We start from the raw sequence: 115,343 nt of genomic DNA, 5'->3' as shown, positions 1-115,343 counted from the left end.
GGCGACCGTCTTGCCTGGCTGTACTGACCTTGAGGTTTCATCGCGAGCTATTTTCGAACAGAGGTTTGCCGAAGTCTGCGGCGGCGGCATGAACAGCCTGAAAACCGCTGGTGACAAATGCACAATCCGCAGCATTTTTGAATTTGAAAACCGCAATGAAGCATTCGCCGCCCATGAAGCGGCAATACAACAACTGAAAAAATTGCAAGAGGAGGAGAATAATTAAATACGAGTATTTAAGCGCAACCAGTAATTACTCACTGCCTGCAGAAGCTGTGCAAAGCCATCAAAGTCCAAGGGTTTTCGCAGATAGCTATTAACCCCTAGCTCATACCCCTGAACAATATCATCTCGCTCATCCGAAGTAGTCAAAAAAGCGATGGGCGTAAGGCTGTAGCTGGACGATGCTCGTAACGTACGCAGCACATCAAAGCCGCTTATTTGTGGCAAATTAATATCCAGCAAAATTAAACCCGGCTTGCGCTCTTCTGGCCTGTTGGCATAACGACCAGAAGCGAACAAATAGTCCAGCGCTTCCTCCCCGTTAGGAACGGTCTGCAAGTTAAACTCTGTATCCAACCGTTTAAACGCCAATTCTGCTAATTCAGCCTCATCCGGATTGTCCTCCACCAGCAGTATCGTATCCCTGTTCGCCATCCCGATTCCTATCCCAAAAGGTAAAATAAAAGCTCGCCCCTTCATTAGGACGAGCATCAGCCCAAACCTTGCCACCGTGTCGCGCTACTATTCTTTGAACCGTAGCCAGCCCTACCCCTATACCCTCAAAGTCAGAGCTTTTATGCAATCGTGTAAAGGGCGAGAACAATCTTCCAGCATAACGCATATCAAACCCGGCACCATTATCGCGCACGAAGAACACCCGCTCATTGCCACTTCCCTGGCAACCAAATTCAATCTTAGCAACTTCTTTTTTACTCGTGTACTTCCAAGCGTTATGTATCAAATTATTAATTAACATAGCCGCGAAGCGATAATCAGCCTCCACCCACACAGCATCTTCAATTTTAACCTCTACATTGCGCTCTGAATCTTCACTTTGTAACTGTTCAACAGCCAAACTAACCAGGTCAGACAAGTTAACACTTATCACCTTCAACTCACTTTGAGTCGCTCTTGACAGCTGTAAAAAACTGTCGATCATTTCACTCATTTCCTGAGTTCCGGTCTCTATTCGACGCAAGAAGTGACGCTGTTGATCACTGCACGTTTCTTCCATTTGCTCGGCAAGAATTCGTCGAAAACCTTCGATTCGACGTAGTGGCGCGCGCAAATCATGAGACACCGAATAACAAAAACTGGCAAGCTCGCCATTAGCGGCTTCCAGTTCGGAAGTGCGCTGTTTCACCCTATCTTCCAACACTGAATTTAAACGCTTCACCTCATGTTCTGCTCTACGCCTGGCCACAATATCGTCGGCAAGAGCCAGGTTAACTTGGCGCATGTGCTCGTAAGCTTCAACCAGTTTATCGGTCAACTCATTAAATGAGTTGACTACCATATCCAGCTCATCAGCCTCACCCTTTGAATCACGATTAAGGGCCAGAGATGAGACAGGCGCAGCAATATCATACCCAGAAAGATACCTAGCTATATGCCCCAGATGAACAGTTACCAGCCGATGAAAGACATACAATATAAACAGAGAAACTAAAAATGTTTTTACGCCCTGACTCAAAAGGATAACGACAGCCTTATCCCATAATCGCGCATACACATCTTTCAATGAGGCCTGCACCTTCAATATTCCGACAATTCTGTCCGTCGCGTTAAATCGACGAACGATTGGGTATTCTTTCTCAATGACATTTACCGATGAAAACTCACCCAGCTCTATGACCAAAGGCCGATCCAGGTCCGCGCCACTTTCATGGACCGCTACCGCACTAATATCTGGCAAATGAAGAATGCCATCGAGCTGCAAACGAAGTTGACTAACATCCAGGTTCCACAAGCTGGCACTGATACTCGCCATATAGCTACTTTCAATGTCTGCCAAGCGGCTTTTAATTACTCCAATGTCACGGCGATAGTCGGTGAAGAGCTGTACGGCGGTAGCCAGTAAAGTGACAACTGAACTGAACAGAATAATACTAATTAACAATCGACGGCCAATACCCCGACAGCCAAACGCCTGGCGCAAAGAAGTTTCATCACCTTTAAACCAGCGTGTGAGCATTAGAAATAGTACTCTGATTTGATTCGGTCAATGACGCCTTCAGCTTTCATCTGCTGTAGAGCTTGATTCAACTCTGGCAGCCAATTCAGGTTCTCCGACTTGCGAGAACATTGCAGTTGCAGAGGAACATCCGCCAACTTTAAAGACTCTCCTAGTGTGTCAGCAAAGCCATTATTTTCGGCCAAATAACGAATAGTTGGAATAGCACCAGCCACATAGTCCACCCGAGACCTAGCCAGCTTTCTTATAGAGATAAGATAATCCGTATCATAAACCTTTGTGAAGGACTCATCTGCATCAAACCTTGGGGTAATACTTGAGCCTCTTAAAAGAGCCACCCTACGCCCTTTCAAAATATTATAATCAGGTAGTCTAGTCTCTTTTCCTGCAACCAAACCGATAGCGTGGTAAGCCACAACCTCGCCGCCCACCACAACTTGCTCATCACGAGGAATTAAAATCGTACAGTCGTGCCCTCCTGACTCCAACTCTCTATCTACTCGCGCGAAAGGTGTTAAAGAGATAGTGAGCGTAGCATCAACTCGCTTATCGATCTCTTTAACCATCTCAACAAACGCCCCTTTCATTTCTCCCGTGTTTTGCTCCACCTCACCCCAAGGGGAAACCTCCAAGGAGATAAACTTCAAAACCACCGGGTCAGCATACACGGTTACAGATGAAGCAGACGCAGCCAAAAGCACCCACCGAAGAAACATTAACGCAGCATAAGGTCTCATGAAAAAAACCAAATAAAGTAAATTAAATATTAACCCGCCCCAGCTGGACTCTCTTTTGCGATAACTCGCCCACACCGATATAACTGACTAGGACAATTTGGGTATTTCAACATTCGTTGAAGACTAAATTGTTCGCTTTGGCAGGCCCCTTAACAAGCCTGTCAATGTATCACTATTCATTCTTCATACATAGGTATATCAATTATGAACTCACGTATTTTATTGGTTGTCGGCGATAAATTTTCATCCTACGCAAAAGGCAAAGATGCCATCACAATCTCTCAGCTTCGCAGCCTATTAACCCTGCCGGAGCAGCTCATTCCAACTACCGGAAGAATCAAGCTGATACCGGGTCAAGGCTTAGGAGACGAATGCATTCAAGAGCTTCTTACTTTAGCCTCCGATTTAGGCCGTCATGAAATTTATGACTTTAGCCTGTGGCAAAAAATACCGCAACGCGCCCCCAAACAGCTGAGCCACAAACACCACCCAGAGAACACCCTTATCTCCACACCAACACACATCAGTGAAGACATCTATGAGCTGTATTTACTCATCGATGAGAATGGAGAGCTGATGCAGGACCACCAAAGTGGACAGCACGTACAGGGAATGCTTCTGATTGAAGCCGTCAGGCAAGCTACCGTAGCCATAACCGAAATGTACTACCTCCAAAGTGCGACTCAACAGTACGCATTTGTCCTCAACAACATGTCCGTAAAATACAACAACTTCTCTTTCCCGGTACCGGCTAAAATTTTATGCCGCATTACCAATAAGGTGGTGGAGATGCCGAAACGCCTAAGCTTTACTATTGAGGCAGATGTCATCCAGTGCGACACCTGTGTCTCTAACTTAACGTTCGAGATAGCAGCGATGAACAAGGAAAGAATCTATAAACAGGAAAGTCGTCAAGCCATAAACATGCAAAAACGACACATGATCAGCTTTGAAGACCAAACCTCTTCTCCTTCAACAGCAGTGCTAACAGGAGCCAAATCATGAACCAATTAACTCACTCAAACACGGCCCCCTGCTCAGCATTTTTCGATGTTGATGACACTGTGATTGCCGTAAAAAGCATGTTGAGCTTTCAGGATTTATGGTATTCACGTCATCATGATCCTTTAGCTGAGCAACGCTATCGCGACGACCTTGCAGGCATCAAAAAAGACAATGCCTGCTGGGCCACCTTAAACCGTAAATATTACTCCCACTTCGCTGGTCGCTCTGTAGACGAAGTAAAGAGTTTGGCTTACGAGTGGTACCTACTTCAAAGTAAAGACAAGAGGTTTTATCACTCACACGTTATCAGTTTACTTCGCCAGCACCAATCTTTAGGCCACACCTGTGTCTTTGTTTCCGGCTCGTTTCAAGAGCTGCTTGAACCTATAGCCAAAGAGCTTAACGTCGAGCATGTTCTAGCAATCGAGCTTGAAACCGATAACGGGCGCTATACCGGAAGAATCATTCCACCACAGACTATTGGAGAAGGTAAGGTCTTAGCGATAGAAGAGTTTCTAGCTCAACATCTGATCTGCGCATCAAACTGTTATGCCTATGGTGACGATATATCTGACTTCCCCATGCTTGAATATGTGGGAAAACCGAATGTCATTGCTGGAGGCAGGAGTCTTGAGGAGAAAGCCAGGCGGTTAGGCTGGCCAATTATTCTCCCCTATTAATCTATTCTTGCTCCCGCACTGCGGGAGCTTTTTCTAACAGTCCTTTCAGCAGGGTTAATGGCGCGGGCTTGCCCAGCATATACCCTTGCGCATAATCGCAGCCTGCTTCACGCAAAAAATCATGTTCCTCTTGGGTTTCTACCCCCTCCGCAACAACAACCATTCCCAAACCTTGAGCTAAACGCACAATCGTCTCGATAAGCCGCTTTGCACTTTCACTGTTTTTAATATTAGAGACAAAGCCGCGATCTATTTTGAGTGTGGTAAAGGGGTACTTCTGCAAATACCCCAACGAGGAATACCCGGTACCAAAATCATCAATGGATAGCCGAACCCCCATTGCGCACAGCTGCTCTAAGTTCTCAGCCGTGACAGGAGTGTCTTCCATTAGAACGCGTTCGGTAATTTCCAGCTCCACTTGCTCTGGAGAAACAGCGTACTCATTGAGTTTTGTACGAACAAACTCAGCGTAACCTTTTACTTCTAGCTGCTTAGGGGAAATATTCAATGCCAGGCGAACGGTCTGGGCGCTTTCAGGCAGAACATTGCTCACCTGCATCAAGGCATTAGCGAGCACCCAGCTGTCAATCTCCTGAATTATGCCCACCTCTTCAGCCAACGGAATAAATTCTCCGGGCAAGCGCAGCGTATCATCGCGCTGGCGCCATCTAACCAGAGCCTCAAACCCGATGGTTTTCCCGCTGGTTAAATTAACAATAGGTTGAAAGTGCAGGTGCAACTGATCACGAATCACCGCATATCGCAGGTTGGCCTCTAGCTCAAGTCGATCAAGCAAAGCCGTATTAATATCTTCGGTGAAGAAATGGTAACGATTGCGCCCGTGATCTTTGGCCTTATACATAGCCAAGTCAGCATTTCGCAATAAAAGATGCGGGTTCGCGCCATCTTCAGGGTATAAGGCGATACCTACACTCGCCGTTACAAAGTAGTCCCGGCCAAATATCGAAAAGGGATTAACAAACTGATGCAGGATCTTTTCCGCTACTCTATGAACATCTTGTACACTTTTCAGCTCCGGAATAATAACGACAAATTCATCCCCGCCCATCCGGGCCAGAGTATCGCCTCCGCGAACGCAGCATGACAGGCGCTCTGCCGCCTCTTTCAGCATGGTGTCGCCAATACTGTGTCCGAGACTGTCGTTCACATTTTTAAAATGATCCAGGTCAATTCCCAACACAGCAACATTGTCACCGTTGCTCTTGGCGGCCTCAATCGCCAAGTTTAAGCGATCCATTAATAAAACCCGATTGGCAAGCCCGGTAAGGTCGTCATAATGCGCCTGGCGCAACAGCTGCTCTTCATAACTGCGGCGAACCGTAATGTCTTCTTTTATGGCTAAATAGTGGCTCACCGACTTCCCGTCTTCACTCAAAGGTGAGATGTTGACATACTCCCAGATCAATTGACCGGATTTACTTTTGCTGGAAAATTCGCCCCTCCACTCTTGATCCGAAATGCCCGATGACCACATTCGGCTCAGTGCTTTTACCGATTGTTCATCTTGAAAAGTAAACCACAAAGGCTCTCCAATCGCCTGCTCACTGCTATACCCCATACTCTGTTCAAACCGGGGGTTAACATACTCAATTACCCCTTTATCATCGGTTATTACAATAGAAACAGGGCTTTGCTCAACAGCCTGGGAAAGCACCTTTACCCTCTGCTCAGCAATTCTCTTACGGTGACGAATCTTAGCTTCACGAATCTCACGCTCTATAGCAGGGACCAGCCTGGCCAAGGCCCCTTTATCCATAAAGTCATGCGCGCCCTGCTTTAATAAAGCGACAACATCTTCAGCCGTCACTGCGCCGGAAGTGATAATGAATGGAAGATCCAGGCCACTGCTTTTAAGAGTGTTCAGCGCTTCTTCTGCAGTAAATTGGGGCATCCGGTAGTCACAGATAATGACATCCCAACTTTCATTATCCAAAGCCTCTGACATCTCAGAATATGTTTGAACCTGATGGGACGAAGGCACAAAGCCGCCCCGCTCAAGCTCAGCCAGCGTTAACTCAGCATCTACCTCCGAGTCCTCAACAAACAATACTTTTAATGGAGTTCCCATAACACTTACTATATTCCTACGATGCGTCGCCGAATCACCCTGCCTTGGGGATTTCAGCTCCTAAATACGCTGCCTGTAGTTCGATCTTAAGCTTAGCAGCTACAGAGTCTAACAGGACTAATAAAAGCGATAATAGACCTCGAGCGACAGATTCATTGCAATTTCCCCTTCAGCGGCCCTACCACTAACGATCTTGGCCACAACAGCTCTGTTTATAGCCCGAAAATTATCCAGTTAGAAAACAAAACACCGCGTCAACCTACATCAGGCTTCTCTCCTGGCTTGATAAACTCGAAGACCTTGCCCCTAAAACCAATTGGCGCTACTCTTATGGTTTTTTAGACCATAAGAGTAGCGCCCCCGCTGGCCATTAGGAGTTATTCCGCGTGAAGATTGTCGCCGCCAAAGTCATCGTCTGCAGTCCCGGACGTAATTTCGTCACTGTTAAAATCACCACTGATGAAGGAGTGTATGGCATTGGCGATGCCACCCTCAACGGCCGCGAAAAAGCCGTCGTCTCTTACCTTGAAGATTACGTATTGCCAGCACTTATCGGCCGCGACCCTCAGCAAATTGAAGATATATGGCAATTTTTGTACCGCGGCGCTTATTGGCGTCGTGGCCCTGTTGGTATGACCGCTATTGCCGGGGTCGATACCGCACTGTGGGACATCAAAGCCAAGCTTGCCAATATGCCACTGTATCAGCTGCTGGGCGGTCGCAGTCGCGACAAAATCATGGTGTATACCCATGCCAACGGTAAAGACATCCCCTCCACCTTAGAAGCTGTTGCCAAAGCAAAAGACGCCGGCTATCAAGCCATTCGTATTCAGTGCGGCATCCCCGGAGTCGCCAGCACCTACGGGGTCGCCAAAGCCGGTAAAGCTTATGAACCCGCCGACGCCGACCTGCCTACCGAATCGGTATGGTCCACCGAAAAATACCTGAACTTCGCTCCCAAGCTGTTTGCCGCCGTGCGTGAACAATTTGGCGATGACATTCACCTGTTGCACGATGTTCACCACCGCTTAACCCCCATTGAGGCGGCTCGGCTGGGTAAAGAGCTGGAGCCTTTTCACCTGTTCTGGATGGAAGACGCGGTACCAGCCGAAAACCAGGAAGGGTTTAAACTGATACGCCAACACACCACAACGCCCATAGCGGTAGGCGAAGTATTTAACAGCATTCACGACTGCCGTGAGCTGATTCAGAATCAATTGATTGACTATATTCGCACCACTATTGTCCACGGTGGCGGTATCACGCATTTACGCCGTATTGCAGACTTAGCCAGCTTGTACCATGTGCGCACGGGCTTTCACGGTGCTACCGATTTATCACCGGTGTGTATGGGCGCGGCCTTGCACTTTGACTACTGGGTGCCGAATTTTGGTATTCAGGAGCATATGCCTCACAGCGAGCTGATGGAATCGGTCTTTACTCGCCACTACGAATTCAACGCCGGCTTCTTTACCCCAGGCGAGGCGCCGGGTCATGGGGTGGATATTGACGAGTCTCTGGCCGCGCGCTACCCGTACAAGCGCGCCTGTCTGCCGGTTAACCGACTGGAAGATGGCACCCTGTGGCACTGGTAACCACGCTTTAAAGGTACGACGCTAGGCGGGGTGCAGCTCGATTAACTGCTGACGAGCGCGGGCGATATTGTCGCGGCACGATTGCCACAAATCCGCACGCACCTCGCGCAAGGGGGCTTCAATTTTAGACTGCTGCAGCAGCTGTTCAAGACGGTTTTCCGCATCGAGGCGCTGCTCCACCAACCCCTCCAACTCATCGGCAGCAAACAAGGTGGCCAGGTGACTGAGAAACTGCTCCCCGCCCTCCAGTTCCGGGTCGGGCACCGAGGGTAGATCATCGGCGGCGCGGATAGCCTCCGCATACTCATTGGCCAGTGCTTCACGCGCCTCGGCAATAGCGTTAAAACATTCTGCCGCTACTTGGCTACTGGAAAACTCTGCGGCATCGCGATAGTGATCCACACTTTCCAACAGTGCCACATGCACATCGCGCAGGGCCACTTGGGTTTCATTGCGCACAAAGCTCATTTTTCTGTACTCCGGGCTAATTCTCTCGTTCGCTAACAGCCTGTCGGCTAGTCGTTCTCAGTTTTACCCACCCCATCGCCATGGGCGGTAAATGTATTGGGGTCCACCACCACCTGTAAAGCGCCCGGCAATAGTTCAAACTTGGCCGGGGTATGGGCAATAGGCTCGCCATCAGCGTGTATCTCCATGCGCTTGGGGCGGGTTGTCAATTCCATTTCCTTGCCACGCAACTGCACCACTCTCTGTGCGCGCTTCTGGCGACCCTCGCGCAACAGCGGAGCCAGGGTTAAAAACTCCCATACGCTCTGCGGTTTAATACTGTAGAGCGAAAACTCGCCGTCGTCGATGCGTGAGCGCTCATCCACCACGTTACCGCCACCATAATAGCGACCATTGCCCACCGCCAGCTGAATAGAGCGCAGCTTGTACTGGCGTCCATCGACCTGTAAACGCACTTTAAACTGCTTGACCCGCATGAGAGCTGCAAAAAAAGCGCGTAGGTAGCTGAGCACGCCCCAATGCTTTTTCACCTCGGGAGTCAGCTCTTCGGTCACTTTGACACCCAGCCCCATATTGGCCACATTAAAAAAACAGCGCCCGTTAACCGACCCCAGATCAATGGGCATCAACTGGCGCCGGGCGATAACGGCAAAAACATCTTCAATGTCTTCCGGCAGCCCCAGCGAGCGCGCCAAGTCATTCGCCGTTCCCAGGGGCAGAACCGCCAGAGGTAAGCGGTACTGGTGCAGGGTTTGCGCAGCCGAGCTTATGGTGCCATCCCCACCGCCGATAATCACCAGATCTAATTCACGATGGCGCTCGGCAATAATCTCCCTTGTCTGTTCGGCACTATGCGATTCAAACAACTCAGTGGCAATGCCCGCTTCTTGCAGTGTTTTCATGCCTTCTTGCAGCTGTGCCGAGGCGCCATTGCGGGCTTTGGGGTTGACGATTAACAGCGCTTTGCACTTACCATCCAGAGTCATCGCGCCACCTCGTTGACGCCACTCTCAGCCGGTGAGACTTCCACCTGACCGTGACGCTGCAGCCATAGCGCGATCAGCCCGCAGGCCATCGCCCAACCGGCACCGGCGGCCCAGCCGGCCAGCACATCCGTGGGCCAATGCACCCCCAGATACACCCGGCTGATACCAACCAGTGCAGTGAGCGCCATAGCGACAATAATGCCGTAAACTTTGATTCTGCGACGCCGTTCGGCCCGCGCCATCAGCACGGCCAGGGTCAGATAGGTACTGGCGGCCACCATGGAGTGGCCGCTGGGAAAGCTCGCGGTATAAACCTGTGAGCCATGGGGCACCAGTTCAGGCCTGTCGCGCTCAAAGGAGTTTTTCATAAGGGTATTCATCCCCAGCCCACCCAGAGACGCCAGCAGCACCACAAAAGCCAGCCTGCGATAGCCGCAGAGCAGTACGTACCCCACCACGGTCAAGGTCACCAGGGTGAGGACAACATTGCCCCCCAAAGCCGTCAGATCTCGCATGACCTCTTCGAACCAGCCGGGCCCAAGCGGGTCTGTGACATCACCGGCGCTGCGCATCGCCAATAAAATTGTCTCGTCAAACTCGGCGGTGCTGCCTTCGACCACCTCATCGGCCAGCTCTACAAACCCCCATACGCAAGCGAGTATGGCAAACACCACCGCCATAAAACTCAGCTCGCGCTTGCCCAATCTGCTTAAAATATTTTCACTATTCACAAGTTCCACTCTTATTTGCAATTGCACCAAATTAGTTAGCTAGCAAAAACAGCTCCAGCACTGCAACCCCCTATATTACGCGCTACCCCCGCCCCGCAATGTAAATAGTGCCGCTAAGTGCGGCAAAAATTGCCAAACATCACATCGGCCAAGCTCTGAAGGGGTGAGCGCGGCATGCTACCCTAAACCAAATTTTTAACCGGTAACGAGAGTGGAAGAACTACTGCAACAATTTGTCTCCTTTATGTGGGGCCTGCCACTGATCTTTCTGTTGGTCGGCGGTGGTTTATTTTTTGTCATTTACAGCCGCGCCCTACCCTATCGATATTTTGGTCACGGCTTTGCAATACTCAGTGGCCGCTACGATAACAGCAGCGACAAGGGCACCCTGAGCCATTTTCAAGCTCTGGCCACCGCGCTTTCGGGCACCTTGGGTCTTGGCAATATTGCCGGTGTAGCCCTGGCCATTACCGCAGGTGGCCCCGGCGCCGTTTTTTGGATGTGGTTAACGGCCATTGTCGGTATCGCCACCAAATTTTTTACCGCCACCGCCGCCGTCAAATACCGCGGCGAAGACTCACTGGGGCAACTGCAGGGCGGCCCCATGTATGTCATTCGCGAAGGCCTGGGTAAAAAGTGGCTATGGCTCGCCGCATTTTTTGCTCTAGCCGGATTATGTGGCACGCAACCGGTGTTTCAAATTAACCAGCTGGTCGCCATGCTGCGCACCTCAGTCGCCTATCCGTTAAATCTCGCCAGTGAAACCAACCACCTACTGTTTGATGCCAGCGTCGGAGTGGTGGCCGCCGTGCTGGTGTTTACCGTCATCAGCGGCAACTTACCGCGTATTGGTAAAGTTACCTCACGCCTAATTCCCGCCATGGTGCTGGGTTATATGGCGATGACCCTTGGCTTACTGCTCAGCCACGCCAGTGAAATTCCCGCCGCTTTTACGCTTATTTTTAGCGACGCGTTTAGTGGCGAAGCCGTAGCCGGTGGAGCCCTGGGAAAAGTGATTCAGGTGGGGGTCAGCCGTGGCGCCTTTTCTAATGAGGCAGGCATAGGCACAGAATCTATGGCCCATGGTGCGGCGCGAACCAATGAGCCCGTGCGCGAAGGTCTAGTCGCAATGACAGGCCCCGTAATCGACACCTTAATTGTCTGCACCTGCACGGCCTTGGCTATATTAATAACCGGTGTCTGGCAAGGCAGCGATGCTGATGGGGTCACGTTAACGGCCAGCGCTTTTGCCGCAACCTACGGTGCCTGGGGCCCCATTCTGCTCACTGTTATGGTGATTTTTCTCAGTCTTAGCACCATCACTACATTCTGGTACTACGGCAGTAAATGTTTGGGTTATTTGATCGGCGCCCAGCATCAGCACCATTATGCTTGGTTCTACTGCCTGCTGGTCATAGTCGGGAGTATTGGCTCAATAGACATGATTTTTAATTTTTTAATCGGTATGTACGCCGCCATGGCAATACCGACCATGGTGTCTGCACTGCTGCTGGCGCCCAATATTATGGAGACGGCCAGAGATTATTTCGCAAGGCAGCAAAGGGCCGATTAAGCAACGGGAGCAAAAATGAAATTTTCAGAACAAGAAAAAGACGTCATCGTAAATAAAATCCAAGGGTACTTTCGCGACGAGCTGGATCAAACCATCGGCAGCTTTGATGCAATATTTTTACTGGACTTTTTCGCCGAAGAAATCGGTCCGTATTTTTATAATCGTGGCCTGTATGATGCCGCAGCCGTGCTGGACGATAAAATGGAAACGATCACGGATGCCATTTTAGAAATCGAAAAGCCTACGGAGCTGCATCGGTGATTACCATAACCCGCGCCGACTACCACGACCCACAGCACGGCTACGACATCGTGAGCCTGCTAGATGCCTACGCACGCGACCCTATGGGTGGCGGCCAGCCCCTCAGCACCTTTACCCGCGAGCATTTAATCGCCCGGCTGGCGCAATACGAGGCGATTTCGTTGCTGGCGTACGACGACGAACAAGCCGTCGGCCTGCTCAACGCGTTTACCGGTTTTTCGACCTTTGCCTGCAAACCGCTCATCAATATTCATGACTTAGCGGTGTTGCCTGACTATCGCGGTCGAGGTATTAGCTTGCTACTACTCGACGAAATCGAAAACATTGCCCGCGAAAACGATTGCTGCAAATTAACTTTAGAAGTATTAAGCGAAAATAAAATAGCCGCCTCAGCCTATAAAAAATTCGGCTTTAGCGGCTACGAGCTGGCCCCAGAAGCGGGCCGGGCGGAGTTTTGGGAAAAAAAGGTTTGACGCTGACGGGAAACGGACTCGCCCCCCGCAGCATCTAGCGATCAAAAACGCCAATTCACCTGCGCCGCGAAAATATCCACGGTTGCGTCAAACTCGCCCGCCAACCGTGTGGGCGCGCCGATCGCAGAGGTGCCCTCTTCTTCCAGCTGTGCATCATCCACAAACAGGTGTGCGTAACTGAAATCAAAGGAGATATGCTCCGCGAGAGGCCAGTGCACACCGGCAGCAAGCCAGGTGCGATCCGCATCGGGAATACGCGGGCTGACATACTCGGGGTTATCCTGCGGCGTTTCATCCAAGGCCACCCCAAAGCGCCACTGCAAGTGGCCGTCGCGGCCAATGGTGGTGCCCAGCGCATAGCGCATGGTGTCGTCATACTGCAAATTCAACGCGTCCACAGGTGCGCCGCCATCGGTGACTACCGCAATATTTTTAATACTGCTCCATTCGGTTTGCGCAATATCGGCGTGTATTTTCCAGCTGGGTGACAGCGCCTGGCTAAAGCTTAACGTGTAGGTATCAGGCAGTTTTACCGATGCGGTAATGCCACCTTCCAACGCCGTCAGTGCACCAAAACATCCCGTGCCGGTGGTAATGCCTGTGGGCAGAGGGTAACCAGCACCGGGGCTACAGGCCGCATTCAAATCAAAGCTGGCATCGCCATCCAGAGTAAACTCACCACCCTCGCGCCAGACAAAACCAATGCTGGTGCCTTCGCTGGGAGTAAACAAAATACTGGCATCGAGAACGTAATCGTCATCGTCGCCTTTGATTTTTGCGCTGCTATCGGTGCTTGGATCTGGCGCAACCCCGAGCGTGGAATCAAACTGGTTTTCAAGTGTGGCTTCAATGGTCTGGTAATTTACCCCCAAGCCCAGAGAAATCATGTCATTCACAGCCCAGGCGGCGGTGACATTCAGATTGACCACTTCCAGTTCGCTATCGGTGGCGGAGTAACGCCCCGCCCACTGATCATCAAAACGGCTGGCAAGCCCGAAGGGTGCACTTAAACCAAAACCCACGGCAAAGCTGTCGGACAAAGGCGCAACCAAGTAAGCATTGGGAATATAGCCATTTTCTTTGGTGGAACCATTGCCACCGTTAAAGCTGGAGTCGTGATCGTGAAATTCAGCATCGGTAGCCACCACATTCAAACCACCCGTTAAGGTCAGGCGATCTAACTTGGTCATACCGGCGGGGTTAAAAAATACGGTGCTGGCGTCGGTAATATCCGAACCAGTGCCGGCAAAAGCTTTACCCATATGGGCAGGGCTTTGCTCCAACAGTTGGAACGAAGCCGCTTGGGCAAGGCCACTAACTGTAGCGAGGGCGGTAACCAGTGCGGCTTTGGTAAATTTATTATCCATTATCAGTCCTCAGGTTGTGTCAATTACATCCACTTACAAGGACTAAGGTTAGCAGAATACCGCCAAATTACAGCACCTCTTGAAGGATCATTATCACAAGTTTACAACTCACCTTCTGGTTTCTTTTTGACCGCTGGCGGTGTCCATGGGGCGGGCACCAGCGGCTTCTCAGGTTGAGCCATAAAATGGGGCGACATGATTTGTAAATCCGCCTCGGCAAAGGCATCCTGAATGTTCTGGTGTAACTCCGACAGAACCGCGACTTTTAGCTCAGGCTCATCGATGTGCACCAGCAAACGATATTCCACATACCAGTCACTCAGAGCCGTTTGTCGTACCTGAGGCTCAGGCGCTTCACGAACCCCCGTGGTTTTTTCGGCAGCACTCAACAATAAGTGGTGAACCTGGGGCCAGGGCGTGTCATAGCCGATAGTGACACTGGTTGAGACGATCACGCCATCAGGCTTGCTCAGGCGAGTGTAGTTCGTACTAGTGGCATTAAGAAGCACCGCATTGGGGATGGTAATTTCCTCTTTTTTTACGGTTTTTACCTTCGTTGAAAGCACACCGACCGCCGTCACCGTGCCTTCATACTCCCCTATGCGGACGTACTCTCCGGGCTGAAAGGCGCGACTGTAGACAACAATCAGCCCCCCTAGCAGTTGACTCACTATTCCCGCCGACCCCAGAGATACAATCAAACCCAAAAATACACTGACCCCCTTAAACGCTTCCGTATCAGAGCCGGGGATGTATGGGTAAGCTACCACCACGGAAAACAGCCACACCAGAACCACAATAACGCGACGAGTAGCCTTAGCGGTTTCGGCATCGAATAAATGGGAGCGCAAGCGTCCTTTCTCGATACGCGAAAAGATATTGTGAACAATTCCGCTCACGACTTTGGCCAACCAGAAAATAATGGCCACCATGATTAAGTCGGGAATAGAGTGAAGGATGCCCAGACCAATATCGGCAACCAAGCGCACAATATAGTCGGTGAGCCGCTGACCATAGCCAATGGTGTAAGGAAATTGCCGCATGACATAGGCAAGCCATAAATAGCAAAGCAAACCTATCATCAAGAGCATTAATAAGCGCACAATACCTGAGAGCAACATCATCAGATAAGGCATTAAGTACAAGTTGCCAAACTGCAGAATGCTAACGCCCTGCTTCGGGTTATTAGCATTCTCTAACCACAAGAGCACCTTTTCTCGCCCGCGAACGATACCGAATATCATCACCCCGAATATCACTGTTGCAAGAGCTGAATGCAGAAGGCCAAACAAAAAAACTTTGGGCCTTTGCTGTGCATCACGCCGTTCAAGCCACGCGCTTAATCGCTCAATGATTGAAGCCCCGTATTGCTCCAGGGTCATATTCGGAGGAGCGTCTTCGTCCAGTAAACCAATAATCCGAAGGTCATTAACCAGAATCCATGCACCTTTATATTCACCCTCCACCACAGGGCTGTAATCAAACCGGTAATCTGGGGCAACAGGGATAGAGTGAAGTTTTTCGAGAATATTATTGGCGCGGACTTTAGGCGTTAAATGTCGGTACTGACTGCGAAGCGTGAGTAAGTGCGCCCCCCAGATTTCTACATCCTCATATTCGGCTTCAGCCAGAGCATTAACATGGTCTTCAGCCGGTTGGCCTTCAGGCGTTTGCGCCAGCGTAAGTTGTATCCCGAAGAGGAGAAAACCAAAAAATAAAAACCGCGATACCACCATGCGTACTTCCTTGCAAAATACTGTTTCACAGAAATATACCACAGCGCCCAGATCAAAAAACCAGTTTATTTGTGCGCATGCATAGCGACATAAAACAGGCCCACCATCCAGCTTGACCAACGCATGATTGCGCTGTCATTTCCCCTGCAAACAATAGTAAACTACACCACGACTCATCCCTTAACATTTAACAATCATAAGGAGAGCCTTTATGTCTAAAATAACCCGCCGCCAAGTATTAGGCGGTGCAGCAGCCCTTGGGGCGACAGCCGCAACGGGTTCTGCCCTTGCTCACGGTAATAACTCCGAGTCGCCAGCTTTGAAACATAATGTGTATTTTTGGCTAAAAAACCCGAACTCTACCGCAGACCGCGACGCTTTGATCGCAGGCCTTCGAACTCTGGCAGATATCCCGAGCGTTAAATACATCAGCATCGGTGTACCCGCCTCTACCGAAAAACGGGAGGTCGTGGACAACTCCTTTCAGGTATCGGAATTACTGATGTTTGAAAATGTTGAAGGCCAGGATGCTTATCAAGTACACCCTATTCATAAGAAATTTGTCGAGGACTGCAGCCATTTATGGGAGCGGGTAGTGGTTTACGACTCGATAGATGCGTAAATAAAAACCGATAGAAGGTGGGCTACCCTAACCGGGATTTCCCACCTTATTTATTCGCCCGAAATTCACTTACAACGTCAACGGCCACCCAATGGCCAATACAACCACCGTTGTCGCCCCGGTTAAAATACTCATGGGCAGCCCCGCCTTCACAAAATCAGTAAAGCGATAGCCGCCAGGCCCATACACCATCAGGTTGGTTTGATAGCCCAAGGGCGTCGTAAAACTTGCCGAGGCCGCCATCATCACCACCAACATAAAAGGCTCGGGGTTCAGGCTGGCTTTCTGGGTCATTTCCAGCACCACCGGTACCATCAAAATGGCGGCGGCGTTATTGGTAATCGACTCGGTCAGCAACCACACAGCGACATAGGTTAAAAATAAAATCAGCAGCGGGTGTCCCAAGCCGATGGTCAAAAGCCCCTCCGCCAACCATTGCGCTACACCGGTTTTGTACATGGCATTACCCAGCGCAAAAGACGCGGCAATGGTTAACAGCACCGTTGGGTCCAAACTTTTTTGCGCCTGCTGCGCCGAGCAGCAACCGGTGATCATCATAGCCGCAGCACCCAGCAACGCGGCATTTAACATGGACAACACACCAAAGGCGGCCGTCAGTACGATCGCCAGCAAAATCAACCAGGACAACAGCGCTCGCTGGTGACGCGGAGGCTCGGTTCCCAGATCACTGACCAGTAAAAAATCCTTGTTGTATTTCTGCCGACTCACAAACGCCGGGCGAGCCTCTAACAATAATGTATCGCCGGGCTTGAGCTTGATCGTGCTCAAATTACCCTGCACTCGCTCACCGTTGCGCGCCACCGCCAAAACCGCCGCGCCATAGCGCTCGCGAAATTGCGAATCGCGCACCGTCTGGTTAATACAGTGGCTGTGAGGCGAGATCACCGCCTCTACCAGGCGGCGTTCACGGCGCTCACTGGCAAGGGTGGGTTCGCCATCGGTTGAAGGCACAATACCTTTGATACGCAATAGGTCTGAAATGGCCTCGGTATTACCGGCGAACACCAGACGGTCCCCCGCCTGTAAGGCCTCTTCGGAGCTTACCGCGGGCACAATCGCACCCTGCCTTTCAATTTCTACCAGATAAATACGCTTTAGATTACGCAGTCCGGCCTCTTCAACGGTTCGGCCTACCAGTGGTCCATCCGAGGCCACCGCCACCTCAAGAGTGAATTCGCGCAGGTTTCCAAACAGGCCTTTTTCACGCCGATCGGGCAGACTTTTGGGAAACACAAAGTACATAAACAACATGCCGACAATCACCACCGGCAAGCCGACCAACGTAATCGAAAACAGAGAAAAACCGCTGTGCCCCGTTAACTCTTGATACTGACCATTGACCACCAGATTGGTACTGGTACCAATCAGCGTCAGTGTGCCGCCCAAAATGGCGGAGTAACTAAGAGGAATCATCAGCTTAGAGGCAGGCACATCAATACGCTTCGCCCAGGCGCGCACCGCCGGAATCATAGTGGCTACCACCGGGGTGTTGTTCAAAAAGGCACTGAGAAACGCCACCGGCAGACCGATACGCATCTGCGCGGCGCGCACGGTTTTAGGGTTACCGAGCACATGGGTGACCAATAAATCCACACCGCCGGAGCCATGAATACCCGCAGCCACCACAAACATGGCCGCCACCGTCAATACCCCATGATTGCTAAACCCGGCAAAGGCTTCGCCCGAGGTTAACACCCCCGTGACACTGAGAATGACCAGCACACCCATCATCACCAGATGCGCTGCAATCCGGGTAAATATCAGCGTAGCCAAGGCGCCAACCGCTAACCCCAGTGAGAGTAAACCCTGCCATTCCATTTTCTTCAGACCCAATTACAGACGATAAGGCGGCGAGGATACCGGAAGTTAGAAGCGGGGAAAAATAGTAAATTCTGCTAGGGTTATAACCACCCTGCATATCACTAATTTGTTAATAGAAATACGGAAAGTAAAAAAGGCCGCCCAAGTGGGCGGCCTTTAAGCTAGGAGCCAAACCTTGACAGGGGTTTATTCGGATCCTGGGTAGTTGATGACCGCAATGGTGTGCATATCTACCGCTTCGCTGCCGACAAAGCCTGGAATAAAACGAGACTTCTTCAGCGCGGTTTCAATGGTTTTGGCATCGCGGCGGGCGCGGCCGGCGGCTTCGACGGTACGTACTGATTTCACATTGCCATCGGCATTTACGTCTGCCACTACGCGGGCCAGGCGAGCATCATCAAAGAATGGCTGACCTTCACCGCTGGAGCTATAGGCTGAATACCAATCACCTTGGTCCAGGCGCTCTTGCGGGGCAATGTAGTCCACACCATATTCACGCTGCAAGGTACCCAGGTTAGGCAGCATCACCACGTTGGGCTGGCTGTCGTTACGTGAATAAACAACGCGGAAAGCCATGCGCACCGGTACGGCTTCGCCATCCACCAGAGCAGGGGTAAAACTCAAACCGTCCAGCGCGCGCTGGGTTTGACCCTGCAAATCATTGTAGGCGGCTTTATCAAAACAGGTTACATTACCGGCCACACCACTGGCGGCAATGTCAGCCTGGCAATAAACGGCTATAGTTCTATTGTCGGTGGCCATGGACTGTGGAATGGTCACTTTTTGGCTAACTTGGTCTACCGCACCACCAAAGGTAGCGGGTTGATACATGGAGCTGGCACTGCTTGAAAAGGGCAGAACGACTGCCAAAATCGCCAGTGAACCGAGCACTTTATTGGTTAGAAGTGATTTCATGCTCTAATCCTCTATTAAGAGTGGGGGTTATCCCCGGTATCAAGTAGCGCAACTGAGGTTTTGCAAGCAACGTCTCAATGTGCGCCGTTGATAACAGAATATCACCGGCAAAATCATACGATTGTTAATTTATTATTACAGAATTGTCTTTTTTCTAATTTTTCCTCCAAAAAGTCGATTTTTTCCACATTTAAAGGCCTATACAGGCCCTAACTTGCTCGTTTTATAAACAACTCACTGCAAGCTATAACAAAAGAATCTAAAAATACTGGCGGTTTTCCTGTTGATTGGACATAAAAAAGCCGCTGACCAGCAGCGGCTTTGTCACAATCCATTGCGTTATTGTCTTGCCTTCCGGCACATTCCAGGCTTTAGAACGAGTATTTAAAGTCCAGCCCGATGCCTGTGCCTTGCTCCTGTGTCAAAATCGTTACACTCTCGCCGCCAGAGTTCACTTGCTCGAACTCTCGATCCTGGTCCAACAGATTGCTGAGCTTAAACTTCATGCTCAACGTGTCCGTAGGATAGAAGGTGTACACCAAGTCCAGCGAGTGGTAAGGCTGCTCGTAAGCATCGTCATGACCATCCAATACAGCCGCGTAATACACCCGATCGCCAAATACGTTGTACAGCAGCGATGCCGTGTGCATACCGTCTTCGGAGTCGAAACCCAGCTGAGCGTTCATCACATACTCAGACTGACCGGTCATACGGCGCACCGTATTGGTAAAGCCCTGCCCTTCCGGGGAAACGATTTCGGAATCACTCAATGTCAGGTTACCGGAAACAAAGAAACCCGCGCCTATGTCTTTTAAGCCTTCAAACTCCAAACCGTAAATCTCACCCGATACAGCGTTGTAGTAAGTCAGCAAAATATCGTCATCCGAACCGGGCTGGCGCGCCTGCTCGATTGGGTTGGTGATATCTTTATAGAAAAAAGACACAGTGAAGTTATCGCCGCCAGGGTAAAACCATTCGGTACGCAGATCGAAATGGTCCAGCTCCGAGAACTGCAAGTTGGGGTTACCCACAACGCGCACGTCCAGCTCCGGGTCCAAATACTGCACATCGGAAACTTCCCGCAAATCGGGACGCACGACAGTCTGCGCCAGCGACGCTCGCACCTGGAAGTCGTCGGCACCCATAAAGCCCTGATCCATAAAGGTCAATGCTAAAGAGGGATACCAGCCGTCGTCTTTAACAACGTAGTTTTCCGGGTTTTCTACCAAGTCTTCGTTCAGATCAACAATAGACTCGCCGGTGTAATCCAGTAAGTCCACTGGCAACACAGCCTGACGAAAATCTTCGTAGCGAACACCACCGGTTAAACGCCAAACATAGTCGATGTTTAAATCAAACATACCGTAGGCGGCATCGGTTTTCTGTGCAGCAATGTAACTTTCCTTGCCCAACCCAGGATCCATAGTGAGATCAAAGTTGTAATCCAGATTGCCCAGGTTTTCATCACCCAAGACATGCCCGGGCGTACCGCTTAAAGCGTCGTTGCTCACCCCAGGGGCATTTATTGCTGCCGTGTAACCATAATAAGCACGGGTTTTGTCGCTGTAGTCGTAGCCACCCGACAGAGTTAACAGCGTATCGCCAAAATTAATCGGCAACTCTACGTCATACCCATAACTGGTGACATTATCTTCCAACTGCAGAAAACCAAAACTCGCCATGTTGGTGGTGGACTGCAGACGCGTCTCCAACACCTCACTGGTTTGAGGGTCAATCAGATTAGAAGCCTTAATATTCACTTCGTTAGGAATAGCGGTTTCTGCCCGTGAATCAGAGTAGTACCAATCTACGCCTAACTCATCGATGGCATCAGTCAGATCAAACTCGAAATTGTGATCACCCGTTACCTGACCAATGGTCAAACGACGTTCTTCGTAGCGAGTTTGATAATCCAACACCTGCGAACCATCAGACTGACGGTTGTTTGCATCATAGCCGCTGGAAATAGAGGCGCGATCTTCAATGTCAGTGATGTAAAAGCCACTGGCTTCGATGGTGTGCATTTCCTGAAAACTGAAACCGGCACTAAGGGCCGCCAACGTGCGGGTTTCTTCCGCCGTGCGCTGAACCTCAGAGTTCACTTCATCAGGATTACCAATCCCTTTTTTGGACTGGTTTTTGTTGCGCCACTGGTGATCGTAAGACAAGTTTGCCAGCGCGCCGATGCGCCAGTCATCACTCACGTTCCAGGAATTACCCAGCGATAACTTACCGCCGTAGTCTGGGTCCAGCGACTGCGGCGTAATTTCTACATCCCGGTCCAGACTCAGCATTAAATCGCGGTTGATCTGTTGCGCCTGAGCACGAACTTCAGAGGAAACCGACTGCCCCTGTCCGACCATGGTCTGAGCAATTTCATTGGTGGTGATATTGCCCTGGTACAGGGTGATGGCACGACTTAACTCTGCAGGAACGCCATTATCTACATCGCCGCCAGAATAAAAAATGCCGTCGTCGTTGTTAACGGTATTCCAACCCGTGCCGATAGACACATCAAACACAACATCGTCGGGCATACCCTTGGTGCGGATATTAACGTTACCGCCACCGAAAGTTGCGGGCAGATCCGGTGAAAATGCTTTTTGCACTTTCAACGTTTTCACAATAGTCGATGGAAATAAATCCAGCGGCAGAACATTACGAGTCAATTCCGGTGAAGGAACTGAAGCGCCATTTAAATTAACGCTGGAGTAGCGTTCACCCAATGAGCGAACGTAAACGTATTGATCGTCAACCACGGTCAAGCCTGTTACTCGACCAAGAGCCGAGGCAATATCGGCATCGCCGGCACGCGAGATTTGATCAAAACCAAGGACGTCGGCCGAGAAGGGCTGCTCAATACGCTCATCAATAATAGAATCGGACGCGCTCTGCAGGCGGCCGATGGTTAATACCTCTTCAATTACCGGCGCCTGAATCGCGGGCTGTGCATTCAACCCGTTATCTTCATCGTCACTTTGTGCCACAGCGCCCTGGCTGCTCAGCAAAGCGGCGGAGGCCGCGATAATCGCCAGACTGATCTGGCTTCGTTTGGTCGTAATTGTGCGCATTTTAAAAACCTTTTAGAGGCGGTTTTCCAAACGGTCTGGGTGTGACCCACCCCGCAGACGTTTTTCGTTTTGCCGGGTGGTGTGAGGGCTTAAAAAGCCCGGGGGTTTATCGCAAAAGGCGCCCCGGAAGGCGCCTTGCAATACAGCTGGCGCAGGTGGATTAGTTATCCAGGCCTACAGTCCAACCGGCAACCCAGTCGTTGTCAGCGCTAACCGCACCGATAAAGTCAACCGCGTCGAAGAAGTTGCTGGTACCGGCAGAACCAACCGCAGGAGCAGCGCCCGCTTCGAAAGTGTTTTCCAGCATAGTCACATCGTAAACATCAACGTTGATGGCACCACCGTTACCGTCAGTCATGCTGGCGGCAGTGATGTAAGCGCGTGGGTTGCTGTCCAGGCCTTCGATAACAACCGCAGGCAGGCCACCGGTTACGTTTTCATCGATAATGACGTTGTTGGTGTTCTCACCAGAGGTCAACCAGGCGTTAATGTCGAAGTCGCCGTTGGCAGGATCAACACCAGCTTTGGTCGCTTCGGTACAGGCGATTACGTTGCTCTTGGCAACAGACCAGCCACCGGTAGCAGCAAAGATAGTTTGTGGGCCTTCAGAATCGTCCAGCTCAAAACATTCGTTAGAAGCCATGCCAGAAGCGTTTGAAGTCACGATAGAGTTATACATCTCGAAGTGCGCACCTTCGCGGTACAACACACCTTCAGAGCTACCTTTAGAGCTTGGGTTCTCACCTTCGTTTTCACCTACGTTTGAGGTGATACAGGTCATGTTAGAGATACGACCTTTGGTGAAAGGCTCCAGATCATCGGCACGGCCGCCACCAGTGTTGTCCGCTTCGATGCAGCGGTTGGCACCAGAAGTGTGAGTAACCAGAGCGTACTGAATGTTACCTACCCAGCCTTCAGAGAAGTCGATAGAGTCGTCGCCCACGTTAACCGCAACAACGTTTTTCAGATCAACCGCACCACCGAACATTTCAAAACCATCGTCCTGAGTGGTGTAAGTTTGTACGTACTCAATCTCGGTGCCAGAACCCACTGCGTTCAGGGTCAGGCCGTTCAGCTCAGAACCATCAACCACTTCAAAACCAGCGTGCTTGATAACAACGTAACGCAGGATACCGCTGCTCTCGCCGTTGTTGTTACCACCGTAAGTGGCTGGGCGACCTTCGGCAGTAATGTGACAGTTGTGAACATTGTTAGCAGTTGCTTCGCGCTGCTCATCAGTACACTTGTTGGTAATACCATTACCGTTAATCTGTACACCGCCCCACAGGCCACGATCAGATTCGTCGGCTGCATTGTCGCGCAGGTCTTGTACCGCAGAGAAAACGATCGGCGCATCGGCAGTACCTTCGGCAATGATTGAAGAGCCGCGAGCGATACGAACGTAATCGTTAGAAGAAGAGAAAGCGATTTGTGCACCGGCTTCAATGCTCAGTGACGGGCCGTCACCTTCTTGCGGAATAGAAGTGCCGTTAGCAGCCTGGCTGGCGTCTACGTCTTCACCTACCCACAGGCTGTTTTCGAAAATGTGTAAACCGCCATCCAGCGCTGGGATGTTCAGGTCAACAGTAAGGGGGTTGGTATCACTTACGAAAGAAGCGCCGTAAGTACAGTTGCCATCGGCGAAGTTACCTTGACGAGTTTGACCATTTTGCTCGTAAGTCGCACATGGGTTTTCATCACCGCTACCACCGCCGGTGTTGTCGTTGTTGTTGGTGGTGTTGTTGGTGGTGTTGTTTGAGTCAATCACAGTGTTTGACGGATTCAGCTCGATGTCACCGCCACCACAGCCAACCAAAACAGCGGCCAATACGTTTACGCTTACCAGGGTCTTGATATTCATAAATTCCAACTCTCCCCAAGTGGATAGTTTGTCAAATTGCTTTGCAGGCAATATTGCCTGCAGTGAGTAATCAGTAGCACGGTGTGCTCAGTCCATGGCTGACTGAAAAGGCTCTTGCGATCTAACGCGCCTCATTCGAGCCGTGTGCTCATGTGGCGCTTATGGTTGATGAGATTTATGAAGGTCGCGTGACAGAAATATGAAGGTTTTGTTTCAGCAACTAAGAGGGGGTTTTTTTATAGCAAACGATAAGGCGGGGCGAGTATGTGACCACTAACTCCTTGTGGCCACATGTTAAAAATTGTACAAATCAGGGCTGCGCAAACCAGCCTCGGGTGCGGTTCGCAAAGGCCACCAGCGACAACATAACCGGTACCTCGACCAACACCCCCACCACCGTCGCCAAGGCCGCACCCGAGTGCAACCCAAACAACGAGATGGCAACAGCCACCGCCAGCTCAAAAAAGTTTGAGGTGGCAATCATACAAGCGGGGGCCGCCACCTCGTGACGCAACTTGAGCTTATGCGCCGCCCAATAAGCCAGGGCGAAAATGCCATAGGTTTGAATCAACAGCGGTATCGCAATCAACACAATCGCTAAAGGTTCAGCCAGAATTCGCTCGGCTTGCAACGCAAACAACAGAACAACGGTTGCCAACAGCCCCAAAATAGATAACGGCTTACAGCGCTGTAAAAACCCCTCTAAGGCCCCACTGCCTTTTTTCAGTAGCAGGTGACGCGCGAGCATACCGGCGGCCAAAGGCAAGACAACGTACAGCAGTACAGACAGCATCAATGTCTGCCAGGGCACAGCGATATCCGTAACCCCCAGCAACAAAGCCGCAATAGGGGCAAAAGCCACCACCATAATTAAATCGTTAACCGACACCTGAACCAAGGTGTAAGTGGCATCGCCACGGGTTAAATGACTCCAGATAAACACCATCGCCGTGCAGGGGGCCACCCCCAGTAAAATCATCCCGGCGATGTATTCCTGCGCGGTTTCAGGCTCAACCAAACCTGCGAAAATATAGTGAAAAAACAGCACGCCAATGGCGGCCATGGTGAACGGTTTAATCAGCCAGTTGATAGCGAGCGTCAGAAGTAGCCCTTTAGGGTCTTTGCCCACATCTTTCACCGAGGCAAAGTCCACCTGCACCATCATCGGAAAAATCATCAGCCAAATCAGCACTGCTACAGGCAAATTAACCCGCGCCCACTCTAGCGACGCCACCGCCGCAAAAAAGCCCGGAAATAAACTGCCAAGCGCCACACCACCGGCGATGCCCGCAGCCACCCAAAGGGACAAATAGCGTTCAAAAACACCCATGCTTAAATCTCCTTTTGATTCACGCGCTTGGAAAGTTCAGCGGCAGACTCCACTCGCTCGGAGTATCGGTCCACCAAATAGTCTTCGCGGCCTTGCACCAGCAAAGTAAATTTCATCAGCTCTTCCATCACATCGACAATGCGGTTGTAGTAACTGGAGGGCTTCATGCGGTCGTTGTCGTCGAACTCTAAAAACGCCTTGGCCACCGACGACTGATTGGGAATGGTCAGCATACGCATCCAACGGCCAAGTACCCGCAACTGATTCACCACATTAAACGACTGCGAGCCGCCGCACACTTGCATCACCGCCAAGGTTTTACCCTGGGTTGGGCGCACCGCTCCCACACTTAAAGGAATCCAGTCGATCTGTGCTTTCATAATTCCGGTCATGGCGCCATGGCGCTCGGGTGAACACCACACCATGCCATCGCACCACATGGCCAGCTCGCGCAGCTCGGCCACCTTGGGGTGGTCGGCCTCTTCGCTGTCCGGCAAGGGCAGCCCTGCCGGGTTAAAAATTCGCGTTTCAGCACCAAACTCCCGCAGTAAGCGCTCTGACTCTTCAACCACTAACCGACTGAACGAGCGCGGCCGTAACGAACCATACAGGAGTAATATTTTAGGAGGGCGGGCACCCGAGGCGGCCAAGGCCTCTTTATCAATTGCCCGCAAAGCCTCGCTTTGAATATTGGGCAAGTCAGTCACGATAGACCTCCTGTTCGCCCACCTGATTTGCCAGGCTTGTTAACTCAGCGGGAGTTAACTCTTCCAAAGGTGCCTTTAACAAGGCCGCCACCCGGCGCTCCAGCACATCCACCACCGCATCAAACGCGCTGGCGGGCTCTGCCGCACGAGACGGATCGGGCAAACCCCAGTGAGCTTTAGCCGCATCACCCATCCACAGAGGGCAAGCCTCACCCGCTGCACTGTCGCACACGGTAATCACCAAGTCGGGCTCGTAATCGGCAAAGTCATCCCAGCTCTGGCTTTTTAAACCCTCGGTGCTGACGCCCTTGCCCTGTAAATATTCAAGGGTCAGTGGGTGAATACGCCCTGCCGGCTGACTGCCCGCACTGGCCGCCCCTAACCGGCCTGCGCCCAAGCGATTCGCGGTCACTTCTGCCAGCACACTGCGGCAGGCGTTGTGAGTACATACAAACAATAATTTTTTCATTCTGACTCCCCTTTTAAATATATGGTTTTTCGCATATTTAAGTGTAAAAAATTTTCAGTCGCAGCAACTGGCCTGGCTTTCGCTTTTACCTAATCGCACTAAAGCCGGTTTTAAATACACTGAGTTGCCCTCGGCCGCCTGCCCAATAACGGCCGCAGCCCAGGCAGGTAACTGAGGGTTCAGCCGGTAGTACATCCACTGCCCTTCACGGCGCGTCAATAAAATCCCACACTCGCGCAGCTGCGCTAAATGGCGCGACACCTTGGGTTGGCTCTCGCCAATAGCGTCTACCAGATCGCAGACGCAGAGCTCGCCCTTGTGCTGCAATAACAGCACACAATGCAAACGGGTATCGTCCGCTAAACATTTAAAAAAACTGACAGGGCTCATAAAAATCTCCGACCGCTACACAGCCACCATATACGAAAAAACATATATACACAATACGCGCTATACTGGCGCAAAATGAAAGGGAAGACCAAGGAGAACACAATGAATGTACACGGATTGCAGATAGGGATAACCCGGCATGAAAACCGTTTTTTGCTCAACCTGAGAATCACCGGAAAGCTCACTCATGAGGACTACGAGAAAATTGTCCCCATCCTCAATAATGCCATTGCCGACCTGGAAGATCCGGAAATCTACGCACTGGTAGACGTAAGCGAATTTCAGGGGTGGGAGCTACACGCCGCCTGGGACGACCTTAAGCTGGGGTTGAAACACGGCAGTCACTTTCACAAAATTGCGATTCTCGGCAACCAACGCTGGCTGGATATGGCCAGCCGCGTTGGCAGTTGGTTTACCGAGGGGCACGTAAAACACTTTGACCGCTTAGACGAAGCCCTGGCCTGGCTATAACGTTATTCTTCCTCAGGCACCACCACCCCTTGCTGAGCACCATAATCGGTCATTTCATCAAAGGCTTTTTCTTTATCCCGGTGCTCGGCAACAATGGCCTCGGCAATGGAATCGGCGCGCGCCTCTAACTCATCGCAGTCGGCAGCTGCGCCAAGCTGGCTCAGCTGTAATTCAATTTTATTGGCAGCCTGAATTGCCACTACATAGTGTCCCACCAAGTGGCGCTGCAAGCGTTCAACGTAAGCATTGAAACGCTCCTGCACCTCGGCACTGGCACTCACCATCTGCGGCAACTGCATCTGCGTATCAAGATCAACGGTAACCGACGCCACCTCACAGGCCGACTCGGACTGCGAAAAATCCAGGTGCCAGCGTAACGACCAGTGATTATATCCGTGCAAGGGGCGCTCACCCTGTTCAATCGGTGTCGCGGCATTCAGGCTTTCTGCCAGTGTCATATCAGCGGTAATTGGGTCTGGCACATCGTAGTAAATGTAATCCAGCATTTCGCGCACCTCGGCTCTGCAGGTCGAGGCCAGTAAAAGCAGGCAACACACTCGGGCCAAGACAGTCGCTTTTACACTCATAAACCGCACCCAATAACTTGACGATTTTCCATCTCTTTACTCCTGTTTTGAGCAACTGCCGACTCATTGACGCTCACTTTCATTAAATAAACCTCATTTATAGCAGCGTTGCAAAAGTGTCATAAAACCCACCTATGTTGTCGCCAGAATCACCGGAGGTAACTGTGAAAATATCCACTCGCTTAATGCTGGGGGCTATAGCCCTGACTGTATTTGCCGTCATAGGGTCGGCCGGCACTACAGGTATCCTGGCACTTAAAGACAGCTCAAACGCTATCGAAACCACTCTCAAAAATCAGTTTCACGCCATTGCTTTGGGGCGAGAGGCCGCCGTGCAATCCAGCCTTAACCACTATCAGGATTTGCTCAATTCTCTGGCCAATGGCCGCATGACTCAAGATGCAGCCTATGGTTTTGTGCGGCCCTTTGACTCCTACCGCTACGAGGTGGGCATTATGGACAAAAATGCCCTCAGCAGCGAGCTGGCCCAATGGTACCAAAACGAGTACACCCCGTTTCATCAGCGTAAAAGCGATGGCGTGACCCCTGCTGTCGGGCAATGGCTAGAACAAATGGCCTACGAGGCGCAGTTGCTGCAACACTTCTACCTGCAAACCAACCCCGGCTGGCCCGATAAGCTGGCCGATATGACTGACCGCAGTGATGCCACAATCTACGGCCAGCAGCATCGCAAGTACCACGCCAGCTACCACGATGTTATCCAGCGCTTTGGCTTCAGTGATTTAATGCTGGTGGATCACAGCGGCCTGCGGGTGATTTACTCAGTGAGCAAAGGCCCGCACCTGGGCACATCCCTGCAACAAGGACCGTTTCAGAATTCTGCACTAGCACACACCGCCAAAGACCTGCAGCAAAACCCACAGCGCTTTATTGTTTCTGAATTTGAGCACAGCCCTTTCCAGCAAGGCGAACTTTCACTGTACGTGGGTGTTGCCGTATATCACAACGCTCACAGCCCCGAGCGTCCGGTGGGCTACCTGATTGCGCAAATCCCAGCGAGTCGATTCGAAGCCCTGCTCTCTAACAACCGCCAATGGCGGGACTTGGGCCTGGGCCAAACCGGTGACATCTATATGGCAGGCCCGCAAGGGCAGGTGATTACCGATTTACGCGCCCATCAACAAAACCCCAGGGCGTTCACCCAGATGCTGCACAGCGCGGGCCTGAGCCACCAGGCTGCAGATATTGAACGCACAGGCACCAGTGCTGGTTGGTTACAGCTAAACACTCAGCCTGTGATAGCCGCCACGTCAGGCACCGCCGGCACAGACCTGGCCCAGGATTATGCCGGGCGCGAGGTCTACACCGCCTGGCAACCCCTGACAATGGGTGAAAACACTTACGCCCTGATCGTGCAACAAGAGCCAAGTGAAGTCTTTGCCGCCTTACACGAATTGCGCGCACGCGTGGGGGCCAGTATCGCCGCCGCTGCGCTGGTCTTGATTGCTCTGGCAGCTCTGGCCGCTTTCTTTTTCTCGCGCTATTTAGCCAGACCCATGAGCGAGCTTTCTTACCACATTGAAACCACCGCCCGCACGCGAGATTTAAGCACCACCTTCGATACCTCGCGCAGCGACGAAGTCGGCGACATCAGCCGCAGCTTAAACAGCTTGTTTGCCAGTTTGAGCGATACCCTGGCCGGGGTGATTGCGTCCACCCGCGACTCCGCCGCCACCGCCGAAGAAAACGCCACCACCAGTGCCAGCTGCCGAGCCGACGCACAAACTCAAAGGCGCGAAATGGGGCAGATGGACTCAGCGCTGAATCAGGTCGAAAAATCTCTGCAACAAATGCATCAGGACCTACAAGAAACCGCCAGCCAAAGCCATGCCGCCAGCCAGGAAGCACGCGCTGGCAAGCACCAAATGGGCGACGTGGTGGATCAAGTCACCCGATTGCAGGCCCACATCAGTTATTCCGGCGAAAGCATGCAGGCACTCAGCTCGGCCGCCGACGATATAGTCGCGGTGGTCGATACCATTAAAGGCGTGGCCGAGCAGACAAACCTGCTGGCGCTCAATGCGGCCATTGAAGCGGCCCGTGCGGGTGAGCACGGCCGAGGCTTTGCCGTAGTTGCCGATGAAGTGCGACGCCTGTCGGCCAGCACCCACGATGCCACCGGCGAGATTCAGGCCTTGATTGACCGGCTGCGTGAAACCGTCACCTCCACCGCCTCGGGCCTGGCCACCGAGCGCGACAGCGCCGCCCACTGCGTGGATTACGCCAGCGCTGCGCAGCAATCACTCAGCAATATTCAGCGCTCCGTAGCGGATATTGAAAACGTGATAACCACCATCGCCGAGAGTTCAAAAGGGGAATACGATCGCGCACAACAGGCACGTGGCTCGCTGACCCAGGTGCTGGAGACCGTCGAACACACCGACACCTCCATCGCCGAGCTTGCCGACAGCGCCGAGCGCCAAAGAGCACTGGCGCAAACCACGCTGGAAAACGTCAGCCGCATTCGGGTAGCGCAGCACTAAGCCACATGGTTTACACTGCCGCTTTTAGCGCGGCAGTCACGGCAAACTATGTCTTACACCCTCGAGCCCATCGGCGTTGTGTACTCTTGTTTTACCACCAAGTTTGGCATCCCCCGCCAAAGTGGGCTCGCCCGCGCGGCCAAGGCCACCATTGAGTTTTACCCGCCCTTCGATCAGGCCAGCGCATTTTCCGGGTTAAGCCAGTGCTCACACCTGTGGGTAGAGTTTATTTTTCACGAATTTCACATCAGCGAGTTCCGCCCGCGGGTGCGCCCACCGCGTCTGGGAGGCAACCAGACCTTAGGCGTCTTCGCCACCCGCGCGCCCAACCGCCCCAACCGCCTGGGGCTGTCGGTGGTCAAGCTGGAGCACGTCGAAATTGAAAAAGGCAAAGCGCGGCTGCACATCAGCGGTCACGACTTGTTGAACGGCACACCGGTTATCGACATCAAACCCTATGTGCCCTATGCCGACAGCCTGCCCGAGGCGCAAAACACTATTGCCCCAGCACCACCGGCGTTAATTCCCGTGCGTTTTAGTCCGCAGGCACTGGAGCAATGCAACCACGAGGGCACCCGCCTGGGCCAGGCGCTGCAACCGTTAATCGAGCAACTGCTGGGGCAAGACCCCCGCCCTCAGTATCAAACGCCCGACCCCGCACGGCGCTACGCCATGACGCTGTTTGATCTGGATGTGGCCTGGCACTATTGGCTGGAGGGGGATACACACGGGGTAGAAGTGGTCAGCGTAAACCGGGTAACAGTGCCAAAAGGATAGCGGTGACCAAGCCAACTGGGTTGCTCACCCCGCCGCACTCACGGGTTGCGCACTCTGCACCCTCGCAGGCAAAACGTGTCTGACGTAGGGGCTGCATTTATGCTATTATCGCGCGCTTTTCCTACCCCCTAAATCCATTCGCCGCAAGCTGAGGTCTGACCGACTATGGCCAAGAAGTCACTGGACAAAAGCAAGATTAAATTTCTGCTGTTAGAGGGCGTGCATCAAAGCGCCATCGAAACCCTGCACGCCGCCGGTTACGAGAACATCGAATACCTGAAAACCGCCTTGTCCGAGGACGATTTGATTGAAAAGATCAAAGACGCCCACTTTGTCGGTCTGCGCTCGCGCACCCAGCTCACCCGCCGGGTGTTTGAAAACGCGCCCAAGTTGATTGCCGCAGGCTGCTTCTGCATCGGCACCAACCAGGTGGATTTGCAGGCCGCGCAAGAGCACGGCGTGGCGGTCTTTAACGCGCCCTATTCCAACACCCGCTCGGTTGCCGAGTTGGTGGTGGCCGAAGCCATCTTGATGATGCGCGGTATCCCCGAGAAAAACATTGTTTGCCATCGCGGCGGCTGGTTAAAGTCGGCGGCGGGCTCTTACGAGATTCGCGGCAAAACCCTGGGCCTGATCGGCTACGGTTCTATCGGCAGCCAAACCAGTGTGCTGGCCGAATCCATGGGCATGAAAGTCAAGTTTTACGACGTAGTCGCCAAGCTGCCCTTGGGCAACGCCTCGCAGGTGCGCTCGCTGGATGAGCTGCTGCAAAGCGCCGACATTATCAGCTTGCACGTCCCGGAAACCGGCTCGACCAAAAACATGATTGGCGAGCGCGAACTGGGCATGATGAAAAAAGGCGCCTACTTAATTAACGCCTCGCGCGGCACCGTGGTGGACATTGACGCCCTGGCTGCGGCGGTGAAAAACAAACACATCGCGGGCGCCGCGATTGATGTGTTCCCGGTTGAGCCCAAAGGCAACGACGACGAATTTGTCAGCCCATTGCGCGGCCTGGACAATGTCATCCTCACGCCGCACATCGGTGGCTCCACCCAAGAGGCCCAGGAAAATATCGGTGTAGAAGTGGCCGAAAAACTGGTGCGCTACTCGGATAACGGCACCACCATTACTTCGGTTAACTTCCCCGAGGTGGCCCTGCCCGAACACCCCCACGCTCACCGCCTGCTGCACGTGCACGCCAATGTGCCCGGCGTGCTGTCGGCCATTAACCGCGTGTTCTCCGATAACGACATCAATATTTCGTCGCAGTATTTGCAAACCAACGACAAAGTCGGTTATGTGGTGCTGGATGTGCACTCGCCCTACAGTGAAACCGCGCTGGAGCAGCTGCGCAGTATTGAAGGCACCATTCGCTGCCGCGTGTTGTTTTAATCGACCGGCTACGGCCCAGCCAGAAAATCTGCTGGGCCGGTTTTTATTGCCTTTCCAACTCTTCTAATGTTTCGGCAAGCTTGGCAATTTCGCCGTCAACCGCCCCACCGTTTTGCAGCAACAAGGTAAAACGTTCACTGGCCTCTGCGATTGCCGTTTCAAAAACCTCGCGCAATTCCGGCTCCATTTCCGATGCCGCTACCAACTGGCGCAATTCAATAATCAAGTTGCTCACCAAAGCGCGTGCCTGCTCGGTCCCATAGGCGTATTGAATTTCAATGTTCGACACACTTTCTTTTATGCTTGCAGCAAACACACCAATTTGCTGTTGAAAATGAGCCAGTTTTTTTAAATCTGCCAAATGCTCCAACTGCAACTTGATAAACGCCGCCAACAAACTGAGTCGCTCAAGCAAATGCTCGGCGTCAATGGCGTCCCTCATGACCGGTGCAAAATACACTCGCAGCGGGCCACTCACCGCGATGGTGCCTGTATCACTTTGCGTGTGAGATTCATCAGCGGCAGCGCCCGACAACCAAGACTTAATGTGCGCGTCATCGCGCTCTGAACCATTGTAAAAACTCTCTTCGGACTCATCGGTCAGCAAAAAGGCCGCCTGCCAACCAAGCTGGTTAAAAACCGAAATCAATAACGCGGCAATACCCTGCCTGGACGTTTGCAAAACCACATTCGCCGCAAAGTACTTTAACTGCTGCAAAACAGGATCGGCCTCTACCACCGGGTCCGCACTCTGGTGCGACAGCTTTTCCTGTAAAAAATCCACCTCACTTTCCAAGGTGGCAACGCAAGACTCTGTTTCGCGTACCAGCTTCTCTAAACGTTGCACCTCTTCACTATCGCCCTCGTGCTCCTGTTCCTCCATTGCACGACGCAAGCATTGCAACTCTTTGCGCAGCTGAACAATGGTCTGGCGCTGCATTTTATTGTTACTGCGCAGCTGCTCCATCAACTCAAACTGTGCCTGCTGCTGCGAAGCCTGCTTCATTTCATGCACATAGCTCTGTGAATCACTGGCAAGGTCATGCAGCTCGGCAATATGCCCAAGCACCGGGCGCTTATCCTGATACAGCTCGGCCGCATCCTCTTCAACATAGTGGTGCAGTTGCTCAACAAGACCATGGTGCTTTTGTTGCGCCTGCAACAACTGGGTTAATTCCGCACCCGGGAGCGCCTTGCGTAATTGTCGCATCAGGCTCTGATACTTATCCCGATAGCCTCCCAACTGTTCAAGGCGCTTGGCAAAGGCAGAGTTTTCACGCTGTAGGTGTTTGTTTTCATCCTCAACCTTACGTAGCGCTTTCACCCGCTGGCGCAGTAACGTGACTTGGTCAGGCTCTTGGGCAACCACCGGTTTGGCATTGTTCAACAACACCGTAATCAGCTGCGCCAGACGCTTCTCGAGCGTAAGCCATACACGCGCTTCGGTATCCTGCTGTGCAGCGGCTTCCTCGGCCTGCAAATACTGGTAGCGCACCGAAGCGATTCGGGCACTGAAGGGATCGTCTTGCGAATAATCGCCCAGAGTTTTTCCGGTTAAATGTTGATAGCGCTGCAAGGTCTGCTCACACAGCGTGCGCCAGGGGTGCTCTAAAGAAGGGGGCGAGGCTATCGTTTCCGGTTGCGCCGCAGGTAGGTCGGTACGCACAGGCGGGCGAGAGCTTCTCATACGGCGGCAGGCATCCATTAAGCGCCCGCATTGCTTGCGCAGGCGCCATACCCACCAACACAGCACCCCACATATAACTAACATCAGGGCGATAAACTGCAACAAAACAATGACCAGGGTGCTTGATTCGAGCATAGACGACCTCGTGAGCAATGCCCTGAGTATAGTAGCCCCAAGCCCCCGGACAACCCCGCTTAACGCCTCGTCGCCGGTCGTTTCTTTATTACGGCTTAACTTTTTTCCAGCATAAAGGTAATGGGAAACACAAATTCAAAATGCTCGGCGCGCAGCGCTTTGGGTATCGCCGGGTAAGGTGCTGACTTTTCAATGGCCTTTTCCACCGCGTCGTCTAATTGCTTATACCCGGACTCTAACAGCGGCTGCATATCAATCAGCTCACCCTCAGCATTAATCACTACAGCCATCCGCACACTGCCGGTTTGCTGCAATTTCATCGCGCGGCGCGGGTACTTAATGTGAGCATGGGTCAGCTGCACCAGCTGCGCTGTATAGTCCTGCAAAATGTGTAACGATTCGGCCGAAAAGTTGGGTAAATCTTCCTCGGCTTCGTCGGCCTTTTCGCTTTGCGCTAAACGGTTGGCTGATTCGGACTCGGTGCTGCGAGCGGTAGCGGCAGAAGACGTAGACGCCTCGGCCTGCTCAAGGGTGGGCTCGGGGGCCACATCTGTCTCGGTTGCGGCGAGCGTAGTGACAGGCGTATTGGTAGGCGTAGCAACAGGCTGAGCCACAGGCGCGGCGGCCAATACCGGTACATCAATCGGTGCGCTGGCTTCGGGCACTGCGGCCACACTGGCCAAGGCCGCTTCACTCACGGCGCTGTCACTGGCCGGTTGTGACGAGGTGGCCAGCTCTGTCGGCGCCGCTACTGGTTCTATTTCCGTCGTCTCGGCAGGCTTTTCTTCCATGGGCTCCAACCAAGCCGCTACGGCTTCACTGCGCTCGGGCGAAGGCTCAATCTGACGAAACCGCTCCACATCCGCGGGGTTACTCTGCCCCAGCAGTGCCGCTTTAAAGTCTGTACTGGGCGGGACCGAACCAATCCAGCCAAGCAGCAATAGATTAAAAAAATTCGGGTCTTCAATATCCGCCAAGGTATGACCATTCAAATACACCACAACGCCACTGGCGTCGGTTTTCTCGCTTAGCGTCAGGACATCACCTGTGCGTAAGCTGCCCTTCAGGGTATTAAAAAAGCTGGCCAGTGAATTCGCGCTGTCACGCTGTAGCTGCGGGCTCGCGTTAATGGCAATGCTTTGCAGAAACAAGCGGGACAACTTACCGGCGGTCATGCGGTCGGCGGTAAACTTAAATTCCATGGCCCGACTGCCCGAGGTATTAATAACCTCTTGCGCGCTGGTTACATAAGCGGGTACAAATAAGCCCATCAAAAACGCTTCGCGCTCCAGCTCAATATAAGGCGCAACCCCCAAGGGTGCAGACGGCGATCTATCCTGTTGCGCAAACGCGCCCGAAGATAAAACCCAAACACATAAAACGACGAAAAGTCTGCTTTTTACTTCCATATTAAGCTCAGAAATTGAATATTGGCGGCAGCGTATTATGAGTATTGGTTATTATCGTTTTATGACAACACACTTTCGCCAGAAGGCCAGAATCGCGTTACAGTAGCCGACTGAAACCCAACCAAAAGACACCGCTATGCGTCCTATTACCCAACTGATAATTTTTTTATTGTTCAGTATTTTCTCCCCCCTGGGGAGTGCGCAAACCAGCGCCAGCGGCGATCATGTCAAGGTCCGTTTAGTTGCTCCCGAACAATTAGGCAGCGGCAAAAACACCCTGGCCTTTTATTTTGAGGTCGACCCCCACTGGCATGTGTACTGGCGCAACGCCGGCGACTCGGGAGCGGCACCTAAATTTAATATCCGCAGCGACAGCGCCAATATTGGTGGTATTCAGTGGCCCTTTCCCACCCGCCTGCCGGTGGAGCATTTAACCAACTTAGGTTACGAGGGCAATGTCGCCTACCTGTTTGAGCTGACCCCCAAAACCAATGCAAAAACGGTGGAGCTCAATATCGACCTAGAATGGCTGGTGTGCAAAATCGATTGCATCCCGGGCTTTGGCAGCATGACAACCGAACTGCCCGTGGGCAGCGAAGCGAGCTGGAGCGCAGAAGACAAAACGCTAATAGAAAACTGGCAAGCGCGTATTCCCCAAGCAGCTGCCAATAGCCCCTGGCAAGCTGAGTCTTTACTGACGGGCGCGGACAACACCTTGCAACTTAGCCTGCATGGTAACGGCGAAGCACCCAATGTATTTCCCCTGGACGGCGCGCTACTGGCGGCGGCCAGCCCCGAGCGCAACAGCACCGACAGCGGCTACCGCTATACCTTTGAGCGCCAGCCGGGCGTCGACCTGCCCGCCCATACCGGCTTTGTAATCAGCGATGGCGAGCAAGCCTGGCAGCTGGACAGAGTCCCCTTAGGCAGTGCGCCACCGCCTAAGGCTAATCAACCCCTGTGGTTGCTGCTTTTGGCCGCGTTTGTGGGCGGGGTGATTTTAAATTTAATGCCCTGCGTATTTCCGGTGTTGTCGATTAAATTGTTCGGCTTAATTAACAGCGGCGCAGGTGCGAGTACTCGCACGCGCGAAGGCTTACTGTACAGCGCCGGGGTACTGGCTACCTTTGCCGCCCTGGGCGGCCTGCTGCTGGCACTACGCGCCGGTGGCGCGGCCATTGGCTGGGGCTTTCAATTGCAGTCCGCCCCCGTGGTGCTGGGGTTAATTGTTTTATTCTGGCTGATGGCCTTGGCCTTTAGCGGCGTGTTTGAGTTCGGCCACCGTTTAATGCAAATGGCAGGCAACGCCTCGGGTGGCTCTTTTGTCACCGGGGTACTCGCCGTATTTGTCGCCGCCCCTTGCACCGGGCCGTTTATGGGCGCCGCCCTGGGCGCGGCGGCTGTGTTGCCAGCGGCCTCAGCCATGGTGATATTTTTGGGCCTGGGGGCGGGCCTTGCCGCCCCCTTTTTACTGCTGACCCTATCCCCGGCGCTACTCGCCCGCCTGCCCCGCCCAGGCCCCTGGATGGACACTTTGCGCCAGCTGTTCGCCTTTCCTTTATACGCCACGGTTATCTGGCTGCTGTGGGTGTTGGGCCAACTGGCGGGCGACAGCGGCTGGCTGCTGGGCAGCAGCTTATTATTGACCCTGGCGTTTTGCCTGTGGCTGGGCGGTAAAGGCGGCAAGCTCTGGCGTCTGGTGGCATGGGTGCTGGCACTGGCCGCACTGGTAGTGACCTTTGCCCGCCTAGCCCCCAGCGAACCTGCCTCCATCACAGGTGAGGGCATCTGGCAGGGCTACAATGCCGACTTAATCCAGCAGGCCCGCGCCGACGGCCAAGCGGTATTTATCGACTACACCGCCGCCTGGTGCATTACCTGCCAGGTGAATAAAAAGCTGGTGCTGAACACCGAACACACCACCGAGCTATTTAAACAGCACAATGTGCTCGCCATTCGCGCCGACTGGACCCGCCACGACCCGGCCATTACCGACGCACTGAGCCAACTGGGGCGCAACTCCGTACCTGTTTACGCCTGGTATGCGCCGGGCGCCGAATCTGCCCAGCTCTTGCCGCAAATTCTGCAAGAGCGCATGATTACCCAACTGTTTGCCAACCCTCAAGGAGACGACCGATGAACATCATCAAGCAAGGTTTACTGGCTAGCGTTTTATCTCTGCCCGCTCTGGCATTTGCCGTTGCCACCCCCGGCGAGCCCGCACCGGATTTCTCCGAAACCGACGCCGCAGGCGACACCCACACCCTGGCCGACTACGAGGGCGAATGGCTGGTACTGGAATGGTTTAACAAAGACTGCCCCTACGTGCGCAAGCACTACGGCAGCGACAATATGCAATCGCTGCAAGAAAAGTACACCGCGCAAGACGTAAACTGGCTGACCATTATTTCCTCCGCCGAAGGCAAGCAAGGTTACTTGAAGCCCGACGAGGCCATGGCCGAAGCCAAAGCCCACAACATGCACAACAGCGCCCCCTTACTGCTTGATCCGGACGGCAGCATGGGCCGTGCCTACGGCGCCAAAACCACTCCACATATGTACATCATCAACCCCGAGGGCACCTTGGTATACGCGGGCGCCATCGACGATAACGACTCCGCCAACCCAGCGGTTATCCCCGACTCTAAAAACTATGTAGTGGCCGCTTTGGATGCTGCCATGGCCGGTGAGCCGGTGGAAGAGCCATCCACCCGCGCTTATGGGTGTAGTGTTAAGTATTAAAAGCCGGGGAACGGGTTAAGGATAACGGGGACCGAGGTGCGGGGGAACGGAAAATTTTTCTCCCCCTACTCCGTTCCCCGTCCACCGTTGCCCCTCACCCTTTTAACGCAGCACTAAACACCCCAGCCACCACTACTCTCAATAAACGATCTCTCTATGTCCCTACCTTTTTCTCAAGCCTGCGAAAACAACAAAGACCCAATCCTTGCCATTTTAAAATCGGCGTTTGCCAAATCCAGTCGCATACTGGAAGTCGGCTCGGGCACCGGGCAACACGCGGTTTACTTCGCGCCCAATCTGCCGCATGTAATCTGGCAGACCAGTGATCTGGAAATTAATCACGCCGGTATCAACCAGTGGATAGACGCCGAGCCCAGCGATAACTTACAGCGGCCCGTGGTATTCGATTTATCCAACCCCCAGTGGCCGGGCGGTTTCGATGGGGTTTACTCGGCCAATACCGCGCATATTGTCAGCTGGCCATTGGTGCAAAACCTATTTCGCGAAGTGGGAAAGCATTTACCCCAGGGTGGCATTTTTGCGCTGTACGGCCCCTTTAATTACGGCGGCAAATACACCAGCGACAGCAACGCAGCGTTTGATCAAATGCTGCGCGAGCGCGACCCGGCCAGCGGCATTCGCGATTTTGAAAACGTTGAGGCGCTAGCAAACGAGTGCGGCTTAACGCTAAAAGAAGATTGCGCCATGCCCGCCAACAACCGTTTATTGTTATGGAGCAAAACATGAACTACGACTACAGCGTTACCTTTATCGGCTTTTTTATTGCCCTGCTAACCTTGTTTTTACAATCCATTATCGCCGCTGGTAGCAAAGCCAAACAACCGGGCGCGGTACCGGGAAAAATCAGCGATAACTTATCTCACGATTCGTTTGTATTCCGCGCTCACCGCACCTTTATGAACTCGCTGGAAAACATGCCGCTGTTTATCGGTAGCGTATTGCTGGGTATTTTTGCCGGCGCCCACCCGCGCTGGTTAGGCGTGGCGGTAATGGTCTACGCCTTTGCGCGTATTGTGCATATGATTCTTTACTACGCTATCGCCACAGAGAAAAACCCCAGCCCGCGCAGTTACTTTTTTGGAATTGCGTTGTTGGCGCAGGTTGGGATTTTGGTGTTGGTGGGAGTAGCGGTAGTTTAGTTTTGCCCTCAATCGCCGGGCGGGCGAAGCACTTTTCTGCTTGTCCAGAAAAGTACTCAAAAGAGGACACCCCGGTTCACGGCCCTTCGGGTTCCCTCATTCCGGCCAATTTTTGAGGGCCGTATCGACGCGCCTTCCCTGGCGCGGCGATACTTGCGTGAGCGTCCTGCTCACTTACCCACAAAAATAGGCCTCCAATCGGCTCGCTCTCAGGGGATATGAGTGCCGAAAATCACCTCGGGTTCAGGCGTTTACATTAAGAGGCCTTTTCTACTGCCAACTCTTCGTCATTGATTGCGATGCATAGAGCGAGCGCTTCCTCTACGCTGCCGAACAGGTATTGCCTGGCTTCGTTAGGGCGAATGAGCGCCGGCATTCAGTGATGATATTTAGAAGCTAACGTATTGGGTGCGGTAGTGAGGGTGACAAGCTCAGGTGTGTCACCTGGGTAGTAGATACCCGCCATCAATAGGCCCTGATTAGCAGGATCATGAAAGTGGTATTTTTGCTTTCGCGACCCGCCTTCGTCACGCCATTCATAGTAACCAACGCAAGGCACCAGGCATCGAGTGCGCTGGAATGCGTCTTTGAAGGTTCGTTTTTCAGCAACCGACTCAGCTTGGGCGTTGATAAGCAGCTTCTTTGCCCAGGCGGGCTGTATTCCCCAGGTGGTATCTATACGCGCCAATTGACCGTCGATACCCCCGATTGTTAACACGCGCTGTGTGGGGCGTACATCGGCGTTGCCTGGTGGCGGCGTGCCGATATCTACGCCTATCGCTAGGCAGAGCGCCTGAACCAAGGGGGAGTCGACTACATTCAGACGGCCGCACATGGCCACACCTCCGTTGAGTTACATGGTTGAGGAGCATCTAGGTCAAGCATTATATTTTATACTTTGATGTGGAATGTGAAGCCTAACCCGAACCTACAAATTCACGATTCAAGACCTGACCCCTGCCTTTTGGGAGTTTTTTATGTGCCCGTGTCGCCGGGCGGGCGAGCTACTTCTTTGGTGAGCAAAGAAGTAGCCAAGAAACTCACCCCGGAGATCCCGCCCTTCGGGTTCCCTCTCTTCAGCCTGTTTTTGCGGGCCGCATCGACAGGCCATCCCTGGCCAGACGATGCTTGTGCGCACGCCCTGTGCGCGTACCCCCAAAAAGCAGGCCTCCGTTCGGCTGGCTCTACGGGGGCCAAAAGCGGCACTTCGTAGCCACCTCCCGACAGCCAAATTCACAATTCAAGACCTGACCCCTTTACTCCTTGAAGGTTCGTTTTTCAGCAACCGACTCAGCTTGGGCGTTGATAAGCAGCTTCTTTGCCCAGGCGGGCTGTATTCCCCAGGTGGTGTCTATACGCGCCAATTGGCCGTCGACACCCCCGATTGTCAACACACGCTGTGTGGGACGTACATCGGCGTTGCCTGGTGGCGGCGTGCCTATATCTAGGCCTATCGCTAGGCAGAGCGCCTGAACCAAGGGGGAGTCGACTACATTCAGACGGCCGCACATGGCCACACCTCCGTTGGGTTATATGGTTAAAAAGCTTGGCCCCTCATCCACTTTTATACGTAGTGGTCTGACTATAAGAAGAAGCCCAGCAACTAATAGCCAAATTCACAATTCAAGACCTGACCCTCACCTACACAGCGGTATTTTTGGAAGAGCCGTTGTGTGGCACACACCACACAAAATAGCGATGGAAAAAATGTCCGCTGATGCAATTTTTTATACCCTTCCGAGATCTTTCTTAGCATGTGTAATTATCATTTTGAGTCTTGGTTTAATAAGCTTTTCTACATTCTCAGCGTGCTCTGCAATTGCTTCAGACTCTTCAGGTGTGTTCGGATAATAATACCTTTCGTCGTCCGCTCTAAAGTTTTCATTCCAAAGATCACTTTCCAATGCATCCAGTTCATCAATTACCTCTCTAGGTAAAAGTAGGCTGCCAATACAAGTAGTTTTCGCTATCACCCTACGAGCTTCTGCAAAGGTCGGCCAATTACCGCCCTCTATTCCTTGAGTACCTTTAGTAGGTATCATTTTTTGATAGCAATATGTCTCGTTGGCCCAAAGTAACATAGCTTCTAGCGCTGACAATACATCTTGATAGGCCTGATACTTTTCTTGCCATATTTTCTCATTTTTGAATTTTCGTATTGCCAGTAAAGAACCGAAAAATGCGGCCAATAGCGCAGTACAAAATGATATAAACCATACTGGTATTTCTATTTCTGGCACAAAACTTCCTTTAGGTTATAACGCTGAGTGAAGCGGCAGTTTGTGGAGTGGCGTTTTGTGCTAGCGTAGCGGTCAGCACAAAGGAAGCTACGGAAAAAAATGTCCGACTGGCACGCTTTGTTAGGAGTTTTTCTTGGCATACTTATCAACACCTAGATTAAAAATATTGGTGTCTAAAGCGAATGTTTCAGTCATGCCATCTGCCATTACGGAAGACCAGATTAACTCGCGCTGAATCAAAGATTCAATCGCAGCAGAGGGTATTGGGAGGTTGTTGACTTGTCGCCAAGTCAACACACTACCACCAGCCTCAACAAATGATTTGACCACATTCAGCTCTTCTTCACTTAGCTTATCAAAGGAATACTTTGCGTTTTCTTCGTCAATCTTTCTTTGGCTTTTCCTCTTATGCTTTTCGTTAAAGCTTGAAGCAATAATTCTAAAAATTGGAAATGCAATAATCGCTGAAAAAGCGGAAATAACCCAATCATCTGATAAAAGATAAACTGAAAGACCGATAATCCCTGATAAAGACGTCGCTATTCCTCTGCCGAAATCATCTTCAGAGTAAACACGATCAGCCCACTTCTCTATTGATTTCATGCGGACTCCTAACAGCTAATTCATGAGCATGGTCATATATAGACATTATGTGTATATCTAACCATATGTTTCTATATGTAGACATCTCTAAATATAAACATGACCGAGACTTCAGAGGGCACCTTCTCTCTAATCGCAATTTCTAGCAAGCCGCTCAGGGCTCCACTGAAAAACAAGCAACTCGGAAACGTAAAAATGAAGGGCATGCGTCAATGATTAGATACTGCCCTGTTCTGTTCCCAGCCTCCTGGCTACGTGACCGCTTTATAGTTGTTTTTCGAGACAACCATGAACGCATGTTTTGATGAGGAAAATAGTGCCATGGGTTAGCCCGTTTTGCAACGGGTTAACGTCGGACGCCTGATGTCGGAGGTCTGACGCTAGAGCAAGGCTTTGCCTCATTATGCCCGATGGGCTAGACCTAGCTACGAAGCACCGCTTTTTTGCCCCGTTTACATCTAGGCCGAATGGAAATCGATTTTAGCGGGTAAGCAAACAGGACGTTTGCACAAGTATCGTTAGGCCACGGACGGCCTATCGATACGGCCTGCTAAAATCGATTGGAATGAGGGGTGAGGTCTAGCGTTTGCAAAGCACTGCTTTGCGCGTAACCGAACGACAGCAGGCTGTGCTTGCTGGCCGGACGCTTCGCGCCGCAGGGACCAGTTGTTGGGCGAGGTGTTGACGTGAAGGGAATCACTAATGCCGTGGGCGCATGGATGCGCAGGAACGGCGGCGGTACTTTTTGCCGAAAAAAGTAACTCGCAACGCCCGGCGACACGGGCCTATAAACACCGCGCGATAGCGCGCCCCCCCCCACCAACCATCAAGAAAAGTAAAACCCCCTTTCTAACATCGATGAAAACGTATGCATAAACTCCGCATCCCAAACCGCCTGTGGCAAACTAAACTCCTAAAAATAAACAGGAGACCACCATGGGCCCTTATGCAACCCCCACACTGAAAGCCTGCTTAATCGCGGGCAGCGCTTTACTCAGCGCCTGCCAACCCGACACACCCGCCGCCGAACAAAGCGTGCAAAGCCCGCCGATGACGGGCCAGATGACCGCGTTTCGCTCGGTGCTGGACGGCAAACCCCGCGTGTTAACCCTGCGCTTGGGCGATGACCTGAGCCTTGCCTACGACACAGACGCGGGCACCTTATTTAAAGTGTGGGATGGCCAGGTGGAGTTTTCCGGCGCGGTGTACGACCAGAAGCACGGCCCTCAGCCCGCCACACCGGGGCGGGATTACCTGAAAAATGAAAACGTCCGCTGGCAAGGCGCTATTGAATTTAAAGGCCACCGCTTAAACGGTAACACCCCCACCCTGCTGTACGCGGGCGACGGCATTAATATAGAAGAAACCCCCGGTTATCAAATGCAGGGGGAACAGGCCGTGGTAACACGCCAGTTTGTTGTCACTGGCGGTACGGCGAGTTTAAGTGGCTTACAACTGCCACAAAACCATTCTGTGAGTGGCACGGGTGAGCTTAACGGCGACCGCCTGATTCTTAAACCGGGCACGACCGAATTAACCCTGCACTATTCCGCCCTGCCCCAAGCAAGCGAGCAAGCCAACGGGCAAAATGATGCACCGGCCGAGGCAGAACAGCACCCGGGCGAAGCATTAATAGCCGGTAGTGACTGCGCCGCCTGCCACAACCCCGAGGTAAAAACCGTGGGGCCGTCTTACGCCTCCATTGCCCAGCGCTATATCAATGAAAGCGGCGCGCGGGAGATGCTGGCGCAAAAGATTATCGACGGTGGTGCGGGCAACTGGGGGCAGATACCCATGACCCCGCACCCCAGTTTAAGCGCCGAAGACGCCGCCACCATGGTGGATTATATTTTCACCTTGGCACCGGCTGCCGAGCCCGTTGCCGACGGTGCAAACCCCTTGGCGCAACCGGCGGTGGCGGTTAACTTAAAAGACACCACGCCCGAGCTAAACGAAAACGCGGCGGGCGCGCTGTTTTACCTGCATTATTTTTCCGGCGACCAACCCAATGTGGATGTACTGCGCAATACCCCACCGGCGCTGGCCGCGCACAGTGCGCAAATTCATTTGCCCGACATCGATGCCTTTGAGCCGATTAAAGAGCGCTTTGCGTATCAGGTAAAAACCAACTTAAAGCTGGATAAGCCACTGCAAACCACCTTGCGTTTGGTGAGCGACGACGGCTCTTATTTGTATTTAAACGGCGAGCTTGCCATTAACCACTGGGGCTTTCACGGCCCCGACCCCATGGACGCCACCATCGATTTAGAAGCGGGCCTGCACCCGCTGGAGATTATTTATTTTCAGGGCACCTCGGGCGCGGCCCTATCGCTGCAATGGAAAAACCCTGCCACCGGCAAGTTTGAGTTAATCCCCGAATCCATGCTGGTGGTTACGCCCAATGATCTGCGCACGGTAGAGCCGGTGGTTACCGACCCGGATATTGTGAAAACCGTGCCCGGGGATATGCGCGAAGTGGCGGGCGTGCACCCGTCGTTTGATTTGCATCAGGCGCGCCCGGAAGAATTTGAACCCATGGTGGGCGGGCTGGACTTTTTGCCCGACGGCCGTTTGGTAGTCTCCACTTGGGACCCGGAAGGTTCGGTGTATATTGTCTCGGGTTGGGATGCGGCGCCGGAAAACATTCAGGTTAAACGCATCGCCCGCGGGCTGGCCGAGCCCTTGGGCTTAAAAGTGGTGGACGGCGATATTTACGTGCTGCAAAAGCAAGAGCTGACCCGCCTGGTGGATGTCAATGGCGATGAAATTATTGACGAGTATCGGCTGGTGGCAAACGACTGGTCGGTAACCGGCAACTTTCACGAGTTTGCCTTTGGCCTGGAGTATCAAGACGGCTATTTTTACGGCGCTTTGGCCACCGCTATTTTACCCGGCGGCGCCAGTGCCGACCCGCAGGCGCCCGATCGCGGCCATGCGTTTAAGGTGAACAAAAGCACCGGCGAAGTCACCATGATTGCCTCGGGCCTGCGCACCCCCAACGGCATTGGTTTTGGCATTGACGAGCAACTGTTTATTGCCGACAACCAGGGCGACTGGATTCCGTCCAGCAAAATTATCGAGTTAACCGAAGGCGCCTGGTATGGCTCGCGCTCGGTGGATTTTGCCGGCACCGAAAACTTAACCGAAACCCTGCCGGTGGTGTGGCTGCCGCAAGATGAAATTGGCAACTCGCCGAGCGAGCCCGCGCCGCTTAACCTAGGCCCCTACCAAAACCAGATGATTCACGGCGAAGTCACCCACGGCGGCATTAAGCGCGTGTTTGCCGAGCGCATTAACGGCCGTTTGCAGGGCGCGGTATTTCGCTTTACCCAGGGCTTAGAAGCCGGTGTTAACCGCTTGCAATGGGCGCCCGATGGCTCGCTGATTGTGGGTGGCGTAGGCAACCCCGGCAACTGGGCCCACGCCGGTGGCAAGTGGTATGGCTTGCAGCGTTTAAACTACAACGGCAATACCGCCTTTGAAATGTTAAGCGTTAGCGCCCGCAGCGACGGTTTTGAAATTACCTTTACCGAACCGGTGGCCGCCGGGCAAAACATTACCGCCGAAGACTTTGAGGTTATTCAGTGGCGTTACGAACCGACCAGCGAATACGGCGGCCCGAAACTGGACAAAGGCCCGCTAAAAGTTGAAGCGTTTTCGCTGTCGCAAGATCGCCGCCGCGCGCAATTTAAATTGGCGGGGCTAAAAGAAAACCACTTGGTGTATTTCCGCATTAAACGCGGCTTTGTGAGCGAAAGCGAGAACGAGCTGTGGACCACCGAAGCCTGGTACACCTTAAACGCAATTCCGGCAAACAAACCCGTTGCCATCAACACTGACTACCAGCCACGTAATAACCGCTTAAGCGAAGCGGAAAAAACCGACGGCTGGCAGTTATTATTTGACGGTAAAACCCTAAACGGTTTACGCAACTACAACAGCGATCAGTTAGGCGAGCGCTGGGTAGTGGACAATGGCGCGCTGCATTTAACCGGCCGCACCGCCGCCGACCAAGGCTGGAAAACACCGGGCGGTGGCGATGTGGTGATTACCCCGGCACCGGTGGAAAACTTTGAACTCTATTTGGAGTGGAAGCTGGCCGAAGACGGCAACAGCGGCATTCTGTATAAAGTAAAAGAAACGCCCGAACTTGAGCACTCGTACCAGAGCGGGCCGGAGTACCAGCTGTTGGATAACCCGGGCCACCCGGACGGCAAAATCGAAAAACACCGCGCGGGCGATTTGTACGATTTGATTAAGTCCAAGTTCGTGACCGTGCTGCCAGCCGGGCAGTGGAACCGCACCCGTCTGGTGGTGAACAACGGCAAAATTGAACACTGGTTAAACGGCTACAAGCTGGTGCAGGCGGATACCACCTCGCCCGAGTGGCAGCAGTTAATTGGCAACAGCAAGTTTGCCGACTGGCCCGAGTTTGCCAACAACAACGAAGGGCATATTGTGTTGCAAGACCATGGCGATAAAGTCTGGTTTCGCAATATCAAACTCAAGCCGCTTTAAGCGCGTTGGCTGTTTCAATACCAGCTGTTCTATAACACTTTTGCGCCCCGTTAACCGGGGCGCGCCTATCCTTACCTGACCCGATCCGCTACCATTTACGCTCAGTGCTCCACAAGGATAGGTTATGAAGCTTCCAGCCCCCATTAAAGCAGCGCCCCTGTTGCTTGCGTTCAGCGCCCCTCAGGTTTTTGCCATCAGCGAAGAGTTTATCGACCCAGACGACGGCATGCTGGACGCCAGCCAGTATTTGAGCCAGCGCATGCTGGGCTTTTTGCCCGTGCCCATCATTATTACCGAACCGGCCACGGGTAACGGCCTGGGGGTTATGGGTGTATTTTTTCACGAGTCTGAGGCGCAAAAACAAGACAAGCAGAACACGGGCATCATCCCCGAGAACATCACTATTTTAGGCGCCGGAGCCACCGAAAACGGCAGTATGTTTGGCGGGGCCGGACATATTGGGTTTTGGCGCGACGACACCATTCGCTACAAAGGCGGCATTGGCTACCCGGATATGAACCTGAATTTTTACCGCATTGCCAATGTGGATTTACAAAACCCCATTGAGCTGAATGTGAGCGGGCCCGCCATACTGCAAAAACTCACCTTTCGCCTGGGCGACAGCAAATGGTTTGCGGGCTTTTACCAAACCTATCAGCGCATGGAAACCAGGCTCGCTGACGATTTTAATATCGACCTGCTGCCCAACGATGAGCTGAACGAAAAAGTCGAGGCCTTTTTGCAAAACCGCCTCAACATCAGCGAAAACACCTCGGGCCTGGGGTTATTGGTTGAGTATGATTCGCGCGACAACCCCATGAACCCCGAGGCAGGCTACAACTACCGCGCCCGGGCCGTGCGCTTTGATGACGCCATTGGCAGTGATTTGAACTACACCCAGTATCAATTTACCGGGCTTAATTACTGGAAGCTAAGCGACACCTTCAACCTGGGCCTGCGCCTGGATTACCAAAGCGTTGAGGCCGCCAGCGGCGAAACCCTGCCCCCCTACGCCCTGCCCGGTTTGCGCATGCGCGGTGTACCCGCCGCCCGCTACCAGAATAACCAGGCGTTTCTGACCGAAATTGAAGCCACCTACAAGTTTACGCCACGCTGGCACCTTAAAGGCTTTGGCGGCGCGGGCTTTGTGGCCGACAGCTGGAGCAATTTAACCAGCGACGCCGAAGACGTAGACAGCTACGGCACCGGCTTTCGCTACCTGATCGCCAAGCGCTACGGCTTTACCATGGGTGTGGATGTGGCCTGGGGGCCGGAAGAGTCCGCTTACTACATTCAAGCCGGTTCCAGCTGGTAAGCCCATGGCCAGAGGTAAACTGATCCGCTGGAACGACGCACGCGGCTTTGGCTTTTTGGCTTATGAAGAAAACGGTGTTGAAGGTGAACTCTTCGCCCACATTCGCGACTTTAAAGGCAGGGGCCGCCCGTCCGAGGGCGATGAATTTACGTTTAACATCGCCCCAGGCAAAAACGGCAAAAGCAAAGCGGTAAACATTCGCGCCACCGGGTTCAACCTCTCTGCCCCCATTATCGCCCTGCTCGCGGCCGCTGCCTGGCTCTCTTTGGTGTACTTTTTAGAACATCAACAGCGGGCCGATGCCGGTAGCAGCGTTTATTACCTGCTGGCGTCAGCCCTCAGCCTGGCGGTATTCGGCTGGGATAAATTTCAAGCACCGCGTAACGGCCGCCGCGTACCCGAGGCCAACCTACTGCTGTTAACCGCCGCCGGTGGCTGGCCGGGTGGTCTTGTTGCCCGACACCTTTTCCGACATAAAACTCGCAAACAACCTTTCCGGTTTATTTTCTGGCTGCTGACAATCCTCAATGCAACGGCGTTTTTCTTTCTGTTTAGCGAACCGGGTAAAACCCTACTCTCGGGTTGGATAGGGTAAGGGTTATTACTCCTGTCTTGTCCGCCCCTGGTGTCGCACGCTGCTTTCGGAACAGATGCTGAAATTGAATTTCAGACTTTAATAAGCCCGTGTCGCCGGGCGTTGCGAGTTACTTTTTAGGGGTAAAAAGTAACCAAAAACCCTTCCCCGGAGATCCCGCCCTACGGCGCGAAGCGTCCGGCCAGCAAGCACAGCTTCCTGTCGTTCGGCTGACGCGCAAAGCAGTGCTTTGCAAACGCTAGACCTCACCCCTCACTCCAGCCTGTTTTTACGGGCCTCATCGATAGGCCTTACCCCAGGGCACCCTCTCTTGCTACGCAATTCACCTTGTCCCTGGCCAGACGATGCTTGTGCGCACGTCCTGTGCGCGTACCCCCAAAAACAGACTTCCGTTCGGCGGGCTCTACGGGGCCAAAAACGCGGCTGCGCAGCAGACACTTGCTTGGCTCTGCCATGGGCAAAAATGGATTTTAACCAGAGGTGAAATCGTAGAACCGGCTGGGTTTTTGCCCCGTTTACATCTAGGCCGAATGGAGATCGATTTTAGGGGGTAAGCAAACAGGACGTTTGCGCAAGTATCGCCAGCGCATGGACGCGCTGTCGATACGGCCCGCTAAAATCGATTGGAATGAGGGAACCCGAAGGGCCAGATGTTGGGGCGCGGCTTTTGGGTACTTTTGGCCAAGACCAAAAGTACCTCGCAACGCCCGGCGACACGGGCATATAAAACGACTAACAGACCGTTTTTCAACGGACAGCTAAACAATTCCAGCCACTGGCCGATACGGGTTCTATCGACGATTGATTTCAAGGACCCAGTATGAACCGCCGCCTGTTGCTCGTGATTTCACTGTTTTTATCAAGCCTGTTAAGTGGCTGCGGTATTATTGAATGCCAAATTTGCGGCGGCTATGACGCCAGTACGGCCAATGCCTCGGCAACGGCGTCGGCCAGCGCAACCGCCAGTGCCAACGCCCAAAGCACCACCACCTTATACCCTGCGCCCGTTACCATCACTGCGGTGGGCTATGGCGCGCTGGACCCTGCCCTTGCGGGCAACCCACCGCAGCAAGAGTTAATGGCGCTGCGCGCCTCGGAAGTGGAAGCCTACCGAACCCTGGCCGAACGTGTGCGCGGTGTAGAAATTACCGCCGACACTCGGGTGGCGGACTTTTTAACCGAACACGACCGTATTTACGCACTGGTAGACACCTTTGTGCTGGTTAAATCCCGCGTGATTAGCCAGGGCATTAACCGCAAGGGCTACTATGAAACCACCGTGGCCCTGTCACTGGATACCGATTTTTATCGCGACCCTATCGGCGCCATGCAATCGGACATTGAAAACTCGGGCACGGCGTACCACAAAACCGCGCCAAAAGCCGAGCAACCTCGCACCGCGTCGGTCACCGCCAAGCACTTTGACATTGGCACTTACGCTCAACTGTCTAACAGGTAAATCGTTATGCTGCGCTCCTTCGTTCACCTAGCCACTTTTTTAGCCTTGCTGATCGGCGCGGCCGCCGCGCAGGCCGACATCATTACCGCACAGGGTAAAAGCAGTGTGGTGAACGGGGATGTTACTGGCGCGCGTCAGGCCGCCATCCGCGACGCCGCTCGCACAGCGCTGATGCAGGCGGGCTTTGATTTACGCAGCAGCACCAACGTGATTAACGTGACCGAGGTAAACGACCAGATTCGCGTGAGCACACGCGGCCAAATTCAAGCCATGGATGTGATCGACGAATCACTGCAAAAAGGCATTTATCAGGTCACGGTGAACGCGGACATTCGCGATAGCAGCATTCACGCCGCCGAGTGCCCAGTAGCGCCCTACAGCAAATCGCTGTTGGTTACGGCGTTTAACAATCGCAAACCACAGTCGGTGCGCGTGGGCAAACTGTACAACGCCGAAAGCGCTATCGCGCAAACTCTGGCCGAACGCCTGTACCCGCAGCAAAACCTGGAGGTGCAAACCCAGCCCGAGCTGACCCTGGCCAGCGGCAACCGTTTGCTCAGTAACCACTACGAAGTGTTTAACGCGGTGCAACTGGTGGCCAGCCAATACCAAACCCAATACGTGGTTACCGGCACCATTGAAGATATGTCTATGGCCAACCCGGACTACTTCCGTTACAACAGTCTGGGGCGCACGGGCAATCGCGTCGGCAGCACCCTGAAAAGCTGGGTGGGTGCCAACCCGGCGGATATTCGCGAGCGCCAGTTCAGTTTTCGCCTGATGCTGCACGATGGCGTCACCGGCACCCGCATTTTTGATAAAACCTACTCCACCCGTGGCCTGTGGGATGCGGACTACACCGCCGCCACCGGCTTTGCCAGCCCGGGCTTCTGGGCCACAGATTACGGCCAGGCTGCCGACAAGCTGTTAAGCCAGGCTGCGCTGGAGTTGGGGCAAAAAGCTCTGTGTCAGCCGTTTATGGCGCCGGTAAAAGTTTCGGCCCGCGACAGCCAGGTGTACGTACTGGCCGGTGCCAACAGTGGCGTCAATGTGGGTGACACCTTTAACATTTACGCCGAAGGCGAGGCGCCCTTTGCCAATATCGAGCACTTTGGCACCATGGCCTTAGCGCCCTCGGCCTACAAAAAGCTGGACCACACCAGCGCCCAGTTACAGATCACACAAACCTACCCCGGCTACAGCATCGGCACCTTCGATGCCCCCCTGCAGCCGTACCTCAGGTACATGGCCGTCGCACACTGAGGTATCATGCCCGTTTTTCTGCGGGCATGATGTTGTATGAACCACTATGATTGCGTGATTATCGGCGCTGGCGCCGCTGGCTTAATGTGCGCCGCTACCGCAGGCCAGCGGGGCAGAACCGTCGCGTTGTTAGACCACGCCAATAAAGTGGGCAAAAAAATTCTTATGTCCGGCGGCGGACGCTGCAACTTTACCAACTACGACATCACCCCAAGCAACTACCTGTCGGCCAACCCGCACTTTTGCAAATCCGCCCTGTCGCGTTTTACCCAGTGGGATTTTATTGCGCTGGTGGAAAAACACGGCCTCGCCTACCACGAAAAAACCTTGGGGCAATTGTTTTGCGATAACAAAGCCCGCGATCTGTTGAACATATTACTCGCCGAATGCGAGCTGGGCGGTGTGGACATTCGCACTCACTGCGAAATTTTTGAAATTAAAAAGCACAGCGACGGCGGTTTTGTCATCACTACCGGGCTAGGCTTGTACCAGTGTGACTCGCTGGTTATTGCCACCGGCGGTTTGTCCATTCCCACCATGGGCGCCACCGGTTTTGGTTACGACATTGCCAAACAGTTTGGCCTGAAAGTGACCGCCCGCAACGCCAGCCTAGTGCCGTTTACTTTTAAAGGCGACTGGCTAACGCTGGCACAACAGTTGGCAGGCGTTGCCGCCGATGCCAGCGTGGAATGTAATGGTCAGGTATTTCGCGAGGCCTTGCTGTTTACTCACAAAGGCATCAGCGGCCCCGCCGTACTGCAAATTTCCAACTACTGGAACCCGGGCGACACCGTCACCGTTAACTGGCTGCCCGAGCTGAACTTACCGCAACAATTGCACACCTGGCGCCAGCGCGCCGAAAAATCACAATTAACAACCCTGCTTAGCCCCTGGCTCGCCAAACGGTTTATTACCCAGTGGCTTGCGCATCACGGCTTACCACATTTACTAACCAAGTCACTGGCGGACTGGAGCAACGGCGACATCGACAACCTTAACCACGTGCTCTGCGCCTGGCCCATGCAACCGACCGGCACCGAAGGCTACCGCACCGCCGAAGTCACCAAGGGCGGTATAGATACCGACGGCGTTTCCTCCAAAACCTTTGCGGCAAAAACAGAACCGAATTTGTACTTTATTGGCGAAGTACTGGACGTAACCGGCTGGCTGGGCGGGTATAACTTTCAGTGGGCGTGGGCGAGTGGGTATTGTGCGGGGCAGTATGTTTGAGGTTTTGTGTTTAGCAACACTGCATGAGAAGGCGGGATTCGGCTCCAGAAAGCTCACCCCCAGAGTCAGCATCCGCTCAGCTAAGCTCAATGATAAACCAGCCACAGCCCCACCCGAGTTTGATTCCCTATCCTTTCGTATAAGTCTCTGCCCGGCGGTGAAAAATATACTGCGTGGCCAAGCACATGTTTAAAATCAGACATTAATAGGTGTTTAAAATCCGCAATGATAGCTGAGCTAAACCAACAGATGACTGTGCGGAGAAAAATGAGGTCAGCAACTAACAAATACTTTCACACAACCCCTTGGTATTCCCACTGTATCAGTGTCTAATCTCGCTACATTTATTTCCTGGAGCTCTGTGTGACGTCCGTAACTTCGGCTAATACCCCTGCTACCCGTTTAGCAACCCGGCTTGGTTTTCTTGTGGCGGGTTTTGGTATTGCCTGCTGGGCGCCTATGGTGCCTTTTGCCAAGCAGCACTTAAACCTGAGCGATGCGTTACTGGGGCTCCTGCTGCTGTGTATTGGTATTGGTTCGGTGGGGGCGATGGTGCTGACCGGCATGATTGCCACACGCCACGGCAGCCGACCGGTGATTATTGTCAGCGGTTTTGCGCTTCTGGCTATTTTGCCGTTGCTGACGCTTGCACCGGGCCCGCTGTATTTAGGTGCGGCTTTGCTGGCTTTTGGCGCGGCGCTGGGCTCGTTAGATGTTGCTATTAACCTGCACGCGGTTGAAGTAGAGCAAGCCGCCAATAAACCCATGATGTCTGGCTTTCATGCGCTGTTTAGCCTGGGCGGGTTCCTCGGTGCGGGGCTGATGACGCTACTGCTCTCAACGGGCAGTCCGCTGCTGGTCGCAAGCCTGGCCTGTGCAGCTATTATGCTACTGGCCATGGGCCTTACGGCGCCAAGGTTACTGCGCGATAAACCCGAGGCCAGCGATACGCTGTTCGCCGTTCCCCGTGGAGTCGTATTGTTACTCGCGACGCTTACAGCCATTGCCTTTTTGGTGGAAGGGGCGATTTTAGATTGGAGCGCGGTGTTGATTACCGAGACAAACTTGGTGAACGAACACAGCGGCGGCCTTGGCTACATGCTGTTTGCGATAATGATGGTAGTGGGTCGGTTCAGCGGCGATGTCTTATCCGAAAAACTGGGTGACACTAAACTTTTATTGATCAGCGCGATGCTGGCCATTGCAGGGTTTGCAGTACTGCTTAGCGTGCAGCAGACTTACATTGCCTTAAGCGGTTTTTTACTGATCGGCTTGGGGCTAGCCAACATCGTCCCCGTGCTGTTTCGCCGCGCGGGCACGCAAAGCATTATGCCCCCGGCGCTGGCCATCGCCAGTGTTACCACTATAGGCTATGCCGGTATTTTATTAGGCCCAGCGGCCATTGGATTTATTGCGCAGAATATAGGGCTAGCAACTTCTTTCTGGATGCTAGCCCTACTGTTATTTGGGGTAGTACTATCAGCCCCGAAAGCGTGCCGGTAAATCAAAGTCGAAACTACTGCCGACCCTGGGTCGGCAGCTATTCACAGCCTTAGCTAAATGTCATAGAGCTATCGTTATTGCGGGTAGGCAGGTTGCCACCATTCTCGTCTTGGGCGCCCACATCACTTTTGGGATCACCTGAGGAGGCGACGTAAGTGTTACCCATTTCGCTGCTAATCTGCAGCACAAAGATAAAAGCGCTGGCGGTCACTTCAACGTTCGGGTACTGACCAGTCACTTCAAGGTCTACATTCACATGGCCGTTAACCTGCTGGGATTGCTGAACTTCATGAAATACCTTTTTAATTTCTTCTTTGTGAGCTTCGGCATTTGCATGCACGCCTAACCAACTCCAAAATGCGGAGATCCCACCAGAAATACCGTAACTTTTACGCATTTCCTGATAAGTTTTAGACGTTTCAATATTGGTAATTTTGAAATCAAAACCGCCGCTTAACTTGCCCCAGGCACCAGCACCCGAAACACTTACGGCCACACCAGAGATATTCCCTTTCTTTTTAGAAACCTGGTAAGAGTTAACGTCAGCTTTTGTCGGTGCCATGGCAATGGCATTTTCAATGGGAGCTATATTTAAAGATGTCATCGATTCCTTCCTCTGTAGTTAAGTGAAATTTGGATACGCTTATGTATCCGCACCTGAAGCCTAGTGCTGATCGCTTCACAAAAAAATTACAGAGAATTACAGTGGCGCACATAGCTTCACAATGGCGCTTCATTTTTCAAAACCGGGCATCTTTAGATGCTCCGACTCGATAAAATCTTTACACCCGATTAGAGAAAGAACTGTCATTACCACCTAATGCCGCATTAGTATTTAATGTTCCATAAGCACGTATTTAATAAAGGGCGTATTGAAAAGCGCTGCGAATAACACAGCGCCTTGGTTCGATTTTTCAGTGAATCAGAAAAGAGAGACTCATAAAAAGAAAGAAGAATTACTTTTAAAGCTCTACCAGCAACTTACCTTTATTTTCACCGCTAAAGAACAAGTTCAACCCATCAATTGCACTGTTTAGCCCTTCGAGGGTATGAGCGCGATATTTTATATTACCGGCTTCAACGTAAGGCATCAGTTGCGATATTAACTGGGGGGCGTTGTGTAGATGATCTGGCATCGCAAAACCCTGAATAGTGATGCGTTGTTTGATCAGTGGAATCCAATTCGGCCCTGGGCGAGGCTGCTCTGCTTGGTAATCGGCAATCATACCGCATACCACAATCCGACCATGGGTGTTCATCCGGTTGAAGATGTCATCTTGAATGGGCCCGCCCGTGTTTTCGAAAAACACATCGATTTTATCTGGGGTAAGCGCTTCTAGCTGAGCCCCAAGGTTTGGCGTGTTGTAGTTAATGGCGCCGTCAAAGCCCAGCTCGTTAACTATCCAATCTGCTTTTTCATCACTGCCCACGACACCTATCACACGTAGGCCATTGGCTTTACCCAGTTGGCCAACAATAGAGCCCACCGACCCGGCGGCCCCGGTGACTACTAATGTCTCGCCCGCTTTTGGCTTGCCAATATTGAGCAGCCCCTGCACCGCGGTTAGCCCCGGAAGGGACAGGACGCTCAACGCCATTTCTTCGCTTACACCCGGCTGCAGTTTGGTAAGCCCCTGACCGTCACTGGTGGCGTATTCACGCCAGCCCAGCATACCCATTACCCGGTCACCTTCGGCAAAATCAGAATGTTTTGAGGCGACTACCTCACCAATCCCATTACTGCGCATTACCTCACCCAGCTGTACAGGCGGTATGTAGCTTTCGGTGTCGTCCGTCATCCAGCCCAGCATGGCCGGGTCTAGTGACATGTGCGTTTGTTTGATCAGCACCTCCCCTTGCTCAGGCTCGGGCACAGGGGCCGAGACGACATCAAACAGTTGGGGCGTAATTTTGCCCTGGCGATAATATTCTTTGAGACGGATTTCGGTATAACTGGTCATAAAGCCTCCTGCGACTGAACGAGTACGTAAGACTTCAGTGTAGGCGACGGATAAAGAGTTCAACCGGCTTTACAAAAGTTTGTGAAAGCCAACATGAAAAGTGAAAACTAAGAGAAGTTCTTGAATGAACCGTTTTGGTAGATTGAATAGGTATAAGCAAGTATAAAAAGGTAGCCGAAAAAAAGCCCGGGGCTTAACGCACCCGGGCAAAGAACTTACAGAGAAATCGAGATTACAGTTTCCCATCCGCAGCCATTTTCACGTAGCTGGCATCAAAGCGAAGTTTAATGTTGCTTTTGTCGCCAAGTACGGCGCCATCGGCGAACTCCATACCGACGACATCCGGGCTTGGGCTGGCTTCGCCCAGCAGACCTTTGTCAAAAGAGAACTGGCGCACTTTATCCATAAAACCCAGAAGATCCTTATTGCTGGCAAACTCATACGCCGACGCAGGTGTGTAGAACAGCATGGTGTCGGCCAACTGCGCTTCGTACCCGGCTAAATCGGTACCGGCTTGGTCGGCCATATAGCTGCGCGCGGCCTTCGCTTCTTCCGAGTCGCCCTGCATCAGGGCCAGAGTTTCAAACCAGGCACCCACCAGCGCTTTACCAAAGGCAGGGTTGTCTTTCAGGGTGTCGGTATTGGCGGCCATCATGTCGATAATTTCACCCGGTATTTCTTTTGAGGTGAACACTTCCGTAGCATCTTCGGCACGGTCGAGAATAATCCCCAGCTGCGGGTTCCACACGGCAGCGGCGGTGACGTCATCGGTCATAAACGTTGACACCGCATCCGCATCTGAAGTGTTCACCACGGTCACGTCGCGCTCTGACATGCCGTTCATATCCAGTGCACGGGCCAAAAAGTAGTGAGACACAGAAAGCTCTACCAGGTTAACGTTACGGCCTTTAATGTCGGCGATGCTGTCGGCGTTTTTAAGTACAAGACCATCGTTACCGTTTGAGTAGTCACCCAAAATCAAGCCGGTGGTATCCACACCGTAAGCAGCCGGAATAGTCAGCGCATCCATATTGGTCATGGCGCAGGCGTCAAATTCACCGGCCGTAAACTGGTTAATGGATTCGATGTAGTCGTTCATCTGCACCACTTCAATCTCAATGCCGTATTTATCGGCCCATTTTTTAATAATGCCTTTGTCGTTGGCATAAGCCCAAGGCATCCAGCCCGCGTAAATAGACCAGGCAACTTTAAAGGATTTTTTCTCGGCCGCTTGCACGGATGCAGCACCAAACATCAACGCCAGAAAACACAACGCAGCGGTAATTTTTTTACTGTGTACACTCAATAGACTAAGGAGCTTTTTCATCGTTTGACCTCTCGGCATTAATAACAGGGTTGGGTATAACGGCACAGGGTTTCGCTTTCGCGGTCAAACCACTGCTTTGATGGTTCGCAGGTTGGCGTTGTCTGAGTAAACTCAACTCCCGATTCAATGGTATCGATCGCGTAGACTCTTTCTACGACACTGCCATCGGTAGCTGCAAAATTTTGCGTAAGCGTTTTTGAGTCTGGACTTATACTGAACCCATCCAGGCTAAAAATTTCTTTACCAATGCGCTCGGGGCAAGTACTTAAGGAAACCGCAAAGCCATTTTGCATTGAGCCTTTGGCAACCGAAGTTTCAAAATCGAAAAGCTGACTTAAGGCTGCTTTATCGCCCACCGCGGATTGCGCTTTTTCACGCAAGGCATTAGCAGAATCGGCCATGATAGGCTCCGGCCGCCCCAGCACCAGTGCTGCGTAATCACCGCAAATAATCAAACCACCGCTGTTACGAGTAATGGTTTGTGTGCTTAGGTTTTTTTCTTGCAGTAATCTCAAGCCAATCAGCGGGCCCGGCGCGCTTGGCTGCAAACGCCAGTCTTCTACATAGGCGTCGCTGGGGCAGAATTCCATCATGCAGTTGCCAACCCGTTTCAGGTAAGCAGGCTCTTGCCAGCGGCCGTGCAGCTGCAGCGCGATTTCATTTTCCCAGGCTAACGTTTCACCGTTCCATACGCTGTCGGCCACCCAGCCTTCATAGTTACCCAAGGTGCGTAATTCCGCCGCGCTGTACTCTTGCAATGGCTTGTTAACAACTTGCTCACTTTCTATGGGCAGGCGTAAATCAATGGTGAAGTTGCGGCTTTGCAGCCAGCACACATGGGTTTTTGTGTCTGTCTCGCCATTGGAAAAACTGATGCTGCGACGCTTAAAGTAGCCCAGCATCCAATCGGGCACGCCACTTTTCGCAGCAGAGGCGTGGTTATTAACTATGTCTACTAAATGCATACCCAGCTCCTATTGGCCGTGATAGCCAAAGCTATCCACCGATTGAGAGTTTTCGGGCAGGCTGATTTCGCCGCGCGCGAGTTTGTTTTTCAAATAGGTAAACGTTTGAATGGTTTGCGCGTATAAATGGTCGCCGCATTTAAGGGAAATGTAGTCGCGGTCCGGATTTGCTTTTGTCAGCGATTCAATAGGCGCAATTTCGGTGTCGTAATCGCAGGCGCAAAACAGTGGAAAGGAATAACGCTCTTCTTTTACCTTACGCACTCTGTGAGAAGTGGCCACAAACTGGCCATTACTTAACACCTCCAGCATGTCGCCAATGTTGATCACAAACGCGTTGTCTTTGAGAGGAACGTCAATCCATTCCCCCGCACCGTTTAATACCTCAAGCCCCGGAGCGGTAGGCAGCAAAATAGTGAAGCATTCGTAATCGGTATGGGCGCCAATGCCCGGGCGGTCCGAGGGCGCTTGCTCGTTGTAAGGGTAGTGAATCATCCGCAGCTGACTCGGCGGATGGTTAACATGGCGGCTTAGCGCGTTTTCATCAAGCTGTAAGGCCAGAGCAAAACCGCGAAATAATGCGTCGGCTACATTCAGAGCCGCCTGATAATAGCTTTTTACATCCTCTTTAAAACCGGGCGCATCTGGCCACTGGGTTGGCCCCAACATGGGCCGACGGCCGAGCTCGGCGCGGTAGTCGTAGTTAACGTCGTAGGCTTCTTTACAGTCCACCGCGCCATCACCGAGCTTTTCCTCCCCTTCGGGCACATAGCCGCTGTGGTTCTCGGATTGGCCGATGTAAAAACGCATTTTTTCGTCTAAAGGCTGGGCAAAGTAATCTTTAGCGCGGGACAGTAAACGCGACTGCAGTTCTGGGCTGACACCATGGCCGGTGATGTATAAAAACCCCACCTCACGAGCGGCGCGGCCGAGTTCATCGGCCACGGCCTGACGATCAGCAACATTGGCACTGAACAAACCCGCGATATCAACGCAAGGCAATGCGGTAAACGCAGTATGGGGGGATGGCGAATTGTCTGGCACTGGGCAACCTCCTGAATAAAGTTGAATATTCAAAACGCCGCCTGGTCGTCCAGACAAAAGAAACGGCAAGCCGCTCCGGGTCGTCCCGGATGCTTCTTGTCGTTATATCAGCAAAGCTTATACCAATGTGCGAGAACGCGCTTCAACCGCTGATACTCCGCACTTTTGAATTCTAACCAAGGCACCCGCCAAGACCGCAGGATCCAATGCAGTGCACAATAACGTAATGACGCACCAATAACGTAACAACGAAGCCTTTACCCTTGATTGAGAACTTTCTGTAGTGCGGCTATGACTAAAAAACTCTTTCGTTCATCAAGCGCATCGTTGTGAGGCGGCGAAAAGTCGCCTTGATCATTATCGAAATACAAGCCCGATGCCTGAGAAAAACTATCGCCGAGCGCGGCCTTAATGAGGATATCAGCACCCTTTGCCAAATCGTGTCCGGCCACACCAAACCCTTCACGCACCATTTTACTGGCCAGCAGCGAACCGGGGTTTACCGCAATAATCGCAGGCCCGTTGCCCTGCAACTCGTGAGCCATTTGACGCGACCAAATGGTTAGCGCGAGCTTGCTTTGCGCGTAAGCAGAAAAATCATCTTGCAGGTGTACTTCACCTAACAGCGCCTTAACATTCACTGGCGCTTGGGCGGCCGATACTACATTGACCACACGCCCGTCCGATGACATTAGCGGCAATAGCGATTGTGTTAATAGGTAGGGTGCCAAGGTATTGACCACAAACCGAATATCCTGCGCTTTGCTGTTTAACGGCTGGGAGGTTTTGTAAACTCCGGCATTGTTGATCACCACATCAAGCCGGGAATGACATTGATTAAGCTCGCCCGCCAATGCTTTTACCTGGTCTAAATCGGAAAAGTCCGCCACATAGGTTTCAACAACACCCGCGCCCAACTCAAATAGCGTTTGGGCCACTTGCTGAAGCTTGCTTGCGTTGCGCCCGTGGACCCATAGCTGATGTCCCTGTGCGGCCAGTTTTTTTGCGGTTAATAAACCAATGCCATCCGTGGCACCGGTAATTAAAATAGTTTTTGTCATTGTGCACTCCTGCGCTAATCGTTACGCGATGCTAATTACGACCTTTCCCATACCCTGACCGCTTTCGGCGTAGTCGTGCGCAGCCCCGGTATTTTCCAAGGTAAATTGTTGTTCCGTCAGCACAGGTGTAAGGCTGTCCGATTCGGCGATCTCAGCGACCTGTTGTAAAATCTGACCATGCACTTCCCGCCCGGTGTTATGCAGCATGGGCAGCAGCATAAAAACCACGTGCAAAGTTGCGCCTTTGATGTGCGCCATCGTCAAATCAATGGCAGACATGGTTGAAGTTGTGGCTATCTGTCCATTTAACCCAATCGCTTGAAATGAGTTTAGTAAGTTTGCTTCGCCTACTGTGTCGTAAATAACGTCAAACCCATTGCCGTCCGTATATTGATTAACATATTCGTCGACGCTTTCGGTTTTATAGTTAATGCCGGTAGCGCCTAATGAGGCAATCAATTCGAGTTGTTTATCGCCTCCGCCCGTAGCATAAACATCAGCGCCCATGTGTTTGGCGAGTTGCACGGCGATATGACCCACACCGCCCGAGCCACCATGCACAAGCACTTTGCTTCCGGCTTTAACTCCAGCGCGGGTTAGGCCCTCATACGCCGTAATGCTTACCAGAGGTAAAGCGGCGGCTTCTTGCATACTTAAGTTCTTCGGTTTTTTAGCCATTAAGCGTGCATCAGCACTGATGTATTCAGCCAGGGTGCCGGGCAGATCGGCCAAGCCTCCGGCGCAGCCGTACACTTCGTCACCCACAGCAAAATGGGTAACGCCTTCGCCTACAGCCTCGACAGTACCGGCGAAATCCATACCTAAAATTGCAGGCAAAGCGGGTGCGAAAGGTAAGTCTTCACCGGCGCTGCGAATTTTGTAATCCACCGGGTTAACGCTGGTGGCCGCAATTTTTACCAGCACCTGGCCTGCCTTAACCTGAGGCTTTGCTACCTCGCTCGCGGTAAAATGTTTGCTGCTGCCATATTCGTTGAGTGTCATCGCTTTCATGGGGTCATCCTCATGTGAAAAATAATTAAACATTAATGGATTTCATTGGTGGGAAATTCTTGCAAAATCTCGCGCGCAATTTTTTCAAGTGTCGGCTCGATGGGTGCCTGGTTAAAGCGTAAATTAAGCGCAACATGATTGACGCCAATAGCCTGCAAACGGTGTAAGTGCTCTCGCAAGTATCGGCTGCCTACCCGCAGTCCCAGGTGTATTGGCGCGGGCGGAGCATCCGGATCAGGCAGCAAATCGATATACAATGGCTGCATGACCGGTTGCGCCGAACGCCCGAACGCCTTCACTCGCGCTCGCCACTTATTGATAATCACCTGCTGTTGCTCGATGGCGCGCGGGTACAACATCCAGCCGTCACCATGTTGCGCAAGCCATTGGGGTGATTGCTGGCTGCCGCCCGTCAACAGCAGCGGCACTTGCCCCGCAACTGGCTTGGGTAAGAGCTCCAGCTCAGGACTGACGTTGCCATAGTGGTTATTTACCTGAGCGGGGTTTTGCCACAGGCTTTGGATATAAGAAATGGCATCGCGAAAACGTTCGCCCCGGCTGTCAAATGACTTATTCAAGGCAGGGTACTCTTCAGGTCGATCTCCGGACGCCACCCCCATTAACACACGGCCCTGACTGAGCACATCAGCGCTGGCCGCCGCCTTCGCCACATGAGCGGGATGACGCAGGGGCAGCACAATGCTGGAAACGCCCAGGGCGATTTGCGATGTGCGCGCCGCAAGAAAACCCAAATACACAAAGGGGTCAAACGCCTGCCCTGCGTCGCCAAAGGACGGCACATTAAACGGCACGTCACGCAACCACACGGCGGTAAAGCCCAGGGATTCGGCCAGCCGCACCCGGTCAATATGTGGCTGCATACTCGGCACAGATGTCTGCGCGTAGCGCTCAAGCGGCGCCACCAGCCCCACGGTTAACCGCGCAGGCTTGAACACGCGATTGTAGGCGTGATTGAGTTCAGCAAAAGAGCTGGCATTGATGGGCGTATTCACGGCTTACACTTCCTAAGTTCTGTTTTCCACATAGGAACAGTGTATTTGCCACCCAATGCAATGATAATATCGATTAAAACACAATGACTTTATATTTTTGGTTGAAAATACGATGAATATTGACCACCTGCGCCTATTCGTTAGAGTTGCCAGCACCCACAACATCAGCCAGGCCGGCGAAGAACAAAACCTATCGCCTGCGGTGGCCAGTAGTTACATCAATAAGCTGGAAAAAAGCGTGGGAACCCGACTGGTGCATCGCACCACACGGCACGTTTCGCTGACCGAAGACGGAGAGGCCTTTCTACCTCATGCGGAAGATGTGCTGGCAAGCGTGGAGGCTGCACAGGCATCGGTGGGCATCGGCAACCACTCCCCGGCCGGCACCCTGCGCCTGACCGCACCGGCCTCCTTTGGACGTATGCATTTAATGCCGCAAATGAAAGGGTTTATGCAGGCCTACCCCAACCTCACCCTAGACTGCCGCTTTTCTGATTCTATTGTGGATTTGGTTGAAGGCGGTTTCGACATTGCCATCCGCAACGCAGAACTTAAAAGCTCCAGCTTAATTGCGCGCAAACTAGCGCCGGATAATCGCATACTTTGCGCCTCACCCGATTACTTGGCAGAGTACGGCACCCCGCAAACACCGCAAGAACTTACCGACCACCACTGCCTGACGCTTACCGGTCTGGATACTTGGTCATTCTCAGGCCCAGCAGGTAACCAAGTTATTAAAGTGAAGAGCCGCCTGCGCACCGACAACGGCGAAGCCGTGCGCGACGCCTGCGCACTGGGCCTGGGCATCACCATCAACTCCACCTGGAGTGCCTATCAACACCTGCAGCAAGGAAGCTTGATACACATTCTGCAAGACTACCCACTGGTGTCTAACACAGCCCTTTGGGCGGTGTACCCAAGTTCACGCCAGCTGGCGCCGAAGGTGCGAGCCTTTATTGATTATTTCGCGGCGGTGTTTACTGACCACCCCTATTGGGACAGGCTCAGCAAGACACCGTAAATTCTTCAAAATAAATTAAAACCGTACTTTCATTAATCTTAAATCAAAAATCAGCACGGCATTGGGACCAATTTTATTGCCCACGCCTTTCTTACCCCAGGCTAAATCCGGCGGCACCACGAACTCGTAGCGCGCTCCCTCTTGCATCAACTGCAGGCCTTCGCGAATGCCGGGAATGGCTTCTTTCATGCTGAACTCGTCGGGCATGCCTTCTTTGTAAGTGTCGCCGATGACTTTACCACCCACCAACTGAATGCGCTGATTCACTTCAACGCTGTCCGCTTCGGTGGGGGTCATGCCGTCACCCTCCTCGATCACCCGATATAACAAGCCACTGGCGGTTTCCTGTACACCGTCTTTTTGACGGTATTTATCCATGAAGCTGTCGCTTGCCGCACGATTCTGGCCCGAGGAGCCTTTGTTGAGTTTCTTCTTTGCCATACCCGTTTTCTGTCATCAAAACGGGCATTTTACCATGGACAGGTTAGTGCTTTTGGTAGCACACCGCAGAGGCGGGCTCACTTTGGTCGGCAGCGTCTTCGACTTCCAGCGCATCCAGCAAGGCACGGCGTAGTACCGGCAAGTGGGAGTGTTCAGGCTCGCGGCTGGCCGTCAGCAAAGTGACGGTGCCTTGGCGCGCGGCCCGCAGAAGTGGCAAAAGTGTTTCGGGGGCTTTGTCCAACTGGTGGCGATAGGCGTGGCTGAAGGCATCCTCTGTGAGTTCGCCGCGGTGCCAGCAGCGGCGTAAGTCGCTTGAGGGAGAGGCCTCTTTGTACCAGTCATCCATGGGCACATCGTCTTTGCTCTGGCCGCGAGGCCAGAGCCGATCCACCAGAATACGGGTGCCATCGGACGAATCGGCCTGCTGGTAAATGCGTTTAAAGCGTATGTCGTAGCTCATGCCTACAGGCTACTCTTTCACGCTTACAATTCAACTCCTTCCATGGCGCGGCGCTCGTCGTCCAGCACTTTAAGCGCTTGCTCGGGGGTTAAGCGGCTGGGCTTGCTCACGAGTGACACCACCACCCCGGCGACCAATGCGCTAAGCACCGCCGGTATTACCGGGTTACCCCAAAACTCTTTAAAAAAGTTCACCACAATCAGCGAAGCAATAGAGGCGGCCAGCAACGAGGCAATTGCACCCGGCGCGTTGTAGCGCGGCCAAAAGCGCCCCAACAACCCACACACAAACAAACCCGCCATAACTGTGGAAATCATGGTGGTGATGTAGCTAATAACGTCGTTTGAAAGTAGCGCAAACGTGAGCGCGATGGCGATGACCAACACCAGCGACAGGCGCGAATACTGAATGACTTTGTCGCGCGGAGGCATTTTGCCGGTAACGAGAATGTAAATATCGCGCAGCAACACAGCCACCCCGGCAATGGCATCTGAGCTGGCGGATGACATAGTCGCCGACAAGCCGGCAATTAGCACCACAACCCCTACCGCCAGGGGTAAAACCTCAACCGCTAAAAACGGAAAGGCGAAGTTGCGGTTGTCCAACTCAGGGCTTAAGGCGTAAGCGCCCATACCGATAATGGCAGGCACGCACGAAAACAACAGGTACAAACTACCAGAGGTATAAAACGATTTGCGCACCGAAGCGACATCGTGAGAGGAATAAATACGCTGGCGAAACGAGGGCGTGGCCAGTACACCCACCGCCACCACCAACGCCAGTGACAGAGCGTGCAAACCGCCGATGGACTCAATCGCCAAGAGTGAAACATTTTCAGCTGGCTGCGCCGCCATCAGTGCACTCCAACCTCCGGCGGCATCCACCGCCAACACCGCCATTAAAATAAAACCGATAAATAAAACAATGGCCTGTAACGTATCTGTCCACACCACGGCGTTGTAACCACCGATAACCACATAAATGGCAAAGCTGATGGCGATAATGACTTTCGCCAGTTGCAAATCAATGTCCGCAATCCAGGCCAGGTACAACCCGCCCCCCAGAATATGCGCCCCTAACCAGCCGATACTGGCAATAAAAATCAGCAGCGCGACAATATTTTTTACCCAGCGATTAGCGCCTACGTAGTAAGACAACTCTTCGCTCATGGTCATAAACTCAAGTTTTCGTACTGGCGCAAACCACAATCCCAGTAACAAAATGCCGATAGCGCCACCAACGCCATACAGCATACCGCCCCAGCCATTGGCGTAACCAAAACCCACTGCGCCCATGGATGAACCAGTGCCCACCATGGTCGCCACTGTGGTGCCAATGGTTAAGAAAACCGGCAGGCCACGACCGGCCAGCAAAAAATCTTCGCCGCTTTTATTGTTGCGCGATACATACCAGCTTAAAGCGATCAGAAAAACGATGTAGGCGGTGAGTGCGGTTAAAAACAGACTGGCGTTCATAAGCAAATTTATTGTAATAAAAAAAGTAACGTGTTTAACAAGTGACTTTAGCGTCGAAAAGGTTGCCAGAAACTTCACAGAGCACTGGCAACATTTTTCTGTCGGGCTTACTCAGGCTTTTTGTAGCACACCACACCCACTTCGACTTTGCAGTCCACCACCAAGTCACACACCGAACAGATGCGCGCGGGCGGGTGTTCGCCAAAGTTTTCTTTAAACACTTTATTAAAAGATTGGAAGTAACGGGCATCGGTCAAAATAACCGTCAGATGCACCACATCTTCTTTGCCGTAACCGGCGTTTTTCATAATTTTCAAGCAGTTGTCGATCGCCAACTGCGATTGCTCAACCACTGAGCCCTCAACCACTTCGCCGTCTAACATGGGCGTTTGCCCTGACACATACAACCAACCGGCCGCTTCAGTCGCCATTGAGAACGGCAGGTGCTGACCACCAGTACCTACACTGCCTTCGGCGCCATAACGTTTAATACTCACAATTACTTACTCCTACTCAAGATTGTCGATACAAAAATTGCCCGGCGCGGCCGGTTTGGGTCGCGCCTGGCTGATAACTTAAGACCCCGTTCACCCACACCTTTTCGATGCCTTCGGCGGCCTGGCGCGGTTTGATAAAGGTGGCACTGTCGATAACACGCTCGGCATCAAACAACACCAAGTCGGCGCAATAGCCCTCGCGAATTAAACCGCGGTTGTGCAAGCGAAATTCCCCGGCCGATAAGCCCGTCATTTTGTGCACGGCCATTGGCAGAGAGAGCGCGCCTTTTTCGCGGCAGTAGTGGCCTAAAACCCGGGGGAAAGCGCCCCATAAACGCGGGTGCGGGTGGGGGTCATTAGGTAAGCCGTCAGAGCCGATCATCGACTTGGGATAGCTAACAATGTTTTCCACATCGTCTTCACTCATGCAGTAATACACCGCACCGGCAGGCATTAATCGCCGCGCCGCATCCATCAGGCTTACCTTCCAATCGTTGGCGATGTCGGCCAGATAGCGCTCGGCTTGCTCGCCATGGGGTTCAGACCAGGTAATAAAAATAGCCGTTTCATCGGTGACTTGAGCTAAATCGAGTGTGCTGGAGCTGGCCGCGTAGGGGTAGCAGTCACAAGCCACATGTTGCGATAAAGCCGCCTGCTCAAGATGCTGTAAAAGTTCGCCACTGCGGCCCCAGTTTCCTTTGCCCGCACACTTTAAATGAGAGATCACCAACGGCACTTTCCCGCTGCGTGCAGTCAGAAATGCTTCGTTCATTGCCTCGACAATGCCGTCAAACTCTGTGCGAAGGTGGGTGGTGTAAACCGCCTCTGCTGCGCCCAGTTCTTTAACCAGCGCAATGACTTCGTCGGTGCTGGATTGCTTGGCGCTGCCATAGGCAAGTCCCGAACTCATGCCGAGCGCCCCATCTTTGAGGGCACCGCGCAAATCACTGCACATGGCCTCTAACTCGGTAGTGGTAGCGCTGCGCTGCAAATCATCCATGTGGTTGTTGCGGATAGCGGTGTGCCCCACCAACGCCCCCACATTCACCGAGGGTGATGCTTGCGCAACGGCCTCGGCATACTGAGAAAAGCGTGGGTAGCAAAAAGCGGCTTGATCACCTAACAGGTTAAGCGGGTCTGGCGGGTCACCGGCAAGCACCGCGGGGCTGGCACTGATACCACAATTTCCGACGATCACCGTGGTCACACCCTGGCTGATTTTTTCCAGCATGTGGGGGTTGTGAATAACGTTAAGGTCGTCGTGGGTGTGCACGTCGATAAAACCCGGCGCCAGCCAAAGCCCCTTCGCATCAATAACGTCGGTGGCCTGGTCGTCGAGGGCATCGGCAATTGCAACGATGACTCCGTCTTTTATTCCGATGTCGGCAAGGTAAGCAGGTGCGCCACTGCCATCAATTATGCGCGCTTTGCGAATCAGGGTGTCGAACAAAACTTCTACCTCTACACCCTGTTTACCGCGACAAAGGTTAGTCGCCTAATGGCAGACGATCATCCCCTTGTTTGTGGTTATCCAGAGTGTGCTTAATGCGCCGGAGTGTTTCCCGACTTTTACGTTTGTGCCTTACGGCCAACTCCATAACCAATACATCAATTGCGGCCATCATGACGTAACGCGATGCACTGGGTTTAAAAATATAATCCGTTTCTATAGGCTCCATTGGCACCAGATAATCAGCCGCAGCAGCCAAAGGCGAGCCTTCGGTGGTTATCGCAATTACCGCTGCGCCATATTCCTGGGCAATTTCGGCCGCCTCTTGCACATCGGGGCTGTACCCCCCGGCCGATAGCACGATGACAACATCGGTGGTATCCACCGCTGCCGCCGCCATCCGCATCAGCATAGGGTCGGAATAGGCCGAGGCGGTAAACCCCAAACGGAAAAGGCGGTATTGGCACTCCTGCGCCATGACAGTCGAGCCACCACCCACGCCAAAAATAAGAATTTGCCGCGCATTGGCCAAGGCATCGACTGCGGGCTCAACCACGTCATCCGTAACCAAACGCGCATTGTGATCAAGTGCGCTTTTAACCGCCTCATACACCGCGTGCAGCCCTGCTGGCTCTACGGGTGTTTCGGTATAAAACCTTTGCCCTACGGCCAGCGACTGTGCCAACCGCAATTTTAGGTCGCGTACATTTTTGCAATCCACAGCGCGGGCAAAGCGGGTTATGGTTGCCTCACTCACCTCAGCGCGCAATGCCAGCTCGCTGATACTGGCGTGGGAGGCGAACTCAATATCTTCCAGAATGACTCTGGCAATCTTTTGTTCAGCATCGCGCAATTGACCAAACAAGGCATTAATACGCGAGACGATATCCGGTTCGTGACTCACTGCCGGGCTCCTTTTCTATCATTACCATGACGCCCCGGCTCAAGCCTGCCAGGGCAGTGTAAATCATTTTGTTATATACTAACAAGCATTGACCAATGAAAACGTTATTTTCTATCATTGGCCCAAACTAAACTCCTTCAGGTGTTTCATGAACCAACAACAACCACTCAAACCCATCAGTGCTACTAAAGGTGCGGCCGTTTCGGATACGGAAGGAACGATGAGTTTACTGCACGAATCCGTCAGCCTGCCAGCGGCGGTGGTGTACCGCTCACGCCTGGCCAACAATGTGCGTTGGATGCAGAGCTTCGCCGACGCCCAAAACGTGAAGCTGGCACCGCATGGCAAAACCACCATGACACCGCAATTTTTTCAGCTACAACGAGAGGCTGGTGCCTGGGCCCAAACTCTGGCCAGTGCGCCGCAAGCCGTTGCTGCCGCCAATGCGGGTATCACACGTATCTTGATGGCGAACCAGTTAGTGGGCAAAGCCAATATGGCGTTAATTAGCCAGCTACTTGCCCGTGGCAATGTGGAATTTCATTGTCTGGTGGATAGCGCAGACAATATTAATGAGCTGGGCCGCTATTTTCATGGGCGCGGCCAGACCCTGAATGTACTGATCGAAGTGGGCGTGCCCGGCGGACGCTGCGGCTGTCGCAATGAGGCCGAAGCAGGCGAGCTGGCCGAGTTAATTGACCAGCATTCATCGCTGCGCTTAAGTGGTATTGAAACCTACGAAGGCGTTATCGGCGGCTCAGATGCGCCGCAAAAAATACGCGCTCATTTAGAGAAGGTCCGTGACCTGACATTAAACCTGCACAACCGCGGTTACTTCGGTGAACACAAGGCCATTCTTACCGGTGCAGGTTCGGCGTGGTACGACCTGGTCGCCGATGTATTTGGCTATGCCAATGCCGCTAAAGTGATTCCGGTAATTCGCCCCGGCTGTTATCTGATTCACGACAAAGGCATTTATATGGAAGCCCAGCAGCAGGTGCGCGAACGTCTTGGCGACGATTGCAGCGTCAGCGGAGATTTACAATCCGCGCTTGAGGTGTGGGCCTATGTGCAATCTCTGCCCGAGCCCGGCCTGGCGATTTTAACCCTAGGAAAACGCGACTGCGCTTTTGATGCAGGCCTGCCGCAACCAGCACTGCACTACCGCCCGGGCCAAAGCGCTCCTGACTCTGCACCACAAAGCTGGCAGGTTTTTCATATTATGGACCAGCACAGCGCTATGAAAATACCCGCCGATGCAGACATACAGGTAGGCGATATTATTGCGCTGTCCACCTCTCACCCCTGCCTTACCTTCGATAAGTGGCGCGAGCTGCACGTTATTGACGACGACTACACCATCGTGGCGCAAACCGAAACCTGCTTTTAACCGTACAACTTACTATGAAACTAAAGACTCTGCTTTTTTCTGTCGTGTTAGCGAGCGGCCTTGCCGCTGTGTCGCATGCCGACGACACCCCCAAAGCCAGCAATACACCTCTGCCTCTTATGCCCTGGCCCAGCTCGGTGCAACAGACGCAACACTCGCTGCCACTGACTGCCCTCCCACAGATAAACATAAGTGGGCACAGCAGCGAACAGCTGAAAAATGCAGTTGCACGATTTAAAGCGCAACTGGCTCAGCAAAATAATTTAGCCCAAGGCGAAGCGACAACAACCTTACACATTTCGGTAAAAGAGCCAAAAGCGGCGCTGTTAGAAACCGACGCTGAAGCCTATCAACTGGCCATTGACGCAGAAGGCATTCAGCTGAGCGCCAACACCACCATCGGCGCTATGCGTGGGCTGCAAACATTGCTACAGCTTGCCGCCCATAACACCGACTCATTACCGGGCGTTCGCATTGAGGATTCACCGCGTTTTGCGTGGCGAGGCCTGCTGCTGGACTCAGCGCGTCATTTCTTTTCGGTTGAGACCATCAAGCGACAACTGGACGGTATGGCGGCGGCAAAACTGAACGTGTTTCACTGGCACTTAACCGATGACCAGGGCTGGCGCTTCGAATCCAAAACCTACCCTAAACTGCAGCAAAGTAATGCAGACGGACACTTTTACACACAGTCACAAATGAAAGAGGTGATCGCCTACGCTGCCGCCCGGGGAATTTATGTACTGCCTGAAATAGACATGCCCGGGCACGCCAGCGCTATCGCCGTTGCCTACCCCGAGCTTATGTCGGCCCCTGGCCCCTACCAGCACGAAGACCGCTGGGGCGTACACAAGCCACTGCTGAATCCAGCCAACCCGGAGGTCTATATTTTTGCAGAAAAAATATTAACCGAAGTGGCCGAGCTGTTTCCCTTCCCCTATGTTCATATCGGTGGCGACGAAGTAGACCCGGAACACTGGGAAAGCAACGCCGATATCCAGGCGTTCGTCAAAGCCAACAACCTCACCGACAGCTACGCCTTGCACACTTATTTTAATCAGCGTTTGGCCGACATACTCGGCGCGTTAAATCGTAAGATGATTGGCTGGGATGAAGTGCTGCATGCCGGTTTACCTCAGGGCACCGTGGTGCAATCCTGGCAGGGGCCAGATGCGCTTGGGCGCGCAATCAACATGGGCTACCCGGCTTTGCTGTCCACCGGTTTTTATCTAGACCAGCCCCAGTACGCCAGTTATCACTACCGTGTACGTTTACTGCCCGAGCCAATAACGATTGCCACTACGCCAGCCGACAAAGAAGCCTGGAGCAGTTGGGAGTTTTCGGCTCCTCGCAAACGCGGCAGCGCCATCAGTGGTACGTTAACCATTATTGGCGAGCGGGATTCGCTGCGCGGCTTTGTTGATTTTAAAAGCAAGTCTCGCCAAGTCCTGCGAAATATTCACTACCGCGATAACACCCTAAGCTTTGAGGTGGACACCTGGATGGGCCCCGTAAGCGCGACCCTGCAAACAAACAAAACGACGCTGTCGGGCACTTTTATTACCGGCAATGCGCCTTATGCGGTCACGGGCAGCAAAACCGCAGGCAGCACAATTAACGGCTCCTCAATTCCTGCGCCGGTAGCGAAAGATATCGTCAGCCCTGACAATGAGCACCTACTACTGGGTGGCGAAGCCGCTTTGTGGGCGGAAATTATCGATGAGAAAAGCATCGATTTACGGCTGTGGCCGCGCGCTTTTGTCGTTGCCGAAAGGCTTTGGTCGCCCGCAGACTTACGCGATGAACGCAACATGTACCAAAGGCTCGACAATGTCAGCCAGTGGGCAGCAGAATCGGTTGGACTCCAACATTTTATCGAGCAAAAAAACGCGCTCAAAAAACGCTACCCAGCACTGCCACTGCAGACACTACTGACGGCAAGCTCTGCCATGGAGCCGGCACATTACTACCACCGCCATCATGAAAAATCTGTCCACGAAACCTATTCGCGCCGCGACCCGCTGGACCGCTTTGTTGATAGCCTGCCCGCCGAAAGCAAAAGTGTTCGTGTTTTTAATAAAGACGTTAAACTCTGGCTGAAAAACACCAGCAACCAAAAGCTACAAAACAAAATTGTGGCTCAACTGCAAATGTGGCGCGATGCCGCCAAAGAACTGCACGCCGTCACCGAAAATCATCACGAGCTAAATCGGCTGTGCGCAAGCCTGCTGGCGGTGAGTGAAATCGGCCTACAGGAAGTTAAGCGTATTGCGAATAAAGCCCAGCGCCCCACCCCCAACAACCAAACCCTTAGCGATGCGCTTAACATTCAACATGAAGTCATCATCGCCGCCGCTTATGGAGTGCAAACACTCCGGCGCTATCCGTGAATAAAGGAACGATCATGAGGAAAAACCGAGTATTCCCCGCACTGTTAAGTCCGTTGGTGATTAGCTGCACGTTAAGCAGCGGCTTCACCCATGGGGCCAGCGAAGACTGGGTGGCCGAGCAAACCTTCACACAGGGCGTAGAAGGTCCTGTGGTGGGTCCCGACGGCACCCTGTACGCCGTGAATTTTGCAACAGAGGGAGCCATTGGTGCCGTAAAGGGAAAAAATTCCGCCTCTTTGTGGCTTACTTTGCCCGAGGGGAGTACCGGTAATGCCCTGCGCTTCTCTCCAGAGGGAAAAATGCTGGTAGCCGATTACTCGGCGCACAATATTTTATCGATTGATCCCGCCAGCAAAAATCTGAGCGTCCTGGCTCATAACGACCAGATGAATCAACCCAACGACATAGTCGTGGCTGATAACGGTTTAATTTACGCATCCGACCCCAATTGGGCCGATAACACAGGTAACCTTTGGCTGATAAAACCTGACGGTGTCACCGAGTTACTGGAAAGCGACATGGGCACCACCAATGGCATTGAACTCTCGCCCAACGGTCAAACCCTTTACGTCAACGAGAGCGTGCAACGAGTCGTCTGGGCTTACGACGTTAATACAGACGGTAGCGTAAGCAACAAACGCGAGTTTTTCCGTTTTTCCGATCACGGTATGGATGGGATGTCGACAGACACCGAAGGCAACGTGTACATCGCCCGCTATGGCGCGGGAACGATAGCGGTACTGACTCCATCGGGCTTGCTGCTAAAAGAAATCGAGTTAACAGGACAACACCCCACCAACATTACTTTCGGCGGGCCGGACGGCAAACGCGCATTTGTCACCATGCAAAAACGCGGCAATATAGAGTCTTTTATGAATGATTTGCCGGGCTCTGACTGGAGTAAGATGCAGGCAAAAAGTCAGGCAAAAACGCTTAAATAACTCAGTCGCACGTTTAGATCACAGGGTAAGCCACCATGAGGGTTGCCCTGTGATTTTAGGTTATACCTAGTTCACGTGCTTTACCGACCCGCGCTCAGTTCGGAGTGTTTTCAGTGCGGTGGTACTGACAGTCGGCATTGGAATGATGCGGAGGTGAGCGCGTATTCTTCGTGGCATCCTAACGGTAAAAAATTAGCCACTTTTTACAGCTGCTGTTCAACCGTCGCCACCATAGCAGCGATGCCTTCACCTTTTAGTTTTTCTATTAATGTCGCCAAGGCGTCCAGTTGTTGCTGCTCATACAAGCCATCGGCATCGGCAACCAGGCGACCTTTAGCCACCATGGTTTGCACAAAGGCTTCACTAACCTTCAGATAGTCGGCAGCTTGTGCGACGGTAAACCTGTTTGACATAAGGGCTCCTCGGGCCGGTGTTCGTAATCATTTAGCTTGTGCCATAATAACCGTTTTCAATGACTTACCCCATCTAAGAAACGGAAGCATTCATGAGCAAAGGCATTCTCTACACTGTCTCAGCGCCCTCTGGGGCCGGTAAAACCAGCTTGGTTAGCGCCCTAGTCAAGTCGAGCCCGGAAGTGTGCGTTTCCGTTTCGCACACCACCCGCCCAATGCGCCCGGGAGAGCAGTGCGGCGTCAACTACCATTTTGTAAGCCATGATGAATTCACTGGCATGCTGTCCGAGGGCGCGTTCTTAGAGCACGCTCAGGTATTCGGCAATCTTTATGGCACCTCACAAAAGTGGGTGGAAGACACCTTGAAAAGCGGTCTGGATGTCATTTTAGAGATTGATTGGCAGGGCGCCGCCCAGGTGCGCAAATTAATGCCCGAAACCGTCAGTCTCTTTATTCTGCCGCCATCGTTATCGGCTTTACGCCAGCGTTTGACCGGGCGAGGCCAGGATGATGAAAGTGTCATTGAGGCTCGCATGAATGAGGCAATCAGCGAAATCTCTCACTATGTAGAGGCCGATTACCTGATCATCAACGACGACTTTACCGTCGCTTTGGCCCAATTTCAGGCGCTGATCACCAGCCAACATTTACGCCAAAGCTCGCAATCCGAGCGCCACGCGCATCTTTTAACAGAATTGCTGGCGAAATAACGCAATGTAACCCGGTTGGCACTTCCACCCTTGGGCAATTTGTGTACAATAGCGCCCCCGCTCGCGACCGCCCTCACTGGCTCTTGGCGCCAATCTCGCGCATAATAGCCCCAAAGGCCGCGATTCTCGCGAGCTCCCGATTTTTTTCAGATCAGTAACGGACAACCTATGGCACGTATTACAGTTGAAGATTGCCTCGACCACGTCGACAACCGCTTTGAATTAGTGATGGTGGGCAGCAAACGCGCCCGTCAAATCGCCGTGGGCGGCAAAGAGCCCCATGTTCCTGAAGAGAACGACAAGCCTACCGTAATCGCTCTGCGCGAAATCGAAGAAGGTTTTATCGACGCCAGCATTTTGGCTGAACGCGACGAGCCGGCACCCACGCCGCAACTTGAAGAACCCAATTTCGACCCGCAAATATAATACCGCGCGCGCTTTAACCGGATCGGAGGAAGACTTTGTTAACCATTGAGGCACTGAGCCATCGGCTTTCGTCTTATTTGGAACCCCCTCAGATCGATCAGGTCAGGCGCGCCTATTTTTATGCCGAACAAGCCCACGACGGGCAAAAGCGTCGTTCGGGTGAAGACTATATTACTCACCCGCTAGCGGTCGCCGATATTCTCTCCGGCATGCACATGGACCACCAAAGTTTGATGGCCGCCATGCTGCACGATGTCATTGAAGACACCGGTATCCCCAAAAAAGCCATTTCCGCACAGTTTGGCGACACCGTAGCCGAGCTGGTTGATGGGGTGAGCAAGCTCACCCAGATTGAGTTCGAATCCCAGGCCGAGAAACAGGCTGAAAACTTCCAGAAGATGGCGCTCGCCATGGCCGATGACCTGCGGGTTATTCTAGTCAAATTGGCCGACCGGCTGCACAACATGCGTACCTTGGGCGCCATGCCGCCCCACAAAAAACGGCGCATTGCCAAAGAAACCTTAGAAATTTATGCCCCCATCGCCCATCGGCTGGGCATGAATGATCTGCGTCTGGAGTTTGAAGACCGCGGCTTTTACGCCATGCACCCCCTGCGGGCAACCCGAATGCAAGCGGCCTTAAAAACGGCGCGGGGCAACCGCAAAGAGCTGGTCGAACAGATTCAAACAGCCATTGAAAAACGCCTGGGGCGTGAGGCCTTAAACGCGGTCGTTATTGGTAGAGAAAAACACCTGTACAGCATTTATCAAAAAATGCGGCAGAAGAAAAAATTCTTTAAAGAAATCATGGACGTTTACGCTTTTCGCATTATTGTCGATAGCATAGACGCCTGTTACCGCACCCTTGGCGTTATCCATAATCTTTACAAGCCGGTGGCGGGGGAGTTTAAAGATTATATTGCCATCCCGAAAGCCAATGGCTATCAATCACTGCATACGGTATTGGTGGGCATGCACGGCGTTCCCATTGAGGTGCAAATTCGCACCAAAGAAATGGACGAAATGGCCAACACCGGTATTGCCGCGCATTTTTTGTATAAATCCAACAGCGACGATGCCCTCAGCAGCAGCCATAGTCGCGCCCGGCAATGGGTTCAGGGGCTGCTGGAGATGCAGCGTCGTGCGGGCGACTCCCTGGAATTTATTGAAAACGTTAAAATCGATCTGTTTCCAGATGAAGTGTATGTTTTCACCCCCAAAGGTCGGATTGTAGAGCTGCCCCACGGCGCTACCGCGATCGACTTTGCCTACGCCGTGCATACGGATATCGGCAACACTTGCGTCGCCTGCCGCATTAATGGACGCTTAGCGCCTTTATCGCAGCCCCTGCAAAGCGGGCAAAAAGTCACCATCATCACTGCGCCGGGCGCGCAGCCAAACCCTAACTGGCTCAATTTTTCAGTCTCGGGTAAGGCACGCAGTGCGATTCGCCACTTTTTGAAAAATCAGCGACACCACCACTCTGTAGCCCTGGGCAAAAAGATGCTAGGCCGCGCGCTGGCTGAAATTGAGGTGGATATCGATAACCTGAGCGAAGATCACGAACAAAAGCTACTCGCTGGCACCGGATTAAGCTCACTGGAAGCGGTATGTGAAGATATTGGCCTGGGAAATCGTATCGCTTACGCGGTGGCCAAATTGGTACAGCCCGATGCGAACATCACGCCCCCCGGTGGCAGTATCTACTCGCCGCTGACCATCGACAGCTCAGACGGCGTACTCATTACTTTCGCAAAATGCTGCCGCCCTATTCCAGGCGATCCAATCATCGGCCATATCAGTTCGGGTAAGGGCCTGGTGATTCATCAGGAAACCTGCCACAACCTCGCTGAAATCCGGCATAACCCGGAAAAGATCAACCATGTGAACTGGGCACCGACGGTCTCGGGTGAATTTTTAGTGGATATTCGCGTCGAGGTGGAGTCCGAACGCGGTATTATCGCCACCCTAGCAACACGCGTTACCGAACAAGGTGGCAACATCGAGCACATTCACGTCAACGAACGTGACGCACACAACAGCGTGATCAACCTGTGTATCGGTGTACAAAACCGCATTCACTTGGCCAATATTATGCGCCGCATTCGCAATTTAAGTTTTGTCATTCGCATCCAGCGGGCGAAGAACTAAGCCCTAGGGTGTATCCAGTTTCGCCACCTGCCTCAACTTGGCGAGTGGCCGAGCAAGGCGGTATACTCGGCCTCTTTTGGAAAGACGGAACCCTCATGCCCAATAAAGCTATCATCCACACAGATAACGCCCCCGAAGCGATCGGAACTTACTCGCAAGCAGTTAAGGTAAACGGCACGGTTTATCTGTCCGGCCAAATCCCCCTGATTCCCGAAACCATGGAAATGGTAAGCGGTGACTTTGCTGCCGAGGCTCATCAGGTATTTAAAAATTTGCAGGCGGTGTGTACCGAAGCGGGGGGTGGCTTACAAGATATTGTGAAGCTGAACATTTACCTGACCGACCTGGGTAACTTCCCTACCGTTAACGAGGTAATGGCGCAGTATTTCACTGAGCCCTACCCGGCTCGCGCCGCGATCGGTATCAGCCAATTACCGAAAGGGGCGCAGATTGAAGCCGACGGCATTATGGTGAGCGCGGGATAACCGAGGCAAATCCGGCTCTAAAATCCTGATACCTCAATGTATAACCGGTGGCCAACATGCGCCGGTTATCGACCCGTTTGTTCATATTATCGACAACCTCCGTCGGCGGAGTTGCCACCCCCATCTCACTGGCCAACCAACTCACCACCTCCGCTTTGGTGGGCGCCTCACCATCACTCACCAGGTAGAGCGGCAAGGGGTTTTCCATACGCAGAACCCAAGCCATAAATCCCGCACAATCATCCGCGTGAATTCGATTGGTAAAGGCAGGGGATGCCTTAGCGTTACCTTCGGCCACCGATTGCAGCAACCGGGTCCGGCCCGGCCCGTAAATACCCGCTAAACGCAGGGTTACCAATGGTAGCTTTGCATCGGCTAAAACCGATTCGGCTTCTAGTAAACGCGTTCCGTTATAGCGAGGTGGCGTCGCTAATGAGGTCTCATCCACCCACTGTCCGTCACTCTGGCCGTAAACCGCCGTGCTGCTGACCATGATTACCCGCGGCGAACGCCCTGCCAGCGCCCGCACCAACGCCTGGCAAGGCTCGACATAACCGTGTCGATATCCCTCATCGCTGCGAGCCGAAGGAGTGAGGGTAAGCACTATCGCGGCAAATTCTCTCGCCAACACGGAACGCATGGTGTTTTCGTCTGACGCATCTCCACGCAAGTAGTGGATACACTCAGCGCCCCTCAAGGGAGGCTTACGGCGCAAGCCGTACACCTCAAAATCATCACTTACCTGGTTGGCCAAACGCTCTCCCAGATCTCCACAGCCGATTATCAATAGTTTTTTTCTATCCATTTTGCTAGATTGCTACCCATCGTTCACTTAATGATTTGAAGCCCATGACTCTGACAGAATTGCGCTATATCGTCACCCTCGCCCAGGAGCAACACTTCGGCCGCGCAGCGGAACGCTGCTTCGTTAGTCAGCCCACCCTTAGCATTGCGGTCAAAAAGCTGGAAGAGGAATTGGGCGTGGCCCTTTTCGAGCGTTCTAAATCCCGTGTGTCCGCCACACCTCTGGGGGAAAAAATCGTCGCCCAGGCCAATTTGGTGCTAGAGCAAACATCCGCGATTAAAGATATCGCCAATGAAGGTAAAGATCAGCTATCCAGCCCGCTGGCTGTGGGGGCCATTTTTACCATTGGCCCCTATTTGCTGCCCTATTTTATTCCCGAGTTGCAAAAAGAAGCCTCCGCCATGCCCCTGTATGTAGAGGAAGGGTACACAGGCACCCTGCGTACCAAGCTACGCAAAGGCGAGCTGGACGTTATTATCGTCGCCCTGCCTTTTACAGAGGCGGATGTCGTTACCCAACCACTTTATGAAGAACCGTTTGTAGTGCTTCTGCGCAAAGACCACCCGCTAGCAGCCAACGAGACCGTTGACCCACGCGCGCTGGACGACGAAGAAGTCTTACTGCTGGGCGAGGGCCACTGCTTCCGCGATCAGGTACTCGAGACCTGTCCCAACCTGCAACCCTCGCTAGAAGCGGGTAAGGGCAAAGTGCGAACCGCGGCGGAAGGAAGCTCACTGGAAACTCTGCGTCACATGGTAGCCTCTGGCCTGGGCATCACCATACTGCCTGTCTCGGCAGCAAGCACCGCCGGTTACAGCGAGGACGTACTGGTAACCCGGCCGTTTAGCGGCCAAGGGCCGCAGCGCACAGTAGCTTTGGCCTGGCGAGCCAGCTTTCCGCGCTTCAAAGCCGTAGATGCCCTGCGCAGCGCGATTCGCCGTAGCCAGCGTGATAACCCGCTGATCGAGCTTGTAAATTAGGGGCTAAACCTTGGTCAAATCGGGCGACGGCCTCGCCACCCTACCTGTCAGCGCCCTCAAAGGCGTGGGGCCGGCGCTGCAAGGCAAGCTAGAAAAGCTGGGTATCTTCACGGTGCAGCAGCTGCTCTTTCACTTGCCGGGGCGCTACGCTGACCGCACTCGCGTTCTCCCCATCGGGGCTCTGCAGCCGTCAATAAGCGCCGTGGTGGAGGGTGACGTCCGCGCCGCGGATGTTGTGTATGGCAAGCGCCGCTCACTGCTGTGCCGAATTCAGGATGGCACAGGTACGCTGAGCTTACGCTTTTTTCATTTTAATGCTGCGCAAAAACAACGCTTGGTTGCGGGTGCAAAACTGCGCTGTTTTGGCGAAGCCAGGCGCGGTGCAAACGGGCTGGAAATGGTGCACCCTGAATACGAACTGCTGGATCAGACGCAGCCTACGCCTCTCGCGGGCAGCCTGACTCCTCACTATCCGACAACAGAGGGATTAACCCAGCCGCGCCTGCGAACCCTGACGCAACAGGCGCTGGAGCAATTGCAGTACACCCCCATTGAGGAGTTACTGCCCGAGCCAGTGCGCCGCCAGCTGCATCAGATCCCGCTGGCCGATGCACTGCGCCTGTTACACCAACCGCCGGCCGATGCCAACCTGCAACAGCTGGCGGACGGCATACACCCCTATCAGCAGCGCCTGGCCTTTGAAGAGCTGTTGGCCCAACAGCTGAGCATGTTGCAATTTCGCGCCAGGGCAAAACAACACAGAGCGCCCCCGCTCACTGACCAACAAAGGCTGGGCGAACAGCTGAAAGCACACTTACCTTTCTCGCTGACCCGGGCACAGGAGCGTGTTAACGCAGAGATCGCAACGGATCTCAACAAACGCGAGCCTATGCTGCGTCTGGTGCAGGGGGATGTCGGCTCAGGAAAAACCATCGTCGCGGCACTTGCTGCGCTAAGTGCCATAGCCTGTGGCAAACAGGCGGCGGTCATGGCGCCCACCGAAATTCTCGCCGAACAGCACCGCCTCAACTTCAGTGCCTGGCTCGCCCCTCTCGGCATCACGCCCGTTTTTCTCAGCGGTCGCATGCGGGCTAAAGAAAAACGTGAGGCCTTAGCGGCCATTGCCAGCGGTGAAGCGCAATTGGTGATCGGAACCCATGCGCTTTTTCAAGACGATGTCACCTTTGCAGATTTAGCCCTCGCGATTATCGATGAACAACACCGCTTCGGTGTTCATCAGCGTTTAGCGCTAAGCAATAAAGCACCACAGGGCTTCACGCCACATCAATTGATCATGACCGCAACGCCAATTCCACGCACCCTTGCCATGAGTGCTTATGCCGACTTGGATTGTTCCGTGATTGATGAACTGCCTCCCGGCCGCACCCCGGTCGCTACAGCGGTAATCGCGGACGATCGACGCGATCAAGTTATCCAGCGAGTGCGCGCTGCCTGCGCCTCGGGCCGTCAAGCGTACTGGGTGTGCACCTTAATTGAAGAATCTGAAGCCCTTGAAGCTCAAGCCGCCGAAGCCACCGCCGCCACCTTGCAGCAACAACTGCCGGGGCTTAATGTGGCCTTGGTACACGGACGTATGAAAGGCGCCGAGAAAGACGCCGTTATGAGTGATTTTAAAGCCGGAAACACCCAGCTATTGGTCGCCACTACGGTCATCGAAGTCGGCGTGGATGTGCCCAACGCCAGTCTGATGATTATTGAAAACCCCGAGCGCCTGGGGCTGTCACAGTTGCATCAATTGCGTGGCCGAGTGGGTCGAGGAGCAGCTGCCAGTGCCTGCGTATTACTGTACGGCTCGCCGTTATCGAAGCACGCCAAATCCCGCTTGCGAGTTATGCGCGAAAGCAACGATGGCTTTTATATTGCCGAACAAGACTTGGAACTGCGCGGCCCTGGCGAAGTGCTGGGCACGAAGCAAACAGGTGAGATGGAATTTCGCATTGCCGATCTTGCCCGCGATAGTCACCTTTTACCTGCCGTACGCGAGGCGGCCGAACTGATGGTAGCGCATTACCCCGAACAAGCCGCCGCAGTTGTAGAACGCTGGCTAGGTGGCCGTGAACAATATCTGGGGGCTTAAATGGGTGTTTAAAAAGAAACCAGCACTTTCCGGTTGCAACGGCATTTTTCCGAAAAATATGCACTAATTCACGTCAAGCGTAGTATTAAGCTCTATAAGCCACTATATTTACTGCTACTCTGCATAGAATGCCATTCACTTACCACCAGAACGAAACAAAACACGGTAAGAGACGACCCCAAAAATGGTCGCGCGGCTAGTTCACAGGAGATTTTTCACGTGCCAGTACCCACCAATGTCGAAACGTTACTCAGTAACCAGAATATTCGTTACGACCTGACCGCCACCCCCGTACAAGAAGGTAACTCACTCATCTGGCATGATGAGCACCTGCGCAGTGTCGGGGCAGCTCGCTCAATCCTGCTGCAAGATGATATTGGCCAGGTTCAAGTGGTGTTTTCAGCCGATAGCCTGCTCGACATCAGTGCTATTAATCATCACCTCAACCGCAACCTAAGAGCCGCAGGCGAGCAGGCCTTACAGAAATTTTACGACACTCATCAGTGTAACTCCGTACCGGCTTTACCTCAGGTAGCGGGCCTGCTCACCCTCGTTGACCAAAACTTGCTACAGCGCGATGACTTACTACTGGACTCGGGCGACGAGTCTCAACTGATTCGGGTGTTAGGGTCTGAGTTTCAACAAACGCTCACAGACGCCATTATTTGTGATATCACGATTCCCCTACCCCCGTTGGAAAGTGCGCCACCCAGCGCCAATCAAACCCAGCAGATCGAAAATGCCGTTCGTAATTTTACCAGTTTGCGAATTAAGCAGCGCCTTGAAGAAACGTTAGAGCTACCGCCGTTATCGGACACGGCACAACGTATTATTAAACTACGGGTGGATCCAAACGCAGACATTTCCGATTTAGCGCAAATTGTAGAAACAGACCCCAGCTTAGCGGCTCAAGTGGTCAGCTGGGCCGCCTCCCCTTATTATTCTGCCCCTGGCAAAATCAAATCCATACACGATGCCATTGTTCGCGTACTAGGCTTCGATATGGTACTCAACCTGGCCCTTGGTCTCGCGTTGGGCAAAACCATATCCTTACCCAAAGACGGCCCGGAGGGCGAGCTAAAATATTGGCAACAAGCGGTATATATGGCCGCCACTATTGAAGGGTTGGTAGCCGCCATACCCCGCGAACAACGCCCCAGTTTTGGCATGGCGTATTTAACAGGCCTGCTGCATAATTTCGGCGCACTGGTTATGGCCGAAGTTTTCCCTCCCTATTACTCACAGTACTGCCGTTTAAGCGAGGCCAATCCCCACGTCACTCCGCAGAGTATAGAGCGCCACCTTTTGGGTATTACCCGCGACCAGATTGCCAGTACATTAATGGAGTTGTGGAATATGCCCGATGAGGTCGTCATCGGTTTGCGCGAGCAGAACAATGCCCACTACCAAGGCGAACACTCTGCTTACGCGAAGCTGGTTTATATTGCAAACGCCCTATTGCGACAACAAGGAGTTATCATCGGGCCTAAAGTGGCTATCCCCGACTCACTGTTCAATGAGCTGGGTTTAAGCCGGGATAAAGCCGAAGCGGCCATACTTAATATTATTGAGTCCACCGAAGAGCTTGAACATATTGCTGGCGCCCTGTCACCTAACTAAAGGCTGACAGGGCGCACCTAAAACCGGCTTAGGCCGGTTTTTTTATTGGCGAACTTCCGCCATGTCAGCGTTATAAATATCAGGCTCAAGCAGGGCTTCACTTTTAGCAACCACTGTCGTCACTGTTGCGTCTCCTGTCACATTTACCGAAGTTCGCAACATATCCAGTAACCTGTCGACCCCGATAATCAGTGCAATCCCCTCTTCAATCGGTAAGCCCGCCTGCTGTAGCACCATGGTCAACGTCACCATACCAACCCCTGGCACCCCTGCCGTACCAATAGAGGCTAAGGTTGCTGTTAATACCACCATCAGATACCCGGTAAGACCCACATCAACGCCGTAGGCCTGCGCGATAAACACCGTCGCGACCCCCTGCATTATTGATGTACCGTCCATGTTGATGGTGGCGCCCAAAGGCAGAGTAAAAGAGGCCACTTTATTATCCACCCCCAGTTTTTTCTCTACAGTGCTGAGGGTGTAGGGCAAGGTCGCGTTGCTTGATGCTGTGCTGAAGGCAAACACTTGAACCGGATACATTTTGCGGAAAAACACCAGCGGATTCAGCCCGGCAAAAGCTTTTAGCAGCGCGGGGTACACGACAAAACACTGCAGCAGTAACACCCCGATAACCGTAAAGAAATAAAACAGTAAATCTTCAAACACCTCAAACCCCATACTGGCAAACAGCTTTGCCAACAAGCAAAACACACCATAAGGGGCCAGCTGCACCAGCATCAGAATCATTTGCATCACAACCTCATTGAGGTTGTTAAAAAAGCTGGCGACTGGCTTGCCTTTCTCACCCGTGCGGCTGATGGCGATACCAAAAAGCACCGCAAACACAATCACTTGTAACATGACCCCGTCGGCCATGGCTTGCACGGGGTTGGAGGGAAAGATATTGATAATAGTGTCTTTCAATGAAACGCTGAAGCTGGCATCAGCAACACCTGAAGCGGTCAGCCCGAGGCTTTTCCCAGGCCCCAACACACTGGCCACAGCAATCGCCAAGGTAATCGCTATAGCTGTAGTCAACACGTACAGGCCAATGGTTTTTGCCGCCATGGGCCCCATGCGACTCTGCGCCCCTAAAGAGGCCGTACCACACACCAGCGACACAAACACCAGGGGCACCACCAGAAGCTTCAGGGAGTTAACAAAGATGGTTCCAACGATATCGAATGCGCCGTGCACAATAAAACGATCCAGCCAGCCACCGGGCGTATAGACCAGGTTCAGCACCAGCCCAACAGCAATACCCAAAACCATTGCCAATAGAATTCGCTTCGTAAGAGTCACAGCCAACCTCCGCTGCAAGACGCGCGGCTTGTATCAATCATATTCATTATCCTTCTGTTGTGTTGCCCCATTAAACCAAGCTCCCGAAAGCGGGTAAAGTCACGTGAGTAAAGTGGGCGTACTCGCCTCTGACTGCTAGAATAGCGCCTCCGCTTTTGGGTACCCCGAGGTTTTTTTGCCACCAGTCACCAGCAAAATTTTCCGCGACTGCCGTTATGCTCGCCAAGGGCTTGGGTTGTGGCAGCCAGTAAAGCGCCCGAACGCTCTGCCACGAGCACTTGAGCCCTGGTTGCTCGACAGCCGCTCACTCACCGCAAAGCTGCGCGATTTTGGAAATGGTCAATTAAACGTAAAAGTGCTGCGACAGGTGTGGGAGCGCCCGCGCTTAAGTGAAGCCCGCGCACTGAAATTGAAAAAGCCCGGCCAAATGTGCCTGATTCGCGAAGTGGTTTTACAAGGGCCGTCACAAATACCCTGGGTTTATGCACGCAGCGTGTTTCCAGCCGTGAGCCTGACCGGTTCGCTAAGGCATTTACGTCATCTGGACAACCGCCCCTTAGGTGGCTACCTTTTTAGCCACCCAAATTTGGGACGCTCGCCCATCAGTATCGCCACCATTCCAGAAAACACTGGCGTACCTGCAGCCTTGCAACAACATCAACTGCTGTGGGGGCGACGCTCGGTTTTTAGCCTTTATGGTCGGCACATTCTGGTCAGCGAAGTTTTTTTGCCTCAGTTTGTCCATCAAGTGTCAGGAGATAACTGCCATGCAGAACACCAGCCTTGAGCGGCTGAAGCTCTACGCGCAACTTACACGGCTAAACCGGCCTATCGGCTGGTTATTAGTGTTGTGGCCAACACTGTGGGGCCTCTGGCTTGCCTCTGGCGGCTTTCCCAAGCTGGATTTATTGATTATTTACACTCTGGGCGCCATCACTATGCGCTCGGCGGGCTGCGTGATAAACGATTTCGCCGACCGCAACCTGGACGGACATGTGAAGCGAACCCAGGATCGCCCTTTAGCCACCGGCAAAATAACGCTAAGCGAAGCCTGGGCTGTCTTTGCCGCTCTGGTTTGCATCGCTTTTATTTTGGTTTTACTCACCAACACCCTTACTCTATGGCTCGCTTTTGGGGGACTGGCCCTGGCCTGCACTTACCCCTTTATGAAGCGCTACACCCATTTACCCCAGGTAGTACTGGGCGCGGCCTTTGCCTGGGGCATACCCATGGCCTTCGCCAGTGCGCGCAACACCGTGCCCGCCGAGGCTTGGCTGATTTACTTTACCGTTCTGATCTGGACCGTGGTGTACGACACCTTCTACGCCATGGTAGATCGGGATGACGATGTACGAGTGGGTATAAAATCTACCGCCGTATTGTTTGGTGATCAGGACAGGCTTATTACCGCCACCCTGCAGGCTTTGGTGATTCTTGGCCTGCTGATGATGAAAAGCCGTTTTGAACTTAACGACCTTTATTATTTAGGCGTTGCAACGGCGGCCGGGCTCTTTATCTACCAGCAAAAACTGATTCGTTACCGCCAACGCGGCCCCTGCTTTAAAGCATTTTTAAACAATAACTGGGTTGGCATGGCGGTTTTTACAGGTATTGTGCTGAGCACACTGAATATCAACTGAGACGCACAATCTGTAAAAATGAACGCCGAACTGTCATAAATATGCAACAATTAATACATTAAATACGCTTGCACGGAGGAGCCCCCGGCGGAAAAAACAACCGCATAGCGCTGCGATAGACCAGGTAAGGTTCTTCCTCTTCGAATTTCCGCTACATAAAAGTTGGATCACAGGCAGGCAATATGACAAGTCGCACCATCCTTATCGTTGATGACGAATCCGCCATTCGCGATATGTTACGTATCGCCCTGGAAATGGCTGAATACCGGTGTTTAGAAGCGTCAAACGCGCAGGATGCCCACGGCCTTATCGTCGACGAAAAACCAGATTTAATCCTGCTCGACTGGATGATGCCCGGTACCAGCGGTATTGAGCTGGCACGTCGCTTAAAGCGCGATGAAGTGACGGCAAACATCCCCATCATCATGCTCACCGCCAAAGGCGAAGAAGACAACAAAATTCAAGGGCTGGAAGTCGGTGCGGATGACTACATCACCAAACCTTTTTCGCCACGAGAGTTGGTGGCACGCTTAAAAGCGGTTCTGCGCCGCGCCGATCCGCAATCCTCCGGCCAGCCCATTAAAGTTCAGGGGCTGTGCCTGGACCCTGCCAGCCACCGCGTGACCATCAATGATCGCGAAGTGGATATGGGGCCAACCGAGTTTCGTCTGTTACAGTTTTTTCTTACCCACCAAGAGCGCGCCTACACACGCAGCCAGCTGTTGGATCACGTCTGGGGTGGCAATGTCTACGTTGAGGAGCGCACCGTGGATGTTCACATCCGTCGCCTGCGCAAAGCCTTAACCGTCGACCAACACGAAAACTTAGTGCAAACTGTGCGCGGCACTGGCTACCGCTTTTCAACCAAAGCGGGTTAAGCTCCACCGAACGCCCGGACTGACCGGGCTCCGATTTTCCAATAGGTTCCGCTTTGCTACAGGGATTTCACGCCGAGCTCAAACGTCTGGCCGTTGTACTGGCCATCGCTTTCGTTATCGGCCTTTTGCTCGATCAACTCGCCTGGACTCTGGTGGCCTGCACCTTCTGGTACATAGGCTGGAACCTGTGGCAGATGCTGCGCCTGAATATTTGGCTGCAGGGCAAACGCAAAGCGCAACCGCCCGAGTCAACGGGCTTGTGGGGCGATGTTTTCGACGCAATTTACCACCTGCAACGCCGCCAAAAGCGGGAGAAGAAAAACCTTCAAGCGGTGATTAACCGCGTTCAAGAAACGACCTCGGCGCTAAAAGATGGTGTCATTTTGCTGGATTGGCGCGGCTACCTGGACTGGTGGAACCCCTCCGCTCAGAGACTACTCGGATTTTACAACTCAGACCAGGGTCAGTCGGTAATCAACTTCATTCGTCACCCGCGCTTTGTCGATTACTTTGAGGCAGGTGACTACGCTGAGCCTTTAGATATTCCCTCGCCGCGCTTTCCCGATAAACGCCTGCAATTTCAAATTACCCGCTTTGGTAAAAATGAACGGCTGATTGTGGTGCGTGACATTACCCAGATTTACCACCTTGAGCAGATGCGCAAAGACTTTGTGGCCAACGTCTCCCATGAGCTGCGCACCCCCCTTACCGTTATCAGCGGCTACCTGGAAACCCTTGCCGACAACAATACAGTTCCCACCTGGGACAAGCCCTTAGAGCAAATGCAGCAGCAATCCAAACGTATGTCGCTGCTGATTAACGACCTGATTATGCTCTCTAAGCTCGAAACCGCCGACACGGGATTTAACCAAAAAAGCATGCCACTGGAGCCGTTACTGCAAACGGTCAAATCCGAGGCCTGGGTGCTGGCAAGTGAAAAGCAACAGGAGCTCAGTTTCCACTGCGATGAGCCCATCAGCATCGTCGGCAACGAAAAAGAGCTGCACAGTGCTTTTTCCAATCTAGTCATCAACGCGGTTAAGTACACCCCGGAGAAAGGCAAAATCGCTATGCGCTTATGGCGCAGTGGGCCCAGCGTGTATTTCTCGGTCACGGATAACGGCATGGGCTTTGAAACCAAGCACATACCTCATTTAACCGAGCGTTTTTACCGCGTGGACGCCAGCCGTAACAGCAAAACCGGGGGCACAGGCTTAGGCCTGGCCATTGTTAAGCACGTTCTACTGCGCCACGACGCCGAACTGCAAATTAACAGCGAAGTGGGTAAAGGCAGTGTGTTTACCTGTGTGTTCCCCACCAACGACGGCCGCACCGGTCTGCGCCCAGCGGACAAGTAGCCCTTCAGAGGTTACACTAGAGACTCAACCGGTTATTTTGAGTGCTCTATGCTGACACGCTTACTCCCGCTTACCGCCGTATTATTAAGCCTGCTAGGTAACCACACCTGGGCTGCCACAGACTCCACCCCCGGCTTTTATGTAAAAGGCCGACACCTGTACGATGCGTGCGACGCCCGCATAGTGCTTATGGGGCCCAACCGCATGGTCTATTGGCTGGATCGCACGGGCCTGTCCAGCTTCAGTGAAATAGCGAAAACCCAATCCAATGCCGTGCGCATCGTATGGAGCGTAGAGGGCAAGCCCACCGAGCTCGACACCGTTCTTAAAAATGCGCGTCGCTTTGAGCTGGTACCGATTATCGAGCTGCACGACGCCACTGGTGACTGGAGCAAACTGAAACTTCTGGTGGACTACTGGACTCGCCCTGATATTGCCGCGGTGATCGCCAGGCACGAGGCTTACACCATCGTCAATATCGGCAATGAGGTAGGTGATAAGGTCGCTCTTGACGACTACATTGCCGGGTACAGTAAAGCCATAAAACGTCTTCGTGAAGCGGGTTATAAAACCCCGCTGATGATCGACGCCCCCGGCTGGGGTAAAGACATTGATACCCTACAGGTAGCCGGGCCGAAGTTGATTGACGCAGACCCGAAACACAACCTATTGCTCTCAGTGCACATGTGGTGGCCGGCCATGTGGGGCTATAACGACGCCCGCGTGCGTGCCGAAATCATCGAATCAGTAGAAGCTGAACTGCCTTTAATTATTGGCGAGTTCGGCGACCGCTGGGACGACTCTGAAGGTGGCGCTATTCCCTACCGCACCATTATCAAAACGGCACTGGAATACAACATCAGTTTCCTTCCCTGGTCGTGGGGCCCGGGCAACAACCCGCAAAAGCACCTGGATATGACCGAAGACGGCTCGGTTGAAGGCCTGACGGGTTGGGGGCGTGAAATTATGCTGGACGAAAACTACGCTATTGCCAAAAATGCCGTGAAACCCGACTGGGAATGCATTATGAACGGCAGGCAATAACCCATTGTCAAAGGGTGAATCACCCAGTAAACCGAGCGATCTATGACACTACCAGAAAACGAATTAAAACCGGACAAACGCCATAACGTTCTGCGACGCAGTTACGACAAAGTAAAGCGTAAGTACGCCGGAAAAATTCGCCACAAAGCGATTGAACGGGCCAAAACGCGCATTTACCTACACGGGCGTAAACCCGAGGATTACGAGCCAGACATTCTCGAATCCATCGTCAAAGAGGAAGAGGACAAAATCATCAGCGAATACAAATCCCGCGGTCTGGTCGCACTGGTAGCGGCGCTGGGAATCAGTTTGTTTCCTTAAATCTATAGCAGCAACTCACTTATGTTCAGATTTTTTGCCAAATCGGCCATAGCTACCCTTATTTGGAAACGTTACCACCGGGTCATTCTCGCCACCCTTGCGCTACTATTAGGGTACTTCCTGATTTCCATGATTCACGGCGATTACGTGGACTATGCTCAAGGCGCGCAAGACACAAAATTACTCTGGCTGTCCTACATCGCAAAATGGACAGGGTTAATCGTTATTACGGCGTTGTATTACTTTTACCTCAAGTTAGTATTGGCCCCCAAAGAAGTAAAAGCGCCTCAAGCGAATACATCCCGTCAAAAACATCCCCACAAGCAAAAGCAACACAACGGGCCCACCCCATCCATTGAGCCAGAGCACGACCCTTTTGCGAACATACGCCAGAAAGAAAAATTAAAAAGCCGAGGCGATATCGCTTTGGACTCTCATCGCAACACAAACTCTTAACCCAACGAACCGCCACCTATGCGCCTTTCTCTGATACTTGCAGTCAGCCTTTTATTCTCTTTTTTTACCGTCAGCACACTAGCTGTCACGGAAGAAGCTTCCGAGAATGCAGACGCCGAGTTACTCTTCAAACATATTTTTGAAGAGCAGGTATCACTCAGTCCCATGTATCAAGCCCAGCTAGGGCGAAAGACACACTATGGCGAGTGGGATGATATCAGCCCTGCAGCGGACGAATTGTGGCAGCGCCTAGCCGAAGACCAACTACAACGCTTGACGCAGTTGGATACACGTTTATTGAGCCAAGAAAACCAGTTAAATGTTGTTTTGCTCAGCCGCGACTTAGAACAACAGCTTAATCATTTTCCATGGCGTGATCACAACTACCCTGTTAACCAAATGTTTGGCCTCCACGCGGGTGTCGTCTCTTTTTTAATTAACACCCATCAAATTGACAGCACCGCCGATGCCCTTGCCTATATTCAAAGGTTACAAGGTATACAACCGCTGTTTGAACAATTAAGAGCCAACTTAAACCGCCGTGCCAGCAAAGGAATTCTTGCACCTGAGTTTGTGTACCCTTATGTGATTGCCGATAGCGAGAACATTCTCCAAGGCGCTCCGTTCACCAGCTCTGGCGTCAGCCCGCTTTGGAGCGACATTTCCAGCAAGGTTAAGCAACTAAACATCGATAAAAAACAGCAGGAAAAACTCCTGCAAAGTGCCCGCCACGCGCTCTTAAACAATGTCCAACCTGCCTACCAACAATTAATCAAAACGTTACAAAAGCTTCACAGGGTGTCCGATCAAAACAACGGCGTTTGGAGTCTCCCCGATGGTGAGCAATTTTATGCCGATAAACTTCAGGCAATAACCACCACGACTTTGACCGCACAACAAATCCATCAACTTGGTTTGAGCGAAGTCTCACGTATACATGGAGAAATGCGCGCACTGTTGCAGCAAATGGATTTTACCGGCTCGCTTCAGCAATTTTTCTTGGAATTAAAAGAAAACAATCAGCACTATTACCCGGATACGCAAACAGGCAGAAGCGACTATCTGACCGATACTCGAGCGATTATTACAGCCATGGAAAAAAGGCTACCGGAACTCTTTGGTCATTTACCCAGAGCGGGTTTGCAGGTTAAAGCTGTCGAAGCTTTTCGGGAGCAATCAGCGGGAAAAGCTTTTTACCAGCCTCCCGCAGAGGATGGCTCACGACCTGGAATCTACTATATCAATCTGCATGACTTAAGTGCCATGCCTAAGTATCAAATGGAGGCACTGGCTTACCATGAAGCCCTGCCTGGTCATCATATGCAAATTGCTATTGCCCAGGAATTAAAAGCCCTTCCTGAGTTTCGCCGCCATGGACACTATACCGCCTACATTGAGGGCTGGGGTTTATACGCAGAGCTGATCCCCAAAGAACTAGGTTTTTACTCAGACCCTTATTCAGATTTCGGTCGCCTTAGCTTCGAGCTTTGGCGCTCCATCCGACTTGTAGTCGACACAGGAATTCACCGCTACCGCTGGAGCCGAGAACAGGCTATAGCGTATTTTACTGACAATTCACCCATGACCCACGCCGACGCTACCCGTGAAGTAGAACGCTATTTTGTAATGCCCGGCCAAGCAACAGCGTATAAAGTGGGTATGGAGAAAATTCTGTCACTCCGCTCCCAGGCTGAGCAGGCACTGGGTTCGGACTTTGAGCTGAAAGAGTTTCATGACGTTGTTTTAGAAGGTGGAGCACTGCCTCTGGATGTACTGCAAATGCGTGTCCAACAGTGGATACAATCAAAAATTCAGTTACAGCCCTCTATCAATTGATACAGTAACCACTGAGAGTGATAACATTAGCCACCTTCATATCAACCAGGTAAGAACAAGCTATGCAGTTATTTTCCAAGTTTCTCTTAATCGGCAGTTTGGTCACTATGTGCACATCGGCAACCGCTGGCCCAAGAGAATTAGGAGCGGATTACCGAAGATTAGAATCCAATTATGCAATGCTCACTTTTATCCGGGAAAAGTGCCCGGAGTTTGAATACCCAGAAATGGTAAAAAAACCCAAAGTAGAGCAAGAAATGCAAAACAAAATCGGCATTGAGTCTTATATTCAATTTATGACTCAAATGAATAAATCCGATTTGAGACAAAACGCTAAAGACACTATCGAGAAACTGTTTGCTAACATTGAGGGTTGCCACGACCCCAAATTGACTCAGGCCGTTGAACGTATTGCCGTGGTTCACGCTCAAGCATACGAGCGATTTCATGCCGAACCGGCTCTGATAAAACCAAAAGATGTGCCCGTACCTATGCGTCGCTAGGCTTCGCCTGGCGGCTCTTCGCTTTACCACTCCTCCATTACCCTAACTGGCATCCAGCAGGATCGAGCGCTATAGTTACTCCTCAATGGAGGACTTGCGATGAATTCTACGATTCGGTTAATCCGTGCTTTTATTTTACTCAGCGGCCTGCTCAGCTGGTCAAATCAATTGCATGCAGCTCCAATTGAAGGGCGCTGGGTTACTATCGACGATTCTGACGGCAGCAAGAAGAGTATTGTGGTATTGCTGGTTAATGATCAGGGGCAGTTAGAAGGCAAGATTGAGTCTTTGCTGCAACCTGAAAGCCGCGGCAAGGTGTGCAAGAAATGCCCAGGGGAATTCAATAACAAACCCATAGAAGGAATGACGTTTATGTGGGGCTTAAATCAGGAAGGCCCTGGAGAATGGTCCGAGGGGAAAATCCTCGACCCAAAATCGGGCAAAGTCTACAAAGCCAAGGCGTCCTTAGCCGAAGACAATAACACTCTCACGGTACGTGGTTTTATCGGTATTTCGCTGTTTGGCCGCAGCCAAACTTGGCTTCGGGCTGACGACGCCCTGTAAGGGCGTTTATAAAAACACCCAACTGATGGCGAAGCCGCCGGATACATTGTGTTCCGTCTCTACCAGCGGGCTGTCATCAAAGTTCACCCCCTGAATATTTGAATAGCGAATATAAAAGGCGTACCAGTAATCGGAAAACCGACGGCTCAGCGCCCCCTGCAGGTTAAAGCCGTTGTAACCACTGGAAGCATTGTATTCCGGTCGATCGGGCAAAGCGTACTTTGGTGCCACAGAATAGTAATAATCGTGGTATTTACCACTGGCAAACACGGGGCCTGCCCTAAGGGTCGATTTCCACCCGCCTTTAAAGCTGCCTCGGTGTACCACTGACGGGGCACTGACCAATCCGATATAGTCTGGCGAGCCGTCACCTAAAGCGACTACAGCCCTGACGGGCAAGGTAAGGGAAAGCCCCTGTGAAAAATCCTCGCCACTTAAATTCACATTAACGGCGGGCCCCAGCTCAAGCGTAGAGGTAAGCTCGGGCATGCCTTCACGCAATGCGTTTTTATCACTGTCCGGGGTCACTGAAACTGCCATACTCGCGGTAAACTCATAGGCATTGGTTCGCAGAAAGTCGCCGCGTACACCGTCACGATCTGTGCGTATTACTGGCCCTCGGTACACCACATAAGGAATGGGTGCCACATAGTCACGATAGCTTTTTGAACCTTTATAGTCCGGCGCGTAAATACCACCAACACCTATGCCCAACTCCCAGCGTTTTTCTGCTGTCTCTTCGGTGGACTGCGCCAATGCAGGGATCAAGCATAACGCTAAAATATAAAATCGCTTCATAATCAGTGTAAGGTAGATTGGCCAAATAAGGCACGTACTGCGGCGGCATCGAATCGATAAACTTGATTACAAAACTGACAATCAATAGTGATCACGCCTTTCTCCACCAGCAACTGCTCGACCTCATCCCGCCCCAAAGACTGCAATGCTTCGACGCTGCGCTCCTCGGAGCAACTGCAGTGAAATTTTAGCGCCGCCGGACTGAATAACCGGACGGGCTGTTCGTTGAATAAACGATATAACAGCTGATCGTGGCCAATGCCCAATAACTCATCCGCTGTCACCGTGTCGGCAAGGGCGATGGCTGTCTCCCACTGCTCACGGTTAACATCTTCGCTGCTGGCCACCTGCAACGGCAGCGCTTGAATTAACAAGCCGCCGCACGCCCGCTCATTCGCCGCCAACCAAAAACGTGTTGCCAGCTGCTCAGACTGTTTAAAATAATGCTCAAGACAGCCCGCCAGAGTATCTGCTTCAAGAGGGACAATGCCCTGATAGCGCTCGCCGATTGCCGGATCGAGCGTTATAACCAACACGCCATTACTCAACAGTTCAGGCAAGCTAATAAAGCTTTCTGGCATAGGTTGGCCAGGCTGTGGGCGCACGATGGCACGAACATCGTTATGATGACTGCACTCTGCCATTATCAGCGAAATCGCCCCCTCACCCCGTGCCTGCAAAGTGATAACACCGTCGAACTTAAGCGTGCTGGATAACAACGAAACCGCTGCCAAAAACTCCCCTAACAGTTCGCGTACCGCAGTCGGATAAGGATTGTTATCCAAAACCTGCTGATAGCTTTGCTCAAGAGTGACAATTTCGCCGCGAATATCGCATTGATCAAAAATAAACCGGTGTAGTAAATCGTTAGACTTCATTCAGGAACAGTGCTCTTTTACGTAAGTTTCCATTTTTGCCTGACGCTCTTGGCGTTCGCGCTCGGAAACGTGAACCATTTTGCCATCTTTATCAATAAACTGAACTCGTCCACTGACTTTTCGTAAATACTCCCTTGCCTCTCGGCAATGCGCCTCTTTGCGCTCAGCCAGCTCCTGTTCACGACCGTTATGCTGCTGTACAGGAGCGGTGTTTTCATTGGGAAACACCTGGCGCATCGCCTCTTCTGCGGCTTTACTATCCTGAATATTCACGGCCTTAATTTTTTCTTCGCTTACCTCCGCCCCCTGCGTTTGCGCGGCGTCCGGTTTGCGATCACTGAAGTGCACCTTGCCATCAGCATCCGTCCAGCGGTACAGCTCTGCCTGGGCCGTGAGGGTCCATGCACACGTCAGCAACATCACGTAAAGTTTCATTCTTGTCTCCTTGGCCAGTAAGCCTTACGTCCCCATTGGTTAGGGGGTTTCATCCATATCGCGCTTAAATCTGTGAATTTGCCGACGCTGCTTTTTGTTGGGCCGGTGCTCGCTGACAATAAAAGACCCTAAACCTGCTTTGCGCTCGGCCGCGCGCTGCTCTCGTAACGCAATACTTTGCTCCGTCTCACGATACAACTTTTGCGCCTCAGGAGCACCGCGTCGCTGGTCGGATAACACCAGAACCTCGACGGTTTTATCGTCCCACCCCTGGCGAATGGTCAGGCTCACACCGGTCGTAATTTCACGACTGGGTTTTATACGCTGACCGTCAGCGGTGATTTTACCACCCTCTATAGCCTGTTTTGCGATACTGCGGGTTTTGAAAAATCGCGCGGCCCACAGCCACTTATCAATACGAACTTTTTCCACTAGCGGCTCTCTTGCGTGGGCATGATTTCATCAAAGTGCTCAATGGCTGGATAACCGCTCACGCGGCGTTCAATTCGGCTATCCGGCTGGTGAATTGCCAATAAGTGCGCGATGCCATAGTCACGCGCCGAATCCAACACCCGTAAAGTATCATCGACAAATAAAGTACGTGCCGGATCGAAAGGCTCTCTGGCCGCCAGGCCATGCCAAAATTCTTGCGCCTCTTTGGGGTGACTAAACTCGTGAGACGAGACAATCAAATCAAAGTGTTTATCGATTTGCGTCACCTCAAACTTCAGGGTCATCACCTTCGGGTGGGCGTTGGTTACCAACATGACCTTTTTGTTCATTGCCCGCAGCCAGGCTAAAAAGTTAACCACATGGGGCCGAACACTGATTTTATGCTTCACCTCTTCTTTCAATGCGCGGATATCTAATGCCAGGGTATCAGACCAGAAGTCCAGGCAGTACCACTGCAAGCTACCCTCGTAGGAGGCAATCTGACTCGCCAGCTCATCGCGCACCAAGGCAAAGTCACGCCCATGTATTTCCGCATAGCGTTGCGGCAGATACTCTACCCAAAAGTAGTTATCGAAATGCAAATCCAGCAGCGTGCCATCCATATCAAGCATGACGGTATCTATCGACTGCCAGTTAACCATAGTTCACCTCTAACCGGGCGCCCCGGTCCATTGCCTAGATTACAAGCGCTTGATTTTATCACTTTCACTCAGGCCAGACACAATCTCGATATTAATACCATCGGAAAGCCCTGTTTCCACCTCTTGCCTACGAAACTGCTGCGGCGCTGTTTGTACTTCTACATAGCGCTTATCGTCTTCGATAATCAGGTTTCCCTCATTGATAGCGAGTACATTGTCGCGCCTGGCAAGAACGATATCCGCATTGGCACTGTAGTTAGCACGCAAAAACAAGTGCTCCTGCAGATCAATAGCCGCGCGAATTTCAAATTTTATGGTCCCCTGGTCCTCGACGCCTTTGGGCGAAATGTACTCAAGCTCCGCACTAAACGGCTCACCTTCAAGAGCTCCAACGTCCAGCAGTAATTCCATGCCTTCGCTAATTTTTCCCACCTCAGCCTCGTCCACCATGCCTTCAAAAATCATATCTTGCATATCGGCTAATGTGGCAATCGCCGTACCCGCCCCATAAGTACTGGACTCAACAATAAACGCACCCTCTTTATGAGGCACGTCGAGAATCATGCCATCACTGGTGGCGTGAATAACATTTGATACTAAGTCCGACTTTTTCGTTGCGCCTTCACGAATCAGCAATAAATTATTCTCGGCCGAGTTGACCGCCTGCTGCTTCAGCTCAAAGTCCAATAAAAAACGATTGTATTCAGATTCAGAAATGAGCTTTTTCTGCATTAAGTTCTTTTGCCGCTCCAGTTCCTGGCGCGCGTTGTTCAGACTAATTCTAGCGCTTTCCAGTTGCGACTCAGCATTGTTAATCACCACCATACTGGGCGCGAGTGATATTTTGGCTATGACATCGCCTTTTTTTACGGTCTGCCCCGCCGTCACGAACAAAGCATCCACAACACCTGACACCTGTGAGGTAACATTCACCTCTTTACGGGGCACCACCTTACCGGTGGCGACAGTTTTTTGGATAATGGTGGTCACGAAAGGCGCATCCACCTCAAAAACCTCTGGCTGCTCCTGCGACTTTTTATACAAAAAAACAGCCGTACCGATAAACACCAGCAAGACGATGAAGCCAAGCACAATTAAAAAGAATTTTTTCATAATTATCGTCCAGTTATTATTCATCCTGTAGTGCAACAATCGGGTTTACCCGAGCGGCTTTTGTCGCGGGTAATAACGCTGCCAGCAAGCCTGAAATGATCAAAATAAACACGGCCAACATCGCTGTATTAAAATCTACCGAGGGGTTAAGGAACATATCGGAGCCACCAGACATTTCAATAGCAGCTGAGACTCCCTCAAGAATAACAACCCCGATGACTAAGCCCAGATAACCCGACACAGCGGTAATCAGAACAGACTCCTGAATAATCATCGTGACAATCGAAGCAGGGGTGGCACCCAATGCCTTACGTACGCCAATTTCACGGGTGCGCTCCTTCACCACAATCAGCATGATATTACCGACACCTATCGCCCCCGCCATGATCGTACCCACAGCGACCAACCAACTGAAAAATCCGATCCCCAGAAACAGCCCCTGAATTTTGTCGAACTCTTTTTGCAGATTAAAACTTCCCAACACTCCCGCATCGTCAGGATGCACTTTTTTCCGCTCTTTCAAAAACGCGAGTACCTCTTGCTCAGCTTGCGACGCATGTACGCCGTCAGCGGGCAGTATGGTTAAACTGCCTATCCAGCCCACCTGATTAAACGCATGTCGTAGAGTGTTATTGGGGATGTAAATTTTTTCCTCTTCCTGTGTTGTATTTCCCTTGGACAAGGACTTAAAGGTTCCCACTACCTGAAAGCTAATACCATTTATGGTGATGTATTCACCCAATACCTTGTCACTTTCAGCAAACAACTGCTGTTTTACCCGAGCACCAATGACGGCAACCTTACGTTTTTCCTGTGTATCAATTTTGTTTAGGTAACGGCCGGAAGTGACTTCCAGCGAGTGCATAAGAGCCATTCCCTCATGCGACCCCTGAACAAAGAAGGTGCCATTTTTATCTTCGTATACGGTGTAAGGCGGCGTTCCCCCCCAGATACCAATACTGTTTTGACCGCGAACAAAACCCACGCTGGCTACATTTTTTTCTACGGCGTTGACATCCTCGGGCAATAACCTGATACGCCGACCAATACCGTGGCCTTTATACGGCATTTGCGTTTCACTGGCCGACCAGATAAACACACCGTTAGGAACCTGCGGAAAGCCCGCCATCACACCATTTTCCAAGCCCTTTGCTGCCCCCAGTAAAACAGAGAGCATAAAGATTCCCCAAAAAACGCCAAAAGCCGTCAGGGTGGTGCGCAGTTTATGCTGCCCCAATGTGGTAAAAATCTCTCGCCACTTATCAACATCCACCAAGGTCATTATTCTGCTCTCATCGCTTCAACAGGCGGTATACGAGCAGCCCGAATAGCGGGCATCAACCCGGCCAGAGCGCCAACCATAATCAGTAACACAAGAGCGGTAACGGCTGCCGAAAAATTCACTTCGGGGCGTTTAAAAAATTCCATTTGCGCACCGCTCACCTGTAAGCCGTATGCCATTAGCTCTACCAGCCCCACGCCCATGACCAAACCTGCGTAACCAGCAATGCCGGTTACCAAAATAGATTCAAGCAGCAGCGTACTGACAATGGAAAAAGGGGTAGCCCCCAGCGCTTTGCGGATACCAATTTCGCGGGTGCGCTCTTTTACGGTAATAATCATAATATTGCTGATGCCCACAATACCGGCCGTTAACGTACCCAAGCCCACGAACCAGATAAAACCATTAATGGCAACAAACAACCCCTTGACCATTTTTGCAGGTTCAGCGAAGTTAAAAGTTTGAATGGCCCGCTTGTCTTCAGGCGCAACATTGTGGCGCTTCTTTAATAGATCAACGACTTGCTCTTCCAACGCAAAGCCATCGACACCGGCCTTAGGGCGAGCCCATATCACGTGCACTTGGTTGCCCCGGCCGAAGGTTTTGGTAAAAGTACTGTAAGGAACAAATACTCGCTCAGAGTCCCGACCGTTATTATTTCGATCATGGAAAACACCAATAACGGTCAGATTAATATTATTCACCTGAATCATCTTTCCTTCAGGGTTTACGCCTGAGCCGAACAAGCGATCTCGCACGCTGGTGCCAATTACGGCAACCTTGCGGGTTTCAGCATCGTCCAAGTAGTTAATGGTGCGCCCGGAAGGGAAAGGAATCTGATCGCGGATTTTGAAATACGTATCATCAATTCCGTAAAGATCGAAAAATCCGGTTTTATTGCCGAATGTCACCGTACCCTGCCCCATAGAGTTGGCACCGGTGATAAATCTAAGCCCTTCTACCTGCTGGCGTAACGCAATGATGTCATCTTCGGTGTAGCCAATGCGCCGCCCCAACCCTTGCCCCTGATACGCCACCGAGGTGGTGCCACTCCAAATAATAATGGTGTCGAGCGCATTGTCGGCAAAGCTATCCATCACCCCGTTTTGCATACCGCGGCCCGCGCCCAGCAGTAAAATCAGCATGAATATACCCCAGAAGACCCCGAAGGCTGTCAACGCGGTGCGCAGCTTGTTACGCCGCAGGGTATAGAGTATTTCCTGTAAGCCATCAATCACGCCAGCGCTCCGGCGGTTTGAGTTTCATCGTCCACCACCAAACCATCACGCAGTACGATGCAGCGCTCTGTTTGATCTGCAATGTCTTGCTCGTGGGTGACAATAACGATGGTATTACCCAGCTCATGCACACGTTTCATGATCTGCATCACTTCATCCGTGGTTTTGCTATCGAGGGCCCCTGTCGGCTCATCGGCAAGAATGACTTTCGGTTGCGTCACCAGCGCGCGGGCCATTGCGACCCGTTGCTTCTGGCCACCCGATAGCTGATTTGGCATATGCTCAGCGCGATCCGCCAGCCCCACCATATCCAAATACTCTGCCGCCCGACGGTTGCGCTCACGCCGGCCAACTTTCTGATAATACAAAGGCAGGGCCACGTTCTCTAACGCCGATTTAAACGGCAGCAAATTGAATGACTGAAAGACAAAGCCAATAAACGCATTGCGCAGGTGTGCGGCCTGACGCTCTTTTAAATGGCGGATTTCCTGGCCTGCCAGATAGTAGTGGCCCGTATCGTGAGAATCCAAAACCCCGAGAATATTCAGCAGGGTAGACTTGCCCGAGCCGGAGGACCCCATAATGGAGACTAACTCGCCTTCACGGATATGCATATCGACACCCTTTAGGACATGCAGGTGCTGATCCCCCGTGTGGTAGGACTTGTGAATATTGTCTAAACGGATCATGGCGAGCCTTCCTTTTTGTATGGCGTTGCCTTGTTATTGTCAGTAAGACGCGGCGGATACCAATAAAGTTGCGTCGGCTGCTATGCTACCATGGCGGCTAACCACTCACACAAAACGAAGCCAAGCCCCAATGCCTACCAAGCCCGAGATTCTTAAACGCAATACAGTCGCCAAAAGTCGTCTGTTTCGCGCCGATGAGTTACACCTGAAGTTCAGTAACGGCGAGCAACGTATTTACGAAAAGCTGTGCAGCGGCGGCCCCGGAGCCGTGCTGATGGTGCCTATGCTTGATGACTCAACGGTGTTGATGGTGCGTGAGTACGCTGGCGGCCTGGAGGATTACCATCTGGCGCTACCCAAAGGCGCCATCGATAAAGGCGAGACGCCCGAACAAGCCGCCAACCGCGAACTAAAAGAAGAGGTGGGATACGGCGCGGGCAAGATTCACTGGCTAAAAAGCATTCATCTGTCGCCGGCCTATATGGAACATAAAATCAATGTGCTGCTGATGCGCGACCTCTATGCCGAAAAACTACCGGGCGACGAGCCGGAACCCATTGAGGTTGTACCTTGTAACATTGATGATTTACTGGCTCTGGTTATGCGCGATGAAGTCATCGAAGGGCGAACCATTGCGGCCTTGTTTATGGCCAAGGCGTGGCTGGAGTCTCAATAAGCGCGGGCATATACCACAACGCGAGCACTCGCTATTGGTAAAACGCAAAATAATCTAACGCGCATTCGAGCACCGTGCTAGGCTTTTACTGTCTATCAATAGTGACGATAAAGGGAGATTGTTATGTCACATGCACGTGCCCGCAATATTGCCAGTTTCGGCGTATCAATTAATATTAATCACACAGGCGAACTACGCCAGAAGCTAATTTCCGAAATCACCGGACTCGAACGTCAAGTGCACGAGTTAAAGCTGGCCGGTCAAGCCGTAGATTTCTCGCTAATGGCTTCATACAAAGAATTGATCCACAGCCGAAAACAGTTGCTGAAGCAGCTACCCACCTCGTGGTGCTGGTAAAGCGATACTTGCCCTGCCATCAGCAGCAAGAGCTACCCTCACCACTGAGCAAAGGGGTACACCTGAACACTCTGACCTTTTTTAATCGCTTCCCCGGCAGGCAAGAGCACCAGACAATCGGCCCAGGCAACCGAGGATAAAACACCCGAGCTTTGCTGCCCATATAGCTCAACACCGCCGTCCACTAGCCGGCCCCTGGCATACTCATCGCGCGTACCAGGCTTAGCACGCTCAAAACAAGCTGCACAGCTTACGGCCATCAGCTCTGTTTCCTGCCCGCCCATCATGGCTTTTAAGGCAGGGCGTACCATAAGCTGGAAGGTAACCCAGGCCGATACCGGATTGCCCGGTAAGCCCACAAAGGGTTTATCCTCCACGCGACCAAAGGCAAGAGGCTTTCCGGGCTTCATAGCCACTTTCCAGAGACTGAGCTCGCCCAAAGTTTGCAGCGCCGCTTTCACATGGTCCTCGTCTCCCACCGACACACCACCACAACTGATAATAATATCCGCAAGCTCCGCCGCTTCACGCAAAGCGCTCACCGTCCGATCATAGTTATCCACCACCCGTTGCTGCAGCACCACCCTAGCACCCATTTCACGAACTAAGGCGGCTAACATAGGCTGATTGGAATTGTAAATCTGCCCCACCCCCAGTTCGCATCCAGGCTCCACTAGCTCATCACCGGTTGATATTAACGCCACTTTTAGCGGCTTATAAACACAGGCCTCCACCACCCCTACCGACGCCAAAAGACCTATATGGGCGGGGGTGAGCAGGCTTCCGCGTGCCAGTACAAGATTACCTTTAGCGATGTCCTGCCCCTGAGGGCGTATATTGGCACCAAGCTCCGCTTCGGTATTCAACGTGATATGTTCGCCCTGCTCGCTTCTTACACGTTTAACGTTTTCCTGGATAATCACGCTATCCGCGCCAGGGGGTATTTCAGCACCAGTAAGAATACGCGCTGCGCTACCAGGTTGTAGGGGCTGAGGTGCCGAACCTGCCGCAACTGTTTGACTAACGGGCAGCACAGCGCCCTTTTGACCCTCGGCAAACCTTAATGCATAGCCATCCATGGCGCTGTTAGCAGCAGGTGGGACATTAATCTGCGCTCTCACGTCCTCGGCTAAAACCCTACCAGCCGCTTCATTTAGCCCAACACTTTCACTCTCGCTCAGCTGTCGACTGCGCACAGCGTCAAGCAGTCGCCGCCGGGCGTCATTAACCGCTAATTGACTCTTCATAGCAGCTGGCCAACAAAATTACAGGGTTTGTGACGAGCATCCAGTTGGCTTTCGATAATACTCCAAGCGGTTTTGCAAGCACCGGTCGAGCCCGGCAGGCAAAAGAGCAATGTGCGATTGGCAAGGCCCGCTGTGGCGCGAGACTGGATGGTGGACGTGCCAATTTCTTGGTAGGACACCTGGCGAAACAACTCGCCAAAACCCACGACGGTTTTATCAAACAATGGCGTCATAGCTTCCACCGTAGAATCTCGCCCGGCAAAACCGGTACCGCCGGTAATGAGCACTACTTGCACCTTAGGCGAGGCAATCCACTTAGACACCACCGCACGAATTTGGTAAACATCATCTTTGACTAAATCCCGTTCTACCAAAGTGTGGCCACAGCCAGACAGTAAGTCTTGCAACGCCTGCCCCGATGTGTCCGTGTCGTGAGTCCGGGTATCAGAAACAGTAAGAACAGCGATATTCAAAGCAACAAAGTTATGATTAGCTGACATATAAAATCCAGAAAGCAAAAAGGTCAAACCACCGGGTCTAACCTCCGGTGGTATTCATAAACCGCACAATTTGCGGCTCATCTGTAGTGATATCAAAGGAGTGTTCTTTGGGCTTTAGTGCCATAGACGCCACAATGACCTCTTCCAGCCTTGCTTCATCGTTAGGAAATTCTCGCAGTACAGCGCGTAAATCCGTACTGTACTCTTGCCCTAAGCAAAGCAACAGACGCCCAGTAGCCGTCAACCGCACCCGGTTGCAACTGGCACAGAAATTATTACTGTGAGGCGATATAAATCCGATGCGCGAATCAAACCCTGGGCTCATCCAGTATCTTGCTGGCCCACCACTTGAAGAACTAGAAGGGACTAAAGGAAAGTACGCGCTGATTATTTTCCGCAGTTCAGCACTGGCGATAAATTCAGCCGCCCGCCCGTGGCTATCAATCTTCCCCAGCGGCATCTCCTCAATAAAACTGATGTCCAATCCCTGATCTAAGGCGTAGCGAACCAACGATACCACCTCATCGGCATTGCGGTTTTTCAATGCTACGCAGTTTATTTTTATGCGTTTAAAGCCCGCCTTTTGTGCGGCGACAATACCCTTAAGCACTTTGCGAACGTCACCAAAGCGGGTCAACTCTCGAAATTTATCGGCATTCAAGGTGTCCAGACTGACATTAAGACGATCTAAGCCGGCTTTTTTCAACTCAGCTGCACAGTCCTCAAGCCGAGTGCCATTGGTGGTTAAACACAACTCCTCCAAGTCTGGCAGTTGACGTAACTTCGCCACTAAACCCACCAGCCCTTGCCGGACCAAAGGCTCCCCCCCTGTCAGGCGTAGTTTTCGTACACCGAGACGAGTAAACGCCGCAGCCAAGCGTTCCAGCTCCTCTAGGCTTAACACCTGATTACGCGGAAGAAATGTCATCTCTTCAGCCATGCAATAGACACAACGCAAATCACACCGGTCCGTCACCGACATGCGTAAATAATTGACTGTGCGGCCAAATTTATCGACCAGCATATTCGTAGAAGACATCACCAAACCTATTGAAAAACGAAGGGCGTAACCGTGCCTGATCGCATCAGCTAGCAATATCCAAACCCATCCGAGCCATTGTATACCACGAGCACTAGAGTGCGCAGATACTGCGGCAGACGATTGGAATTAAAAACCAGAGAGCACCAAAATAGACCAAACAAAGGGCAGCACTGGGTAGAAACAATAAATTCGCACCAAAATAACACACATCAAAAAACCTTAAACGACACTATTGTGGTGCTTATTGCGGTGCATAGCGCCCCACTGTAAGGCACCGTAAATTTCTCCTCCGCTGTATTCTCAGAGTCACCCTCAAATGTAACCCCATGTTTTTAAAAACATAATTTCGATTGAAAAATTTATTTCATCGTCTGGCACCCTCTTTGCTCTTACCCATGACAACACAAATCGCTTTTTGAATTTTACGAGCCGAACCATCACGAGAATGCACCATGCACAATCAACGCACACAAAAAGCCTCAACTGTAGTCAGCCTTAACAACAAAGCCTCTCACCAGCAAGGTAAAGTCTGGTTGGTAGGCGCGGGACCGGGGGATGCTGATTTACTCACCGTAAAAGCTGTGCGCGCCATTGAAAGTGCCGATGTTATTTTTTTCGATCAATTAGTCAGCGGTGACATTCGAGAGCTATTCCCCAAGCAGGTTCCCGCGATTTACGTAGGCAAAGTTAAAAACTGCCACAGCGTTGCCCAGAGCGACCTAAATCAAATGCTGGTAGAGCACGCTCAGCGAGGCCTAAACGTGTGCCGAATAAAAGGCGGCGATCCGTTTGTGTTTGGTCGCGGCGGTGAAGAGCTGTTGGAGCTGCGCCAGGCCGGCTGTGAGGCAGAGGTCATTCCCGGTATTACCGCCGCTTCCGGTTGCGCAACGTCAGCGGATATCCCGCTCACCCACCGCGGTGTCTCTCAAGGTTGCACGCTGGTCACCGGGCACGGTGAAAAAGAGTTAAACCTTAACTGGCAAGCGTTGGCAGGCCTTAACCATACTCTGGTGTTTTATATGGGCGTCACTCGCGCCGGATTAATCAGCCAGCAACTGACCAACGCCGGCCTGAGCGCGAAGACACCGGCGGCCATTATCGAAAACGGTTGTCGCGACAACCAGCGCGTTATTACCACCGAACTTGGCACGCTGAGCGACGCTGTCAGCGAGCATAACGTTAAGTCTCCCGCGCTGATTATGGTGGGTGACGTGGTTAACTTAGCGCAGCAGCTTAACGTCATCGAATCACAACTAAAAGACGCTAGCCACTACCAGAGCCTGAGCGCCTAACCCGTATTAGCAGAGGAAGTAAGCCATGAGTAAACAACGCGTTATCGTCGTCGGCAATGGTATGGTCGGCCACAAATTTATCGACGGCATTATCAACAGTGATCATGCCGAAAACTACGAAATTCTGACTTTTTCGGAAGAGCCGCGTCTGGCCTACGACCGGGTAAAACTGTCCAGTTATTTCTCAGGGTCTACCGTTGATGACTTGATGCTTACCAGTGAAGAGCATTACCAAAGCGCGGGTGTGGTTTACACCCTCAATGACAAAGTTGTAGATATAGACCACGACAGCAAAACCGTAAAACTGGCGTCGGGCAAAGTAGAGGGTTACGACAAACTGATTCTGGCCACAGGCTCGTACCCTTTTGTGCCGCCCATTCCCGGCAAAGATCAGCCCCACTGCCTGGTGTATCGTACCATTGAAGATTTAGAAGACATCACCGCTTCAGCGCAAGAAAGCAAAGTGGGCGTGGTGGTCGGTGGCGGCCTGCTGGGCCTGGAAGCGGCCAATGCGTTAAAAAACCTAGGCCTGGAAACTCACGTGGTTGAGTTCGCCCCGCGCTTGATGGCCGTACAGTTGGACGAGGGCGGCGGCAACCTCTTGCGCCGTAAAGTCGAAGCGCTGGATGTAAACGTTCACACCGAAAAGAACACCAAGCACATCACCGCAGGCGAAAAACACCGCTACCGGATGGAGTTCGCCGACGGCAGCTATTTAGAAACCGACATGATTTTATTCTCAGCCGGTATTCGCCCCCAAGACGAACTGGCGCGTAACTGTGGCATTGATGTAGGCGAGCGCGGCGGTATTGTCATCGATAACTTCTGCCGCACCTCAGTGGAAGACATTTACGCCATCGGTGAGTGCGCTTTGTGGGACAGCAAAATTTTCGGCTTGGTGGCCCCCGGCTATCAAATGGCCAAGGTCGCCTTTTCGCACATTGACGGCGGCGAAGAACAATTTACCGGCGCCGATATGAGCACCAAGCTCAAATTGCTGGGCGTGGACGTTGCCAGTGTGGGCGATGCCCATGCCCGCACCCCCGGTGCGCAAACTTACACCTACGAAGACGGCGTGAACGAAGTCTACAAACGCCTGATTGTCAGCGAAGATCGCAAGAAATTATTGGGCGCAGTATTAGTGGGTGATGTAGAAGCCTACGGCACCTTGCAACAAATGTGCGTCAACAGCATGGATTTACCCGACGCACCGGAGCAATTAATTCTGCCCACCTCGGACGGCAGCGCCGGTGCCGCCATGGGTGTAGACGCTCTGCCCGATACTGCACAATTATGCTCCTGCCTGGATGTGACCAAAGGCGATATCGTTGAGGCGGTACAGGGTGGCTGCTGTACCATGGGTGACATTAAAGCCAAAACCGAAGCCTCTACCGGCTGTGGTGGCTGCGCCGCGCTGGTGAAAAGCGTGATGGACAATGAGCTGAAAAATCTGGGCGTGGAAGTGAACAACCACCTCTGCGAACACTTTAGTTACTCGCGCGCCGAGCTGGCCGATATTGTCCGGGTGAAAAAGATCGAGTCATTCGACGAGCTGCTGGAAAGCCACGGCAACGGCGGCCTGGGCTGTGAAATTTGTAAGCCCACTGTAGGTTCCATTTTAGCGTCTTTCTGGAACGATTATGTGCTGGAAGACAAGCACATGGGGCTGCAGGATACCAACGACATTTACCTGGGCAATATGCAAAAGGACGGCACCTACTCTATTGTGCCCCGAGTGGCTGGCGGTGAAATTACCCCCGATAAGTTAATTGTGTTGGGTGAAGTTGCCAAAGAGTACGACCTGTACACCAAAATTACCGGCGGTCAGCGTATCGATTTATTCGGCGCACAATTGCACGAGTTACCCGCCATCTGGAAAAAGCTGGTAGATGCCGGTTTTGAAACCGGCCACGCCTACGGTAAATCACTGCGTACCGTTAAATCCTGTGTGGGTAGTACCTGGTGTCGCTACGGGGTGCAAGACAGTGTAGGCATGGCCATCGCTTTAGAAAATCGCTACAAAGGTTTGCGCTCACCTCACAAAATTAAGTTTGCGGTATCGGGCTGTACTCGCGAATGCGCCGAAGCACAGTCCAAGGACATTGGCGTTATCGCCACCGAAAACGGCTGGAATCTGTATGTATGCGGTAATGGCGGTATGCGTCCGCGCCACGGCGATCTTTTTGCCACTGACCTGGACGATGAAACACTGGTGAAATATATCGACCGAGTGTTGATGTTCTACATTCGCACCGCCGACCGCTTGCAGCGCACCTCGGTGTGGCTGGAGAACTTAGAAGGCGGTTTGGATTATCTGCGCGAAGTGGTCATCGATGACAAGCTGAGCATTGGTCAAGAACTGGAAGACGATATGACCAGCAACATCGGCAAATATCAGTGCGAGTGGAAAACCACCATCGAGAACCCCGAGAAACTCAAGCGCTTCCGTCACTTTGTTAACAGCGACGAAACCGACAGCAACCTGGCCTATGTGGTCGAGCGCGATCAGCGCCGCCCCGCCAACGAAAAAGAACGCGAGAACCACATTCCCACCGTCGAAGTGACGGCTTAAGGAGCAACAGACAATGAGTGAAAACGCAGCAAGCAGCCAACAGACCCAGTGGGTAGAAGTGTGTGACAAAAACGCGCTGGACGCCGATACCGGTGTCTGTGCCCTGATCGACGGCAAACAAATCGCCATTTTTTATGTCGGCAAGTTGGACGAGGTTTTCGCCATCGACAACTACGACCCCATTGGCAAAGCCAATGTCCTGTCGCGGGGCATCATCGGCACTCAGGGCGAGCGCATTTGCGTTGCCTCACCGCTGTACAAAGAACATTACGACCTGAGAACCGGCGAGTGCCTCGAAAGCCCTGAGCACAGCATTACCGCCTATGCAGTAAAAGTTGAAAACGGCAAAGTCTGCGTTGCCGTTTAACGCTTCCGTTGAGTCCCTCTAGACTGATAATGGCAGAATCGCGGCGCAGGAAGGCGCTGCCACCGGCTCTTACTATGGAGAAGGGTGGACGGGAGACGGAGAATGGGCTGAACGCTGAACGCTGAACGCTGAACGCTGAACGCTGAACGCTGAACGCTGAACGCTGAACGCTGAACAAAATTGTAATAATTTGCAGAGGCGGGTTGCCGAGTAAAAATTAAGATAACTCGCTTAAACGGTTTCTTCCCCCGATAGTTTAATGATATCGGACTTAAGGGTAGCCTTCCGGCTACCCATTTTTTTGTCTGTTAATCACTACCCGAGCCGCCGCTATCGCCACTTCCGTGGTCGTGGGAGTCCAGCATGTCATAGGCTGTGGGCTCTGGGCCGGAACTACGGCGTGAGGCTAAGGCGAACACCAGCCAAACCATTAACGCCAGGCCAAACAGCACTCCGCATAAAGGCATAAAGAGGTTAAAAAAACTATTCTCGGAGCGCACATCAGTTAAAAACCAGCACAGCCCCAACATCACCAGAATGATAACAAGAGATCGCATCAATAACTCCGTATTTAGGCACCTTTTAACCGTATTTTGCGGTGCCGACTAGAGTTTGTACACAGGCCTGTCCCGCCGAGCCAGAAATTCGTCGATTTGTTGGCATAACGGGCTACGATGCGCCTCTTTAGGTAAAGTTAAAGCTCAAAATCTGCGTCTCGGCAGCTTTTAAGCGTTAAAATTACCCAGTGAGCCTCACGACGATTAATGCAACACCAACTCTACCCGGCGGTTTTTCGCGCGACCATCGTCCGATCCGTTGGTGCTAACCGGCGCCATGGCGCCAACACCGGCGGCCATTAAGCGATCCGCTGTTACGCCTTGCTCCACTAACGCCCCGCGAATACTCTCGGCGCGATCTTTCGATAATTGCATATTAAGCGCATGATCTCCCCTAGTGTCCGTATGGCCCACTACGTAAAACTGTTGCTCGGGCGCCGACTCTAGGTATGCCACAATAACGTCAAGCGCTTGCTGTGAGCTAGACAGTAATTCTGCTTTACCGGTATCAAAGTTTAAGCCGTGCAAAACCACTTTACCCTCCCGGGCGAGGGAGTCTTCCAAGTATTCAGTATTAATACTAACTCGATCGGTGGTCATTTGGGTGGGCTCTACAATATCGTGTACGATTTCAACTTCATCAATGGCGCCGCCTTTATATATATAGACGGATAAATAAACCTCTTTGTTGCCAATCTCTTTTTTTGCCGTAAGCATACGGTAATCATCATTAGCATAAGTGCTTGTGGTTATCGCATTACCAAAGCGCCCACTTTGTGATGAACCGCTCCACAAGTGCTGTATTTGTTCATCCCCGCATGATCTATGCTCACACTGAAATAAAATTTCAAAACCAGATTTTTTTAGCGCATCGAGATAATTCTCGAACACTTGCAATGTTGACTGATCTTTAGAGGCTGCATAGCCAATTAGAGTCGATTTACCTTTCAGGTTTAGGTGCGGTACTTTATCGTTCTCATCCACAACACCAGTGGCAAGACGTACCTCGGCAAACTCAGTCTGAAAGTAATGCGTAATAGCGCTACCTTGATATCGAGATATAAGAGGATGATCTTGACCAGAATCATCCTCTTTCTTGCTTATGGATGTAGGGCTAGATTCATTAGACTGCCGAATGGCGTTAGTATCTACGGTAACTTGGCCTAACAACAAAGATTCGGGTTCTGTGATTATTTGTGCAATCTCAAGAGTGTCGGAATATTCCTCTTTAATTATCCACTGTAAATAGGTTGGGCTGGCCTCTGGGCCAACTTTGGCCGAGATAAACTGGTAGCCATCCGATGATTGACTGAAGTCGGAGAAGCTCGACGCTGCACTCGAAATCCATACGGGCTTTAGAAGTCGCCTAGAAAAATCTAGGCCACAAGGATCTTCTGTGTGGCAATATAAAAGAACCTTCCCCCCAAGTTTATCGACGGCTTGCTTATAGTTCTCAGCAACCTCAAGGGGTGATCTGCTACCTCCCAATGTGTAAACGTGCAATGTCTGCTTGCCAATAACCGCAAGCTTATCAATAGTTTCATCATCTTTAAGTTGAGATAACGCTACGTAAGACTCCGTATAATGGGCTTCGCGCTGTTGATATATCTCGGCATCGCCATAGCGAGATACCAACGGATGATCTGCTTCTTCTGCCTCGGCTAGGCTCGAGAATAGGCTAATTGACAACGTGGTCAAGCCAACTAAAAAAGATTTCATACTACCGTCCTTTGCGTAATATAAGATTTTTGTGATGAGCATCTCATCTAGAAAGACTGTAAAAATCTCATGGTAGCATGTCCACGGTTAATCTTCGAAAATGCTCGCCTCAAAATATTACGTTGACACCATTTATGTAAAGCGGCTTTTGAGTCAGGATTACGGAGAATTTTGTGGGAAAAGTCGTAATTATTAGGGACGAAAAAATCGATTGCCAAACGATTTTTTCGTGTCTAGATCTACTATCGCATAATCATAAAAGCTTAATGATTAAGGATACCATTAGGGATGACTTTCCTAATGCCAGCCTGGTAATAGTGGCTTGCCAAGATATCGGTTCGGCCAAAGCGGTATGGAAGCTGGTTTCTAAACGGCTGCCACGGACTCCAGTCGCTCTCGCACTCAACACGTCATGTAATAAATCTGAAGCTTTCGCACTTAGTTGTGGTTTTTTAGGGGTAATATCATTAACCCAGCAAATAGAGTCAATTTTGAAGGCCGTTAATTCAGTGACACGCGGCGACTTATGGTATAGCCGATCGGCACTGGAATATCACGTTAAAAAACAGCTGGCCACCAGGCGGTCCGCTTCTAGCAGTTTCTCTGAGATTCAAACTCTTACTGAGCGAGAGCAAAAGGTAGCAGCGCTCAGCTGCCAGGGAATGAGAAATAAAGAAATTGCAAAAAATCTTAACATTTCTCCCTATACCGTAAAAACGCACATGCAAAGAATCATGAAGAAAAATGGTGTTAAAAACAGAACACAGCTAAGTGCAGCTCTCATGAAATGAGTCTGACAATTTCTGAATTTAGCACGTACTCCAACTGGAGTAATCACTTAAACAGAAGTGAAGGACGATTAGCTTAATTGGGCGATTAATACGATTAGAAATATTTTATACACTTGTGCGGCTTTATTTAGCCACCGAAAACCTTAAACAAAAGGAGTTATACCATGCGTAACATGAATAAACGTATTAAGGGTCAAGGCATGACAGAGTACATTATCATTGTCGCCTTAATTGCTATTGCCGCCATTGGGGCCTTCACACTGTTTGGCAAGACTGCTCGAAATCAAGTTGCTGCGATGGCATCTGAGTTGGGCGGGGAAACTGGCAAAACAGCTATTACAGAAGCCAATAAATCGGGTAAAGCAGCCGTAAAGAATGCCAAGGAAGAAGTAAATCTAAGTAATTATGATAAAACAGCTACCGCAGGCGGGAAAAGTGGCGGCTAAGCATATAGTTCAAGGGCTCGACGTCAAACCGGGCGAGCCCATTACTTCTGTAGAGAAAAGATGATGAAAAAAGTAACACTCTCGTTATTGGTTTTAAGTGTCGTTACCTCTGCTGCATCTATGGCGGATGAAAAACCTTGGAAAAACTCCTTTAACTCCGAGAAAGGTAGTCTCCGCTATCAGCATGGTAGCCTGGAAGCTGAATGCTCTGATGGGGCTGGTTACGCAAAGTTCTTGTCGGCAGCGATAGATAACCTTATTAGAGTTCAAGACCTTAACGTGGCTGAGATTAAAGCCGACGATAGCATACTTAGTGTAGATCCTAACGTGGAACCCGCAGATGTCATAATCTATGACGATAGTGAGTATTTAAATGGTTCGGTTTCGGGGAGCGATATTCCCAGCGAAGCGAGAAAAGCTTTAATCAATGACATACGTCGGCACACGACCCTCACGGCGCTTAAGTACAAAGCAGATTATGAAAAGAAGAGCTTTGGTGACGATTTTCCAGATTCGGTCCAGAAAGAGGTTTGGGATTACTGTATGTCACAGGGCGAAGCAATGCTGAGAAAGTACCAGAACTAATTAACTATTAGTCAAATGTCGGTGCCCAATGAACCACAAAAAAAGACAGTCAGGTTACGCCACAGTCTTTACTATTGCGTTTTTCGCAGCCATCGCCTTAGCCGTGTTTTCGCTATACGATGTCGGCTGGGTCGCATCGGAACGTATACGCCTGCAAAACACCGCTGACAATACCGTTTACAGCACCGTCAATGTTCAAACGCGTGACCTGAATATGATCGCAATTACCAACCGCGCGATGATCGCAAATCAGGTGGTTATCGGACAATACATCGGTTTGGTCTCGTGGTCTAATGAAGTAAATGAATTCTCGCAGAATTTAGAAACATTAGGTGATTTTGCTCAAGTTATACCCTATGTCGGCCCTTTCATTGAAAAAGCTACAGAAATTTTAGCGAAAGCAACTGATGCCATGGTGGATTTTTTTGAGGCGGGTGACTTTATGATAGACACCGTCCAAGAGAATATTATTTATGCATTAAGTGAATTTCAGCGTGTGAATCACTTATTAACCATAGGATCAACTTACTCTGTCTATAAGGATGTTTTGAAAAAAAATGATCCTAATGTCAATTCCAGTGTAATAGGCAGTGCTATTAATATACAAAGTGCTCTAGAAGCGTGGGGTGCAGATATTCAGCGCTTTGACCGAGACATGGTTGCCCGCGACAAGGAGGGAGGTAACAATCGGACGACTCAGCGGTTTACTGAATTCGCAAATCTAGTGAATGATTCTAGGGATAAATTCAGCGGGGAGCGCTCCTACCGATTTTTAAAAAGCTTTGATACCGGAGTATACAAATTCTGGGGAGAGAAGAACGGTGGGTCAGATTTCATTCCAGTAGAGGTAGATGATAATGGTAAATCCGTAATTCGCTGGAATTGGACTGCAGCTGATACCTTGTCCTTTTATCAGAAGTTCGATTTGGGGTTTGGTATAAGCTGGACATCCGAAACTCCTTTAGGATGGGGTGCAGCACATTCACTGAATAAAGATGTAGATTCAGCGGGTAGGTTTAAGTATAGAGATCACCGCCACGATCGACGTAATAACTACGATAAAAATGGCTGGTTGAATGTTAACTATAGTAGTAGTGATCGAGACCGATGGTGGGGTAAGGCATGGAATAATAGTAACGCAGCAACAATGATTCAATACTATTCACCGCTCGGGAGCGGGAAAATTTACGAGAAAAACAACATAAAAGAAACCAAAGGCTTAGCCAATTTTTACGATTTTGAAACTGATGAAGCTACTGACAGCATGCCAAGTTTCAACTTATTTCTGGGAAAAAGCGAGAGCCATATAAAAACACAGAAAAGTGTAGATGACTCTTTGGATGATTATAACCGAACTAATACTTTTATAGTGGAAGAGGCCGGAGGCATTCCGAGCAAAAAACTCTATTCATCCGCTAGTGCACAAAGCTTTTTTTCGAGACCAGATGAATCGCATTATGGAGCAAGAGAATTCTCGTGGAATGTTGAATGGGGACGAGATGATGGCCTTCATGAATACGGAAACTTATATAACCCATTTTGGCAAACGAGACTTGTTTCCGAGCCTAGACCATTTTTAGCAATTTTGGCCTCTACGGGCATCTTGTGAAACTTAGTGGAAATATCTTGTATTGTGTTATCTAGCTGGAGGGTTATCAGACCATGATAACAAGCGCAGAAATTATTAAATTTTTTATATCTCTATTTTTTACTTTTACTATTTTGCTAGTTTCTAACATCGCGTTATCCGATGGATATGAGCCGGCAGTGATCAATCCTTATAAGGGTGAATTCCATTGGTCGCTACCTCCAGACATTCCTTCTCTCATGGCTTTAGAACCCGCCTCCAAATTAAAACTGGATAACTGTGTGGCGATGTCATTGGATGCTGGGACGGGGGCGGAAGCGATTTATGAAGCGTATGTTTTGAAGGGTAAAGATAAGAATGCACTAATCAAACGCATTTCAATAAATTTTGGAAATGAAGGATATACACCTAAGCCAAAGCAAGCTATTAAGGCCTGGGA

General features: G+C 52.0%; 109 protein-coding genes (2 of these 109 cut by a window edge). 54 read left to right on the top strand and 55 right to left on the bottom strand.

Going from position 1 to position 115,343, the window contains the following annotated elements; genetic code table 11:
- On the top strand, positions 1–226 hold the 3' portion of the coding sequence (locus tag D568_RS0100870; RefSeq protein WP_020207663.1) for a DUF6491 family protein. 224 nt of this gene lie to the left of the window's left edge; the window shows 226 of its 450 coding nt (coding positions 225–450); the start codon falls outside the window, past its left edge; the stop codon is at positions 224–226.
- Here D568_RS0100870 and D568_RS0100865 read toward each other — a convergent pair.
- Genes D568_RS0100865 through D568_RS0100855 form a run of 3 tightly spaced genes read right to left on the bottom strand, consistent with a single transcriptional unit; the run spans position 223 to position 2,934 of the window.
- Positions 223–657: a response regulator gene (locus D568_RS0100865; RefSeq protein WP_026286759.1), complete on the bottom strand. Its 435-nt coding sequence runs from the start codon at positions 655–657 to the stop codon at positions 223–225. The genes D568_RS0100870 and D568_RS0100865 overlap by 4 nt on opposite strands.
- Positions 611–2,197, bottom strand: a complete 1,587-nt coding sequence (locus tag D568_RS0100860; protein ID WP_020207661.1) for a sensor histidine kinase — start codon at positions 2,195–2,197, stop codon at positions 611–613. The genes D568_RS0100865 and D568_RS0100860 overlap by 47 nt, the downstream gene beginning before the upstream one ends.
- The gene (locus tag D568_RS0100855) at positions 2,197–2,934 is read right to left on the bottom strand and encodes a substrate-binding periplasmic protein (protein WP_020207660.1); all 738 of its coding nucleotides are present in this window, start codon (positions 2,932–2,934) and stop codon (positions 2,197–2,199) included. Before D568_RS0100855 ends, D568_RS0100860 begins: the two co-directional genes overlap by 1 nt.
- A gap of 204 nt (positions 2,935–3,138) precedes the next feature.
- Between D568_RS0100855 and D568_RS0100850 the strand changes: the two genes are divergently transcribed.
- Both D568_RS0100850 and D568_RS18775 read left to right on the top strand, forming a co-directional pair.
- A complete protein-coding gene (locus D568_RS0100850; protein WP_020207659.1) occupies positions 3,139–3,939 on the top strand; it encodes an AfsA-related hotdog domain-containing protein in 801 nt (266 codons plus the stop codon).
- Entirely contained in the window at positions 3,936–4,619 is a 684-nt protein-coding gene (locus D568_RS18775; RefSeq protein WP_020207658.1) for an HAD family hydrolase, read from the top strand. The genes D568_RS0100850 and D568_RS18775 overlap by 4 nt, the downstream gene beginning before the upstream one ends.
- Position 4,620: 1 nt before the next feature.
- On the opposite strand, the gene D568_RS0100840 is transcribed toward D568_RS18775, so the two are convergent.
- Positions 4,621–6,708 carry an EAL domain-containing protein gene (locus tag D568_RS0100840; protein ID WP_020207657.1) on the bottom strand — a complete coding sequence of 696 codons (2,088 nt, stop codon included), beginning with the start codon at positions 6,706–6,708 and terminating at the stop codon, positions 4,621–4,623.
- A 386-nt stretch (positions 6,709–7,094) separates the two neighbouring features.
- Between D568_RS0100840 and manD the strand changes: the two genes are divergently transcribed.
- Entirely contained in the window at positions 7,095–8,303 is a 1,209-nt protein-coding gene (gene manD, locus D568_RS0100835; protein ID WP_020207656.1) for a D-mannonate dehydratase ManD, read from the top strand.
- 21 nt (positions 8,304–8,324) lie between these two features.
- Here manD and D568_RS0100830 read toward each other — a convergent pair whose 3' ends face one another.
- Genes D568_RS0100830 through D568_RS18770 form a run of 3 tightly spaced genes read right to left on the bottom strand, consistent with a single transcriptional unit; the run spans position 8,325 to position 10,488 of the window.
- Positions 8,325–8,771, bottom strand: coding sequence for a hypothetical protein (locus D568_RS0100830; protein WP_020207655.1), 447 nt, complete (start codon positions 8,769–8,771; stop codon positions 8,325–8,327).
- Between the two features lie 47 nt (positions 8,772–8,818).
- A complete protein-coding gene (locus D568_RS0100825; protein WP_020207654.1) occupies positions 8,819–9,757 on the bottom strand; it encodes a lipid kinase in 939 nt (312 codons plus the stop codon).
- On the bottom strand, positions 9,754–10,488 hold the full coding sequence (locus D568_RS18770) for a phosphatase PAP2 family protein (RefSeq protein WP_020207653.1): 735 nt from the start codon (positions 10,486–10,488) through the stop codon (positions 9,754–9,756). The genes D568_RS0100825 and D568_RS18770 overlap by 4 nt, the downstream gene beginning before the upstream one ends.
- A gap of 244 nt (positions 10,489–10,732) precedes the next feature.
- Between D568_RS18770 and D568_RS0100815 the strand changes: the two genes are divergently transcribed.
- The 3 genes from D568_RS0100815 to D568_RS0100805 are packed head-to-tail and all read left to right on the top strand — an operon-like array spanning position 10,733 to position 12,795.
- The gene (locus tag D568_RS0100815; RefSeq protein WP_051084007.1) at positions 10,733–12,061 is read left to right on the top strand and encodes an alanine/glycine:cation symporter family protein; all 1,329 of its coding nucleotides are present in this window, start codon (positions 10,733–10,735) and stop codon (positions 12,059–12,061) included.
- 15 nt (positions 12,062–12,076) lie between these two features.
- Positions 12,077–12,322: a DUF2164 domain-containing protein gene (locus D568_RS0100810; RefSeq protein WP_020207651.1), complete on the top strand. Its 246-nt coding sequence runs from the start codon at positions 12,077–12,079 to the stop codon at positions 12,320–12,322.
- Positions 12,319–12,795: a GNAT family N-acetyltransferase gene (locus D568_RS0100805; RefSeq protein WP_020207650.1), complete on the top strand. Its 477-nt coding sequence runs from the start codon at positions 12,319–12,321 to the stop codon at positions 12,793–12,795. Before D568_RS0100810 ends, D568_RS0100805 begins: the two co-directional genes overlap by 4 nt.
- 41 nt (positions 12,796–12,836) lie before the next feature.
- Here the strand turns inward: D568_RS0100805 and D568_RS0100800 are convergent, their stop codons facing one another.
- Together D568_RS0100800 and D568_RS18765 are read right to left on the bottom strand one after the other, a co-directional pair.
- The gene (locus D568_RS0100800) at positions 12,837–14,162 is read right to left on the bottom strand and encodes an OmpP1/FadL family transporter (RefSeq protein WP_020207649.1); all 1,326 of its coding nucleotides are present in this window, start codon (positions 14,160–14,162) and stop codon (positions 12,837–12,839) included.
- Between the two features lie 101 nt (positions 14,163–14,263).
- A complete protein-coding gene (locus D568_RS18765; RefSeq protein WP_020207648.1) occupies positions 14,264–15,898 on the bottom strand; it encodes a mechanosensitive ion channel family protein in 1,635 nt (544 codons plus the stop codon).
- Between the two features lie 211 nt (positions 15,899–16,109).
- On the opposite strand from D568_RS18765, the gene D568_RS0100790 reads away from it, so the two are divergent.
- Positions 16,110–16,520: a Dabb family protein gene (locus tag D568_RS0100790; protein ID WP_020207647.1), complete on the top strand. Its 411-nt coding sequence runs from the start codon at positions 16,110–16,112 to the stop codon at positions 16,518–16,520.
- Positions 16,521–16,589: 69 nt separating this feature from the next.
- Here D568_RS0100790 and D568_RS0100785 read toward each other — a convergent pair whose 3' ends face one another.
- The 8 genes from D568_RS0100785 to D568_RS0100750 all read right to left on the bottom strand — a co-directional run bounded on the left by D568_RS0100785 (position 16,590) and on the right by D568_RS0100750 (position 27,105).
- The gene (locus D568_RS0100785) at positions 16,590–18,359 is read right to left on the bottom strand and encodes an SLC13 family permease (RefSeq protein WP_020207646.1); all 1,770 of its coding nucleotides are present in this window, start codon (positions 18,357–18,359) and stop codon (positions 16,590–16,592) included.
- A gap of 189 nt (positions 18,360–18,548) precedes the next feature.
- Positions 18,549–19,277, bottom strand: a complete 729-nt coding sequence (locus tag D568_RS0100780) for an energy transducer TonB (protein WP_020207645.1) — start codon at positions 19,275–19,277, stop codon at positions 18,549–18,551.
- Between the two features lie 371 nt (positions 19,278–19,648).
- Positions 19,649–22,348 (bottom strand): TonB-dependent receptor domain-containing protein, encoded by a 2,700-nt coding sequence (locus D568_RS0100775; protein WP_020207644.1) that lies wholly within the window; start codon positions 22,346–22,348, stop codon positions 19,649–19,651.
- Between the two features lie 160 nt (positions 22,349–22,508).
- The gene (locus D568_RS0100770) at positions 22,509–24,209 is read right to left on the bottom strand and encodes a hypothetical protein (protein WP_020207643.1); all 1,701 of its coding nucleotides are present in this window, start codon (positions 24,207–24,209) and stop codon (positions 22,509–22,511) included.
- Positions 24,210–24,519: 310 nt separating this feature from the next.
- Complete coding sequence (gene arsB, locus D568_RS0100765; RefSeq protein WP_020207642.1) at positions 24,520–25,539, bottom strand: ACR3 family arsenite efflux transporter; 1,020 nt, start codon at positions 25,537–25,539, stop codon at positions 24,520–24,522.
- Positions 25,540–25,541: 2 nt separating this feature from the next.
- Positions 25,542–26,246, bottom strand: coding sequence for an arsenical resistance protein ArsH (arsH, locus tag D568_RS0100760; RefSeq protein WP_020207641.1), 705 nt, complete (start codon positions 26,244–26,246; stop codon positions 25,542–25,544).
- The gene (locus tag D568_RS0100755) at positions 26,239–26,715 is read right to left on the bottom strand and encodes an arsenate reductase ArsC (RefSeq protein WP_020207640.1); all 477 of its coding nucleotides are present in this window, start codon (positions 26,713–26,715) and stop codon (positions 26,239–26,241) included. The genes arsH and D568_RS0100755 overlap by 8 nt, the downstream gene beginning before the upstream one ends.
- 54 nt (positions 26,716–26,769) lie before the next feature.
- On the bottom strand, positions 26,770–27,105 hold the full coding sequence (locus D568_RS0100750) for a metalloregulator ArsR/SmtB family transcription factor (RefSeq protein WP_020207639.1): 336 nt from the start codon (positions 27,103–27,105) through the stop codon (positions 26,770–26,772).
- Positions 27,106–27,207: 102 nt separating this feature from the next.
- On the opposite strand from D568_RS0100750, the gene D568_RS0100745 reads away from it, so the two are divergent.
- Complete coding sequence (locus tag D568_RS0100745) at positions 27,208–27,576, top strand: SpoIIAA family protein (protein ID WP_020207638.1); 369 nt, start codon at positions 27,208–27,210, stop codon at positions 27,574–27,576.
- A 2-nt stretch (positions 27,577–27,578) separates the two neighbouring features.
- Here D568_RS0100745 and D568_RS0100740 read toward each other — a convergent pair whose 3' ends face one another.
- Positions 27,579–28,163 carry a DUF922 domain-containing protein gene (locus tag D568_RS0100740; protein WP_020207637.1) on the bottom strand — a complete coding sequence of 195 codons (585 nt, stop codon included), beginning with the start codon at positions 28,161–28,163 and terminating at the stop codon, positions 27,579–27,581.
- Between the two features lie 164 nt (positions 28,164–28,327).
- Between D568_RS0100740 and D568_RS18760 the strand changes: the two genes are divergently transcribed.
- From D568_RS18760 to serA, 3 genes are all read left to right on the top strand, one after another.
- Positions 28,328–30,667, top strand: a complete 2,340-nt coding sequence (locus D568_RS18760) for a methyl-accepting chemotaxis protein (protein ID WP_020207636.1) — start codon at positions 28,328–28,330, stop codon at positions 30,665–30,667.
- A gap of 48 nt (positions 30,668–30,715) precedes the next feature.
- Positions 30,716–31,444 (top strand): tRNA (N6-threonylcarbamoyladenosine(37)-N6)-methyltransferase TrmO, encoded by a 729-nt coding sequence (gene tsaA / locus D568_RS0100730; protein WP_020207635.1) that lies wholly within the window; start codon positions 30,716–30,718, stop codon positions 31,442–31,444.
- 165 nt (positions 31,445–31,609) lie between these two features.
- Positions 31,610–32,839, top strand: coding sequence for a phosphoglycerate dehydrogenase (gene serA, locus D568_RS0100725; protein ID WP_020207634.1), 1,230 nt, complete (start codon positions 31,610–31,612; stop codon positions 32,837–32,839).
- 43 nt (positions 32,840–32,882) lie between these two features.
- Here serA and D568_RS0100720 read toward each other — a convergent pair whose 3' ends face one another.
- Positions 32,883–34,661: a coiled-coil domain-containing protein gene (locus D568_RS0100720; RefSeq protein WP_020207633.1), complete on the bottom strand. Its 1,779-nt coding sequence runs from the start codon at positions 34,659–34,661 to the stop codon at positions 32,883–32,885.
- A gap of 95 nt (positions 34,662–34,756) precedes the next feature.
- Entirely contained in the window at positions 34,757–36,070 is a 1,314-nt protein-coding gene (locus tag D568_RS0100715; protein ID WP_020207632.1) for a TonB family protein, read from the bottom strand.
- 136 nt (positions 36,071–36,206) lie between these two features.
- Here D568_RS0100715 and D568_RS0100710 point away from each other — a divergent pair, with 136 nt between their 5' ends.
- From D568_RS0100710 to D568_RS0100695, 4 genes are all read left to right on the top strand, one after another.
- Entirely contained in the window at positions 36,207–38,210 is a 2,004-nt protein-coding gene (locus D568_RS0100710) for a protein-disulfide reductase DsbD family protein (protein ID WP_020207631.1), read from the top strand.
- Positions 38,207–38,812 carry a thioredoxin family protein gene (locus D568_RS0100705; protein ID WP_020207630.1) on the top strand — a complete coding sequence of 202 codons (606 nt, stop codon included), beginning with the start codon at positions 38,207–38,209 and terminating at the stop codon, positions 38,810–38,812. The genes D568_RS0100710 and D568_RS0100705 overlap by 4 nt, the downstream gene beginning before the upstream one ends.
- A 156-nt stretch (positions 38,813–38,968) precedes the next feature.
- Positions 38,969–39,559: a DUF938 domain-containing protein gene (locus D568_RS0100700; RefSeq protein ID WP_020207629.1), complete on the top strand. Its 591-nt coding sequence runs from the start codon at positions 38,969–38,971 to the stop codon at positions 39,557–39,559.
- Positions 39,556–39,972: an MAPEG family protein gene (locus D568_RS0100695; protein ID WP_020207628.1), complete on the top strand. Its 417-nt coding sequence runs from the start codon at positions 39,556–39,558 to the stop codon at positions 39,970–39,972. Before D568_RS0100700 ends, D568_RS0100695 begins: the two co-directional genes overlap by 4 nt.
- 376 nt (positions 39,973–40,348) lie before the next feature.
- On the opposite strand, the gene D568_RS18755 is transcribed toward D568_RS0100695, so the two are convergent.
- The 4 genes from D568_RS18755 to D568_RS0100675 form a co-directional block, all read right to left on the bottom strand.
- Entirely contained in the window at positions 40,349–40,807 is a 459-nt protein-coding gene (locus D568_RS18755) for an SOS response-associated peptidase (RefSeq protein ID WP_020207627.1), read from the bottom strand.
- Positions 40,808–41,228: 421 nt separating this feature from the next.
- The gene (locus D568_RS18750; protein WP_020207626.1) at positions 41,229–41,483 is read right to left on the bottom strand and encodes an SOS response-associated peptidase family protein; all 255 of its coding nucleotides are present in this window, start codon (positions 41,481–41,483) and stop codon (positions 41,229–41,231) included.
- A 216-nt stretch (positions 41,484–41,699) separates the two neighbouring features.
- Entirely contained in the window at positions 41,700–42,212 is a 513-nt protein-coding gene (locus tag D568_RS0100680) for a hypothetical protein (RefSeq protein WP_020207625.1), read from the bottom strand.
- 120 nt (positions 42,213–42,332) lie between these two features.
- Complete coding sequence (locus D568_RS0100675; protein ID WP_020207624.1) at positions 42,333–42,815, bottom strand: superinfection exclusion B family protein; 483 nt, start codon at positions 42,813–42,815, stop codon at positions 42,333–42,335.
- Positions 42,816–43,751: 936 nt separating this feature from the next.
- On the opposite strand from D568_RS0100675, the gene D568_RS0100670 reads away from it, so the two are divergent.
- From D568_RS0100670 to D568_RS0100640, 7 genes are all read left to right on the top strand, one after another.
- Positions 43,752–47,333 carry a 3-keto-alpha-glucoside-1,2-lyase-like domain-containing protein gene (locus D568_RS0100670; RefSeq protein WP_020207623.1) on the top strand — a complete coding sequence of 1,194 codons (3,582 nt, stop codon included), beginning with the start codon at positions 43,752–43,754 and terminating at the stop codon, positions 47,331–47,333.
- Between the two features lie 124 nt (positions 47,334–47,457).
- Complete coding sequence (locus tag D568_RS0100665; RefSeq protein ID WP_020207622.1) at positions 47,458–48,648, top strand: BamA/TamA family outer membrane protein; 1,191 nt, start codon at positions 47,458–47,460, stop codon at positions 48,646–48,648.
- 4 nt (positions 48,649–48,652) lie between these two features.
- Positions 48,653–49,243: a DUF1294 domain-containing protein gene (locus tag D568_RS0100660; protein WP_020207621.1), complete on the top strand. Its 591-nt coding sequence runs from the start codon at positions 48,653–48,655 to the stop codon at positions 49,241–49,243.
- 820 nt (positions 49,244–50,063) lie between these two features.
- Positions 50,064–50,702, top strand: a complete 639-nt coding sequence (locus D568_RS20820) for a hypothetical protein (protein ID WP_020207620.1) — start codon at positions 50,064–50,066, stop codon at positions 50,700–50,702.
- A gap of 6 nt (positions 50,703–50,708) precedes the next feature.
- Positions 50,709–51,965, top strand: a complete 1,257-nt coding sequence (locus D568_RS0100650; protein ID WP_020207619.1) for a flagellar assembly protein T N-terminal domain-containing protein — start codon at positions 50,709–50,711, stop codon at positions 51,963–51,965.
- 36 nt (positions 51,966–52,001) lie between these two features.
- Complete coding sequence (locus D568_RS0100645; protein WP_020207618.1) at positions 52,002–53,195, top strand: BaiN/RdsA family NAD(P)/FAD-dependent oxidoreductase; 1,194 nt, start codon at positions 52,002–52,004, stop codon at positions 53,193–53,195.
- A 363-nt stretch (positions 53,196–53,558) separates the two neighbouring features.
- A complete protein-coding gene (locus tag D568_RS0100640; RefSeq protein ID WP_020207617.1) occupies positions 53,559–54,698 on the top strand; it encodes an MFS transporter in 1,140 nt (379 codons plus the stop codon).
- A gap of 49 nt (positions 54,699–54,747) precedes the next feature.
- Here D568_RS0100640 and D568_RS0100635 read toward each other — a convergent pair whose 3' ends face one another.
- The 8 genes from D568_RS0100635 to D568_RS0100600 form a co-directional block, all read right to left on the bottom strand.
- The gene (locus D568_RS0100635) at positions 54,748–55,302 is read right to left on the bottom strand and encodes a hypothetical protein (RefSeq protein WP_020207616.1); all 555 of its coding nucleotides are present in this window, start codon (positions 55,300–55,302) and stop codon (positions 54,748–54,750) included.
- A gap of 358 nt (positions 55,303–55,660) precedes the next feature.
- Entirely contained in the window at positions 55,661–56,659 is a 999-nt protein-coding gene (locus tag D568_RS0100630; RefSeq protein WP_020207615.1) for an NADP-dependent oxidoreductase, read from the bottom strand.
- A gap of 232 nt (positions 56,660–56,891) precedes the next feature.
- Positions 56,892–57,986 (bottom strand): putative urea ABC transporter substrate-binding protein, encoded by a 1,095-nt coding sequence (locus D568_RS0100625; RefSeq protein ID WP_020207614.1) that lies wholly within the window; start codon positions 57,984–57,986, stop codon positions 56,892–56,894.
- A 17-nt stretch (positions 57,987–58,003) separates the two neighbouring features.
- Positions 58,004–58,951 (bottom strand): hypothetical protein, encoded by a 948-nt coding sequence (locus D568_RS0100620; protein WP_020207613.1) that lies wholly within the window; start codon positions 58,949–58,951, stop codon positions 58,004–58,006.
- 9 nt (positions 58,952–58,960) lie between these two features.
- On the bottom strand, positions 58,961–59,995 hold the full coding sequence (locus D568_RS0100615) for an isopenicillin N synthase family dioxygenase (RefSeq protein ID WP_020207612.1): 1,035 nt from the start codon (positions 59,993–59,995) through the stop codon (positions 58,961–58,963).
- A 257-nt stretch (positions 59,996–60,252) separates the two neighbouring features.
- Entirely contained in the window at positions 60,253–61,056 is an 804-nt protein-coding gene (locus tag D568_RS0100610; protein ID WP_020207611.1) for an SDR family NAD(P)-dependent oxidoreductase, read from the bottom strand.
- Between the two features lie 21 nt (positions 61,057–61,077).
- Positions 61,078–62,067, bottom strand: coding sequence for a zinc-dependent alcohol dehydrogenase family protein (locus tag D568_RS0100605; RefSeq protein WP_026286756.1), 990 nt, complete (start codon positions 62,065–62,067; stop codon positions 61,078–61,080).
- Positions 62,068–62,099: 32 nt separating this feature from the next.
- Complete coding sequence (locus tag D568_RS0100600; protein WP_020207609.1) at positions 62,100–63,080, bottom strand: TIGR03571 family LLM class oxidoreductase; 981 nt, start codon at positions 63,078–63,080, stop codon at positions 62,100–62,102.
- Positions 63,081–63,192: 112 nt separating this feature from the next.
- On the opposite strand from D568_RS0100600, the gene D568_RS0100595 reads away from it, so the two are divergent.
- Complete coding sequence (locus D568_RS0100595; protein ID WP_020207608.1) at positions 63,193–64,101, top strand: LysR family transcriptional regulator; 909 nt, start codon at positions 63,193–63,195, stop codon at positions 64,099–64,101.
- 15 nt (positions 64,102–64,116) lie between these two features.
- Here the strand turns inward: D568_RS0100595 and D568_RS0100590 are convergent, their stop codons facing one another.
- From D568_RS0100590 to D568_RS0100565, 6 genes are all read right to left on the bottom strand, one after another.
- Positions 64,117–64,542: an FKBP-type peptidyl-prolyl cis-trans isomerase gene (locus D568_RS0100590; RefSeq protein ID WP_020207607.1), complete on the bottom strand. Its 426-nt coding sequence runs from the start codon at positions 64,540–64,542 to the stop codon at positions 64,117–64,119.
- Positions 64,543–64,585: 43 nt separating this feature from the next.
- On the bottom strand, positions 64,586–65,002 hold the full coding sequence (locus D568_RS0100585) for a DUF488 domain-containing protein (protein ID WP_020207606.1): 417 nt from the start codon (positions 65,000–65,002) through the stop codon (positions 64,586–64,588).
- A gap of 23 nt (positions 65,003–65,025) precedes the next feature.
- Positions 65,026–66,477, bottom strand: coding sequence for a sodium:solute symporter family protein (locus tag D568_RS0100580; protein ID WP_026286755.1), 1,452 nt, complete (start codon positions 66,475–66,477; stop codon positions 65,026–65,028).
- 107 nt (positions 66,478–66,584) lie between these two features.
- On the bottom strand, positions 66,585–66,974 hold the full coding sequence (locus tag D568_RS0100575; RefSeq protein ID WP_020207604.1) for a RidA family protein: 390 nt from the start codon (positions 66,972–66,974) through the stop codon (positions 66,585–66,587).
- Between the two features lie 16 nt (positions 66,975–66,990).
- Positions 66,991–68,424: an N-acyl-D-amino-acid deacylase family protein gene (locus D568_RS0100570; protein WP_026286754.1), complete on the bottom strand. Its 1,434-nt coding sequence runs from the start codon at positions 68,422–68,424 to the stop codon at positions 66,991–66,993.
- Between the two features lie 37 nt (positions 68,425–68,461).
- Positions 68,462–69,328: a MurR/RpiR family transcriptional regulator gene (locus D568_RS0100565; protein ID WP_020207601.1), complete on the bottom strand. Its 867-nt coding sequence runs from the start codon at positions 69,326–69,328 to the stop codon at positions 68,462–68,464.
- Between the two features lie 148 nt (positions 69,329–69,476).
- On the opposite strand from D568_RS0100565, the gene D568_RS0100560 reads away from it, so the two are divergent.
- Genes D568_RS0100560 through D568_RS0100550 form a run of 3 tightly spaced genes read left to right on the top strand, consistent with a single transcriptional unit; the run spans position 69,477 to position 74,049 of the window.
- Positions 69,477–70,718, top strand: a complete 1,242-nt coding sequence (locus D568_RS0100560; protein WP_020207600.1) for an amino acid deaminase — start codon at positions 69,477–69,479, stop codon at positions 70,716–70,718.
- 14 nt (positions 70,719–70,732) lie between these two features.
- Positions 70,733–73,108 (top strand): beta-N-acetylhexosaminidase, encoded by a 2,376-nt coding sequence (locus D568_RS0100555; protein WP_020207599.1) that lies wholly within the window; start codon positions 70,733–70,735, stop codon positions 73,106–73,108.
- A gap of 14 nt (positions 73,109–73,122) precedes the next feature.
- Positions 73,123–74,049, top strand: coding sequence for an SMP-30/gluconolactonase/LRE family protein (locus D568_RS0100550; RefSeq protein ID WP_020207598.1), 927 nt, complete (start codon positions 73,123–73,125; stop codon positions 74,047–74,049).
- A 203-nt stretch (positions 74,050–74,252) separates the two neighbouring features.
- Here the strand turns inward: D568_RS0100550 and D568_RS0100545 are convergent, their stop codons facing one another.
- Positions 74,253–74,462, bottom strand: a complete 210-nt coding sequence (locus D568_RS0100545; RefSeq protein WP_020207597.1) for a helix-turn-helix domain-containing protein — start codon at positions 74,460–74,462, stop codon at positions 74,253–74,255.
- A gap of 92 nt (positions 74,463–74,554) precedes the next feature.
- Between D568_RS0100545 and gmk the strand changes: the two genes are divergently transcribed.
- The 4 genes from gmk to D568_RS0100525 all read left to right on the top strand — a co-directional run bounded on the left by gmk (position 74,555) and on the right by D568_RS0100525 (position 78,233).
- On the top strand, positions 74,555–75,172 hold the full coding sequence (gene gmk / locus D568_RS0100540; RefSeq protein ID WP_020207596.1) for a guanylate kinase: 618 nt from the start codon (positions 74,555–74,557) through the stop codon (positions 75,170–75,172).
- Positions 75,173–75,340: 168 nt separating this feature from the next.
- A complete protein-coding gene (gene rpoZ / locus D568_RS0100535) occupies positions 75,341–75,598 on the top strand; it encodes a DNA-directed RNA polymerase subunit omega (protein WP_020207595.1) in 258 nt (85 codons plus the stop codon).
- 35 nt (positions 75,599–75,633) lie between these two features.
- Positions 75,634–77,748, top strand: a complete 2,115-nt coding sequence (locus D568_RS0100530) for a RelA/SpoT family protein (RefSeq protein WP_020207594.1) — start codon at positions 75,634–75,636, stop codon at positions 77,746–77,748.
- 95 nt (positions 77,749–77,843) lie between these two features.
- Entirely contained in the window at positions 77,844–78,233 is a 390-nt protein-coding gene (locus D568_RS0100525) for a RidA family protein (protein ID WP_020207593.1), read from the top strand.
- Here D568_RS0100525 and D568_RS0100520 read toward each other — a convergent pair.
- Positions 78,214–79,038 carry an SDR family oxidoreductase gene (locus tag D568_RS0100520; protein ID WP_020207592.1) on the bottom strand — a complete coding sequence of 275 codons (825 nt, stop codon included), beginning with the start codon at positions 79,036–79,038 and terminating at the stop codon, positions 78,214–78,216. The two genes, D568_RS0100525 and D568_RS0100520, sit on opposite strands and share 20 nt — an antisense overlap.
- A 44-nt stretch (positions 79,039–79,082) precedes the next feature.
- Here D568_RS0100520 and D568_RS0100515 point away from each other — a divergent pair, with 44 nt between their 5' ends.
- The 3 genes from D568_RS0100515 (at position 79,083) to D568_RS0100505 (ending at position 83,736) form a co-directional block, all read left to right on the top strand.
- Positions 79,083–80,018 carry a hydrogen peroxide-inducible genes activator gene (locus D568_RS0100515; RefSeq protein ID WP_020207591.1) on the top strand — a complete coding sequence of 312 codons (936 nt, stop codon included), beginning with the start codon at positions 79,083–79,085 and terminating at the stop codon, positions 80,016–80,018.
- Between the two features lie 10 nt (positions 80,019–80,028).
- Positions 80,029–82,116 (top strand): ATP-dependent DNA helicase RecG, encoded by a 2,088-nt coding sequence (gene recG, locus D568_RS0100510; protein WP_020207590.1) that lies wholly within the window; start codon positions 80,029–80,031, stop codon positions 82,114–82,116.
- A gap of 219 nt (positions 82,117–82,335) precedes the next feature.
- Positions 82,336–83,736, top strand: coding sequence for an HDOD domain-containing protein (locus tag D568_RS0100505; protein ID WP_020207589.1), 1,401 nt, complete (start codon positions 82,336–82,338; stop codon positions 83,734–83,736).
- A gap of 42 nt (positions 83,737–83,778) precedes the next feature.
- Here the strand turns inward: D568_RS0100505 and D568_RS18740 are convergent, their stop codons facing one another.
- Positions 83,779–85,038: a dicarboxylate/amino acid:cation symporter gene (locus D568_RS18740; RefSeq protein ID WP_040515952.1), complete on the bottom strand. Its 1,260-nt coding sequence runs from the start codon at positions 85,036–85,038 to the stop codon at positions 83,779–83,781.
- A 175-nt stretch (positions 85,039–85,213) separates the two neighbouring features.
- On the opposite strand from D568_RS18740, the gene D568_RS18735 reads away from it, so the two are divergent.
- From D568_RS18735 to D568_RS0100450, 10 genes are all read left to right on the top strand, one after another.
- Positions 85,214–85,825 carry a chorismate--pyruvate lyase family protein gene (locus D568_RS18735; RefSeq protein ID WP_020207587.1) on the top strand — a complete coding sequence of 204 codons (612 nt, stop codon included), beginning with the start codon at positions 85,214–85,216 and terminating at the stop codon, positions 85,823–85,825.
- Entirely contained in the window at positions 85,806–86,678 is an 873-nt protein-coding gene (gene ubiA / locus D568_RS0100490; protein ID WP_020207586.1) for a 4-hydroxybenzoate octaprenyltransferase, read from the top strand. The genes D568_RS18735 and ubiA overlap by 20 nt, the downstream gene beginning before the upstream one ends.
- Before the next feature lie 182 nt (positions 86,679–86,860).
- Positions 86,861–87,556 carry a phosphate regulon transcriptional regulator PhoB gene (gene phoB / locus D568_RS0100485; protein WP_020207585.1) on the top strand — a complete coding sequence of 232 codons (696 nt, stop codon included), beginning with the start codon at positions 86,861–86,863 and terminating at the stop codon, positions 87,554–87,556.
- Positions 87,557–87,609: 53 nt separating this feature from the next.
- On the top strand, positions 87,610–88,914 hold the full coding sequence (gene phoR, locus D568_RS0100480) for a phosphate regulon sensor histidine kinase PhoR (RefSeq protein WP_020207584.1): 1,305 nt from the start codon (positions 87,610–87,612) through the stop codon (positions 88,912–88,914).
- A 48-nt stretch (positions 88,915–88,962) separates the two neighbouring features.
- Complete coding sequence (locus D568_RS18730; RefSeq protein WP_020207583.1) at positions 88,963–89,958, top strand: cellulase family glycosylhydrolase; 996 nt, start codon at positions 88,963–88,965, stop codon at positions 89,956–89,958.
- 42 nt (positions 89,959–90,000) lie between these two features.
- Entirely contained in the window at positions 90,001–90,279 is a 279-nt protein-coding gene (locus tag D568_RS0100470; protein ID WP_020207582.1) for a hypothetical protein, read from the top strand.
- Positions 90,280–90,300: 21 nt separating this feature from the next.
- Positions 90,301–90,735 (top strand): hypothetical protein, encoded by a 435-nt coding sequence (locus D568_RS0100465; protein WP_020207581.1) that lies wholly within the window; start codon positions 90,301–90,303, stop codon positions 90,733–90,735.
- Between the two features lie 18 nt (positions 90,736–90,753).
- Positions 90,754–92,571, top strand: a complete 1,818-nt coding sequence (locus tag D568_RS0100460; RefSeq protein WP_020207580.1) for a DUF885 domain-containing protein — start codon at positions 90,754–90,756, stop codon at positions 92,569–92,571.
- Between the two features lie 62 nt (positions 92,572–92,633).
- Positions 92,634–93,074 (top strand): hypothetical protein, encoded by a 441-nt coding sequence (locus D568_RS0100455; protein ID WP_157497585.1) that lies wholly within the window; start codon positions 92,634–92,636, stop codon positions 93,072–93,074.
- Between the two features lie 99 nt (positions 93,075–93,173).
- Positions 93,174–93,638, top strand: coding sequence for a DUF2147 domain-containing protein (locus D568_RS0100450; protein WP_020207578.1), 465 nt, complete (start codon positions 93,174–93,176; stop codon positions 93,636–93,638).
- A 6-nt stretch (positions 93,639–93,644) separates the two neighbouring features.
- On the opposite strand, the gene D568_RS0100445 is transcribed toward D568_RS0100450, so the two are convergent.
- From D568_RS0100445 to D568_RS0100405, 9 genes are read right to left on the bottom strand one after another with little or no spacing between them, the layout of a single operon-like run.
- Positions 93,645–94,436: a MipA/OmpV family protein gene (locus D568_RS0100445; RefSeq protein WP_020207577.1), complete on the bottom strand. Its 792-nt coding sequence runs from the start codon at positions 94,434–94,436 to the stop codon at positions 93,645–93,647.
- A 2-nt stretch (positions 94,437–94,438) separates the two neighbouring features.
- Positions 94,439–95,314 (bottom strand): Hsp33 family molecular chaperone HslO, encoded by an 876-nt coding sequence (gene hslO / locus D568_RS0100440; RefSeq protein ID WP_020207576.1) that lies wholly within the window; start codon positions 95,312–95,314, stop codon positions 94,439–94,441.
- A complete protein-coding gene (locus tag D568_RS0100435) occupies positions 95,315–95,749 on the bottom strand; it encodes a DUF4124 domain-containing protein (protein ID WP_020207575.1) in 435 nt (144 codons plus the stop codon).
- 39 nt (positions 95,750–95,788) lie between these two features.
- On the bottom strand, positions 95,789–96,181 hold the full coding sequence (locus D568_RS0100430; RefSeq protein WP_020207574.1) for an RNA-binding S4 domain-containing protein: 393 nt from the start codon (positions 96,179–96,181) through the stop codon (positions 95,789–95,791).
- Positions 96,181–96,843, bottom strand: a complete 663-nt coding sequence (gene yrfG / locus D568_RS0100425) for a GMP/IMP nucleotidase (RefSeq protein WP_020207573.1) — start codon at positions 96,841–96,843, stop codon at positions 96,181–96,183. The genes D568_RS0100430 and yrfG overlap by 1 nt, the downstream gene beginning before the upstream one ends.
- A 39-nt stretch (positions 96,844–96,882) precedes the next feature.
- Positions 96,883–97,956 (bottom strand): efflux RND transporter periplasmic adaptor subunit, encoded by a 1,074-nt coding sequence (locus D568_RS0100420; RefSeq protein ID WP_020207572.1) that lies wholly within the window; start codon positions 97,954–97,956, stop codon positions 96,883–96,885.
- A gap of 16 nt (positions 97,957–97,972) precedes the next feature.
- Entirely contained in the window at positions 97,973–99,238 is a 1,266-nt protein-coding gene (locus tag D568_RS0100415; RefSeq protein WP_020207571.1) for an ABC transporter permease, read from the bottom strand.
- Positions 99,238–100,476 carry an ABC transporter permease gene (locus D568_RS0100410; RefSeq protein WP_020207570.1) on the bottom strand — a complete coding sequence of 413 codons (1,239 nt, stop codon included), beginning with the start codon at positions 100,474–100,476 and terminating at the stop codon, positions 99,238–99,240. Before D568_RS0100410 ends, D568_RS0100415 begins: the two co-directional genes overlap by 1 nt.
- The gene (locus tag D568_RS0100405) at positions 100,473–101,165 is read right to left on the bottom strand and encodes an ABC transporter ATP-binding protein (protein WP_020207569.1); all 693 of its coding nucleotides are present in this window, start codon (positions 101,163–101,165) and stop codon (positions 100,473–100,475) included. The genes D568_RS0100410 and D568_RS0100405 overlap by 4 nt, the downstream gene beginning before the upstream one ends.
- 130 nt (positions 101,166–101,295) lie before the next feature.
- On the opposite strand from D568_RS0100405, the gene nudE reads away from it, so the two are divergent.
- Together nudE and D568_RS0100395 are read left to right on the top strand one after the other, a co-directional pair.
- A complete protein-coding gene (nudE, locus tag D568_RS0100400; protein ID WP_020207568.1) occupies positions 101,296–101,841 on the top strand; it encodes an ADP compounds hydrolase NudE in 546 nt (181 codons plus the stop codon).
- Positions 101,842–101,964: 123 nt separating this feature from the next.
- Positions 101,965–102,198, top strand: coding sequence for a hypothetical protein (locus D568_RS0100395; RefSeq protein ID WP_020207567.1), 234 nt, complete (start codon positions 101,965–101,967; stop codon positions 102,196–102,198).
- A gap of 38 nt (positions 102,199–102,236) precedes the next feature.
- Here the strand turns inward: D568_RS0100395 and D568_RS0100390 are convergent, their stop codons facing one another.
- Genes D568_RS0100390 through moaA form a run of 3 tightly spaced genes read right to left on the bottom strand, consistent with a single transcriptional unit; the run spans position 102,237 to position 104,984 of the window.
- Positions 102,237–103,445: a molybdopterin molybdotransferase MoeA gene (locus D568_RS0100390; protein ID WP_020207566.1), complete on the bottom strand. Its 1,209-nt coding sequence runs from the start codon at positions 103,443–103,445 to the stop codon at positions 102,237–102,239.
- Positions 103,442–103,945, bottom strand: a complete 504-nt coding sequence (gene moaB / locus D568_RS0100385) for a molybdenum cofactor biosynthesis protein B (RefSeq protein WP_020207565.1) — start codon at positions 103,943–103,945, stop codon at positions 103,442–103,444. Before moaB ends, D568_RS0100390 begins: the two co-directional genes overlap by 4 nt.
- Before the next feature lie 37 nt (positions 103,946–103,982).
- Complete coding sequence (moaA, locus tag D568_RS0100380) at positions 103,983–104,984, bottom strand: GTP 3',8-cyclase MoaA (RefSeq protein WP_040515948.1); 1,002 nt, start codon at positions 104,982–104,984, stop codon at positions 103,983–103,985.
- A 455-nt stretch (positions 104,985–105,439) separates the two neighbouring features.
- Between moaA and cobA the strand changes: the two genes are divergently transcribed.
- Genes cobA through nirD form a run of 3 tightly spaced genes read left to right on the top strand, consistent with a single transcriptional unit; the run spans position 105,440 to position 109,218 of the window.
- The gene (gene cobA / locus D568_RS0100370; RefSeq protein WP_020207562.1) at positions 105,440–106,279 is read left to right on the top strand and encodes a uroporphyrinogen-III C-methyltransferase; all 840 of its coding nucleotides are present in this window, start codon (positions 105,440–105,442) and stop codon (positions 106,277–106,279) included.
- A gap of 25 nt (positions 106,280–106,304) precedes the next feature.
- Positions 106,305–108,851, top strand: a complete 2,547-nt coding sequence (gene nirB, locus D568_RS0100365; protein ID WP_020207561.1) for a nitrite reductase large subunit NirB — start codon at positions 106,305–106,307, stop codon at positions 108,849–108,851.
- A gap of 13 nt (positions 108,852–108,864) precedes the next feature.
- Positions 108,865–109,218, top strand: a complete 354-nt coding sequence (nirD, locus tag D568_RS0100360) for a nitrite reductase small subunit NirD (RefSeq protein WP_020207560.1) — start codon at positions 108,865–108,867, stop codon at positions 109,216–109,218.
- 308 nt (positions 109,219–109,526) lie between these two features.
- On the opposite strand, the gene D568_RS0100355 is transcribed toward nirD, so the two are convergent.
- Both D568_RS0100355 and D568_RS0100350 read right to left on the bottom strand, forming a co-directional pair.
- Positions 109,527–109,775, bottom strand: coding sequence for a hypothetical protein (locus D568_RS0100355; RefSeq protein WP_020207559.1), 249 nt, complete (start codon positions 109,773–109,775; stop codon positions 109,527–109,529).
- A 204-nt stretch (positions 109,776–109,979) separates the two neighbouring features.
- Positions 109,980–111,494 carry an OmpA family protein gene (locus D568_RS0100350; RefSeq protein WP_020207558.1) on the bottom strand — a complete coding sequence of 505 codons (1,515 nt, stop codon included), beginning with the start codon at positions 111,492–111,494 and terminating at the stop codon, positions 109,980–109,982.
- A gap of 173 nt (positions 111,495–111,667) precedes the next feature.
- Between D568_RS0100350 and D568_RS20815 the strand changes: the two genes are divergently transcribed.
- The 5 genes from D568_RS20815 to D568_RS0100325 all read left to right on the top strand — a co-directional run.
- Positions 111,668–112,285 carry a helix-turn-helix transcriptional regulator gene (locus tag D568_RS20815; protein WP_020207557.1) on the top strand — a complete coding sequence of 206 codons (618 nt, stop codon included), beginning with the start codon at positions 111,668–111,670 and terminating at the stop codon, positions 112,283–112,285.
- Positions 112,286–112,449: 164 nt separating this feature from the next.
- Positions 112,450–112,731, top strand: coding sequence for a hypothetical protein (locus D568_RS21955; protein ID WP_020207556.1), 282 nt, complete (start codon positions 112,450–112,452; stop codon positions 112,729–112,731).
- Between the two features lie 60 nt (positions 112,732–112,791).
- Positions 112,792–113,316, top strand: a complete 525-nt coding sequence (locus D568_RS0100335; RefSeq protein WP_020207555.1) for a hypothetical protein — start codon at positions 112,792–112,794, stop codon at positions 113,314–113,316.
- Positions 113,317–113,344: 28 nt separating this feature from the next.
- Positions 113,345–114,925, top strand: coding sequence for a pilus assembly protein TadG-related protein (locus D568_RS0100330; RefSeq protein WP_020207554.1), 1,581 nt, complete (start codon positions 113,345–113,347; stop codon positions 114,923–114,925).
- Between the two features lie 53 nt (positions 114,926–114,978).
- A protein-coding gene (locus D568_RS0100325; protein WP_020207553.1) for a hypothetical protein crosses the window boundary here: on the top strand, positions 114,979–115,343 show its 5' portion. 178 nt of this gene lie beyond the right edge of the window; only the first 365 of its 543 coding nucleotides appear in the window; it begins with the start codon at positions 114,979–114,981; its stop codon lies beyond the right edge, outside the window.

The sequence above is a fragment of the Gilvimarinus chinensis DSM 19667 genome, assembly GCF_000377745.1.
Lineage (GTDB): Bacteria > Pseudomonadota > Gammaproteobacteria > Pseudomonadales > Cellvibrionaceae > Gilvimarinus > Gilvimarinus chinensis.
The sequence above is the reverse complement of the archived record's forward strand: the minus strand, read 5'-3'. Positions and strand labels throughout refer to the sequence as shown.

Coding starts and splice junctions, on each gene's coding strand:
- D568_RS0100455 (WP_157497585.1), top strand. CDS start 92,634: ATGCAGTTATTTTCCAAGTTTCTCTTAATCGGCAGTTTGGTCACTATG.
- D568_RS0100665 (WP_020207622.1), top strand. CDS start 47,458: ATGAAGCTTCCAGCCCCCATTAAAGCAGCGCCCCTGTTGCTTGCGTTC.
- D568_RS0100460 (WP_020207580.1), top strand. CDS start 90,754: ATGCGCCTTTCTCTGATACTTGCAGTCAGCCTTTTATTCTCTTTTTTT.
- D568_RS18750 (WP_020207626.1), bottom strand. CDS start 41,483: ATGTGCGGCCGTCTGAATGTAGTCGACTCCCCCTTGGTTCAGGCGCTC.
- D568_RS0100330 (WP_020207554.1), top strand. CDS start 113,345: ATGAACCACAAAAAAAGACAGTCAGGTTACGCCACAGTCTTTACTATT.
- D568_RS0100775 (WP_020207644.1), bottom strand. CDS start 22,348: ATGCGCACAATTACGACCAAACGAAGCCAGATCAGTCTGGCGATTATC.
- D568_RS0100770 (WP_020207643.1), bottom strand. CDS start 24,209: ATGAATATCAAGACCCTGGTAAGCGTAAACGTATTGGCCGCTGTTTTG.
- D568_RS0100550 (WP_020207598.1), top strand. CDS start 73,123: ATGAGGAAAAACCGAGTATTCCCCGCACTGTTAAGTCCGTTGGTGATT.
- D568_RS0100515 (WP_020207591.1), top strand. CDS start 79,083: ATGACTCTGACAGAATTGCGCTATATCGTCACCCTCGCCCAGGAGCAA.
- gmk (WP_020207596.1), top strand. CDS start 74,555: ATGAGCAAAGGCATTCTCTACACTGTCTCAGCGCCCTCTGGGGCCGGT.
- D568_RS0100650 (WP_020207619.1), top strand. CDS start 50,709: ATGCTGCGCTCCTTCGTTCACCTAGCCACTTTTTTAGCCTTGCTGATC.
- D568_RS0100785 (WP_020207646.1), bottom strand. CDS start 18,359: ATGGAATGGCAGGGTTTACTCTCACTGGGGTTAGCGGTTGGCGCCTTG.
- D568_RS0100630 (WP_020207615.1), bottom strand. CDS start 56,659: ATGACCAGTTATACCGAAATCCGTCTCAAAGAATATTATCGCCAGGGC.
- D568_RS0100815 (WP_051084007.1), top strand. CDS start 10,733: ATGTGGGGCCTGCCACTGATCTTTCTGTTGGTCGGCGGTGGTTTATTT.
- D568_RS0100525 (WP_020207593.1), top strand. CDS start 77,844: ATGCCCAATAAAGCTATCATCCACACAGATAACGCCCCCGAAGCGATC.
- D568_RS0100470 (WP_020207582.1), top strand. CDS start 90,001: ATGACACTACCAGAAAACGAATTAAAACCGGACAAACGCCATAACGTT.
- D568_RS0100705 (WP_020207630.1), top strand. CDS start 38,207: ATGAACATCATCAAGCAAGGTTTACTGGCTAGCGTTTTATCTCTGCCC.
- moaB (WP_020207565.1), bottom strand. CDS start 103,945: ATGTCAGCTAATCATAACTTTGTTGCTTTGAATATCGCTGTTCTTACT.
- hslO (WP_020207576.1), bottom strand. CDS start 95,314: ATGAAGTCTAACGATTTACTACACCGGTTTATTTTTGATCAATGCGAT.
- D568_RS0100660 (WP_020207621.1), top strand. CDS start 48,653: ATGGCCAGAGGTAAACTGATCCGCTGGAACGACGCACGCGGCTTTGGC.
- D568_RS0100595 (WP_020207608.1), top strand. CDS start 63,193: ATGAATATTGACCACCTGCGCCTATTCGTTAGAGTTGCCAGCACCCAC.
- D568_RS0100545 (WP_020207597.1), bottom strand. CDS start 74,462: ATGTCAAACAGGTTTACCGTCGCACAAGCTGCCGACTATCTGAAGGTT.
- D568_RS0100830 (WP_020207655.1), bottom strand. CDS start 8,771: ATGAGCTTTGTGCGCAATGAAACCCAAGTGGCCCTGCGCGATGTGCAT.
- D568_RS0100350 (WP_020207558.1), bottom strand. CDS start 111,494: ATGAAATCTTTTTTAGTTGGCTTGACCACGTTGTCAATTAGCCTATTC.
- D568_RS0100750 (WP_020207639.1), bottom strand. CDS start 27,105: ATGAGCCCTGTCAGTTTTTTTAAATGTTTAGCGGACGATACCCGTTTG.
- D568_RS0100810 (WP_020207651.1), top strand. CDS start 12,077: ATGAAATTTTCAGAACAAGAAAAAGACGTCATCGTAAATAAAATCCAA.
- D568_RS0100860 (WP_020207661.1), bottom strand. CDS start 2,197: ATGCTCACACGCTGGTTTAAAGGTGATGAAACTTCTTTGCGCCAGGCG.
- D568_RS0100855 (WP_020207660.1), bottom strand. CDS start 2,934: ATGAGACCTTATGCTGCGTTAATGTTTCTTCGGTGGGTGCTTTTGGCT.
- moaA (WP_040515948.1), bottom strand. CDS start 104,984: ATGTCTTCTACGAATATGCTGGTCGATAAATTTGGCCGCACAGTCAAT.
- D568_RS0100635 (WP_020207616.1), bottom strand. CDS start 55,302: ATGACATCTTTAAATATAGCTCCCATTGAAAATGCCATTGCCATGGCA.
- D568_RS21955 (WP_020207556.1), top strand. CDS start 112,450: ATGCGTAACATGAATAAACGTATTAAGGGTCAAGGCATGACAGAGTAC.
- D568_RS0100420 (WP_020207572.1), bottom strand. CDS start 97,956: ATGAAAAAATTCTTTTTAATTGTGCTTGGCTTCATCGTCTTGCTGGTG.
- D568_RS0100610 (WP_020207611.1), bottom strand. CDS start 61,056: ATGACAAAAACTATTTTAATTACCGGTGCCACGGATGGCATTGGTTTA.
- D568_RS0100520 (WP_020207592.1), bottom strand. CDS start 79,038: ATGGATAGAAAAAAACTATTGATAATCGGCTGTGGAGATCTGGGAGAG.
- nirD (WP_020207560.1), top strand. CDS start 108,865: ATGAGTGAAAACGCAGCAAGCAGCCAACAGACCCAGTGGGTAGAAGTG.
- D568_RS0100790 (WP_020207647.1), top strand. CDS start 16,110: ATGTCTAAAATAACCCGCCGCCAAGTATTAGGCGGTGCAGCAGCCCTT.
- D568_RS18765 (WP_020207648.1), bottom strand. CDS start 15,898: ATGGTGGTATCGCGGTTTTTATTTTTTGGTTTTCTCCTCTTCGGGATA.
- tsaA (WP_020207635.1), top strand. CDS start 30,716: ATGTCTTACACCCTCGAGCCCATCGGCGTTGTGTACTCTTGTTTTACC.
- D568_RS0100335 (WP_020207555.1), top strand. CDS start 112,792: ATGATGAAAAAAGTAACACTCTCGTTATTGGTTTTAAGTGTCGTTACC.
- D568_RS0100625 (WP_020207614.1), bottom strand. CDS start 57,986: ATGAAAAAGCTCCTTAGTCTATTGAGTGTACACAGTAAAAAAATTACC.
- ubiA (WP_020207586.1), top strand. CDS start 85,806: ATGCAGAACACCAGCCTTGAGCGGCTGAAGCTCTACGCGCAACTTACA.
- D568_RS0100450 (WP_020207578.1), top strand. CDS start 93,174: ATGAATTCTACGATTCGGTTAATCCGTGCTTTTATTTTACTCAGCGGC.
- D568_RS0100740 (WP_020207637.1), bottom strand. CDS start 28,163: ATGAGTGTAAAAGCGACTGTCTTGGCCCGAGTGTGTTGCCTGCTTTTA.
- D568_RS0100465 (WP_020207581.1), top strand. CDS start 90,301: ATGTTCAGATTTTTTGCCAAATCGGCCATAGCTACCCTTATTTGGAAA.
- rpoZ (WP_020207595.1), top strand. CDS start 75,341: ATGGCACGTATTACAGTTGAAGATTGCCTCGACCACGTCGACAACCGC.
- D568_RS18775 (WP_020207658.1), top strand. CDS start 3,936: ATGAACCAATTAACTCACTCAAACACGGCCCCCTGCTCAGCATTTTTC.
- serA (WP_020207634.1), top strand. CDS start 31,610: ATGGCCAAGAAGTCACTGGACAAAAGCAAGATTAAATTTCTGCTGTTA.
- D568_RS0100555 (WP_020207599.1), top strand. CDS start 70,733: ATGAAACTAAAGACTCTGCTTTTTTCTGTCGTGTTAGCGAGCGGCCTT.
- D568_RS0100580 (WP_026286755.1), bottom strand. CDS start 66,477: ATGAACGCCAGTCTGTTTTTAACCGCACTCACCGCCTACATCGTTTTT.
- D568_RS0100405 (WP_020207569.1), bottom strand. CDS start 101,165: ATGATCCGTTTAGACAATATTCACAAGTCCTACCACACGGGGGATCAG.
- D568_RS0100390 (WP_020207566.1), bottom strand. CDS start 103,445: ATGAAGAGTCAATTAGCGGTTAATGACGCCCGGCGGCGACTGCTTGAC.
- phoB (WP_020207585.1), top strand. CDS start 86,861: ATGACAAGTCGCACCATCCTTATCGTTGATGACGAATCCGCCATTCGC.
- D568_RS0100850 (WP_020207659.1), top strand. CDS start 3,139: ATGAACTCACGTATTTTATTGGTTGTCGGCGATAAATTTTCATCCTAC.
- D568_RS0100620 (WP_020207613.1), bottom strand. CDS start 58,951: ATGCATTTAGTAGACATAGTTAATAACCACGCCTCTGCTGCGAAAAGT.
- D568_RS0100825 (WP_020207654.1), bottom strand. CDS start 9,757: ATGACTCTGGATGGTAAGTGCAAAGCGCTGTTAATCGTCAACCCCAAA.
- D568_RS0100780 (WP_020207645.1), bottom strand. CDS start 19,277: ATGAAATCACTTCTAACCAATAAAGTGCTCGGTTCACTGGCGATTTTG.
- D568_RS0100395 (WP_020207567.1), top strand. CDS start 101,965: ATGTCACATGCACGTGCCCGCAATATTGCCAGTTTCGGCGTATCAATT.
- D568_RS0100590 (WP_020207607.1), bottom strand. CDS start 64,542: ATGGCAAAGAAGAAACTCAACAAAGGCTCCTCGGGCCAGAATCGTGCG.
- D568_RS18755 (WP_020207627.1), bottom strand. CDS start 40,807: ATGTGCGGCCGTCTGAATGTAGTCGACTCCCCCTTGGTTCAGGCGCTC.
- nirB (WP_020207561.1), top strand. CDS start 106,305: ATGAGTAAACAACGCGTTATCGTCGTCGGCAATGGTATGGTCGGCCAC.
- yrfG (WP_020207573.1), bottom strand. CDS start 96,843: ATGGTTAACTGGCAGTCGATAGATACCGTCATGCTTGATATGGATGGC.
- cobA (WP_020207562.1), top strand. CDS start 105,440: ATGCACAATCAACGCACACAAAAAGCCTCAACTGTAGTCAGCCTTAAC.
- D568_RS0100840 (WP_020207657.1), bottom strand. CDS start 6,708: ATGGGAACTCCATTAAAAGTATTGTTTGTTGAGGACTCGGAGGTAGAT.
- D568_RS0100715 (WP_020207632.1), bottom strand. CDS start 36,070: ATGGAAGTAAAAAGCAGACTTTTCGTCGTTTTATGTGTTTGGGTTTTA.
- D568_RS0100675 (WP_020207624.1), bottom strand. CDS start 42,815: ATGAAATCAATAGAGAAGTGGGCTGATCGTGTTTACTCTGAAGATGAT.
- D568_RS0100800 (WP_020207649.1), bottom strand. CDS start 14,162: ATGGATAATAAATTTACCAAAGCCGCACTGGTTACCGCCCTCGCTACA.
- D568_RS0100700 (WP_020207629.1), top strand. CDS start 38,969: ATGTCCCTACCTTTTTCTCAAGCCTGCGAAAACAACAAAGACCCAATC.
- D568_RS0100720 (WP_020207633.1), bottom strand. CDS start 34,661: ATGCTCGAATCAAGCACCCTGGTCATTGTTTTGTTGCAGTTTATCGCC.
- D568_RS0100710 (WP_020207631.1), top strand. CDS start 36,207: ATGCGTCCTATTACCCAACTGATAATTTTTTTATTGTTCAGTATTTTC.
- D568_RS18730 (WP_020207583.1), top strand. CDS start 88,963: ATGCTGACACGCTTACTCCCGCTTACCGCCGTATTATTAAGCCTGCTA.
- D568_RS0100435 (WP_020207575.1), bottom strand. CDS start 95,749: ATGAAACTTTACGTGATGTTGCTGACGTGTGCATGGACCCTCACGGCC.
- nudE (WP_020207568.1), top strand. CDS start 101,296: ATGCCTACCAAGCCCGAGATTCTTAAACGCAATACAGTCGCCAAAAGT.
- D568_RS0100355 (WP_020207559.1), bottom strand. CDS start 109,775: ATGCGATCTCTTGTTATCATTCTGGTGATGTTGGGGCTGTGCTGGTTT.
- D568_RS0100560 (WP_020207600.1), top strand. CDS start 69,477: ATGAACCAACAACAACCACTCAAACCCATCAGTGCTACTAAAGGTGCG.
- D568_RS0100605 (WP_026286756.1), bottom strand. CDS start 62,067: ATGAAAGCGATGACACTCAACGAATATGGCAGCAGCAAACATTTTACC.
- D568_RS0100585 (WP_020207606.1), bottom strand. CDS start 65,002: ATGAGCTACGACATACGCTTTAAACGCATTTACCAGCAGGCCGATTCG.
- D568_RS0100695 (WP_020207628.1), top strand. CDS start 39,556: ATGAACTACGACTACAGCGTTACCTTTATCGGCTTTTTTATTGCCCTG.
- D568_RS0100415 (WP_020207571.1), bottom strand. CDS start 99,238: ATGACCTTGGTGGATGTTGATAAGTGGCGAGAGATTTTTACCACATTG.
- D568_RS20820 (WP_020207620.1), top strand. CDS start 50,064: ATGAACCGCCGCCTGTTGCTCGTGATTTCACTGTTTTTATCAAGCCTG.
- D568_RS0100745 (WP_020207638.1), top strand. CDS start 27,208: ATGAATGTACACGGATTGCAGATAGGGATAACCCGGCATGAAAACCGT.
- D568_RS0100755 (WP_020207640.1), bottom strand. CDS start 26,715: ATGAAAAAATTATTGTTTGTATGTACTCACAACGCCTGCCGCAGTGTG.
- D568_RS0100865 (WP_026286759.1), bottom strand. CDS start 657: ATGGCGAACAGGGATACGATACTGCTGGTGGAGGACAATCCGGATGAG.
- D568_RS0100670 (WP_020207623.1), top strand. CDS start 43,752: ATGGGCCCTTATGCAACCCCCACACTGAAAGCCTGCTTAATCGCGGGC.
- D568_RS0100445 (WP_020207577.1), bottom strand. CDS start 94,436: ATGAAGCGATTTTATATTTTAGCGTTATGCTTGATCCCTGCATTGGCG.
- D568_RS0100645 (WP_020207618.1), top strand. CDS start 52,002: ATGAACCACTATGATTGCGTGATTATCGGCGCTGGCGCCGCTGGCTTA.
- arsB (WP_020207642.1), bottom strand. CDS start 25,539: ATGGGTGTTTTTGAACGCTATTTGTCCCTTTGGGTGGCTGCGGGCATC.